The following is a 114051-nucleotide window of genomic DNA, read 5'->3' on the forward strand; positions in this document are numbered from 1 at the left end:
GGGCTCGACCCACCAGCATCGAGATCAGTTGCTCGTCCGTCATTGAGCGGTCCGGCTCGGCAGGCACTTCGTTCATAGACAGCGACTCCACGGCACTCTCGGACATCAAGTGTGTCTCCCTTGATCATCAGATCCGCCGTTAGTTTTACAGTCCCCACGGTTGACCGCTGACCGTATGCCTGCCTGCGGAAACGGGCGTCAAGATCGACTCATGGCCGGTTTTACCCGTATCTCGGCTGGACCCGAAAGTGGGCCGGTCCGCGCAGGTTCATTGGACTTCCGAGAAGATCGTGTTCTCGGAAGCGGAGACGGCCACAACTTCCGAGAACATGCACGGCTGAGAGGCGGCTTCCCCGACGGCGCGAGATCACCTCAATGCGGGAGTTGCTTTGGTTCGGCTCAGGTTGGGCTCACCCAGTGCGCCGTGACTGTGGTCCGTCCGTCGGAGTTGCTGTAGACGCCGGCGGTTCCGGTCTGCCCGATGCGGAAGGCGTGGAGCGTCACGGCGTCCTCGGCGGCGAAGGTGTCCGTGACCGTCTGCCCGATGGTGTTCTGGGTTCCCGGGACGTTCGAGGTGTCGATGCCGGACAGTGCCTCACTTGCGGGGATGAGCCCGCCGTTCTTGAACAGCGCTGTGGTGACCCACAGCCCCGTGTTCGCGGCTGGGTAGGTCGCCGTGCGGGCGTGATAGGAGACCTCCCACACACCGGGAAAGGGAATCGTGAGCGCCGGGACCTCGGAGACCTTCTCGTAGACATTGTTGGCACCGGCGAGGGCGTGTAGGAAGGTGAGCGGGCCGGTCTGGACCCATTCCGGGCCTCCCGATCGGGAGGCCACGGTGGCCGTGGATGCGCGGGCTTTGCCGGAGACGTTCGGCGTTCCGCCGGCGTAAGCCGGTGCGGCCATGAGGGCCGTCAACAGTGCGCTGCCGACGGCCGCGTTGACGACGGCGATTGACCGTCTGGATCGAGTGTGGGTTCGTGTGGTTGCTGCCCGCATGGAGATCTCCGTATCTGTTCGCGGCGACAAGGCTGGTGCATGCCCGCCGGGTACCACATGTAACTGAATCGTTACCATGTGTTACCGAACATGTCGATCACCAGGCCCATGCGGTGCGGCAATGCCTACCGCTTGGGCCCGTCGTAGGGGTTGATCTCGGAGTAGCGGTCATCGGCCTCGGTCAGGTCGAACCCTTCCGCCCATTCCTCGGGCTTGGGCCAGTTGCCGGGCGGACCGGCCCGCAGGTGGTCGTACTCCCCGCGCGGCCCGGCCTCGCTGAAGGCGTGCAGCCACGGCTGGTCGTCGTCGTGACGCCGGACGAACTTGGCGTCGTAGACCAGGAAGTGAAACCACCCCTGGCCGCTCTCATTGACGCGCTGAGGGAACTGGACCGGCTGGAGCCGGTCGACCGGGCCCGCCGGGTACCGCCCCTGATCGACGCGGCCAAGGGTGTGCTCACCGAGGTCCGGGCTTCGCCCAGTTTCCAGGAGGGCTTCGGGTGCAGGTGCCTGGCGCCCTCGGACCATGGCTCTGGCCTCACGGTCGAGGACGTCTAGGCTGCGGCCTGGCGGTTGTAGAAACCGGCGATCTGATCCCACTCCTCGCGCAGGTTCTTCTCAATGGTGCTCTCCAGCAGGCCGCCGACCCCGAACACCTTTGCTTCCAGCTCGTAGTCCACGATGATGCGGCAGCCGTCGCCGCGTTCCTCCGCTCGCAGGGTGCCTTCTTCGCGGAGCTTGTCGGCGATGGTGCTCGGCGTGACCTTCCACTGGTACACGCGGGTGGACTTGTTGAACTGTCCGTCCTCGGTCTGGCGGAAGCCCGAGCCGAGGAGCTTCGCCACTGGCCCGGGCAGCGACATCGGCTTGGCGAACGTGGTGGTGCGGGTCAACTGCCCGTCAGCATCCGCAAGGCTGATGGTGCTGTAGTCGACGTAGCCCAAATGCCCCTGGTACAGATCTTCTGCCCGGCTCCGGTCGAAGAACCAGCCGAAGAACGCAGCCGGCTCACCGTGGAGGTCGTGGCTCACTGTGAAATTCCCCATCCCGCTACTATATGCGTTCGACTGATTACACAAAGGCGGCTTGCTGGACATCGCCTCGCCGGCCGTCTTCAGGCGACACCCGACCTTGGGACCCCTCGACCTCGATCTCGCCGTCCGGGCGGCTGGAGGGCGATCCTGCAGGAGCGCCTCTTCGCCGAACCGGAGTGGAGATTGCCTACGACCACCTACCGTCACTTAAAGTCACTGCATGAGTACACTTGGCAATATCACTCGCGGGGGAGACCCGCAGCGCCGGATGCGAGCGCTCGCAACGGGCCTGGCGGCCCTGGTGGTCGTCGCCGTCGCGGGCGCCCCCACACCGGCCGCGGCATCCGCCCCCCCGGCAGCACAACAGCGCGTACTCACCCGCACCTGCGCCCCGAGCAGCGGCACGCAGACGATGACATCCGGGGACACCTACACCAAGGCCAACGTAAATCTGTGCGTCAGCGTGGAGCAGCGCGACGACGGCACCAAGGTCATCAAGGCCGACCTCTCCGGCGACTACTTCTACTACTGGGGAGCGGCCTGGTACTCCGACTGCCCAACCTACTGCTACATGAAAGGCGCCTTCAAACTGCGCAAAGACGGCCGCGAGGTCGCCGCCGAGCCCTTCCATCGACGCTGGAGCGGCAGCAGCCTCACCGTCACGCAGACCTTCGAGGCCGACAGCGGGCACCACGAGGTTCATTTCGAAGCACTCAAGTACGGCGGGTACTGGCGCGACGAACGCATCACGACCGCCTACGAGGGCGACCACATCTCCATGAACATCCACGTCGGGGTCGACGTCCCCTGAACGACGTCCGGCGCCGAGGCCCTCGGGCCTCAGCGCCGGGCCCGGGACCACGGGCCACCCGTGGTCCCGTGGCATGTTGCAGAGGCCCAACGCCCGCACCAACGGCACCCGGGTGCACCTGTGGCAGTGCACGCCACAAGCAGGTCACGGCAAAAGCAACGCCGTGTGGCAGTTCACGAGCCCTCCGCCGACGATCGCGGAGACCTGCTGGCCGAGGGTGCTCAGCGGCGACTGGAGCTGAAACTGGAAGTAGCCGCCATCACATGTCAGGTCGCCGGATGCCGCATGTGCCGGACCCGCCAGCACTGCGGTAGAGGCCACCAGCGCTGCACCAACCACCCATACGCCGATCCTCATCGCCCGCCTCCTTCCGCCGACCCCGAGCATCAATCTCTCACAGTGAACATTCGTGCACACAAAGTCAACATTGGTCTCGGTGGCATCGAGAGCACGCCATGCACGCTGAAGATCCCAGGACTCCGCAACCCCTCATGGCCCGGTGCTCGGGTCCGTGTCACCGGGGGCAAAGTAACTGTGAGTAACCGAAGACTCCCGGAGAGCTTGACATAAAGCGCTTAGCGAGCGACGCGACCTGGGAAAACGCGCCGCAGGGCGTTATCACGGCCTCGACCGCCCGACTCATCCCCGATCGTCCCGACCGAAAACCGCACCCGAGCTGCGCCCCGGTCAACTGCTGCGACCTGGGGAGACGTTCCCGGCCCAGCGGCCAGGGCGGTAAGGCAGGCGGTATGGACACCGCCTTGCCGGGCCTGGCCGACGACGACCACGCCGACCTGGTGCGAGAGCTGACTTCTGTCATGCGGGACCGGTGACACAGCGCACTGACCTCCGCCGAGCGGAAGGCTCATGCTGGGCGCCATGACCATTCGTCGATTCAGCACGTTCGCCTCGCGGCTGGGAGCCGCGACCCTGGCCGCCACGCTGCTCGCGGCGACACCCGTGGCCGCCGCTGAGGACGGCGGCCTCGACCGGCAGCGGCTGCGCCAGACGCTGGACGCCGTGCACGAGGCCGGCATGTACGGCACCTATTCGAACGTCGTGGACGGCCGGCGGAGCTGGAAGGGCGCCGCAGGCGTCGCCGACGTCGAGACCCGCCGTCCGATGCGGCCCGAGATGGTGCACAGGGCCGGGAGCATCACCAAGTCGTTCGTCGCCGTGGCCGTGTTACAGCAGGTCGGCAAGGGCACGATCGAGCTCGACGCCCCCATCGGCCGCTACCTGCCGGATCTGATCCCGGGTGAGCGCGGGCAGCAGATCACCGTACGCATGTTGCTCAACCACACCAGCCACATCGCCAACCACACCGAGGTGATCTTCCCGACGATCGAGAGCCTGGACGCCAACCGTTTCCGCGCCTTCCCGCCGGAGGAGCTGGCGGGGGCGGGGCTCGGCGCCCCCGCGACCGGGCAGCCGGGGGTGACACCCGGATCGTACTCGAACACGAACTACGTTATCGCCGGCCTGCTGCTGGAGAAGGTGACGGGCACGAGTGCCGAGCGGTACATCACCGATCACGTCTTCCGGAAGGCCGGGCTGCGGCAGACGTCGTTCCCGCGTACGCCGTACCTTCCTGGGCCGAGTTCCAAGGCGTACGAGGCGTTGTTCGGGCTCTTCGACCCGCCCAAGGACTACAGCGTCTACAACATGTCCTGGGCCTGGACGGCGGGTGCGGTCGCCTCGACGATGGAGGACCTCAACCGCTTCTTCCGGCTGCTGCTGCGCGGCGAGCTGCTCGACGCGACTCTGCTCGCTGAGATGCAGAAGACCGTGCCCATCCGGTCGTTCTCGGGCGCCGTGCTCGACTACGGTCTCGGGATCTACCCCCTCGACCTGCCGTGCGGCAGGTTCTGGGGGCACGACGGGAGCGTCCCCGGCATGCAGACCTTCGCGTTCTCCAACGCCGACGGCGGCCACCAGTTCGCCTTCGGCACCAACCTGAGGAACTACCAGCAGCTCGACGAGAACGGTAGTCCCGTCGCGCACGCCATCGACTTCGCGCTCGGGAACCACCTGCTGGAGGCGGCGTGCGGGCCTGAGGCGGGGGCGGCGACCAGGGCAGCGCGGCCACTCCCGGCGATCGGCGTGGACGGGGGCACGGCCACACCGTGACCGGCGGCGGTCATCTGGGGCCTGATCCTGCTGCGCTCGCTGGAGCGAGCCGGCACCTACGCCGAGGACGCCGACGACGACCGGGCGCACCTGCGAGGGCTCATCGGCGCCCTGGAGCGCACGCTGCTGCCCCGGCTCGCCGGCGTCCGAGACGCCGCCGTGCGCTGGCACTCCAAGCTCGACGGCAGCCACGGCGATCTGGCGGGCGCGATGGGCGTGGCCCGCTCCACAGCGCAGAGCCGCGTCCAGGCCCTGCTGGAGCGCGAGCCGTCCGAGGGCGAGCGGCCGGCCCCAGGCGAGCGGCCCGGGCACTTGGTGACCATCGACCTGGACGACGAGCACACCCACTTCGTGCCCACCGACGCCCTGCGCGAGTTCGCCGCGAGCCAGCGCAGCGAGGCCGACGATCTGGCGGCCCGAGCGAGCGAGTCCGGCTCGGCTGATGACCACGCCCACGCCGAGCACCGCCGCGCGTGGGTGGCCACCGCCGAAGCCCTGCTCGACCACATCGACGACGCGCGGTGAACGGAAGGACCACCGCCGAGTCCCTAGCGTCACAAGGTTCAGGCAAATTCGCCTCATCCTCGTGACGGTTAGTGGGTGGCGGTGGCAGCATGGACCGTAACGCGCGATCGGCGGAAACGCCTTCCGTCACGCCACGGTGTGACGGGCCGCATCTTCGCCGACCGTCACACCGTCCGCCGAAGGGGATCGTGATGCCCGATCTGCAGGCTGTACCAGAGCGCCGGTGCGCCTCCCCGCTGTGCCGCAAGGTGCTGCCCGCCGACGCCACCGGCCGCCGCCGCTACTGCTCGGGGGCCTGCCGCCAGGCCGCCTGGCGCATCGACCACCCGGCCGCCGTCCCCAAGCCCGACCCGGCGAGCCCGGACGAGCTGGCGGCGCTGCAGGCGGACGTGCGTCGGCGCGCCGCCCACCTGGCCGTCCACGCTCAGCACGTCGCCGACCCCCTCGCCGGTAGCGGCAAGCAGGCGGTCGCGCTGCGCAGCCTGCCCGGCCTGGTGGAAGGACTGCTGGCTGCCCACGTCGCCGCCCGCCGCGCTGCCGGGGACGCCTGGGAGCACATCGGCCAGGCCCTGGAGATGCACCCCGACACCGCCCGGCGCCGCTTCGGGCAGCAGCAGGCAGACGACCGTCCCGCTCCCCCGCCGGAAGCCGACCCACACGACCCCACACCCGAGACCGCCGCGGCGCCGAGCTCGCCGCGCGAGCAGGCGGTGGAGGAACCGGCCGACCGCACCGGCGGGAGCCAGGCGACGCCGGCGCCCGTCGACGAGCGCCAGGCCCTCACCGAGACGTCCGGCGAAGGCCTCGCCGAGCAGGGCGCGTCAGCCGTACCAGCAGCCGCCGAGCAGACCCGGACGGTCGACCAGAAGGCCCCGGCCGCGCCCGCGTCCGACCTGTACCTGGTGCAACTTGGGGGCGAGAACTGTCTCTTCCTGGTCGACGGGGAACGGGCGGGATGGCTGCACGCCGCGCCCGACGGCTGGCAGGTCCACGGCCACGACGGGCGGCTCGTCACCACGCTGCCCGTCGGCGGCGCGCACGGGCACGGCGTGGGGATCGGGCTGAACCTCGCCCGGCTCGCGGCGGCCGCGCTGGGCATCCCCGGCGCCGAGCGCGCCGCGGTGACGGTCGGCCCGCTACAAGACGACCGCGGCCGAAGCATCGATACCTCGCCGGCGGCGCTGGCGTCCTGGAGCCTGCTCAAGGGCCGCGTTCCCGGCCGCGGCTGGCCGATCTGCTGACTCGACAGGGCAGAGAGGCGGAGGCAGCGCGGGTCCGTCGGCACACGGGCACGGCGACTGAGGAGATCCCCCAATTACCGTGATTACCCGGGAATCTTCGCGGAGGCGGTAGGTTCCGGTGTGACCTGCAACGTAGCTTGGGTCTGGTGCATTTGCTGGGGAGCGGTCACGGTCGGTGATCTCGGCTCAGTTCAGCAGTGCCATCTTTCTGAGGAGGTCGTAGTTGGCGCGGCCGAACATGAGCCGTTTCAAGAATTTGATCTTGCATACTTTGCCCTCGACAACGCCTGAGCTGTAAGGGAGCGTGAGTCCGTTCAGGACGGCGGCGTGGTCGCGTTCGAGGCCGTTGGCGAAGGAATGCAGGTGGGGCAGGTCGTCAGCTCGGACGGCGTCGATCCAGGCGTCGAGGCGGTGGCCTTGGCGTTCGGTCATCATCTCCGCGAAGGTCTTGATGTGGCCGTGTAAGGCGTCGAGGTGCGGGCAGGCTGCCAGGACCTCCTTGAGTTTCAGCTGTTCATCCGGGCCGAGGTTGTCGGGACGGCGGCGGATCCAGCTGGTGATGTGGCGGGCCTTGGGCGGTGCGGGGACGGCGGGCGGCGCGGCTGAGCCCTTGAAGGGCGCGAGGTAGGCGTAGACGGTGCCGTAGCTGCCGCGGAAGCCGAGCGCGGTGATCTCCCGGTGCAACTGCTGGATGTTGGCGCACCCGGAATTCCAGCGTTCATGCAGGTGGGGCTTGTAATCGTCCAGCATGCTCGGCCATCCGGTCAGCGTGCCTGCCACCACCTCGTCGACGCTTTCTGCGCGGGAGTACTTGCGGACGGTCATGGGCGCCAGGCGCAGCTCCCGCTGGATCGCGGCGTGGCTCTTGCCTTCGGCCTTCAGCGCCTGGACTTGCCGGTAGCGCTCCCTCGCCTTCACCACGCGCGCTCTGTTCTCGGCATGGTCGATGGTCATCTGTTCGGCGACCTGGCCGGGGTCGGGGACCTGCTCCTCAGCGACCTGGGCAAGGGCAACATAGTGCTCTTTGATGCACCGGTGGTGGGCAGCGACGGTCTTGTCCGCGTATTCGCGCAGGTCATCCCACATGTGCCAGCGATCCGCCACCTGCTGGGCATCGGGCGCGCCCTCCCGGCCGCCCAGGGCGTAGGCGCCGGCCCGATCCCGGCAGATCACCTCGACACCGGGATGCGCGCGCAGCCACTCGGCCAGGGTGGCGGCCTCCCGGTCGGGCAGCACGTCGATGATGCGGTGGCCGGCCATGTCCACCAGGACACTGGCATACGAATGCCCGCGCCGTTTGGCCCAATCATCGACCCCGAGCACGGTGACCCGCCCGATCTCGGGATCGGGCAACGCCCTGACCAGCCGGATCAGCGTGAACCGGGAGACGATCGCGCCCAGCGCACCGGCCAGCCGGGACCCCGCGCGGCCGGCCAGGGCCAGGGCGACCCGCTCCAGCAGACCCCGCAGCCCTGCCGTGCGGCGCTGCTGTGTGGCGGTCAGCCCGGGGACCTGCTCGGCGAACGTCGCCACCAAGCACGCCGGGTCGCCGCAGATGAACCGGCGGACCTCCACCTCGACCTGGACCGGTCTCCCGCCGCAGGCCAAGTCCTGCAGACGACGCCGATACCGGTCGTGCACCCGAGCCGACGGTGTCCCACAGCCGCGGCAGGCCACCGGCTCCGAGTCCGTACGGGCCGCGATCCTCAGGCGGTCACCCAGATCCTCCACCTGGTCAAGGACCAGGCCCCTCAGGTGCGGGAACAGCATGTACAGCAGACCGACTTCCCTGCCGGTGAGCTCGTGCAGCACAATGGCACCCCTACGGTCGTTCTTCATGATCAGATCTTGGCGATCCAGATCGTGACAGAACGGCCGTTCTCACGCGCAACGCGTTACGCGATCGCTACCACTCTCCATGCGGCCCCGGCCTCACTCGCGCCTGGAAATCGCACTCCGTGACCGCTCCCCAGCAAATGCACCAGACCCCGCTCGCTGAGCAGGAACCTGCAACATTATTTGGCCGCGTATCGTCACGGACAGCGACGGGTATCAGAGGGTGTCTCCGTCAGTATCCGACGATCTTTCCCCGACCCCCCGATTGGGTCCACGCCCCGGGCCCCGGCGTGGCAGGTTGAAGGGGTGCAGTATGCAGACTGGGGCGAACGTTCCCCACGGTGGGCCGGAATCCACAGTCAGGAGATCGACGTCTCCGGCACCAAAGTCCATTACCTGAGCGCCGGCAAGGATCAGGGCGGCCCCACCCACCTGCTGGTCCATCCCATGGCAGGCAGCGCGTCGATGTGGATGGACGCCATCGCCGAGCTGAGCGCCCACGGTCAGGTGATCGCGCCCGACCTGCCGGGCTCGGTGTTCGGCCACACCGACTCGCCGCACCCGCGTGCGTCCAAGGCCGAACTGGGCGCGCGTTTCCTGCGAGCGTTCACGGGCCGAATGGGGCTCAAGGCCACCGTCACCCACGGCTGGTCCATGGGCGGCCTGGTCGCGGTCCACTTCGCGACGTCCTCACCGGACCGGGTCGGTCGCCTCGTCCTGGCCTGCCCGGCATTGCCCGGCCCGATCCCGCCGGACGAGGTCATCTTCTGGCGCGTTCTGGGCCGCCCGCTGCTCGTGATCGGGCCCGGTCTGCTGCGGGGCGTGCTGCGAGTGGCGGGCCAGCGCATGATCGATTTCAAGCTGCGCGCCTACGCCGATCCCGGCGCCTGGTCGGGCGGCGTGGTCGGTGATGACCTTGAACGGGTCTCGCCCGAGATGATGGCCTTGCTGAGCGACGAACTGCGGGCCACCGACCCGCGCCGCCTCGGTGACGCCATCGCGGCCTTTGCCTCGGTGGTGTCCAGCCTCTACGTCAACCGGGATGCGTCCTACCGGATGATCGACCAGCTCGGCATGCCCACGTTGCTGCTGGCCGGGGCGCAGGACAAGCTGGTCACCACGACCACCGTCGACGACGTTGCCACTCGTCGTCCCGACTGGGCGCACCGCACCTTCCCTTTGGCCGGGCACCTCCTGCCCCTGTCGGAGACGCGCGACTACGTCGCGACGGTCGCTGACTGGCTGGATTGATCTAGCAAGCGACGATGAGTCGGCAGCTTTCTTCACTTCCTTCGGGACGCCCGCATCGTCCTGAGCCGGGACCTCTCACCATCAGCTGATTCCGATGACAAGAGCATCGCGGGCGGCGTCGATGACCTCGGCGGTGATCCGGTCGACGCCGTCGTTGAGTTTCATCACCCGTTCGGCTTGTTCCAGAAGCCGGGTGACCAGCCGGAAGTTGCCCGCGGTGGTGCGGTTGATCGCGGCGATGGCCTCGGTTGTGGTGGCGTCGGGGATGTCCAGGCCCAGGTGGGCGAAGGCCGTGGTCAAGACGGTGGTGAGTTCATCGGCGGCCAGGGTGCGGTAGTGGTGGACGAAGCCGATGCGGCTGTAGAGCTGCGGGTAGCGGGCCAGGCGCTTTTCGATGCCGGGCATGCCGATGAGGATCAGCCCCAGGCTGCTGCGGTCGTAGAAGTCGCGGACCTGTTCAAGGGCGCGGGTGGTGAGCCGTTCGGACTCATCGATGATGACGAGTTCGGTGTAGAGGCTGGCGCCGTGGAGGTTGGTCTCGCGCTTGGGGTCGTCGATGTCACGGGCGCGGACCATGGCGTGGCGGTTGGTCAGGCCGGTCAGGTCCGTCAGGGCCCGGCCGGGCGGGGTGTTGATCAGCGGCGTGTAGAGCACGGTGTGCCAGTCGGGCCGGTTGGCGCCGGCGTGGAACCAGTCGGCCAGGGCGTGGGGCATCTCCAGCAGCGGGCGTTGTTCCGGCCAGCGCGCGTAGGAGTGGGCCGACAAGGTCTTGCCGACGCCGGCGGGGCCGTAGCACAGGCCGATGTAGCGGGAGGTGCGTACGGTGTCGGCGAACTCGCAGAACCTGCGGTGCTCCTTGGTGGAGATCAGGTTCGGCGTCGGCGGGGTGGGGCGTGTTCCGCGCTGCACGGCTTTCCGGTTGGGGTTGGAGCGCGTGATGGTCACGGGCCGTGCTCCTCTACTCCTCGGTGTAGATCTTCAACCGGCGCTGCGCGGGTGCCGGTGGGGCGAGCTCGCGGGCGGTCGAGGGAAGGCCGGCGCGGTGGGCGAGCAGCTGGTCTACCAGGGTGGTGCGTTCGGCCAGATCGCGGGTGAGCTGACGGCGACGGGCGCGGCGGGCCGCGATGATCTCCCGCATGCTGATGGTGGTGCCGGCCAGCTCGGCGCAGATCGCCCGGCAGATGAAGACACCGCAGTGGAAGATCCGTAGTTCGGCCAGGTCGCGGGGGTCGTACCGGATAACGACGCTTTCTCCGACGAACGCAGCCAGCGTGGGGTCCAGGTAGCGCAGCCCGAACGCGTGGATGCCGTCGGGGTGGACCTTACGGGGCTTGGCCACGGTGAGCAGCAGCAGGTCCAGCTGTTCCAGGGAGTCCGGCATCTGCGGCAGGAATCCGCCCTGTGCCCAGCGAGCGGCCGGTGGCTGGCGGGTTTCGGGGTGGATGCGCAGGTGGTAGTCGCCGATGATCCAGGCGTTCAGGGCCTCATCGAGCTGGGCCAGGCTCAGCCGGGCCTGACCGGCGCGATCGGGCGTGCCGGCGTGTAAGGTCCGGCGATAAATGGCCGAGAGACCGTGGAGCTATCTGGCCGGGATGGTGGCCGTCTTGATCAGCCTTGGCGTGGGTGTGGCGTCGGCTACAGACACGCCGACATTCCTTCCGCCCCGGCCGCCGGCCGGGCGTCCACCATCGCTTCACCCGTCGCCGCGGGGCTTGTCTTCTCCACCGTGATCATCGTGCCGGGGCCGGCCACCAGCGGAGGTACCAGGCGCAGCTGCCGTAATCGGAGGCCAGGTCGACGATTCTGAATGGTCCGGCGAGTGCGTACGGCGAGGAGCGGCCTTACACCCGCCCGATACTCTGCATCGCAGCGTGTCCAGACGGAAAGAGGTCAATGTGAACAGCCGAGGCGTACTCGTGACCGGATCGTCGCGCGGAATCGGCCGCGAGGTCGCCAAGATCTTCGCCGCCGGAGGCGACCGGGTCGCGGTCCACCACCGCAACTCCCCCGACGAGGCGGAGAAGACCAGAGCGGCGCTCGACGGCGAGGGCCACACCGTCGTCCAGGGCGACATAGCGGATCCGGACGCCGTCGCCGCGTTCGTCTCGGCGGCGATCGACGCCCTCGACGGCATCGACGTGCTCGTGAACAACGCCGCCGTCTACCTCTTCCACGACCCGCTGACCGTGGACTACGCGGACTGGCAGCGGATCTGGCGCGAGACCGTCGCGGTGGACCTGATCGGCGCCGCGAACGTCTCCTGGTGCGTGGCCCGGCACATGGTGGAGCGTGGCCGTGGCGGCCGCATCGTCAACGTCGCCTCCCGCGGCGCCTACCGGGGTGAGCCGCAGGCGCCGGGATACGCCGCCGCCAAGGCCGGCCTGACCGCGATGGGCCAGTCGCTGGCCATCGCGCTCGCCCCGCATCGCATCGCGGTCTCCTCGGTGGCGCCGGGGTTCGTCGAGACGGACATGGCGGCCACCCTCCTGACCGAGGAGAACCGGCCCGGAGTCGAGGCGCAGAGCCCGTTCGGCCGGATCGCCCAGCCGGAGGAGGTGGCGGCGGCGGTGCGCTATCTCGCCTCGGCCGAGGCGGAGTTCGTCAGCGGCACGGTGCTCGACCTCAACGGCGCCTCTTACCTGCGCTGAGAGCTCAGTCGTCCTCCTGCGGGGTCAGGAAGTCCTGGAGTTCGCGGTGCCGGAACTGGTAGGTGGCGCCGCTGACGCGTAGCAACCGTGCCTCGCAGGCCCAGTCGAGAAAGGTCCACAGCCGCAGCGGAAGCACCCCACGAGCGGCCGAGACGATCAGGCCGATCATGGTGCGGGACCAGGCGATCGCGCCGAAGGCGAGGCCGAAGGTCACACCGCCGATGAGCGCGCACGCCAGCGACTCGACGACTCCCCGGTTCATGACGAACACGAGGAAGGCGGCGACACCGCCGGTGAGGCCGAAGGCCACTCCGATCATCGGGTTGCGGCGCAGGGCCTCTCGCGGGTGGGCCAGCTCCGCGTCCTTGCTCCAGCCACCCGTGGCGATCTTGAAGATGACCCCGAGCGCGAAGGCCGACGCGAAGGCCCCCACGATCTCCGCGGCCAGGGGGAGCGGGCCGGCGTCGGCCAGGCGCAGCGGCGGCAGTCCGGTGAGGGCGCCGCACAGTCCGAAGCCCAGCAGGATGACCGGCTCGGCGCGGACCGCCTCGGATATGGACATGCGCTCGGCTCCCCGCCGCGCGGCGGCGGTCAATCCGAGGACCGCCCCGAACACCCCGCCCCCAGCCGCTCCCGCGGCGACGGCGAAACCGGGGTCGAAGACCTTGCCGCCGGTCAGCACGTACCCGGCCAGGCCGCAGAGCACGCCGACCGGGCTGCCCACCAGGGCGCCGAGCAGACCGCCGATCATGCGCCGCCGGTGCGGGACGTTGGCCCGCCCACCGGCGGCGGCCGGCCACGGCGACAGCGACAGGCCGGTGGCGATGCCCACCCAGCCCGCCATGAGCGCCAAGGTGAGCCCCTCCCCCGCGTCGAGCCAGTCGCGCGGGTCACCCGGGCGCTCGGCCCCCGACCCCGCCCAGAACGCCAGCATGGCGATGACGGCGAAGATCACGCAGAACAGACAGTGCAACGCCCGGACCCGCCGCCGGCCGCCGATCGGCCACAGCAGGTGCGGGACGATGTCGATCGGCGTCAGACCTGGCGGCGGCCGATCCGTCCCGGCGGTGTAGGCGGCCTGCCACCGCAGGTGCGAGGCCAGGTTCTCCAGCCAGGACCGCACCTGTTCGGGACGGTACGGGGTGCCGTGGGCGGTGCGTGGGGTCAGGCCGGTCGCCGCCGGGACGTACGCGTCGAGCAGCCTCCGGGCGATCCGCGCCGCCGCCACCCGCGGGTCGGGGTCCGGGCCGGCGCGGAGCAGCTCGGCCGGATCGGCGCCGGACTCCACGGCGGTCACGGTCAGCAACAGCCGCCACGGCGTGGCCAGGGCGGTGCGGATGGCCGTCCCCGATGGTCCGGACAGTGCCGCGTGGATGCCGTCGCGGTACGTGTCGCAGGGATGGCCGTCCGGCCAGCGGGTGCGCAGGTACGCGTTGATCTGTTCGATGGTCAGGTCACGCAGATGGATCCGGGTGGCGTTGTCGAGTCCGGCGCGGGCTTCGGACAGCTCGGTGTAGCGGTCAGCGCGGCAGGTCACGACGACCGCCCCCGGTCGCCGTCCGGAAAGGTCGCTGTACCGGTTGAGCGCGGCCAGCAGGCCGATCGCCCGGCGGGGCGGCCCCGTTGACGGCTCGGGGTCCAGTTCGTCCAGCCCGTCCAGCACCGGCAGCACCTGGCGGTCCCGCACCAGCCGCTCCGCGTCCTTGGCCGCGAGTCCGAAGTCCCGCACGAGTTGTTCGGCCAGCCAGGGTTCGAACGGGCTGCCCAAGGTCCATCGTGCGGCGTTCAGGCGTACCGGCACCAGCTGTCGGTGACCGGCTCGTCCGCCGGTGGTCAGGAGGGGCTCCAGCAGTTGCAGCACCAGTTCGATGGCGAGCACCGTCTTGCCCGCTCCCGACTCGCCCACGACCAGCAGGCGCTGCGGTTGCAGCCCGCTGAAGAACGTCCCGATCGAGTGCAGGTCGTCCTTCACCTCCCCAGGGTCGTCGTGGTGGCGGATCGGGTCCGCGTACAGTTCGAACGAGACCGGCGCGATGCTGTAGCCGCCGAGCAGCCCTTTACGCGCCCGGTCCTCCTCCCGGGCCACACGCCGCGCCAGGAGTTCGACGGCATGGTCCCGGCCGGCGGGAGCCGCCTCGATCCCCGCCGTGTCACCCTCCGCGACCGTCTCCGCCGGGGTCTCCGCAGGAGCGACCGGCTCGGTCAAGGCGGCCCTGGCCACCCGCCAGCGTTCGAGCTCAGCGGGGATGAGCTCGCTCGGATAGTCGCGGTAACGCAGGCAGGCGGTGACGAAGGCCTGCACGAAATCCCACCGCGGCAGCCTGTCGGTCTGCCGTAGCACCTGCGAGGTCGTGCTTTTGGGCAACGCGTCGATCGTGACGCCATCCGAGGTCACCGTCTGGCCGCCGAGAGACCGCAGCCTGCTCAAGGATGGCTCGCCGGCCCACTGTTTGAGCCGGACCAGCGACCGGACGAAGTCCGCGGCGCTGCCGGCCTCGGTGGGATCGGGTGGACGGGGATGATCCGCGGTCATCAGCGCGTCGTCCTCACCAGCGACCACTCGAACACCGCCCTCCCGTGCCGGGGCCACCGGCCATCCCTGCACGTGCCTACCAGTGTCTGGACATGACGTGATTCCATCAGGAAATTGCGCGCCTCATCGGACTCCACCAGCTCCCGGCCGACCGCGATGGGCACGAATCCGTGCCGGGGAATGTAGACCCATCGGCCGCGGTCCCAGTCATAGGGATCGAACCAGTGATGGCGCACCGTACCGGACGCCCGCACCTCCGGTCCGGTCCGGGTCAGGACGAACGAGCCCTGCGAGCGCAGCAGGCTCATCCTGCTGACGTAGAACAGCTCCGTGCCGATGAACGCGTTGACCCGCGCGTCCCAGTAATCGTGTAACCAGGTGGAGTCGCCGTCCCGCAGCAGCCCCGCCTCTCGCGTGAGCTGCCGTTCGAAACGGCGCTGGTTCTTGCGCTCGGCTTTCTTGATCACTTTGAACGAGCGGAGCCAGCGCAGTGACATCGTCCTGGAGGCACCGACGCCGTCCATGAAGTGTTCCAGGAAATCCGACGCCATCGGGTGGATCTGCCGGCCGTCCGCGACGATCGAGCGGAACAACGCGGCCAGTTCCGGGACGGGCTTGCCCGTCCGTCGCCGGAAACCTCGCAGGAACATGCTCGCTGCCTCCGTGGTGGGGTCCAGGGTCACGGACACGTCTGCTGGTAGTCCTCCTCCGGCACGTAGTTCTCCCATTCGTCGCGAGTGAGGGAGCGGCCCGCGTTGGCGCAGGCCGCGGCCTCCAGATTGGCGGGTGTGGCGACGTTCCACAGCCGCGCGGTCCCGTCGTTGGCCACCGTGGCGACCGCCTTCCCGTCCCGGCCGTAGGCGAGCGCGGTCACGCCGCGGGTGTGGCCCACCATCAGGGAACCAAGCGGTCGATAAGTCCGCAGGTCCCAGAGCTGTACATCGCCGCCGGTGGCGCCGGTGGCGAGGATCTGGCTGTCCGGGCTGAACTCGAGCGCGTTGACCGGGCCGTCCTCGACGATCAGGCCGATGCCGATCTGACGGCGGCGCGCGACGTCCCACAGCCGGACGGAGTAGTCGCCGGCTGTGAAGGCCAGCCGCCGGCCGTCGGGGCTGAAGGCCAGGTCGTTGATGAATCCGCCGTCGGCCGCTGCCGCCGGGCCCGGGAACTGGCGGCGGGTGGCCACGTCGAAGAGCCGCACCCGGTTGTCGTAGCCCGTGCTCGCCAGGGTCGCGCCGTCGGGGCTGATCGCCATCGCCGTGAGCAGGTCGGTGTGGTCGGTGACGCGAATGCGCGGCCCGCTCTCCCGGCGGCGCGCGACGTCCCAGAACGCGATGGCCTTGTCCTGCTGTACGGCGACGAATCTGCCGTCGGGGCTGAGCTTGGTCACGCCCGTGAGCGTTCCGTCATGGACGAGCTCGCGGCGGCTCGCGAGGTCCCAGAGCCGCAGGCCGTCTGAGTGGGACGTCAGGAGCGTCCGCCCGTCGGGGGTGAATCCGATCGTGGCCACGGAACGGCGAGCGCCCTTGGGACGCAGCGGGGGGCCGATGGGACGCTGGGTGGCCACGTCCCACAGCTGGATCGCGGGGTCCTTGTCGTCGCTCCCCGCTCCGGCGGCCAAGGTCCGTCCGTCAGGGCTCAGCGCGACGGCGCCCTGTGCGGGCATCGGAGTGCCGATCTGCAGGTGGACCTGCGGGTCGGCCAGCCGTACCACGCCGTCGTCACTGGCCGCGGCGAGCAGCTTTCCGTCCGGACTGAACGCCACGCGCGCGACACCGCTGAGATTGTCGGCGAGCGCGACCAGCTGTTGTCGGCTGGCCGTGTCCCACAGGACGGTTCGACCGCCGGATCCCGCGGTGGCGAGCCGAGTGCCGTCCGGGCTGAAGACGATCGCATTGAAAAGGGCAGAGCGTTCCTTGAGCACACCCGTCTGCTTTCGCGTGGCTATGTTCCACAGCCGGGCGGTTCTGTCGTAGCCCACGGTCGCGAGGGTGGCACCGTCCGGGCTGATGGCGACACCGGTCACACCTTTGGCGTGCCGGGCGAACGGGGTGCCGATCTGGCGGGATGTGGCGGTGTCCCAGAGCCGTGCGGTCACGTTGCCCGCGGTGGCCAGGGTCTTTCCGTCCCGGCTGAAGGCCACCTCTTGGATGATGCTGGAGAGTTGCGGCCCGTTGTCGGGGCGGCCCATGGGAGTCCCGTGCGGACGGTGCGTGGCCACGTCCCACTGCCGGACGACGCCTCTGAAGTCACCGGTCACGAAGGTCTTCCCGTCCGGGTTGTACGCGATCGCCGACACGACCTCCTCGTGCTCCAGCGGGGTGCCCACCTCGCGATGGGTGGCCACGTCATAGAACCGGACGGTGCTGAGACATGCCGTGGCCAGTGTCCGGCCATCGGGGCTGAAGGCCAGCTCGACGTCTGAGCAGTCGTATTTCGGCCGGGTGATCGGGGCGCCGAGCTGCCGCCGCGTCGCCGTGTCCCAGAGCCGCGCGGTGCCGTCGTCGCTTCCGGTCGCGATGATCGAACCGTCGGGGCTGAATTCCAGTGCCATGACGCCTCTCGTGTGCCCGGTGAGGGTTCCCCGGCCGGTGCGGGTCGCCGCGACCAGAACGCGGTTGCGGGCTTCGTCGGTGTGCGCGATCCGCCAGGCCGCCATGGCCAGCATCGAGGCCAGGGTGGTGTCACCGGTGACCTCGCTCGCCGCCGCCACCCGGCGCGAGACCGCCGTTGTGCGTTGCCGAACGGCGTCGTTCGCCGCGTTGACGGCGGCGCCGGCCGCGATGAGGGCGAGCACCGACAGCGCCGCGAGGCCGGCCATGACGAGGCGTCGGCGGCGGCCGGCCCGCCGGGCCGCCCCCGTCGATGCCGTGATGAAGCGCTCCACGGTAGGGCCGGGCGGCGGGAAGCTGTCGGGGTCGCGGTCCCAGCGGGGCCGGGTGTCCTGGACCGCCAGCAGCCGGGCGCCCCGGTAGAGGAAGGCGGGATCGCGGTGGTGCTCGGCCCACTGGGCGGCGTCGTCGATGAGCTGGTCGTACACCGCTTGTGCGGTGAAGTCGGGTTCGAGCCATTGGCGGAGCGTCGGCCAGGCGATCAGGAGCGCGTCGTGGGCGATCTCGACGGTGTCCTCGTACAGGGTGAGCAGGCGCTGGTCGGCGAACGCGGACAGCAGCGCATCCGCCCGCTCTCGCCGCTCCGCCGAGTCCGCCGACGCGGCGGCGTGGATCTCGGTCAGCGTCGCCCTGCGCCGCGCCACCCGCCCGCCCGCGGTGATCAAGGTCATGCGCCGGAAGATCCGGAGCGCGGCCTTGCGGTCCTCGGCCGGCAGTCGCTCCAGGACCTCGTCGGCCGTACGCCGCACGGAGTCGCGGACCCGGCCGGACTCCTCATAACCCCGGACGGTCAGCCGGCCCTTCTCCCGTCTCCCCCAGGTGTTGCGCAGAGCCTGCGAGAGCAGGGGCAGGGCTCCGGCCTCGTAGCTGTCGCCGTCGTCCTGGCCGGCGCGTAACTCCCCCAGGATGGTCTCCACCAGGCCGGGCTCGATCTCCAGGTCCACCGCGGCCGCGGGGCCGGTGATGGCCAGCCGCAGATCCGACTCCGCCATCGGCTCGACGATGACCTGACCGTCCTGGATGGCCTCGGCGAACTGCGGGTAGGCCGCGCAGCGGTCCCAGTAGTCCGCGCGCACCCCGATGATCACTCCGGCGCCCCGCGGGCCTTCGGCCAGGGCGTCCAGGACCCGTACGAACGCCTGGCGCTCCTGCTCGTCGGTCACCAGGACGAACAGTTCCTCGAACTGATCGACCACCAGGAGGAGACGACCGTCCGGTGGGAGAGCCCCCGACAGCGTCCGCCGCGGATCGTCCCGCAGGTGCTCGTACACCGTCTCGACACGCCCGCCGAACACCTCCGCCCACCCTTCGGCCAGTGCCCGCAACGGCCTTGAGGTCGGCGTGACGAGCAGCCGCGGCCAACGCCGCGATCCGGCGACCGGCAACATCCCCTTCGCCAGCGCGGGCATCAGCCCCGCCCGTAACAGCGACGACTTGCCCACGCCCGAGGCACCCGAGATCAGCAGGATGGACCCGTGCTCGTCCAGGCGCGGTCCCAGGCGGTCAAGAAGGCTGCGGGTCGCCCGCGCACGTCCGAAGAAGAACTCGGTCTTCTCGCTCTCGAACGGCACCAGACCTTGGTAAGGGCACACCTCGCCCCCATTGCCGGACGGCGACAGCAGGGCACCATGGCTGCTCAGCATCCGCGCGCCACCCTCGTCACCCTCACCCATGGCCTTCATTCTCGCTAATCGCGCCGAGGCCGATCAAACGCATTGAAACGCGATGATCCGGCCCCCTCAGGCCGTCCGATTCCGTTCGCTTTCGTCTGACCAGTGGCTTGAACAGCCCGGACGCGCTTTTGATGTATCTGCGGATCTCACCGGTCTGGTCCGGCGATAAGAGCGGGGGTGTCGACCGGCCATGAGTATCAGGCACAGACCTCCAAAGGCGTGCAGACGTAAGGACGACCTTATCCAACCTGATGAGCCCGGAGCCGCTTCCCGGCCGGCCGAAGTCATACGGTGTCCCGACGCCGATTTCTCTTTGGGAACGCTGCTGCGCACGTGGCGGAAGCGGGCGTTGCTGACCCAGGAGCAACTGGCCGAACGGGCCGGCCTGAACGTCCGGACCGTTCGCCGGTTGGAACACGACGGACTCCAGCAGCCGCGTACCAGGTCGATCCTGCTGCTGGCGGAGGCGTTGGGGCTGGACGGTGAAGAGCGCGCGACCCTGGTCGCCGTGGCTCGCGGTCCGTCGGCTTCCGCCGAACGCGACGATCCGGCAGTGACCGGCCCACCACCCATTCCGCGACAACTACCGGCCGGCGTGACGGAATTCGTGGGCCGACGGCGTGAACTGATGGCATTGGCAGATTACTACGAAAATGCGAACACGATGACGGCCGTCGCCATTGACGGCATGGCCGGAGTCGGTAAGACGGCACTGGCCGTTCATGCCGCCCATCGTCTTACGTCTCGTTTTCCCGACGGGCAGCTGTTCGTCGACCTCCATGGCCATACCGAGGGAATGTCACCCGTCTATCCAGGTGACGCGCTCGCCCGCGTCCTGCGCACACTCGGCGTCGTTGACGAGTACATCCCCGAGCACCTCGATGACCGCGCCGCGTTGTATCGCAGCGTGCTGGCCGATCGCAAAGTCCTGATCGTGCTGGACAATGCCGCCGACGAAGACCAGGTCCGCCCGCTGCTTCCGGCCGGCCCGGGCTGCGGGCTGATCGTCACCAGCCGGCACCGGCTGATCGGCCTGGACGACACCCGGACCCTGTCGCTGGATGTCCTGCCGCCGGAGGAGGCGGTCGCTCTGTTCACCCGCACGTCCGGGAAGGAGCGGGTCGCGGATGCGCCGGCGACCGTCCTGGTGGAGATCGTGGAGCGGTGCGGGCTGCTCCCGCTCGCCATCCGCATCGCCGCCGTCCAGCTTCAGGCGCGTTCCACCTGGAGCGCCGGGCATCTGCTGCACCGGTTGACGGATGATCGGCTGGCCGAGTTGACGGCCGGGCCGCACAGCGTCGGCGCCGCCCTGGACCTGTCCTATCAGCGGCTTTCCGAGGAGCAGCGACGTGTGTATCGGCTGCTGGGTTCGCACGTCGGCACCGAGTTCGGCGCCGCCGAGGCCGCCGCCGCGCTGGACACGACCGTGGTGCGGGCGAGACGGCTGCTGGACCAGCTGCTGGACGTCCATCTCCTGCGGGAGTCCGCCCCCTGCCGGTACCGATTCCATGATCTGGTCCGCGACCATGTTTCGGCGCTGCCGCACAGGACGGATGCCGTTGAAGATCTCCAGGGCGTGGAGGGCGGCGTCCGGTTCCGAGTCGTCAAAGGGCTGGTCGGATGGGTTGACCGGTCGTGCGTGTAGCGGTGTTCCGGTGCGGCCGGGCCGAAAACCCGGGTGCGTTCGGCCGGGCGGATCTCGTAGGCTGCGCCCGTGCTCCCCGACGTGCCGTGGCCTTCGATGACTCACCGCGAGGCCACCGCCGAGCTGGTGCTGGCGGGCTGGACGCCGTGCGGCGTCGGCGACTGGGCGATCGGTCTGCGCTCTCCCGACGGGCTCTGGGCGGCCAGGGTGTGTCCGTTCGATCCGGCCTACGCCGCCTTCCTCGAACTGTGTCGCCGCCGACGCGGTAACCCCTACCTGCCGCGCGTCGCCGTCGACAGCCCGCTGGACGGTGGCGGCACGCTGGCCGTGCTGGAATTCCTGGCACCGCTCGAGACGGTGCGGGCCGAGGAGGTCGCCCGCCAGTGGCGCGCGGGCGAAGGCGATGTGGCCCTGGCCGACGTGCGGCAGGCCGCCGCCGCGGTCGACGCCGAGTTTCGGGCCCGGACGCCCTGGTGGGACGGCATCGACCTGAACCCCGGCAACCTGCGGCAGGCCCTCGATGGGCGGGTGGCGGTCATCGACGTGTTCTGCATGGACGGAGCCTCCGTCTACGCGCAAGTCCTCCAGGACGCCGCTGTGGTCCGCGCCAAGCTGCCCGGCAGCCGCCACATCCTCGACATCCCGTACATCGCCCGGGAGAGCACCCCCGAAGAGATCGAGGCCCTCCGCGCCGCGTGGTATCGCTGAGGCGAGCACAGCCTGCCGTCACGGTAAGTGTCGTGATGATTACTTTCCGTACATGATGGGTGACGTCCTGCGGTGAGCCCAGCTCGCCGAGCAGAACTTGCACTCAAGGAGCATTGTGAAAAGAATTCTCCTCGTCCCCGCCCTGACCGCCGGAATCATCGCGCTCACCGCCAGTGCCGCCTACGCCTCGCAGTACGTCGCCTACGAAGGCCGGGGCTTCACCGGCAGGTCCGTCGTCCTCGACGCGTGCGGGGTGTCCAACATCCCCTTCCACGGGTCCTACAAGTGGTACGGCGACGGCCAGTCAGGGCGCATGTACAACCAGCCCAACGCGCAGGGTGTGATGCACTTCGAGCTGCCTTCCAACCGCAACGCGGAGCAGCGGACGCCTGTCGGCTGGCAGAGCATCTTCATCGTGTGCTGATCGTGACCGTATAGAAGAGCATCGGTGCCCGGTGAGATCTCACCGGGCACCGATTCATGTGCGGAGCTAGTCCACCTCCGCGACCGCCTGGGCGAACTGGGCCGAGTACAGCCGGGCGTAGGCGCCGTCCGCGGCCAGCAGCGACTCGTGCGTGCCCTGCTCGACGATCCGCCCGTTCTCCATGACCAGGATCAGGTTGGCGTCGCGGATCGTGGACAGCCGGTGGGCGATCACGAAGCTGGTACGCCCCTCGCGCAGCGAGCTCATCGCCCGCTGGATGAGCACCTCGGTCCGGGTGTCGACCGAGCTGGTCGCCTCGTCCAGGATCAGGATCGCCGGCTCGGACAGGAACGCCCGAGCGATCGTGATCAGCTGCTTCTCTCCCGCGCTGACCGTCGCGCCGCCCTCCTCGTCGATCACCGTGTCGTAGCCGTCGGGCAGCGTGTGCGCGATGCGGTCCACGTGGGCGGCCTCCGCGGCGGCCTCGATCCGTTCGGGCGTTGCGCCTTCCGCGCCGTAGCCGATGTTCTCCGCGATCGTGCCGGCGAACAGCCAGGTGTCCTGCAGCACCATGCCGATGTTGGCGCGCAGCTCCTCCCTGGACATCTCGGCGATGTCGACGCCGTCGAGCGTGATCCGGCCGCCGGTCACCTCGTAGAAGCGCATGATGAGGTTGACCAGCGTCGTCTTGCCCGCTCCCGTGGGGCCGACGATGGCCACGGTCTGGCCGGGCTCCACGGTCAGCGACAGGTTCTCGATCAGCGGCCGGTCCGGCGTGTAGCGGAAGGACACGTCCTCGAACGCCACGCGGCCCCTGACCTGCTCGGGCCGTGCGGGCTTGGCGGGCTCCTCGGACTGCTCGGGAGCCTCCAGCAGCTCGAAGACCCGTTCGGCCGAGGCGACACCCGACTGCACCAGGTTCGCCATGCCGGCCACCTGGGTCAGCGGCTGGCTGAACTGCCGCGAGTACTGGATGAAGGCCTGCACGTCGCCCAGCGAGATCGAGCCCGAGGCCACCTTGAGCCCGCCCACCACGGCGACCAGCACGTAGTTGAGGTTGCCGATGAACATCATCGCCGGCTGGATCATCCCGGAGATGAACTGGGCGCGGAAGCTGGAGGTGAACAGGGCCTGGTTGTGCTCGGCGAAGATCTCGGCGGCCTCCTTCTGCCTGCCGAACACCTTGACCAGCGTGTGCCCGCCGTACATCTCCTCGATGTGGCCGTTGAGCTTGCCCGTCGAGGACCACTGCTTGATGAACTGCGGCTGCGACCGCTTGCCGATGATCGTGGTGACGTAGACGGACAGCGGCACCGAGACCAGCGCGATGAGCGCCAGGATCGGCGAGATCCAGAACATCACCACCAGCACCCCCACGACCGTCAGCACCGACGTGATGAGCTGGCTCATCGTCTGCTGCAGCGTCTGCGCGATGTTGTCGGTGTCGTTGGTGGCGCGGCTGAGGGTCTCGCCGCGCGGCTGGCCGTCGAAGTAGCTCAGCGGCAGCCGCGCCAGCTTGGCCTCGATCCGCTCACGCAGCCGGGACGCCGCCCGCTGCACGATGGTCGTGGTCAGCCGGAACTGCGCGATCCCGAGCAGCGACGCCAGCAGGTAGATCGCCAGCACCCAGCCCAGCACCATGGCCAGCGCGGTGAAGTCGACGCCGTGACCGGGCACGACGTTCATCGACGACACCATGTCGGCGAACGTGCCCTGGCCCTTGGCGCGCAGCCCCGCCACGGCCTGCTCCTTGGTGATCCCCGCGGGCAGCCGGGCCCCGATGATGCCGGAGAAGATCAGGTCCGTGGCGTGGCCGAGGATCTTGGGCCCCGTCACGCTCAGCGCGACGCTGGTCGCGCCGAGGGCCAGGACGATCCCCAGCAGCGCGCGCTCGGGACGCAGTAACCGCAGCAGCCGGCGGAGCGAACCGCCGAAGTCGAGCGCCTTCTCGGCGGGCCCGGACATCATCCGTCCCGGACCGAAACTGGGCTGTGGGCGGCGCGGGGGTGCCTGGGTAGTCATGCTGCCTCCTGTTCGGTGAGCTGGGACAGCACGATCTCCCGATAGGTCGGGCAGCTGGTCATGAGCTCGGCGTGGTTACCACTGCCGACCACACGGCCCTCGTCGAGTACGAGGATGCGGTCGGCGTCGCGGATCGTGTTCACCCGCTGGGCCACGATGACGATCGTGGCGTCGGTGATCTTCTCGGCCAGCGTGGCGCGCAGCCGGGCGTCGGTGGCGTAGTCGAGAGCGGAGAAGGAGTCGTCGAACAGGTAGATCTCGGGCCGGTGCACCAGTGTCCTGGCGATGGCCAGGCGCTGGCGCTGGCCGCCGGAGACGTTCGTGCCGCCCTGGGAGATCGGCTCGTCCAGGCCGCCGGGCATCGCCTCGACGAACTCTCGGGCCTGGGCCACGTCAAGGGCCTGCCACAGCTCCTCGTCGGTCGCGTCCGGCTTGCCGTACCTCAGGTTGGAGGCGACGGTGCCGGAGAAGAGGTAGGGCGACTGCGGGACCAGACCGACCGCCCGGGAGAGCGCGGCCGAATCGAGGTCACGCACGTTGACGCCATCGACCAGCACCTCACCGGCGCTCGCGTCGAACAGGCGGGGGATGAGGTTGAGCAGCGTCGTCTTACCGCTGCCCGTACTGCCGATGATCGCGGTGGTACGGCCCGGCCGCGCCACGAAGCTCACGTCGCACAGCACCGGCTCCGCCGCGCCCGGGTAGCGGAAGTCCACCGAGCGCAACTCAAGCTCGCCGATGTGTCTTTCCGGGATGATGGGAGTGGCCGGCGGGTGGACGGTCGGCTCGGTGCCGAGCACGTCGTCGATGCGCTCGGCGCAGACCTCGGCGCGCGGGATCATCATGAACATGAACATCGCCATCATGACCGACATGAGGATCTGCATCAGGTAGGAGATCACCGCGGTCAGCGCGCCCACCTGCATGGTCCCGTCGGCGATGCGGTGGCCGCCGAACCACACCACGGCGACGCTGGACAGGTTCACCACCAGCATGACCGAGGGGAACATCAGCGCCATCAGCCGCCCGACCCGCAGCGACACATCGGTCAGCTGCTCGTTGGCCACGCCGAAGCGCTCGCGCTCGTGCCGGTCGCGGACGAAGGCCCTGATGACCCGGATGCCGGTGATCTGCTCGCGCAGCACCTGGTTGATCCGGTCGATGCGCTCCTGCATCGCGCGGAACAGCGGCCGCATCCGCATCACGATCAGGCCCACGATGACGATCATCACGGGCAGCACGACGAGCAGCAGCGACGACAGCGCCACGTCGATGCGCAGCGCCAGCACGATGCCGCCGACGCACATGATCGGCGCGGCCACCATCATCGTGAACGTCATCAGCACGAGCAACTGGATTTGCTGCACGTCGTTGGTGGTCCGGGTGATCAGAGACGGCGGCCCGAACCGGTTGACCTCCTGGGCGGAGAAGTCCTGCACCCGGTGGAAGATCGCGGCCCGCAGATCCCGGCCCAGGGCCATCGAGGTCCAGGCGCCGTAGTACACGGCCACGATCGAGCAGGTGATCTGGATCAGCGTCACACCGAGCATCACCAGCCCGATGCGGGCGATGTATCCGGTGTCGCCCTTGACGACGCCGTTGTCGATGATGTCGGCGTTGAGGGTGGGGAGATAGAGCGTGGCCAGCGTCTGCACGAACTGGAAGAGGACGACGAGCGTGATCTCTTTCCCGTACGGCCTGAGCTGGACCCGCAGAAGACGGAGCAGCATCACGTAGGGCTTTCTGTAGGAGGAGTGGAGGACGGCCGGACGAGCAGCCCGTCGAGCAGGACGGAGACGATCTCCTCGTCGTCCATGTCGCCGAACTCGCCGTCCAGGCCGAAACCGCGGTACACGCTCACCGCGATCAGCATGAGGAGCAGGTGCGCCGCGCCCTCGGGAGAGCGGCGCAGCCGGTCGCGGTCGGGCGCGACCAGGGCGGCGAGCGCCGACCCGATCCGGCGCCGGTTGTCCAGCATCCGCTGGCGGAACTCGGGGTCGTCGACCAGCGGGTCCCCGGGCGCGGCGGAGAGCTTGGCGTTGGCGATCATGCCCGCCCGCAGCATCGCGACGGCCTCGCGCAGCCGGGCGCGCAGCTCGGTCCGCGTGCCGATGGCCGCCAGCGCGTCCACCGCCGGCTGCGGGTCGAACGCCTTCATCAGCGCCGCCCGCAGCAGCGAGGCCTTGTCGGGGAAGACGCCGAAGATCGTGCCCTCGGCCACGCCCGCGGCCTCGGCGATCTGCCGGGTGCTCAAGCCGGTGCCGTATTCACGCAACAGGGGAACCGTGGCGGCGATGAGCGCGGCCCGGCGGTCTTCTGGCGCCATTGCCGGCACCCTGCGCCTCTTTGTCACAGGGCGAGCATAATGAGCGAGTACTCACTCGTTCAAATGGTTATCTGTGGCGATCCTGTTCTCCAGGGCGGACGAGGCCGCTCTCAAAGGCGAAGACGACCGCCTGAACGCGCGTGGTCAGGTCGAGCTTCATCAGGACTCGGGACAGGTGGGTCTTGACCGTCGCCTCTCCCAGGAAGAGCCGGGCGGCGATCTGGGTGTTCGTCAGGCCCTGGGCCAGCAGCTTCAGCACGTCCGTCTCCCGGCCGGTGAGCGAGTCCAGCTCGGCTGCCCGGCTGGTGGCGCTGGCGGGATCCGGCTGGCCGGCGAACGCGGCGATCACCCGCAGGGTCACCGCCGGGTCGAGCAGCCCGCCACCGGCCGCCACCGTCCTGACCGCCTCGACCAGGTGCTCGGGCGGGGCGACCTTCAGCAGGAATCCGCTGACGCCCGCGCGCATCGCGGCGGCGACGTGCGCGTCCTCGTCGAAGGTGGTCAGCACGACGACCTTGCTCTCGGGGTGGTCGCGGACGAGCCGCCGCGACGCCTCCAGCCCGTCCATCTTCGGCATCCGCACGTCGATCAGCACGACGTCGGGCCGCGTACGCGCGACCAGGTCGAGGGCCTCGACACCGTCGGACGCCTCGCCGACGACCTCGATGTCCGATTCGCTGCTGAGCACCAGCCGCAGGCCCACCCGGATCATCGCCTCGTCGTCGACGAGCGCCACCGAGATTGTCATGCCGCTTTTCCTACCATGTGCGAGGAATGGGGAACCGGGCGCGGACCGCGAACCCGCCGTCCGGCTCGGCGGCGGCGTGCAGGCTCCCCTGCACCATCGCCAGCCGTTCACGCATGCCGACCAGCCCGTGGCCGCCGCGCCCGGGGACTCGACGCACCGCTTGTCCGGGCTCGTTGCGTACCTCAAGGGTGAGGGCCTGGTCGGTGTATCCGATGGTGACCGCGGTCGGCACCTCTCCGGCGTGCCGCAGCACGTTCGTCAGAGCTTCCTGAAGCACCCGGTACGCGGTGAGGTCCAGGACCGGCGGCAGCCGGGGCGGCTCGGCGGGGGAATCCAGGGTCACCTTCAGGCCGGCGGCGCGGACATCCGAGATCAGCTCGCCGACGCGGGCCAGTGACGGCGCGGGGGCCGGCCGTTCGCCGTCGACGTGCTCGCGCAGGATGCCGACCAGACCGCGCATCTCCTCCACCGTCTGCCGTCCGAGCCGCTCCAGCCCGGCCACGATCTCCTGCTCGGCCGGGCGTCCGTCGAGCAGCCGGCGCAGGCCGCCCAGTTGCAGGGTCATCACGCTGACCGAGTGCGCGACCGCGTCGTGCACCTCCCGTGCGATGCGCGTACGCTCCTGCGCGACCGCGGCCTGGGCGTTCGCCTCGCGTTCCGCGTCGAGAGCGGCGGCCAGTTCGGCGAGCTTGGCCGCCCGCTCGCCGCTGCGGCGGGCGAGCAGCCCCATGCACAGGCCGGGCAGCAGGATCGCCGGGATGAAGAACAGCTCCCACAGCGACAGGCCGGCGACCATCTGGGCGCTCGCGAAGGACACGGCCGCGGCGCAGAACGCCAGGGCCGAACGCCGGGGCGGCTCGCGCCAGCCGGCCCATGCCACCACCCCGATCAGCCCGATCATCGCCGCGCCACCGACTCCTGGCGCGTCGAACGCGACCACGGGGATCGGCAGGCAGGCGGCCGCGATGACCGTACCGGCCAGCGGGTACCAGGCCGCGACCACCACCCCGGCCCCCAGCAGAACGCCCCAGATCCAGGTGGCGGTGGCGCTGGCACCGAAGAAGTCGTCGAGCCGCGTCTCCATCACGGCCAGGAAGCCGATCAGCGGGCCGGCGAGCAGGGGGATGAGGCGGACGTCCCTCAGCCGGGTCATCGTCATGGCCACCGATCGTAACCAGGCGCGCCGCCTGCCGACTCCCCCGGACGGCGGACCGCCGCAGGCCGCGGCATCCGCCGTTCGGTGGACCCGGCCCGGATGCCGTCCGCCGGATCGGGGATCGATCACGGTGCGCGATGGCTGACGCGCCACCGGGTGCCGCGGCGGAAGAGTTCTCACCGCAACGTTCCACCCCAGCGACACGGAGGTACGACATGACCCCCCTTACCCACACCGCCCCGGCCGCCTCGGAGGTGCTCCCCGAAGGCGCCGACCGGGCGAGCCGGTTCCTGCGGCGCGCCGGCGGCACCGCCCTGATCAGCAGCCCCCTGCTGATGTTCGCCGGCATGATGGCGTGCCCGCCCCAGGACTCGAACTCGACGATCGACTACGTCACCTCGCTGGCCCGCGACTCGTTCCTGACGGAGCTGTCGGCGATCCTGCTGCACTACGGCCTGATCGTCGGCGCGCTCGGCGCGCTGGCGGTGCCCGGGCTGGTCCGCGGCCGCAAGGGCCGGTGGCCGGTGGCGTTCGGGGTGCTGGCCACCGCGCTGGGACTGCTGAACGTGTCCGGGGCGGTGCGCGACGACTGGTGGCGGATGGTCACCGGGCAGCAGCTCCCGATGGACGTCGCGGTGCGGATCTCCGACACCGTGGACGGGTCGGCGTTCATGCCTCTGTGGAGCGGGACCGAGATGTTCGCCTTCCTGGGCCTGCTCGCGCTGTGCGCCGGGCTCGCCCGGGCGGGTGTCGTGGGCTGGTGGCTGACCGCGGTCTATCTCGGCGCCTTCGTCGCGATGATGTTCATCCCGGTCGACCTGACGTATGTGATCGGCACCGCGTTCGCCGCGCTGTACCTGCCCCTCGGGGTGGCCGGCGTGCGCGTCTTCCAGCGCGAGCGCGCCGCGGCCGCCGCGGCGTGACGTATCGAGCGGGTTTGCCAATACGGCAACGCGATTCGTGATGCTCTCACCGGCCGCCGGATGCTTGGCGTGGGTGCCGTCGGACGGCGGGCCGACCCGGTCACGACGCCCGCGGCTCCCCCGAAGCTTTGGAGGATTGATGTCGCAGCATGATCCGGTCGCGGAGATGACGCATCGTCTGGTCCTGTCTGGCACCGGCCGCATCCACCTGGTGGAGCAGGGCTCCGGGCCGCTGGTGCTCCTGGTACATGGGTTCCCTGAGTCCTGGTACTCCTGGCGCCACCAGTTGCCGGTGCTGGCCGCGGCCGGCTACCGGGCCGTCGCCGTGGATGTTCGTGGCTATGGCCGCTCGGCCAAGCCTGAGGGGGTGGCCGCGTACCGGATGCTCGACCTGGTCGAGGACAACGTCGCGGTGGTGCGCGCCCTGGGCGAGCGGACGGCGGTGATCGTGGGCCATGACTGGGGCGCGACCATCGCCGCCGGCTCCGCCCTGGTCAGGCCCGACGTCTTCCGCTCGGTCGGGCTGCTGAGCGTGCCGTACGCCCCGCGCGGCGGGCCGCGGCCCAGCGAGGTGTTCGCGCGCATGGGCGGGGAGGAGGAGTTCTACGTCAGCTACTTCCAGGCGCCAGGGCGGGCCGAGGCCGAGATCGAACCCGATGTCCGCGGCTGGCTCGCCGACTTCTACGCCGCCTTCTCGGCCGACACCATGCCGGCCGCCGACGCCCCCGATCCGCACTTCGTGTCCCGGGGCGGGACGCTGCGCGACCGTTTCCCCGTCGATCGGCTGCCCGTCTGGCTCAGTGAGGACGACCTCGATGTCTACGCCGCGGAGTTCGAGCGGACCGGCATGAGCGGGGCGCTCAACCGCTATCGGAACATGGACCGGGACTGGGAAGACCTCGCCGGTTTCGACGGCTCCCCCATCACCCAGCCGTCCCTGTTCATCGGCGGGGCGCTGGACGCCTCCACCACTTGGCTGGCCGACGCCATCAAGGCATATCCCGCCACCCTGCCGGGCCTGCTCTCCTCGCACATCCTCGACGGCTGCGGCCACTGGATCCAGCAGGAGCGCCGCGAGGAGGTCAACGAGATCCTCAGCGACTGGCTTGCCTCCCTGAGGTAGCGGCCTCCTGCGGCTCGCCCATAGCCGAAGGCCGGCGAGCCGGCAGGAGGTCGCGACGATCAGTGCGCCGGCGTCTTACCCACCAGCCAGGTCCCCGGCTCGTCCGGATCCGAGCTGGTCAGCAGCGCCTGTGTGCCCGCGATGAGCTCCTGGCGGGAGATCGTGCCATCGCCGTCGGTGTCCAGCTTGTCGAAGGCGATCGAGATGGCTTCGTCGGGGATCTCCACAGCGTGGTAGAAGCGGGCGAACTCCTCGCGTGAGATGGTGCCGTCCCCGTCGCTGTCGGCGGCGTCGAAGACGGCGGCGGTCGCCCGGTCGGTCACCGCGAGGAAGCGTGGGTCGCGGCCCGCGCCCGAGAGCATCGCCGCGACGAACTCCTCCCGGCTCACCCTGCCGTCGCCGTCGCTGTCGATGTCGTCGCGGATCTGCTCCCACCAGGCGGCGAAGGCGGACTGAAGGGCGTTGTGGTGGGGGGATCCGGCCTCTGGCGCCAGGGCGGCGCAGAGATGACCGGCCCGCGATGTGAAGTCCGACCCGCTGATGTGGCCATCGCCGTCGCTGTCGAAGACCGCGAAGACGCCGGCGATGTTCGCCTCGACCAGTTCCTGGGACACAGCTGCCTCCTGAACGCCTGCCAGCACTGTCGCTACCTACAGTACCTAGACGAATACTTTGCGCAACCATGGGAATGTGGTGCGGTGTCATCCGGCGGTGAGCGCGGCGATGAGTTCGTCGCGTCCGCCGGCGCTCATCTTGCGGTACACCGCTTTGAGGTGCGCATGGCAGGCAGATCAACGAGCGCTCGGTCTGCGGGTCGCGGTGGAGCCCCCTGGCGACGAGCGAGGGTTCTTGCGACAGCCCGTACGCGATCAGCTCTGGCGGCCGGACGTCCTCCGGGAAGAGCTGAGCCATCCATGCCCGCCCCCCGTGGCGGACCAGGATCTCCTGCGCCTGAGGGAAGCGCGCCGGCCCCCGGCCGCCGGCGTACACCATGCCAGCCGGCACCTGTCTGCGGGCCATCTCGGCGACTCCGCACGGGTCGTCGCCGAGATGGGTGTTGTGCACCTGCCGGTACAGCAGATCGCACGGGTATTGGTGGAAGAATACGAAGGAACAAAGGCCGGTGACAGGATGCGTTCCGGCCACACGGAAGCCGTCGTGTGCGACCCAAGGGGTGATCGCGCGCGAAATCGCCGCACCGAGCTCGGTCGGGCTGGGATGGTGCGCCAGCAATGCCGTCAGCTCGCGTTCCAGACGATCTCGGCAACGAATCATAACGGCGATTCTCTCGGAGAACATCAGAACGTTCAGCCGTTATCACAAATGACCCCGGCAGTCGGCGATGAAGTGAAATAACTAATATTGGGGATTATCGGGAACCGTTTGCCATATTTACGTGCGCCGTCTGACCCGATCGGGCCGTTGGGGTGCCGCCCCGCCGGCGGTCGCGTCAAGGGGCACAATCTCGCCGCGAACCCTTGCCCAGAATCGGGTTCTAGAAGCAGGGTTGGCCCCATGATTATCGAGTACGCCGACCGCGTGTGGCGCGGCGAATCGGACGACAGCGTCGTGGACGCGGGCATGCAGGGCAAGGGCGTGCAGTCGATCACCGAAGGTCTTGGCTGGTGGCCAGGGTTCGGCAACGTGACCGCGTTCGAGACCGAGGGCGAGTTGGTGCTGTTCGACACCGGCGGCTCGTTCTCGGCGGCGAAATTGCACGAGGACGTCCGGGCCTGGACGCGGGCCCCGCTGACCACCGCGTTCTACTCGCACGGGCACATCGATCACGTCTTCGGGACGGGGCCGTTCGAGGAATCGGGGCCGCCGGCCACGATTTACGCCCATCAGGCGGTTGTCGAGCGGTTCGAGCGTTACGTACTGACGAATGGCTACAACTCGGTGATCAACCAGCGGCAGTTCCAGGCCGCCGGGCTCCGCTGGCCCACCGACTACCGCCGTCCGGACGTGACCTACACGGACGCGCTGACCGTGCGGCGCGGTGGGCTCACCTTCGACCTCGTGCACGCCAAGGGCGAGACCGACGACGGGACCATCGGCTACGTACGCGAGCACCGACTGCTGTTGCCCGGAGACCTGTTCATCTGGGTGACGCCCAACTGCGGCAACCCGCAGAAGGCGCAGCGCTATCCCCGGGAATGGGTGCACGCGTTGCACCGGATGGCCGCCATGGACGCCGAAATCATGCTTCCCGGTCACGGCGCCCCGATCTTCGGCCGCGACCGCATCCGGCAGGCGTTGCTGGAAACGGCCGAATGGCTGGAGTCGCTCATCACGCAGACCCTGGAACTGCTCAACGCGGGTGCGCGACTCGACGAGATCGTCCACTCCGTGAAAGCGCCGGAGCGGCTCGCCGACCGGCCCTATCTGCGGGCACGGTACGACGAGCCGGAATTCGTCGTACGCAATCTGTGGCGCCTCTACGGTGGCTGGTACGACGGCAATCCGGCCCAGCTGAAGCCCGCCCCCGAGGCGGTGCTGGCGAAATCGGTCGCGGAACTGGCGGGTGGGGCCCGAGCCCTCGCGGACGCGGCACTCAAAGCCCTTTCCGAAGGAGACGAGCGACTGGCCGGGCATTTGGCGGAAATGGCCGCCCTGGCGGCTCCGGACGACGCGGGGGTGCATCGCGTACGCGCGGAAGTGTTCTCCGCCAGGGCGGCCGGCGAGCTGTCCCTCATGGCTAAGGGCATCTTCGCCTGGGCCGCCACGGAGTCCAGGCAGCGCTCGTGAGAGCGCCACCTTGTTCACCGGCGTTCACCGGCGCACACCGGCGCTCGTCCAGGCCGCCTCCGCGTGAGTCAGCGGCGCTTGGCGACGGTCAGCATGTGGCGGGCGCCGCGCTGGAACTCGTACGGGACCTCGCGGACCGCGCACGCGAGCCCGTCGGCCCGCAACTCCGCCCGAAGCGCGTCGAGAAACGCGACCGGCTCGCCGTCGCCCATGCGGACCAGCGGGAAGATCCTCACCTCACGCCGGCTGACCCGGCTCATCTCCATGATCGCCGCCCGGTGCCATTCCTGATCCAGCCGGTCGGCCCAGGTGAACAGCAAGTGTGAGCAGAGCACCAGGTCCACACTCCCCTCGGCCAGCGGGAGGTGTGGCAGGCGGGCGGCGAGGTACGCGCCGGGCCGCCGGTGGATGTCGGTGATGAAGGCGCTCCTGGCGCGCAGCCGCATCTCCCGGCGGCGTTCGGCCGAGCCGTACCAGTCCCATACGAACCGGTCGGCGTTCGCGCTGATCATGGAGTTGCCCTGCTCCAGGTCGGCCGACAGACGCTCGGCGAGCACGGTGGCGCCATGCGCGTAAAGCGGGTCGGCCGCCAGAGCCCGGACGCCCATCGCTCCGGCCTCGGCGACGAAGCCGGAGGCGCCGCCGGCGCAGTCGAGGCTGACGCCGTCCAGGTCGCGATCGTCGAGCGCGAACATGGCCCGGTATTCGAGGAAGGAACGAGACGACATGATCATGTCTGCGTGAACCACAACCCGATGGTGCCAGGACGCGGGTCACCATAGTTCGATCGAGCGGGCGAAGATGCCCGCCACGTCATCCTCGGTCACCGGCAGCGGAGCGGTCGCGAGCAGGCGTTGCTGTCTCATCGTCCCTTCGACGAGTGCGTCTATGTCGCCTGTGCCGTACCCGACGGCGCCGATCCCGTTGGGGAGGCCGATGTCGCGCATGAGGTCGATGAGGACGGACGGCAGGAACTCGGCCGGCTCGGCCGGTTCCCGCCGGTCCGGGGCGAGCAGCCGTGCGGCGCGCAGGTGCCGTTCCGGCGCCGCCCGGAAGGTGAACCTGAAGGCCTCCGGCGCCGTGAGCGCGACCGACATCCCGTGCGGGACCATCGGCTCGTGCCCGGGATATCCCTTCGGGTGGAAGTCGCGCACCTGTCCGGCGATGGGATAGGCGTTGGCGTGCGGGATGTGCACGCCGGCGTTGCCGAAGCCCATCCCGGCGAACGTCGCGGCCAGCGCCATCTCGCCGCGGGCCGCCGCGTCGTCGCCGTGGCGCACGGCGCGCCGGAACGACCTGGACAGCAGCCGCATGGCCTGCTCGGCCCACATGTCGGAGATCGGGTTCGCGCCGCAGTAGGGCACGCGCTGCTCAGGGCGTTTACGCTCGCCGTCGGTGTACCAACGGGCGGTGTAACTCTCGACCGCGTGACAGAGGATGTCCATGCCGGCTGAGGCGGTCACCTGCGCGGGCTGGGTCAGTGTCAGGTCGGGGTCGACGACGGCGAGCGCGGGGCGCAGCCTGGCGTGGCTGATGCCGGTCTTGACCTGGAGTGACAGCACGTCGAGCACGCAGATGGTGGTGCTCTCCGCGCCGGTTCCGGTGGTCGTGGGTACGGCGATGAGCGGCTTGAGCGGATTGACCGGGGCTCTTCCCAGCCCGACCGGGGCGTTGACGTAGTCCATCAGCTCGCCGGGGTTGGTGAGCATCAAGTTGATCGCCTTGGCGGTGTCGATGCTGGATCCGCCGCCGACGCCGACGATCGCGTCCCAGGGGCCGCCGGCGCGGGCGTGCGCGATGGCGGCGTCAAGGCTGGCGTCGGTCGGTTCGATGTGGACCTGGTCGTAGACCTGGGCGTCGAGGCCGTGGCCGCGGATCTGATCGGCGATCCGATGCGGGGTGCCGGTGGCGGCGACGCCGTGATCGGTGACGATCAGGACGCGCCGGACGCCGTCGTACCGGCTGAGGTCGAAGCCGATCTCGTCGGCGGCGCCGTTGCCGAACTTCAGCTGAGGCGCGCCGTAGGTGAAGACGGTCTCGGGGTTGACCGGAGGCGTGGTCGTCATGTCGGTCCCCTTACCCGCCCTGGCGACAGAGGATAAGTTTGCTCGCCATGCGACACTTCGAGCTGGACATCCTTGTCGTCGCCGACGAGCTCACCGAGGCATATGTCGAGATCTTCACCGCCCCGCCCTGGCAGCACCGAGAGACCGAGGCGACCCGGGCGGCGTTCCGGGAGCGGCTCGAGTCGGACGCGCACCGTCCCGGTTTCCGGGCCATGCTGGCGATGTCAGACGACGGTGAGATAGATGGCTTCGTCACGGGCTGGATCACCCAGGCCCCGTTCCGCACCGATCGCGCCTATGGGGAGGTGACCAGGCGGCTCGGCGCCGACCGGGTGAACGAGCTGCTGGTGGGCGCCTTCGAGGTCGACGAACTGGGAGTACGGTCACACGCCCGCGGCACCGGTCTAGGGCGGCGGCTGCTGTCCGCCCTCACCGCCACCGCGCCCGGCGGTCGGGCGTGGCTGCTGGCCTGGAGCCAGGCGCACGACACGCTCGCCTTCTACCGCCGCATCGGCTGGCAGGAGCCCGAACCCCTGCCGGGCAACGAGACGGACGTCGTCGTGTTCCTGTCTCCAAGCTGATCCCTCGATCGCGGTCGTGGCCGGCAGCCGTCAGGGGCTGCTCAATGACCCGGTCGTGGCATGTGGAGGGCGGCTGTGCCGCTGTCGCTCCGCCCAGCGGACGGCGAGTGGTGCCGCCAGGCCTGTCAGGGCGAACAGCCCGCCGACGACGTACCAGCCAGGGGCACCCCATGTGATGCAGAGCGCGATGAGCAGGGCGGGGCCGAGGCCCTCGGCCAGCCCGGCGCCCAGGCCGAACACGCCCAGGTACTGGCCGGTGGCGTGCGCCGGCGCGAGGGCGAAGGACACCTCGAAGCCCGCGGCGGAGTGCCACAGCTCGCCGACCGTATGGATCACCACGGCGGCGATGAGCAGCGCCGCCGCGGCCCATCCCGGCAGGCCGGCGGACAACGGGACCAGCGAGCAGGAGATGAGGAAGGCCACGCCTGCTCGGCGATAGGCGCCCCCGCCGGCCACCGGGGAATCGATGCCGCGGCTGGCTCGTACCTGGAGCGCGACCACCATGACGGTGCTGATCAGCATGGTCCCCGACACGAGCCAGCGCGGTGCGGCGGTGGCTCCCACCAGCCACAGTGGTATGGCCACGGTCAGCACCTTGAACTGGACGGCCATGATGCCGTCGAGCCCGGTGAGCAGCAGGTAGGGCCGATCCCGCAGGGCGATCCAGCGAGGCCCCCGGACGACGGGTCCGGGCGGGACCGGCGGCAGGCGGACCAGGATGATCGCGGAAGCGGCGAAGGCGACGGCATTGCCGACCACGAGCAACCGGTACGCCATGAGAGTGTCGACCTGGACGGCCCAGCCGGCCAGCAGGGCACCGAAGGAGACACCGACGTTGGTGACGGCGCGGAGATACGCGCGGAACTCCTGGGGCCGGTCGCCACCGTAGTGCCGGATGAGCGGACTGCGTGCCGCCAGCCCGGCCGCCTTCGCCCCCGTGGCCGTGCACACGGCAAGGAGGAACGGCCAGAAGCTGTCCGCCAGCACGAACCCGGCCGTCGCCAGAGCCTGGACGACGAGCGTGACCGCGTACACGCCGCGTGCTCCGTACTTGTCCGCGAGATGACCTATGGCGATGCCCAAGGCCAGCGAGACGAGACCGGCGATGCCGAGCCCCAGACCCACCTGGCCGGCCTGAAGGTGGACCCCCTCGGTGAAATACAGCACCCCGGCGGTCAGGTAGAGGCCGCTGCCAAGGGTGTAGACGAAGTTGGAGACCGCGAGGACACGCTGCGGTCCGGCATCCGGCATCAGGTGAGGCATCGAGGGGCTCCGCGTGCCGCGAACGTTAGGACCACGTCAACTTGCTGCATATTACTTGCAATAGCAATACTTTCGTGAGAAGCGTGGCCGCTAACGTGACCTGACGACCTGGGAGCGCCGTCCCAGAAGGACGTCGAGCCCAGCACGATCAGCGTGATGAGCCCGGCGGCCACCCCCATGAGCAGGATCTGATTCACCAGGTAGGGACTGTCGGCCTCCGTCGGCCAGACGATCTCCAGCGGGCCGGACAGACCCTTGCTCGCCGCCACCTGGGCGACCCGGTCGGCACTGATCGCGGCGGTGGCGCCGTGCTGGTGGCCGTCCGAGGTGTGGGCGGGTGAAGACCTGGCCGCCGACGTCGGCCACGGCCGCCAGGAACCGGTGCACCGCCCTGAAAGAGGCGGATCTCGGGCCAGGCGGCGCCCGCCCGGCCCGGCGGACCAAGCATGGGCTGGTGGACGGGCACCGCGGTCATGAGGGTCAGACGCCCTTGGCCGCTTCGAAGCGGGCGATGACGTCGTTCCAGTTGATCAGACCCCAGAGCTTCTCGACGTAGTCGGGCCTGACATTGCGGTACTGCAGATAGTAGGCGTGCTCCCAGGCGTCGAAGACGAGCAGCGGGGTGGTGTTCATGCCGACGTTGCCGTGGTGGTCGTAGATCTGCTCGATCACCAGGCGGCGGCCCAGCGGCTCCCATGCCAGCACGCCCCAGCCCGACCCCTGCACGGTCGCGGTGGCTGTGGTGAGCTGCTTGGCGAAGGCGTCGAAGGAGCCGAAGTGCTCGTTGATCGCCTCGCCGAGGGCGCCGTCGGGGCGGTCACCGCCGTCCGGGGACAGGTTCTGCCAGAAGATCGTGTGCAGTACGTGGCCGGACAGGTTGAAGGCGAAGGTCTTCTCCAGCCCGACGAGGCCGCCGAACTCACCCTTGTCGCGGGCATCGGACAGCTTCTCCAGGGTGTCGTTGGCGCCCTTGACGTAGGCGGCGTGGTGCTTGGCGTGGTGCAGTTCCAGGATCTCCCCGGTGATGGCCGGCTCCAGCGCCGCGTAGTCGTACGGCATGTCCGGAAGGGCGTACTGGCCCATCGCTGTCTCCCATGCGGTTGATTAGTTATTGCAAGATCTATGCAACAACTAATATCAGGCGATTAGTGGGATCGGCAGCACTGACGGCGGTCGGGGCAGTGGCCGGCGATCAGCGGGACATCGGCAGGAGGCGGGCGCCGGCGCGTTTGATGTGGCGGGCGATCAGCGCGGTCTCCACCTTCAGGACTCCGGGCAAGGCGCCGATACGGGTGGCGAGGTAGTCGTACAGGGCATCGGGGTCGGCGCACACCGTGAAGGCGATCATGTTGGGATCGCCGGTGGTGGCCGCCGCGAAGGCGATCTCGGGGTGGCCGGCCAGCGCCTGGGCCACCTCGGTCAGCTCGGAGGGCGCGACGGTCAGCCACAGCACGGCCTCGGTGGCGTACCCGAACAGCATGGGGTCGATCTCGACCTCGAAGTAGAGCACGTCGTTGCGGCGCAGTTCGTCCAGGCGGCGGCGGACGGTGGACTCGGACCATCCGGTGGCGGCGGCCAGCGCCGGGTAGCCGGCGCGCCCGTCCGCGGCCAGCACGGGCAGGAGCCGCTGGTCGGCCTCGGTCAGCTCCATGTGGCCGTTCAGAGTGGGTGGCTGAGGGCTGAGGGTCTCGATCTGCTGGGGGTTCAGGGCGCTGGTACGGCCGGGCCAGCCGCTCGTGCCGGCGACCGCGCGCAGCAGGCAGTGCGCGGTGACCGCGGTGATCCGTGCCGTACGTGGCAGCTTCGGCAACAGCACGTTGTCCTGATCGGACCTGATGTGGGCGCGGATGATGCAGGTGACCTCGGTGGCGCCGGAGGTGAGCGTGACCCAGGAGGTGTCCTCGCGGCGGGCCAGCGCCGCCGCGACCGTGGTGACGGCATCGGGCGTGCACCGGATGCGCACGAACCAGTCGACATGCCCCAACGGCCGAACCTGGGGCAGACCGACCACACGGAGCACTCCCGCCGAACGCAGCCGGCGATAACGGCGGGCGAGGGTCCGATCGGACGCGCCCAGCACGGCGGCGATCCGGCTGAACGGGGCACGGCCGTCGATCTGCAGGGCGTGCACCAGCTGCCGGTCGAGGTCGTCAAGAGTGAGTGGATCCACCACGAAATGGTAGCCGCCTGTCAGAAAACGCCGCATGGCGCGGATTCTGCGTCGGTGGCAGTCGGTATCGGGAAGTCTCGTCCGCGTAGCCCGCGAACGACGCAAACCGTTCCGGGGCCGTCTTCCATCATTCGGAGCCATCGATGCGGAAATGGTTTCCTCTCCTGACCGTCTGTCTGGCCACGCTCATGTTGCTGGTCGACATCACCATCGTCAGCGTGGCCGTACCGGCCATGACGACCAGCTTGCACTCATCGCTTTCGGCCCTGCAGTGGACGGTCGATCTGTACGTTCTGGTGCTGGCGGCCCTGCTCATGGCGGCCGGCTCCGCCTCCGACCTCGTCGGCAGGCGCCGGGTCTACCTCGTCGGCCTGGTCGTCTTCGCCGGGGCGTCACTCGCCTGCGGCCTGGCGCCCACCAGCGGTCTCCTTGTCGTCGCCCGCGGCGTTCAGGGGCTCGGCGCCGCCGCGATGCTCTCGACCAACATCGCGCTGCTCGCCGGAACCTACAGCGGCCGCGACAGAAGCGTGGCGTTCGGCATCTGGGGAGCGGTCAACGGCATCTCGGCCGCCGCCGGGCCGATCCTGGGCGGGCTGCTCACCCAGCACATCGGGTGGCGGTCCATCTTCCTCGTCAACCTGCCCATCGCGGCGCTCGCATGGGTGATCGCCCGGCGTCATGTGGCCGAGTCGAAGAACCCGGCCGGCGGACGCGTCGACGTGCCCGGCGCCATCACCTTCACCCTGGCCGCGACACTGTTGATCTTCGGGCTGATCCGGGTCGGCGACGACGGCTGGACGGCCCCGGTCCCCGTCGCGCTCTTCGCGGCGACCGCCGCCGCGCTGGTGGCGTTCGTGCTCGTCGAGCGCCGCCGGCGCAATCCCATGCTGGACCTGGCATTGGCCCGTACCCCGTCTTTCGCCGCTCTCATGCTGGGCGCGTTGATCCTCAGCGCGTCCGCGTTCGCCAACCTCGTCTTCGTGTCGATCTGGGCGCAGTCGGTGCTGCGCTTCGACCCGGTCGCGGCCGGACTGGTGCTGACGCCTCTGGGCGCCATGGCGTTCGTGGTGTCCGGTTTCGCCGGGCGATTCATGAACAACATCGCCCCTCAGTGGCCCATCGGGATCGGGTTGCTGCTCATCGGCGCAGGCGGGCTGTTGGACATGCTCGTGACCGGCGACTCGGAGTGGACGGCGCTGCTGCCCGGACTGCTCGTGACCGGGGCCGGGGTCGGGATCTCCTCACCGACACTCGCGGCGGCCGCTGCCGCCGCCGTCCCGCCCGGCAAGGCCGGCATGGCCGGTGCCGCGGTGAACACCCTGCGCCAGTTCGGCTTCGCGCTGGGTATCCCGATCATGACCACCGCGATGGCCGGCGCGGTCCGGCCCGTGCTGGCCGGCAGCGGCTACTTCCCCGACCTGGACCCGGCGACCGCCGCGGTCACCGGTGGTCAGGCGGACACCGTCCTGGACGGCCTGGCCACAACGGTCCACGACGCGGCCGGCCACACGGTGCGATCCGCCTTCGTCGCCGGCCTCGACCAGATCTTCCTGCTCAGCGGAACCAGCGCCCTGATCACCGCCGCCGTTGTCCTGCTGCTGGTCCGCAGGGCCACGCCGGATGGCCACCAAGCCCCTGAAGTCCATCGCGCTCTGAGAGCACCAACCAGAAACATGCCTTGACGCTGACCGTTATTTGAGCGATCGTTCGACTACTTAAGAACTGAGGGGCAGCGGTACACCCTTGGCACGATGGGCGGTTTCAGATGCAAGGCTGGCGGAAGCGGAGTATCGCCACCGGAGTGGTGGCGCTGGTGATGGTCACCTCGGGCTGCTACCGGGACGGCGGCGGCGTCGCGGGCACGGCGGCTCCGGGGAGCACGCCCCAACGGGAGCTCGTCACGACGACCCCCGCCGGGGTCGGGCAGGTCGACAAGGTCACCTGGGCGCTCTACCGGGGCACCACCTCGATCGACCCGATCACCGCGGGCGACTATCCCGAGATCACCGTGACGAGCCTCCTGTGCGAGTCGCTGTTCCGCCAGGCGCCGGACGGGTCGGTGGAGCCCGGCCTCGCGACGCGGCTGGACTTCCCCGACCCGAAGACCGCCGTCCTGACGCTCCGCAAGGGCGTGACGTTCTGGGACGGCTCCCCCATGACCGCCGAAGACGTCGCCTTCAGCATCGAGCGCAACCGCGACCCCAAGGGCGGCGGCTACTGGGTGCCCGTCCTGAACCGCGTGACCTCGGTCGAGGCCACCGGCCCGCTGGAGGTCACCATGAAGCTGAAGCGGGCGGACTACTGGCTGCGCAACGTCCTGTCGTACATGCCGGGCATGGTGGTCTCGAAGAGCTACGTCGAGGCCAAGGGCAAGGACTACGGCACGGTGAAGGGCGGTGCCATGTGCACCGGCTCCTTCGAACTCGGCCAGTGGCGCACCGGCGACGTGCTGTCCGTCGTACGCAACGACGGCTACTGGAACCGCGCGGAGTCCCCGCTGGTGCGGCAGATCGACTTCAAGGGCATCCCCGACGAAGCCACGCTGACCGCGGCACTGCTCACCGGAGAAGTGGACGGCGCCTACCTCGAACTGCCGCTGTCGACGATGGAGCAGATCCGCGCTAGCGGGACGGTGAAGGTCTACCACGGCCCGTCGTACCTCATCGACGCGCTGATCGTCGCCGACGTGGGCAGGGGGACGCTCTCCGACGTACGCGTCCGCCGCGCCCTGTCGCTGGCCATCGACCGCGAGGCGTACATCAAGACCCTGTACAAGGACAGCGCCCGGCCGGCTCGCGCCCTCGGCACCCCCGGCACCTGGGGGTACGAGCAGCAGACCTTCCAGTCCGCCTGGGACGCCCTGCCCGGCCCCAAGACCGACCTGGAGACCGCGCGCAGGCTCGTCCAGGAGGCGGGCGCGACCGGCAAGACCGTGACGTTCGGCATGAGCAACGAGCTCAACAAGCTCGCCACCGAGGCCAACCTCTTCAGGACGGCGGCCGAGAAGATCGGCCTCAAGGCCCGGCTGAAGGCGGTGTCCACCGACGCCTACAGCGGGTTCTTCCTGGATGCGAAGGCCCGCGCCGACGTGGACGGGTTCTTCACCACCAACTACCCCAACTGGGCCGATCCCGGAGCCCTCTACGCGACCCTGTCTCTGCCGGGCGGCCCGCAGGACTACGGCCACTACCGCAACCCGGCGGTGGCCGACCTGCTCGAACGAGCCCGCGGCACCGAGGACACCCGGCAGCGGGCCGAGAGCACCGTACAGGCGCAGAAGATCGTGACCGCGGACCTGCCGTGGATACCGATCGTCGCCCCCGACACGGTCCTTGTGCTCAATGCCAAGCTCACCGGCGCCACGGTGTCCTCTCAGCACCTGTTCGCGCCGTGGGCCGGCAAGCTCGGGGCGGTGGGCTAGGCGCATGGCCGCTTACCTCATGCGGCGGGTGATCATGCTGGCGGCGACACTGCTCGTGTCGAGCTTCGTGGTGTTCGCCGGGCTGTCGGTCGCACCGGGCAATCCGCTGGCCACCCTCTCGGGCGGCCGCTCGCTGCCGCCGGAGAGCGTCGCGCTCCTCGTGCAGCGCTATCACCTGGACGAGCCGTTCCTCGTGCAGTACGCCGCCTGGCTGGGCAACGCCGTCCGGGGCGACCTGGGCATGTCGATCGCTCTCCGGCAGGACGTGTCGGAGCTCATCGGCTCCCGCTCCGGGACGACCATCGCCCTGATCCTCTACGCGGCCCTGATCGTGCTGCTCGCAGGCGTGTCGCTCGGGCTGCTGGCGGCGCTGCGGCCAGGGATCGTGGATTCCCTCGTGGTGATGTCGACAGCGGTGGTGGTGGCCGTTCCGCCCTTCGTCGCCGCGATCGTGCTCATCGGGATCTTCGCCGTGAACCTGCGGTGGCTGCCGGCGCTCGGCAACGGCTCCGGGCTGTGGGACGGTATCCGCCACCTCACGCTTCCGGCCTTCGCCCTGGCAGCGGCCTCCACCGCGGCCGTCGCCCGGGTGACCCGGACCACCGTGCGCGCGGAGCTGGGCCGCGAGCATGTGCAGACGGCGGTCAGCCGCGGCATTCCCTACCGGGCCGTGGTACGCCGCCATGCCCTGCGCAACGCCGCCGTCCCGATCAGCACGCTGGCCGGCATGACGGTGGCCTCGATGATCGCGCTGGCGGCGGTGGTGGAACGCGCCTTCAGCCTCAACGGCCTGGGCTCGTACCTTGTCAGTGCCGCGCTGTCCAAGGACTTCGCCGTCGTGCAGGGCATCTCGCTCGTACTCGTCACGTCGTTCGTCCTCGTCAACACCCTGGTCGACGTCATGGCAGCGGTCCTCGACCCCCGGATCAAGCTGGGGAGGCGAGCATGACCGCGGTCATCGCGCTCCTGGGGAGAAGCCGCCCGAGCAGGTTCGGGCCGCTCGGCACGACGGCCGCCATCGTGATCGTCGCGGCGGTCGCCCTCTCGGCACTCGGACCGGCGCTGTCGTCCGCCGACCCGAACGCCAGCGACTTCGCCAGCGCCTACGCCGCCCCCGGGGCGGGACACCCGCTCGGGTACGACGGCCAGGGACGTGATCTTCTGGCCCGCCTGCTGACCGGCTCGCGAACCTCGCTGCTCGGCCCCCTCTGGGTCGTCGCACTGAGCATGACGGCAGGAACGATCATCGCGATCGCGGCCGCCTGGATCGGAGGATGGCTGGACTCCGTCGTGTCGGCGGCCCTCGACGTGGTGTTCGCCTTCCCGGGAGTCCTGCTCGCGATGCTCGTCGCCGCCGTCTTCGGTCCGGGCCTGAGCGCGGCGGTACTCGCGCTGTCCGTGGCCTACGTCCCGTACATCGCCCGGCTGCTGCGCAGCGCGGCCCTGGCCGAGCGCCGCAAAGCCTACGTCCAGGCGCTGGAGGTGCAGGGGTTGGGGGCGGTGGCGATCTGCCTGCGCCACCTCGTGCCCAACCTCATACCGCTCATCGCCGCCCAAGCCACGCTCTTCTTCGGCTACGCCATGGTGGATCTGGCCATCGTGTCGTACTTCGGCCTCGGCGTGCGGCCGCCCGACGCCGACTGGGGCGTCATGGTCGCCGGCGGGCAGTCCGGTGTCCTCCAGGGGTACCCGGCCGAGTCGTTACTGGCGGGCGGCTGCATCGTCGTCCTGGTCGTGGCGTTCAACGTGCTCGGCGAACGGCTGTCCGACGGCTCCGGGCAGGGCGGGACGTTCGGCCCGTCGCGCTGGTGGCGGCCCAGGCGAGGAGGTGCCGCGTGAGCGACCTGATCGACATCAGCGGCCTGACGGTGCGGCTGCCGCTCGACGGCGAACCGCGGACGGTTCTCAACGACGTGTCGCTGAGCATCGCCGCCGGGGAGGCGGTCGGCCTGGTCGGCGAATCGGGGTCGGGAAAATCCATGACCGCCCGCTCGATCGTGCGGCTGCTCCCTCCGGGCGCGCTCGTCGAGGGGACGATCCGCTACCGCGGGAACGACGTCCGATCGCTGCGCGGGCAGACGCTGCGCGACCTTCGCTCCAGCGTGTCCATGGTCTTCCAGGACCCGCGCGCCCACATCAACCCGGTACGTACGGTGGGCGACTTCCTGACCGAGGCGCTACGCGTCAACCAGCGGGTTTCCCGGCGGGAGGCCGAGGGCCGCGCGATCCGCGTCCTCGACGAGGTGGGCGTGGCGGACGGCCCGCGACGGTTGCGGCAATACCCGCACGAGCTCTCCGGAGGCTTGCTGCAGCGCGTCATGATCGCCGCCGCGCTCCTCACCGAGCCGCGCCTGCTGCTGGCCGACGAGCCCACCACCGCGCTCGACGTCACCACACAGGCCGAGGTGATGGCCATCCTCGACGAACTGCGCCGCGAACGCGGGCTGGCCATGCTGTTCATCACCCACGATCTCGAACTCGCGGCGGCCGTCTGCGACCGGACGGCGGTGATGTACGCGGGCCGTGTCATGGAGGTCCGCGCGTCGGCGCTGCTGCACGACCATGCGCTGCACCCCTACACGGCGGCGCTGGCCGCCGCTCGTCCCTCCCTGGAGCGGCGGGCCGAGCGCCTGGTGACCACACCGGGCCGGCCGCTGTCGGCGTTCGAGGCGCCGGACGGCTGCCCGTTCAGCACCCGGTGCCCGCACGTACGGCAACGCTGCCACGACGAACGACCGGCCCTTCGCCCCCTGGATGGCGGCCAGGTGGCCTGCGTACGAGCCGAGGAGCTGGCGGTGTCACATGACTGACGCGATCCTCGAGGTCGAGGGGCTCCGCAAGGACTTCGGGGACGCGATCGCCGTACGGGATGTGAGCTTCTCGCTCCCCCCGGCAGGCGCGCTGGCCATCGTCGGCGAGTCGGGATCCGGCAAGACCACCGTGGCCCGCATGATCGTGGGCCTCGAACGGCCGACGGCCGGGCGCGTCACCGCCTGCGGGCGCGACCGTTCCCAGCCGGCCCGCTCGGCGCGGGAACGCCGGGACCGCGGCGGCGAGGTCCAGATCGTCTTCCAGGATCCGTACTCCAGCCTCGACCCCCGCCAGAGTCCCGCCGCCGCGGTGGAGGAGGTCCTGCGGTTGCACACCCGGCTCGATCGAAGGCGGCGGCGCGCCAGGGTGGCGGAGCTCGCCGACCTCGTCGGGCTCGACGAACGCCAGCTGGCGGCGCTCCCGTCGCGGCTGTCCGGCGGGCAGCGCCAGCGGGTGGCCATCGCCCGGGCACTCGCCGCCGAGCCGCGGATCCTCATTCTCGACGAGTCCGTCGCCGCGCTCGACGTCTCCATCCAGGCGCAGGTGCTCAACGTGCTGGCGGACGTACGTGAACGTACCGGTGTGGCCTACCTGTTCATCAGCCACGACCTCGCCGTGGTCCGCCAGGTCACCGACGACGTCGTCGTGATGCGGCACGGCGTGATCGTCGAACGCGGGCCGACCGGCCACGTGCTCGACGCGCCCGAGCACCCGTACACGCGGCTGCTGCGCGCGAGCGTCCCCCGCCCCGGCTGGCGTCCCGCCCGCCGGTCTGCCTGACGATGGTGTGGTCTGAAACACGCCGGTGCCCGCTGCTCCGTCACTGCTTGGCTGGTTGCCCTACTCCACGCCTCCGGCTGAACGGGAACCATGTCCACGATCACGCCCATCCGGCCACGCTCACCACTCATCGACTGGCTGGCGGTCGCCTCGCTCACGCTGGGCATCTTCGCGATCGTCACCAGTGAAATCCTGCCCATCGGCCTGTTGACCACCATCGGTGCCGACTTCGGCCTGTCCGACGGCATCGCCGGGCTGACCATGACCCTGCCCGGCATCGTCGCCGCGATCGCCGCGCCCGCCGTCACGCTGGCCACCGCCCGTATGGACCGGCGGGCCATGCTCTGCGCCCTCATGGCGGTACTCGCCATCGCCGACGTACTGGCGGCCGTGGCCGGGTCCTACTGGATCATGCTGATCTCCAGAGCGCTCGTCGGCCTCACCATCGGCGGCTTCTGGTCGATCGGGGCCGGACTGGCCGCCCGCCTGGTGCCGCCGCCGTCAGTCGGCACCGCCACCGCCCTGATCTTCTCCGCCGTGCCGCTGGGCTCCGTACTCGGTGTGCCGGCCGGGACCTTCATCGGCCACCTCGCCGGCTGGCGAACCGCCTTCCTCACCCTGGCCGCGCTGGCGATCCTCGTCCTGATCGCCCTGCTGGCGCTGCTGCCACCGCTGCCCGCCCACCAGGTCACCAGCCCCCGCGTCCTGCTCGACCTGCTACACGAACGGGGCACGAAGATCGCCTTGCTGGCCACCTTCCTCATCGTCCTTGCGCACTTCGGCACCTACACCTACATCACGCCCTTCCTCCAGCACATCACGCACCTGTCCCCCACGGCCATCAGCGCGGCGCTCCTGGCGTACGGCGTCGCCGGAATCGCCGGCAACTTCCTGGCGGGCAAAGCCATCGCCATAAGCCTGCGCGGCGCCTTCGTGGTCACCGGCTGCTTGATCGCGCTCACCACCCTGATGCTGCCCGTGGCCGGCACCACAGCCGTCGGCGCTGTCGTGCTGCTGGTGCTGTGGGGTCTGGCCTACGGCGGCGTGCCCATCTGTTCCCAAGCGTGGTTCCTCGACTCCGCTCCCCGAACGCCGGAAGGCGCCACGATCCTCTTCACCTCCTCGTTCCAGGCGACCTTCGCCCTCGGCGCGTTCGTCGGTGGCGGCATCGTCGACGCCTTCACGGTCTCCACCGTGATGATCTGCGGCGGGCTGACCGCTCTCCTCATGGCGGCATCCTTGTGGTCACTCACCAGGCCACGCTGATCCGGAGGGCGCGGTCCAGCGTGAGAAGACTTCATCTTTACGTGTCGCCACAGTCACTCTATGTAGCGAAAAAACTACAGTGAGTGCTGGCTTTGGAACGGCCGGCAGCTCATCGCCCGGCCCGAGGAGAAGCCTGTCCCGTACAGTCCCTTGCTCGGAAGAGAGCCAGCATGCCTCGCGTCAAGAAGACCACCATGGCCATGGCCGTGACCCTGACCACCTGCGCCGGCGCGCTCGGCGCCTTCGCCCTCCCGGCACTGGCGGATCTCGGCGGCGCCTCCGGCCCGGGCGTCCGCGCCGCCGCCGTCGTCAACGCCAACGGCTCCGTCGTCCGCTCCAAGGGCGTCACCGCCGTCCGCAGGATCGCCGTCGGTCAGTACTGCATCCGGCTCGACGCCGACATCAACGCCATGAACACCGTCCCGGTCGCCACCAGCCAGTGGACGGGCGCGCCCTGGGACTCCAGTATCTTCGTCCGCCCCGACGGCAGCGTCCCCTGTGGGGACTCCCGCGACGTGTTCGTCGGCACCGGTACCGCCGCCGGCGCCCGCGACACCGGCTTCCACGTCATCATCCCCTGACCGAAGCCGTCCCCAGTTCGCCCAGGCGGCCCACCGCCTGGGCGACTCTTTCCGTCCGGTCAGCGCCAGATGCCGGGCACCACGTCCGGCAGCTTCTCCCCGAGCTCTTGCCTGTCGATCACATCGCCGTTCAGGGGCAGGAGTACGGTGACCTGGCGCCCCCACGCGGAGTAGCGGGTGTCCGACTCGATCCGGATGGAGCCGTCGTAGAAGGGCAGCACGGCGATGGCCGACAGCCGCTCCACCAGGCCGGTCGAGCCCAGCCGGATGGTGTAGGAGACCTTGCCGACGCGCCCGCTCTTCGAGCGACTTCCGAAGTGCGAGACGAAGGAGGGGGACACCTTGGCCAGCCTGTCGGTCTTGATCGTCCCTTTCAGCACTCCGTCCCGCCAGGACGCGCGGTGTGCCAGGAGGGCCTTGAGCGTGGCGGGCTCCAGGACCTCGAGCACCAGGTCGCTGGCCGGCAGATCCGTATCCCGGTAACGCACCCACCTCGTCCCCTGGGGCAGCGCGTCATCCACCAGGGGGCCTGATACGTAGTCGTCATACGCCGAAGAGATCATTCTGAGGGGCGTCTGCCACAGGGCGGCGTCGTCCTCTTTCACGATGCTCATCGGTTTCTTGCTGTACCGCATGGTCTGGGACAGATCGGAGGCGATCTCGCCCTGGGGGCCGAACCCGATCGTGCCGTCCATGTCGACACTGATGGACAGGCCGCGACCGTAGTTCACCTTCACGGTGGACACGACGTTGACGGCCTTGCCGCGCGTCAGCTCGGCCTTGAGCGCCTTGACCGGGTCGACCCTGGGTGCCGCCTGCGCCGGGGTGGCGGTGAGCTGCATCAGGCCCGCGACCACGGCGAAGCCGACGATGGTTCGCTTCATTGGATTCCTTGGATGGTCCGAAAAGACGCGAACAATCTCGTGCACCTGTGATCAACAGTCAAGCCGAACCATGAAAGCCGATATTTCCCCATACGGACGGCGGTGTCCTCCTCCCTCTCCTCCGGGTGGACCTACGAGCTTGCTTGATGGTTTTGGAGGGCGCTCACGAATGCCTCGACGATCTGCGGATCAAAGGAGTTGCCCGCCCCCTTCTGAAGTTCCGCCACTGCTTCCTGAAGGGAGCGTGCACCCCGATACCTGCGGTCGGTCGTTGGCCGGCGTCCACATCACGGGCAACGTAGGTGGGCAGGTCACCGGGCGCGCCATCTACCTTGATCGCGGCGTGCACGCCAAGTCGGCGCTGATCGGCATGGGCCACGCGCACGGTGTCCGGCAGTCCCTGAGGAGCGCTCGAGGCTATTCGCTGCCTGGCGGCGTACCAGGCCGAACGCTGCTCGCGCGGCACCCCGCACGCACGCAGGTACCGCTCCAACGTCTCCTGCGTCGGCAGCGTCGCGCCGGACAGCAGATTGTTGAGAGTGCTCGACGGCAGCTTGTCCGGTCTCACCGCCTTGTCCAGTTCGGTGTAAGAGCGGCTCGCTCGCAGTTCATCAAGGGCTTGGGCGAACTCGGTCAACGTCTCGACCGTGGTGGGGTCAGGTGTAGAGGCCATCGCGAGCTCCGCCGGGTCGGCTCTGTCCGCAACGCGGTCGGCGGCGGCGGACGCCTACACCTCGCAGTATGACGCGCCGGCGACCGTCACGCCGGTTGACCACGATGGCGGTGGCCAGGTTGAGGGTGGCCACGGCCAGAGGAAGGAGGGTGAGCAGGAGATCCATCGCATGCGCTCCAGGGTTTCGGCCGAGCCGGGTGCACGGCGCTTCGCCCCCAAGCACAGCCCGGCGAGGATGGGTCCGGCACCCCATCCGGACCAAGTCGGACGCACCCTCTCGAATGATCTCGAGTTCGGGCAGGCTGGAGCGGTTGCCGGCGCGCGGATCTACGTGGGGAACGGGCGAGTCCGGTGCTGTCCGTCGCGTGTCGCCGAAGACTTGGTCGCGCCGCCGGATCGATGACCGCTGACCCCCGCCTGCGGCGCTCGCCTTCCCGTCATTCCCTGACATGTCACACAACCGCCACGCGGCCGTTCATGTCCTCGGGCGATCATCCGGGTGTGTATCGCTTCCCCATGGCCGTCGTACTCGCGGTGGGCATCGGCCTGACATCCCCCGTCCAGGCCACGACCGTCCGCGACGCCGTCTGGCGGATCGGCTACCGCTCCGGCCCGGACACGGTCGTCAACGACCTCGCCGCCACCGGACCGAGCGACGCATGGGCCGCGGGCGCGCGCGGCACCAAGGAGCGGGATCCGCGTACCGGCTCGTTCTTCACCGCTCCCCTGATCATGAGGTGGAACGGCCAGGTCTGGACCGAGATGCGCTCGGCCCCCTCCGGCCCCCAAGGATTCCCGCTCCGCGAGCTCTCCCGCATCGAGGCCTCCTCACCGGCCAACGTGTGGATCGCCGGCACCGCCGAGGGCGACCGCTCCGTGCTGTCCCGCTGGGACGGCGGCCGCTGGCGGCTCATGGGCTGGGGCCGCACCACGATCACCGATCTGGACGTCGCCGGCGCCGACCACACCTGGGTGGTGGGCCACGACGAGCGCTCCAAAGGGACGTTCTTCAAACACTTCCACCACGGCCGCTGGACGAGCCTGTCCGCTCCGGCCGGCCTGAAGGAGATCAGCGTACGGTCGGCCTCCGACATCTGGGGGCCGGCCTCCGGCACGATCACGCACTGGAACGGCAAGACGTGGCAGCCGGTGAACCTGCCCGCCATCACGCCGCCGTCCGCGCCCGACCCCGCCTACGGCCCCGTGCGGCCCACCTTCAACGAAGTGCTCGTCACCCGGCGGAACGAGGTCTGGATCGCCGTGGGCTTCCAGCAGGGTGACTGGTCGCAGCCGGGAACCGTGCTCCTGCACCAGCAGGCCGGCACCTGGCGGCAGATCCGGCTGCCCGGCGACGTCGTCACGGCGCTGTCCTGCGATGGCGACGGGCCTGTGTACGCGGCCTCCACCCGCCAGTCGATCACCGCGACGCCGGAAGGGCAGGACCCCTACGCCTACACCACCGTGTCCATCGACACGCTACGGGTGACCGGCGCGAGCCTGACCCGGCAGAACGTCACACCGGTCACGACCGGATTCCAATGGTCGAACGTGACCACCATCCCGGCCGCCGGCACGGCACTGGCCGCCGGTTACGCCTGGAGGCCGCCCCAAGGCAGCGTCATCCTCCGCTACGACTCTCCATGACGCCGTCAAGCAGCGACGGGTTGCGGGGAACAGCCCTTCCGGCTCCGCGTGACGCCCCGGGCGCGCTGACCGACTTGACGCAACCAGATGGTTGCCATAAATTTATAGCAACCGAATGGTTGCCATAGATGGAGGTGCGTCATGGGTTTTCCCGATCGGATCGAGCGCAGCATCACCGTCGCCCAACCGCCGGCGACGGTGTGGGAAGCGATCACGACGGCTGAGGGACTGGGCACGTGGTTCGGCCACAAGGCGACCGTCGACCTGCGCGTCGGCGGCCTCGCGCAGCTGACCTTCGAGGGCGGCCACCGTGCCGACCTGCGTATCGAGCGCCTCGAGCCACCGCACGTGTTCGGCTACACCTGGGGCATCTACGGCCTGCCGGCCGACGATCCGCGCCGTACCTATGTCGAGTTCACCCTTGAGCCGGTAGGTGAAGGGACGCGGCTCACCGTGGTCGAAACCGGCTTCGCGCAACTGCCCGACGACCTCTACTCCGGCGCGTACGGCGGCAACGTCGAGGGCTGGCAGAAGGAGCTGGGCGAGCTGGTCGAATACCTCGATGCCCGCGCGTGACCCGGAGGCCGTCGCGGAAGAGGTCTTCGCCGCGCTGGCCGATCCCAGCAGGCGGAGCATCCTGGCCGCGCTCGCGTCCCGCGGGCCGGCCACGGCGACGGACCTGGCGGCCGACCTGCCGATCACCCGGCAGGCGATCGCCAAGCACCTCGCCCTGCTCACCGAGGCCGGGCTGGTCATCGCCGAGCCCGGCGAGCGGCGCCGCGTCCGCTACCGGCTCCAGTCGGCCCCCATCCAGGTCGCGCAGCAGTTTCTCGCCGCGCTGGCCCGTGACTGGGACTCGAACCTCGACGCCCTCAGACGCCGGCTGGATTCGTAAGGGGTACCGACCGGGGCGTACCGGAAAACGCCGAGGGCATGCCCCCGATGTAGCCCTGTGTGTTCCTGGGCTCACGAAAGGAGAGAACAATGACCGATCACAAGACCGGAACACGTGAAGAATGGCTCGCGGCCCGCCTGGAGCTGCTCGAAGCCGAGAAGGCCCTGACGCGGCGCGGCGACGAACTGGCGCGGTGGCGCCAGGAGCTGCCCTGGGTCCGTGTCGACAAGAAGTACCACTTCGAGACCGACGAGGGCGCGGCATCCCTCGCCGAGCTCTTCCGAGGACGCTCGCAACTGCTCGTCTACCACTTCATGTTCGGGCCCGACTACACCGCGGGGTGTCCGTCCTGCTCGGCGATCGCGGACGGCTTCGACGGCTCCGTCGTCCACCTCGCCAACCACGACGTCACACTCTGCGCGGTGTCGCGGGCGCCGCTCGCCAAGCTGCAGGCGTACAAGCGGCGGATGGGCTGGAGCTTCCCCTGGGCCTCGTCATACGACAGCGACTTCAACTACGACTTCCAGGCGGCGCACACCGAGGAGGAGTGGCGGTCGGGAGCCGTCGAGTACAACTTCCGCAAGAGCGACTTCCGGCCGCCGGCCGGTCAGGAGGGTGCCGGGCTCGACGAGTTCGCATCGAGCATCGTCGGAACGGACTGGGTGACGTACCGGCGAGAAGGGCCCGGTGTCAGCGCGTTCGCGCTCGAGGACGGCGTCGTCTATCACACCTACTCGGCGTACGAGCGCGGGCTGGACGGCCTCTGGGGCATGTACCAGTGGCTCGACCGCGCGCCGCTCGGCCGCAACGAGAACGGCTTCTGGTGGCGCCGCCATGACGAGTACGACAGTCAGTGACACGTGGAAAAGGCCGCCAGCCGGTTGCGCCGCTCCAGGCGGCTGACGGCCGCCGCCGAGGTCAGGCCGGCGGCGGCCAGGAGCAGCCAGGGCAGGTTCGCCCAGCCGGAGGAGCGGGCCACGTCGACCAGGGCGCCGGCCAGCAGGTTGCCTGTCAGGATGCCGGCGCCGGACAGCAGGTTGTACACCCCGTAGTAGGTGCCGATCAGCCGGTCTCCCGCCATGTCGGCGATGGTCGCCATCTCGAAGGGAAAGGCGATCATCGTGCCGAGGGTGAGCAGGATCGCACAGGCGACCGCGGGCAGCAGGGACCACGGCGCGGGGACCGCCACCGCCATCGGCGCGAAGGCCAGCCCCGTCAGCGCCAGCCCGCGGGCGATCGCCTGGCCCCGGGTCCAGCGCGCGGCGCACCAGGCGGTCAGGCGCACCTGTCCGGCGATGCCGAGCAGGGCCGACAGCGCGTACAACGCCGTCACTCCCCGGTCGCCGCCGCCGGTGCGCTGCACCTCCAGCGGCAGCCCGAGGTACATCTGGTAGGACAGCCCGTAGGAGGCGATCATCGCCGTGGCGAAGGACAGGAAGGCGCGATCACTGAACGCCTGTTTCCAGTCACGCAGTACGGGCTGGCGCTCATCTCTGTCCATGACGCGACGCTTGGGCAGGTACCTCCCCTGCAAGACCGTCAGCGCCGCGAAGATCGCCGCCGCTGACAGGCACACGGCGGTGAAGCCGACGCTCAACAGGACCACGCCGACGAGCGGGCCCAGCAGGATGCCGGCCTGGTAGAACACGTTGAACACGGCGAACGCCTCGACCTTGCGCTCCCCCGCCTCGCAGGCGAGGTAGGCGCGCGCCGCCGGGTTGAACAGCGCCCCGGCGAAACCGGTCAGCACTGCGGCCAGACCCAGCAGCGGAAGCGAGGTGGTCAGCCCGAACAGGGCGAACCCGACGGTCCGCAGCGCGCACCCCATCATGATCATCGGTTTGTAGCCGAGCCGGTCCGACAGGCTGCCGCCGACCAGGAACATGCCCTGCTGGCTCATGTTCCGCAGTCCCAGGATCAGCCCGATCGCCCAGGCCGCCAGCCCCGCGCCGGTGGCCAGGTGCTGGGCGAGGTAGGGCATGAGCATGTAGAAGCCGAGGTTGATGCCGACCTGGTTGATCTGCAGGAGCTGGATCGGGCGGTCGAAGGAGCGGAACTGCCGCAGCGCGCCGATCACCGCATGCTCCCCAGCGGGTCGCTGATGTTGGCGCAGCGTGTCCACCGGTGCACCTCGCGGTCGGTGGGGGTCTCCAGCAGGTCCGGTTCGTCGTTCGGGACGGTGCCGAGCAGGGCGTTGGCGTGGCAGTAGTCGTCGTCGTAAATGGTGTCCCAGTACCGCCACGGCCCGTCGGGGAAGACGGCGACGATGGTCTGGCCGGCGGTGACGCGGGCGATCCAGCCGGCCACCAGTGTGACCGCGCCGGTGCTCCATCCGCCGGAGATGTAGTGGCGGGCGGCGAGGGTACGGCAGGCCCACACCGCCTCGGCCGGGCTGACCCAGTGCACCTCGCTGAAGGAGTCGTAGGCGACGTTGCGGGGGTGGATGCTGCTGCCCAGCCCGCGCATCAGCCGTGGCCTGCCGGGCTGGCCGAAGATCTTGGACCCGACCGTGTCGACGCCGACCAGCCTGAGGCCGGGGAAGTGGCGGCGCAGCACATTGAAGATGCCGGCGCTGTGCCCTCCGGTGCCGACCGAGCACACCAGGACGTCGATGTGGGGCAGCCGGGCCAGCAACTCGTGTGCCAGCCCGGCGTAGGCGTCGACGTTGTCGGGGTTGTTGTACTGGTCGGGGCAGTAGGAACCGGGGATCTCCGCCAGCAGGCGCTGTACGTGCTCCCGGCGGGCCTGCTGCCATCCACCGACGGCATGCGGCCGGGCCACGATCTCCAGGCGGACGCCGTAGGAGGTGAGCAGCCGCCGCATGAGCGGCTCCATGCCCGGGTCGCCCACCAGCACGACCGGGTGGCCGAAGACGATGCCCGCCAGCGCCAGGCCCAGCCCGAGCGTGCCGCTGGTGGACTCGATGATGGTCGCGCCGGGTTCGAGGTCTCCTCTGGCGCGTGCCTGGCGGACCATGTGCAGGGCGGGCCGGTCCTTGATCCCGCCCGGGTTGAAGCCCTCCAGCTTGGCCCAGAACCCGCTGCCTCCTGACACGCGGGGATCGGCGATGAATGCCAGCGGGGTGTTCCCCACCGCGAGGGAGAGTGATGAATATCCGGCTGATGGCGCGCTCGGAAAGCGTACGGAAGTTGATGGCGATGGCATGTGGTTGGTCCCCGATGCGAATGATGCTGTCCGGGCCTGACGGAATAACCGCCGGGCCAACGGAAATGGACGACGACGAATGAAAACGCCGACGTCCTATATGCGCAGGGCGCAGAATTCCGCGAAAGCGGTCAAAGCCGGTGGCGACCTGTCCCCCCAGGTCGCCGGAGATCTCCCGGCGAGCCGCGCCGAGGAAGCGCAGGAGCCCGCCGGCAGGTCGAAGGACACCGACACGCCGGCCGGGCAGTCCTCTTCGGTCCCGTGATGATGGCCGACCGGCAGTTCGCGATGCAGACACCGCGCATCCGGCGAGCTCACCGACATGATCGGGGTGAACCGGACGCCGTGCTCAGCGTGCGCGCCCGCTTCCGACAGCATCACGGCCGCGCACCCGCCGCCATGAGCGAACACCACACCAATGATCATGACGAGGACGACCAAGGCGTTCGCGAACAGCCGGCCGGCGCTCCATGGGGCCGGACGGCGAGAACGAACTGATCGTGTCGCGAGCATCACTGGCAATGATGCCCGGCGCGCGGCAGGACGCGCCCAGCGAAGACAAAGGTTTCCGTAAAGCGGGATTCCCTGTTCGCGACATGCCACATTCAGCGAAATACATTTGGTCATCCTGCCGACTTACGTGGAGTTTTTCTATGAGCCTGTCCCGACGCAGGATGGTGGCCGGGCTGGGCGCGCTGGCCGCCGGCCCCGCCCTCACCGATCCGCTGATCGTTCCGTCGGGCATCGCGCCCGAGCTGCTGGCCCGCGATGAGCCCTTCTGGGCCGCGGTCGCACGGCGGTTCCGGGTGAGCACGGAGTTCGTCAACCTGGAGAACGGCTACTACGGCATCATGCCCGAGCCCGTACGACGGGCCTATCACCGCAACGTCGACCACCTCAACGAGGTCAGCTCCTACCTGCTGCGCACCACGTACAAGAGCCAGGCCGACCAGGTCCGCCGGCGTATCGCCGCCCTGCTGGGCGTCGCGATGGAGGAGATCGCGCTGACCCGCGGCGGCACGGAGGCCCTGCAGAATCTGATCGCCGGCTACCGCGGGCTCCGCCCCGGCGACGCGGTCATGTACGCCGACCTGGACTACCACAGCGCCCAGTACGCGATGAACTGGCTGCGCGAGCGCCGCGCCGTGCGGGTCGAGCGGCTCGTCATCCCGGAACCGGCGACCCGGCAGGCGGTGCTGGACGCCTATGCCCAAGCACTGCGCGAGCGGCCGGGAGTCAAGCTGCTCCTGCTGTCGCACATGAACAACCGCACCGGCCTGGTGCTGCCGGTCAAGCAGATCACCGCGCTGGCCCGCGCCCACGGTGTCGACGTCATCGTCGATGCCGCCCACTCCTGGGGACAACTGGACTTCACCATCGCCGACCTCGGCGCCGAGTTCGCCGCCTTCTCGCTGCACAAGTGGATGGGCGCGCCCTTGGGATCCGGATTCCTCTACATCCGTCAGGATCGCCTGGCCGACATCGACCGCGTCTTCGCCGATGAGACCTATCCCGCGCAGGACATCCGCTCCCGGGTCCACTCCGGCACCATGGACGTCGCCCCGATCCTCACCGTGGGCGCGGCCCTGGACTTCCACGACGCTCTCGGCTCGGCGCGCAAGCAGGAACGCCTGCGCTACCTGCGCGACCGGTGGGTCCAGCAGGTGCGTGACGTCCCCGGCATGGAGATCCTCACGCCCGAGGACCCTGCGATGTACGGCGCCCTCACCGCGTTCCGGGTGAGCGGGCGTACCAGCGAGGCCGACAACGTCGCCATCACCGACCATCTGATGAGCCGCCACCGCATCTTCACCGTCCGCCGCGGCGGCGTCAGCGCGGGCGACTGCGTCCGGGTGACTCCCGCCCTGTTCACCTCTGCGGACGACGTCGACCGGCTCGCCCTGGCACTGCGCGACCTCGCCGGATCGCACCTATGGTTGACGCATGAACGCATCTTCAGCTAATCAAGTGACGGACGTCGACAGCTGCAGCACCAGGGTGGTCGACGCGGAGCGGGTCGCGGCCGTGAACGCGCGCATGCCGGCCGACACCGACCTGACCGACACCGCCGACGTCTTCGGACTGCTCTCCGATCCCGGCCGGTTGCGGCTGCTCATGGCGCTGCTCGAGGGAGAACTGTGCGTGTGCGATCTGGCGGTGGTGAGCGGGCTGAGCGAGTCCGCCACCTCCCACGCCCTGCGCCTGCTCCGAGCGCATCGCGTGGTCTCGGTACGGCGGGCCGGCCGGATGGCCTACTACCGGCTCGACGACGCGCACGTCCGCATGCTGCTGGACCTGGCCGCGGCTCACACGGCCCACACGCAGGCGATCCACCCCGAACGAGAGGCGTAGGAGAACGATTGACAGATCGACAGCGGTCCTGCGACCCTCACATCTGAGCATCTGTTCATGTATTAGATTGAGAGGACATCATGGCGGAAGACCATCACCACGGCGGACAAGGGCATGGGCACGGGCACGGGCACGCCGTCAGCGTGGACGCCGACCGCCGTTACCTGGGCGGCGCGCTGGCGCTGATCGTCGGCTTCATGGCGGTCGAGGTCGTCATCGGCCTGGTGGCACAGTCACTGGCGCTGATCTCCGACGCCGGGCACATGCTGACCGACGCGGTGGCCATCGTCTTCGCCCTGATCGCGATGCGCATCGCCGCCCGGCCCCCGCAGGGTGGCTTCACCTACGGGCTGAAGCGGGCCGAGATCATCTCGGCCCAGGTCAATGGCATCACGCTGCTGCTGTTGAGTGCGTACTTCATCTACGAAGGCGTCCGCCGGATCCTTGAACCCTCCCAGGTGGAGGGCCTGTACGTGGTGGTGACCGGACTGGCCGGGATCGCCGTCAACCTGGCGGCCACCTGGCTGCTGTCGCGCGCCAACCGCTCCAGCCTGAACGTCGAGGGCGCCTACCAGCACATCCTCAACGACCTGTTCGCCTTCATCGCCACCACGATCGCGGGCGCGGTGGTGTGGCTGACCGGCTGGGCGCAGGCCGACGCGATCGCCGCCCTGGTGGTGGCGGGGCTGATGCTCAAGGCGGGCTGGGGGCTGGTGCGCGACGCCGGCCGGGTGTTCATGGAAGCCGCGCCCGTGGGCATGAACCCCGCCGAGATCGGCCAGCGGGCGGCCGCCCTGGACCACGTCGTCGAGGTCCATGACCTGCACGTCTGGGAGGTCACCTCCGGCTACGCCGCCCTGTCGGCGCACATCCTGGTCATGCCGGGCGCCGACTGCCACGCCGTACGAGTGGCCGCCGAGCGGCTGCTGCACGACTCCTACGCCATCGAACACACCACCCTGCAGGTCGACCACGCCCCGCCCGAGCTGCTGACCATCGGCGAGGCGGACGCGCACTGCGCCGACTCACACGGCCCCTCGCACAAGGGAACCTCGGTGCCACAGCCGAAGGATCTGCCTGTCGACCCGTGATCAAAACGTTGAGGTTAGTCAGAGATTGCCGCCCATATCCCGACTTACGCTACGACGGACGGCGTACGGGGTGAGGGGATCGCATGGGGACGTTGATGACGCGGATGGCCGCCGCCCTCAAGGGAGAGGTCCGGGCCGACGAGCTCGAAGCGTACCGGCGGGCGGGCGGGATCGTGTACACCGAGCTGGAGCAGGCTGAAAGCCTCCGGCGCCGGCTGGCCCAGGACGGGGTGAACCTGTGGCACGGCCCGCAGGGGGCGGCCGGGCAACTGCTGTGCGTGTGGAACGCGTTCGTCCTCCAGGCCATCGGCGAGCACCTGCTGGACGCCGACTACGCGGCCGACCCCCGCACCTCCGGATTCGTGCCGCCGGTGACCGCCCAGCAGGTGGGGGCGTGCTTCGCGCAGGTGGAAGGCTGGGTGTCGCGGGCGCGGCAGGCGGCGGGCAACCCCGGCTACCTGGTGGAGCAGGAACTGCTCCTCCCGGCCGACCTGCCGGAGTGGGCCGAGGCCAGCCCATGTCCGCTGCCGCACCTGCATGGCATGCTCGCCGCGTCCCGCTCGATCCGCCAGCACGCCGAGGTCGCCCTCGGCGTCTTCGAGCAGACGGTCGCCGACGCCGATCGGCACCTGAACGCGTTGCGGCGGCTCAGGCAACTCGTCGCCGAGGCCGCGACCGCCGCCGACTACGCCGAGGGGCTGCTGGACACCAACCCGAACTCGCGCATGCACGAGGCGATCGAGCAGCGGCTGCAGCGGGCGCTGGAGATCTACTACCACCTCGGCCAGCTGACCGCGATGCCGCAACTCATCGCCGGCTACAAAGGGGTGGACGCGAGACGGGCCGCGCCGCCCGTCGCGGTGCCGCCGGTGAACACCCGCGATTTCGACCCCTGGTGCCTGACCGACCCGCAGAAGCGCGGTGTATGGCAGGCCGATCCCCGCGCCCGGCAGGCGATCAAGGAGATGTGGGAGTACGACCCCGACCCGGCACGCACCCTGCGCATCCAGGCCGAGATCGACGCCGCGTTCACCGGTGGCGCCATCACCTACGCCACCGACGCAGGGGGCAATCCGTACGGCAGCTACTACTGCTGCCCGTGGGCCGCCATCTACCTGGTCCGGCGCCCGGTCATCATCGGTGGCACCCGGCTTCGGACGATGCAGCAGTTCACGTACGAGGTGTCGGCCGAGGACGTGCCACGGGGCGGCCCGTTCAAACGCGAGATCATCGTGTCCAACTTCAAGCCGACGAACCGGGTCGACTACTGCGACCCCGACGGCCTGCACGGTTGATTACGCGAGCGTCCCAGGGCCTGTCGGCCTCGGGGCGCAGCTCGTCCTCGCCATAGACACCTTAAATTGAACACACATGTTCAAGTTGCTCGTAGAGTCGTCTACGATAACTCGTACATTGCTGTTCAATTTAAGGAGATCTTGTGGCTCACGGCCATCATCTCGCTCTGTCGCCGGACCAGGCGGAGGCGACGGACCCGCAGCGCTGGAAGGCTCTGATCCTGCTGTGCGTGGCGCAGTTCATGCTGATCCTGGACGTCACCGTGATCAATGTGGCGCTGCCCAGCATCGGCGCCGACCTGCATCTCGACCGTGTCCCGCTCACCTGGGCGGTCACCTCGTACACGCTGTGCTTCGGTGGGCTCATGCTGCTGGGCGGGCGGCTCGGCGACACCTTCGGGGCCCGCCGCATCCTGCTGACCGGGCTGATCGTCTTCGTCCTCGCCTCACTGGTGACCGGCTTGGCCACCGGTGGCCCCATGCTGATCGGCGGCAGGCTCGCCCAGGGCGTCGGCGCCGCTCTGCTGTCCCCCTCGGCGCTGGCCACGCTCACGCGGACCTTCCACGGAGCCGAGCGGAACAAGGCGCTGGGAATCTGGGCTGCTCTGGGCGGTGTGGGGTTCGCCGTCGGCGCGATTCTCGGCGGCGTGCTGGCGGCGGGGCCGGGCTGGCGATGGGTGTTCTTCATCAACGTGCCTGTCGGGCTGGCCGTACTGGCCTTGCTGCCCCGCCTGGTCGCCGCCGACCGGCCCCAGGTGCGGCGGCGGGTGGACCTGCCTGGCGCCGTGCTGGTCACGGGGGCGACAGCGGCGCTCATCTACGGTCTGGTCAACGCCGGAGAAGCGGGCTGGGGAAGCATGGCCACGCTGGTCGCGCTGGTCGGGGCCGTGGTCGGTTACGCCGCGTTCGCACTGGTCGAGCGGGCTGTCCAGGAGCCGCTGATGGACGTGCGCGTTCTGGCCCGCCGCCCCGTCGCCACCGGCGCGTTCCTCATGCTGGTCGGCACCGCCCTGCTGCTGGGCTTCGTCTTCCTCGGTTCGCTGTACCTGCAGCGCGTACAAGGGCAGTCCGCGCTCACCGCCGGGTTCCTGTTCCTGCCGGTCGCGGTGGCGACCGCCGTCGCCGGGCATCTGGCGGGTCGCCTCATCGGGCAGCTCGGCGCACGCGTGACCGCGGTGGGCGGGCTCGTCCTCGCCGGGGCCGGTGCCGTGGTGCTGGCGCTGTCGGAGGGTACGGCGGGCATCGTGATCGGGCTGACCATCGGCGCCGCCGGAGTGGTGCCGGTGTTCGTGGCCGCCACCACCACGGCGCTCGGGTTCGTCGCGCACGACGAGGCCGGGCTGGCATCCGGTGTGGTCAACACCTTCCACGAGGTCGGCGGGTCCATCGGCACGGCGGTCTTGTCCACGATCGCCGCCGTCGGCATCGAGCAGGCTTCGACGGCCGGATTCGCCGCCGCCTACACGGCCTGCGCCGTCGGCGCGGGGGCGGCCGCGATCATCGCGCTAGCGCTCGTGCCCAGGGGCAAGGCCCAGCTCCCCGCCGGCGTACACGCCCACTGATCCGCAAGATAAGGACGGTCATGGACGTTTCTGTCCAGTTGAGAGTCAATGGCATGTCGTACGAGCTGGATCTGGATCCCCGGGTGAGCCTGCTCGACTGCCTGCGCGAGCACCTCGGCCTGACGGGCACGAAGAAGGGTTGCGACCAGGGCGCCTGCGGTGCCTGCACGGTGCTGGCCGACGGTCACCGGATCAACTCCTGCCTGGCGCCGGCCGTGCAGTGCGAGGACATGGAGATCACCACGATCGAGGCCATGGCCGCTCACGAGGTGGGCAGCCGGGTGCAGGACGCCTTCCTGGCCCATGACGGATTTCAGTGCGGATACTGCACGTCGGGGCAGATCTGCTCGACCGTCGCCATGCTCGCGGAGCACCGTGCCGGAATGCCGAGCGCCGTGTCAGCCGAACCCGGCGGCCCCGCGGCGCTCACCGACGCCGAGATCAGGGAGCGGATGGCGGGGAACCTGTGCCGCTGCGGCGCCTACAACGGCATCGTGGCCGCCATCCGCGAGGTGGCGCGGTCATGAAGGAGTTCTCCTATGTCCGGGCCGCGACCATCTCCGACGCGATCGACCAGGCAGCGGGGTCTGCCAGGTATCTCGCAGGTGGGACGAACCTGATGGACCTCATGCGGGAGGAGGTGGAGCGCCCGGAGCGGCTCGTGGACATCACCCGGCTGCCGCTCGCCGGCATCGAGGACCTGCCCGGCGGCGGCCTGCGGCTGGGGGCGCTGGCGCGCAACTCGCAGGTGGCCCATGACGACCGGGTCCGTCGCGGCTACCCGCTGCTCGCGAAGGCGATCCTGAACGGCGCCTCGCCCCAGCTCCGCAACAAGGCGACCGTTGGCGGGAACCTGCTCCAGCGGACCCGGTGCGGATACTTCTACGACGCCGCCGCGGCCTGCAACAAACGCGCGCCGGGCACCGGCTGCGACGCTCTCGACGGCTTCAACCGCACGCATGCCGTTCTGGGGTCGAGCGAGAGTTGCATCGCGGTGCACCCGTCCGACATGTGCGTCGCCCTGGCCGCCCTCGACGCCGTCGTCAACGTGCAGGGACCTGGCGGGGTGCGACGAGCCGTACCGCTCACGGATTTCCACCGGCTGCCTGGCCGCACGCCCGACGTCGAGACGGAGTTGCGGGACGGCGAGCTGATCACGAGCGTGGACCTGCCGCCCGGCCGGCCGGGGCAGGCGGCCTATGTGAAGGTCCGCGACCGTGCCAGCTACGCGTTCGCGCTGGTGAGCGTCGCCGTGCTCCTGCGGGTCGAGGAGGGCAGGACGGCGGCGGTACGCATCGCGCTGGGCGGGGTGGCGCACAAGCCGTGGCGGGCGTACTCGGCCGAGAAGCTGCTGACGGGTGCGGTGGCGGAGGCGCCGGCGTTCCGTCTGGCCGCCGAGGAGGCGGTCGCCGAGGCGCGCCCCCGGCGGCACAACGGCTTCAAGGTGGAGCTGGCCGAACGCCTGATCCGTCGTACGCTCACCGAACTGGCAGGTCTGTCATGAGCCTCACCTCACGTGGATTCGGCCTCGGCCTGAGAGCCGTGGGCAAGGTCGCCAGACTGCTTCCTGACGGCCGGCACGATCCGCTGTCGACGGAGAAAGGCGAGATCGGCCGTATGGTCGACAGGGTCGACGGACGCGCCAAGGTCACCGGCGCCATCCGCTACACCGCCGAGCACGACCTCCCCGGGCTCGCCCACGCGGTCGCGGTCGGCAGCACGATCCCCAAGGGCCGCATCATCGCCATCGACTCCTCCAGAGCGGCCACGGCCCCGGGTGTCGTCCTGGTGATGACCCACCAGAACGCCCCGAGGATGAAGCCGACCGCGGCGTACGCCACGGTCAAGGGAATGGTCGCCGCGGCCGCCATGAGCCTGCCGATCCTCAACACCGATGAGATCTTCTGGAACGGCCAGCCGGTCGCGGTCGTCGTGGCCGAGGCGCGCGAGCAGGCCGAGCACGCGGCCAGGCTCGTCGACGTACGGTACGCGCCGGAACCGGCCGTGTTGTCGATGACGCCCGAGGCGGCCTTCACCCCGGCCCACGCGGTGCTGGAGGAGGCCAGGACCCTCGTCGGCGATCCCCGCGCGGGCCTGGCGAACGCGCGGGTCAAGGTGGAACACGTCTACACCACACCGCTCGAACACCACAACGCCATGGAACCCCACGCGACCCTGGCGCACTGGGACGGCGACGACCTCACCGTCTACGACGCCACGCAGTACCCCTATGGCGTCAAGGAGATGCTCGCCAAGAAGTTCGGGCTGCCGAAAGGGCGGGTCCGCGTGCTCGCGCCGTACATCGGCGGGGGCTTCGGCGGCAAGACCACGGCCTGGCCGCACGTGTCGCTGGCGGTGGCGGCCGCGAAACTCGCCGGTCGTCCCGTCAAGCTCGTCCTGTCCCGGGCACAGACCTTCCACATGACCGGTGGGCGCGCGCCCACCCGGAGCCGGATCGCTCTGGGCGCCGACGCCCAAGGGCGTCTCACCGCGATCACGCATGACGCGCTGTCCACCTGTACGACGGACGAGTTCGCCGAAGCCGCCATCGCCGCCTCCCGCCACCTGTACGCCTGCCCCAACATCCGCGCCCACCAGCGGGTGGTGCGGGTGGACCGCATCCAGAACGCGTTCTTCCGCGGGCCCGGCGTGGCGCCCGGCTCGTTCGCGATGGAGTCGGCGATGGACGAGCTCGCCTGGCGGCTCGCCATGGACCCGCTCGACCTGCGCCTGCGCAACGAGCCCGACCGCGACCCGGTCTCCGGCAACCGCTTCACCAGCCGCCACCTGCGCGAGGCGTACGCGATCGGCGCGGAGGCTTTCGGCTGGCGCGCCCGCCCGCCCGCGACGCGCGCCATGCGCGACGGGCACCACCTCATCGGGTACGGCATGGCGGCGGCGATCAACCCCGACGCCATACTCGTCGCGGCCGTCAGACTCCGGCTCGCCGCCGACGGAACCATCACCATCCACAGCAGCACGAACGAACTGGGCGCCGGCACGTCGACCGCGCAGACCCAGCACGCCGCCCAGCGCCTGGGCCTGCCGATGGACAAGATCCATTTCCTGCACGGCGACTCGAACGTGGCCAAGACCCGCATCCCGGGCGCCTCGGCCGCCACCACCACCATCGCCTCGGCCATCTGGTCGGCCCGCGACAACCTGGTTCGGGAGTTGCTGGCGCTGACCAAGGGCACCGGCTCACCGCTGGCCGGGCGCGGGCCCGAGGAGGTGGAGACGCGCGACGAGGGAGTGTTCCTGCCGGACGGCCGTGGCATGACGTACCAGCGGATCCTCGCCGATGCCGGCCGGGAGTCGCTCGAGGTGACCGGCTCGTCCGCGCTGCCGTACCAGACGATCAAACGCGCCACCAACACCTACGGGGCGCACTTCTGCGAGGTGCGGGTGGACGAGGACACCGGCGAGGTGCGCGTCGTCCGCTGGGTAGGCGCGTTCGACGGCGGCCGCGTCGTCAGCCCGAAACAGGCCACGAGCCAGATGGCGGGCGGGATCATCATGGGCATCGGCATGGCGCTGACCGAGGAGACCCTGTTCGACGAGGGCACCGGCCGGATCGCCAACCCGAGCCTGGCGGAATACCACGTGCCGACCCACGCCGACGTCCCCGACATCGACGTGCGCTTCGTCGACCGGCCAGACCCGCAGACCCCGCTCGGCGCCAAAGGGATCGGCGAACTCGGCATCGTCGGGGCGGCCGCGGCGATCGCCAACGCCGTCTACCACGCCACCGGCAAGCGGCTGCGCGATCTTCCCATCACTCCGGACAAGTTGATGTGATCTATGAGCGACCTCTACGTGGACACCTCCATCGCCCGCTTCCGCTACCGCAGCACCGGATCCGGCCCTCCCGTGCTGCTGCTACCCGGCAGCGGCGGCTGGCGGCTCTCGTTCCACGCGATGATCGAGGTGCTCGCCGGGCACCACACCGTGTACGCCCTCGATCCTCCCGGCCAGGGAGGCACGGTGGTTCTCGACGCGACGTTCCGCCATGACGTGGACGCGATCGCTCACTCCATCGCGGCGTTCCTGAACGCCCTGGACCTGCCAGAGGTCGCCATCGTCGGCCACTCCTGGGGCGGCGGGTTCGCCCTGCGTTTCGCGGAGCTGTTTCCGGCCAGAGTCAGCCGCCTGGCGCTGCTGGCTCCCGGAGGGCTCGACGTCGGCGATGCGTGGGAGTTCCGGCTCATGCGGCTGCCGCTCATCGGCGAACTCGCCGTACGACTCATGCCTCTGTGGTCGGTACGGCACCTGCTGCGTAAATCCTTCGTCCACCGTGATCGCGTTCCCGATGCCCTGGCGCGCGAGGCGGCCGCGGCGATGAGATCGCCGCGCAACCGGGCGACCATGCTGAAAGTCGAGCGATCCGTACGATGGACGGCCACCGAGCGGGACCTGCACCTGGTGAGGGCACCGGTGCTCCTCCTGTGGGGCGATCAGGACCGCTTTCTGCCCGTCGATCTCCTCCATCGGTTCACCGACCGGCTGCCCGCGGCCGAGGCCCACGTCCTGACCGGCTGCGGGCACTCACTGCATGACGACTGCCCTGATCAGACGTATCGACGATTGACCCCGTTCCTGCTGCCCAGGCGCTTGTGACGCCTGGGCAGTTCCCTGGATCAGAGTCGGTCGAGGATCTTCTGCAGCTGCGCCACCTCAGCCTGCTGGGTGGTTTCGATCCTCTTGGCGAGCTCCTTCGCCTTCGGGTTGGAGCCGTCGGCCTGCTCGGTGCGTCCCATTTCGATCGCGCCCTTGTGATGGGCGATCATCAGCTGGGCGAACAGCTTGTCGAAGGCCTTGCCCTTGGCCGCTTCGAGCTTCTTCATGTCCTCCTCGGACATGATGCCGGGCATGTCATGCCCCACACCGCCAGAGGGTACCGGCTTGCCCCACTCGGTCAGCCAGCCCTTCATGGTCTGGATCTCCGGATCCTGGGCGGACTTGATCTTCGCCGCGAGCTCCTCGATCTCCGCGTCGCTCGCGCGCATCAGCGCCAGGTCGGCCATCTCGACCGCCTGTTCGTGATGCGGGATCATCATCTGCGCGAACATCACATCCGCATCATTGAAGGTGGGCGACGGTTGCGCGCTGGGCGTGGTGGCGGCGGGCTCGGTGCTGCCCATACCGTCGTGTCCGGCCATGGACTCGCCGTTGCCCCCGCACGCGGTCAGCAGGGCGAGCGCGCCCGTGGCGATGATGAGCGGGATCTTGCGGTTGATACGCATGGTTGCTTGTTCTCTCTGTTGTCAGAACGGCCGGCCTTCGCGGACGACCTCGGGGCCCATCCGCGCGTCAACGGCCTATATGCGCAGCAGAGAGACATGCCAGGCGCAGGGAGGTGGGCTCCGGCGGCGGCCTGGCGACCTGCCGGACAGGTGAGAGAGGTCCGTCGATGCCGGTGCTTCCCCGCCTCGATCGAACCCAGGCGACCATCAGCACCAGGAGCAGAAAAGAGGTCAGCACCGCCAAGCACACGCCCAAGGAGAGAACGACGAGCAGGGAGCCACGCGCGACCCGCAACGCGAGGCCCTGCCGCAGAACTCCCACTGGCTCCCCTGGGGTGAACCGGAAACTGTCCGAGTCCCGCCAGCTTACTATGATGGGTCGTAGGTGCGGCGGCAAGCGCGCCGGTAGCATCAGGCGGACGACAGCCGGAGGAGATGGTCAGATGGTGCGCCGCCTGGGCGAACTCGAGTCCACGATCATGGATCGTATGTGGGCCACCAACGCGCCCGCCTCGGTCAGGGACGTCCTGGAACATCTCCAGCAGGAACGCACCATCGCCTATACGACCGTGATGACCGTGATGGACAAGCTCCACACCAAGGGCCTGCTCAAGCGCGAACCTGTCGGCCGGGCCTACGTCTACGAGACGGTGTCCTCCAAGGAGGCCTACACCGCCGAGGTGATGCGCGACTCGCTGTCCAGGAGCGGAAACCGGGCGGCCACGCTGGTGCACTTCATCGAACGACTCACACCCGAAGAGGCGAACGCCCTGGATGCGGCACTCCAGGTCTACCCGCCGAAGGGACGCCGGTCATGATCGTGGCAGCGATCCTCGCGCTGTACTGCGTTTTCGCCGCTCTGGTTCTGCCGCGCTTCCTGAGGCGGGCCACCTGGGCGGACCGTGCGCCGCGACTGGCGATCGCGATGTGGCAGGCGGCGAGCATCTCGGTGGTCATCTCGGCGCTGCTGTCGGCGTTCGCCGTGGCCGTGCCCGCCTCGGTGGTGGGGCACGAGCTCGCCGAACTGTTCGAGGCCTGCGCCGCCCTGCTCGGCGACGGAGCGACGCTGAGCAGCACGAGCACGCGCGTGGGCCTCGCCGCCGCCGGGCTGCTCGTGGCGCGGGTGCTCTATACCGGCGGGGCGGTCCTGCTCGGCGCACGCCGGGAAAGGCTGCGGCACGCCGAGGCGCTCGCCCTGCTCGGACGGCACGACGGCGAACTGGGCGCGGTCGTGGTCGACTACGAGGAATGCCTGGCGTACTGCCTGCCCGGCAGGAACGGCAAGGCCGTCATCACCACCGGCGCGCTGCGGTCCCTGGCTCCCGAGCACGTCGCCGCCGTGCTCGCGCACGAGCAGGCCCACCTGCGCGGGCGGCATCATCTGGTCCTGGCCGGCACCGAGGCCCTGCTGCGGGCCTTTCCCGGTGTCCCGCTGTTCGTCCGCGCGCAAACCGAGATCGCCCGGCTGGTCGAACTGCTGGCCGACGACGTCGCGGCCAGTCGCCATCCACGCGTGCACATCGCCGCGGCCCTGGTCCGGCTCGCGACCGGCCGGGTTCCGGCCTTCGCCTTGGGCGCGGGCGGCCAGACGGCCCTGACCCGCGTCCGCCGGATGTTGAACCCGGAGGCGCCACTCGCCCGGCGGGAACGCCTGGCCGGGCGGGCCGCGGTCACGCTGCTGCTGGCGGGCCCTGCCATCTTGGCCGCCATCCCGGGCGTGAGCGCGTTCCTCGCCCACCACTGCCACTCCTTCTTCAACCTCTGAGCCCAATCTACGATAGGCAATAGTAGTAATCGGGCATCACCCGCTCCCTCTTGCTCATATACCCATGGGGGGTATAACTTCGGAGCAAGCCAGTTAAATCACGACCTTGGGAGTACCTCATGAGCGAGCAGCACCATCAGCACGAGGCGCATGAGCACGCCGCGCAACCCGGCAAGGTGTCGTGGTCGACGGCGGCGTCGGCGACCCTGCACTGCCTGACCGGGTGCGCCATCGGCGAGATCCTCGGCCTGGTGATCGCCACCGCACTTGGCTGGAGCACGGCCCCGTCGATCGCCGTGGCCGTGGTGCTCGCCTTCTTCTTCGGCTACCTGCTGACCCTGCTACCGCTCCGCCGAGCAGGGGTGAACTGGGGCACCGCGATCAAGCTGGCACTGGCCGCCGACACCGTGTCGATCATCGTGATGGAGATCGTGGACAACGGCGTGATGCTCGTCATCCCCGGCGCCATGAACGCCACCCTGGCCTCCGGGCTGTTCTGGGGCGCCCTGGCACTGTCCCTGCTGGTCGCCTTCGTGGTCACCACTCCGGTCAACAAGTGGATCATCGGCCGGGGCAAGGGCCATGCGGCGGTTCACGCCTACCACCACTGAGCCACCACGTCGACGCCGACGAGCCCCCGACCTGCATCGGAGGCTCGTACTGAACACCTCTCGATTACGCTAAGCGACGATGGTTATCGACACCACCGGTGTGGTGAAGGTCCGAGTCGTCCCCGTGCGCGGGTCGTACATCGTGACCCGGCCGCGCAGCGTGTCGATGCCGGAGTCACCGTTCAGCAGGCCTCCGGGACCCTCGGCGCGGGCGCCGACACTGTATCCAGCGTCTGGTGAAGCGCCCTGGACGAAGATGGGCGTGACGAACAGCGTTCTCAAGACCCCGCCGTCGTCGTCGAGCACTGTGGCGCTGACGGGGTCACCGATGGCGTCGATGATCGTCTGGGCGTCGTCTTGGCCGATGCGGTAGTCCAGGCCGATTTCGGCGGCATATCTACCGTTGCCGAGTGCGGTGATGGTGAGGCACACATTGGATTCGACCTGGCCGGAGCATGATTGCACCGCGGCGGAGGCGGGCAGAGCCGTGACCCCCATGGCGAGCAGGAGCGCCGCGATGGTGCCGAACACCTGCAGGAGGCGGAGTCTGGTCCGGCCTCGCTTTTCCGTGGAACCGACAGACATGTGTTCTCCATGCTTGGGCCGTCATAGAAGGACAGCCGGTCACCACTAAGGCGTGCCATCCCGTTCCATGCGGAACGGTGAAATGGAACGGCGCCCCCAGTAATCGTGCCGTCACGGGTGGCTCGGGCGGGTGGTCGGGCGGCACCACCACCACTCTCCGCGGTATTGGTGAACGCCCCGACGTCACGGCATGCCGGCGCGGTGGCCGCGGAAGGTGGCCTCCAGGGCGATGCGCCAGTGGCGGTCGGCCTGATCGCGGTCCGCCAGGGCGCCCTTTAGCTCCAGGCTCGCCAGTCCGTGCACCAGGGCGTTGAGGTGGACCGCGACATCGTAGGGGTTCGATGGGGCGAACCGCCCCGTATCGATGCACCGCGCGACGGCGCCTATCAGGGTGTCGAACGTCCCCTGGATCTGCGCCAGGGCCGCCTCGTCGGGCCGGAAGTCCGCGATGGGCCGTCCGAACATCAGCTCGTACAGGTGAGGGTTGGCCAGGGCGGCGGCCCGATAGGCGTATCCGAGGGCCATCAGATCGGCCTCTGGGTCGCCATCGCGCGGCACCGTGGCGAACTGCTGGGCGAGCCGGGCGAACCCTTCCAGGAACATCGCGCGCAGCAGGCCGGCCTTGTCGCCGAAGAGGTTGTACACGGCCGTGGTGGACGTACCGACCTCCTGGGCCACTCGTCTGGTGCTCAGCGCCTGCGGGCCTTCCTGAGCGAGCAGCCGCCCGGCTGCGTCCAGGAGGTCTCGGCGCAACTCGTCGTAGTCGCGGGTGCGTGGTCGGGCCATTTGACAATCATAGCGTAACGCTGTTTCATAACACCATTACGAAATCGCTTCGCTCCCTGCGGCCGATCACCCGGCTCTGGGGAGAACCACTTGAGGAGGCCGCTGTGCCCGCTGTATCCGACCTGCATGTCGTCCTCGGCGCCGGCGGCGCCGCGGGCAGCTCCGTGGTCCGCGAGCTCGTCTCCCAGGGACATCGCGTCCGCGCGGTCAACCGCAGCGGCCGGGTCCCGGCCCTGCCCGGTGTCGAGGTCCACCAAGGCGACATCACCACACCCGCCGGCGCCAAGGCCGCCTGTGACGGCGCCCACGTCGTCTACCACTGCGCCGCCCCCGCCTACGACCGGTGGGTGCAGGAGTTCCCCCACCTGACCGACACGGTGTGCCAGGGCGCGGCCGCCGCGGGGGCCAAACTGGTATTAGCTGACAACCTGTACATGTACGGCCCCGTCGACAGCCCCATGACCGAGGACATGCCGTATGCCGCCCGCAATCCCAAGGGCCGCGTCCGCGCCGAGATGGCCCAGGCGCTCCTGGAGGCACACCGCTCCGGTTCCCTGCGCGTCGCCATCGGCAGAGCCTCCGACTACTACGGCCCAGGCGGCGTCAACACCGTCGTCGGTGCGACAGTGTTCGCCGCCGCGCTCGACGGGAAGGTCGCCCGCTGGATGGGTCCGCTCGACCAGCCCCACTCGCTCAGCTACCTGCCCGACATCGCCAAAGGGCTGGTGATCCTCGGCAACGACGGGCGGGCCGACGGCCAGGCCTGGCACCTGCCGGCGGCACCGCCCGTGACCGGCAAGCAGTTCCTCGACCTGGTCTCCGCCGAGCTGGGCCGACCCGGCAAATCGGCAGCTCTCGGCCGCCCCATGCAACGCATCCTCGGGCTGGTGAATCCCACGGTCCGCGCCCTGGGCGAGACCTGGTACCAGCGCGACCGGCCCTTCGTGGCCGACACCTCGAAGTTCACCCGCGCCTTCGGCCCGTTCGTCGCGACACCGCATGCCGACGCCATCGCCGCCACCCTCGACTGGTACCGCGCGAACCTCACGCCATGAACGGCGGCAGCACGGCCGCATCGTGACCGCGCGAACTTCACGCGGCTGCGCGGCGGCGGCGTCGACCAGAACCTCGACAGTGCTGACGTCGCGGGAGAAGCATCAGCCGACGCCGAGGGCCTCGCGCAGCCCCGGGCTCGGCGGCGAGGCCTCGTCGGGGGAGCCGGGCGTGCGCCGCAGGAAACCGTCCACCACCTCGTAGTGCCCGATGCCGCGCAGCGGCGGCGAGTAGACGTGGATCGTGATCGCGCCCGCCTCGTGATCCATCCGGTGGATGCCGGTCCCGGGAAAGGAGAACGACTCCCCCGCTCCGTAGAACCCGACCCGCCGCGTGCCTTCGATCGGAAGGCCCTCGTTGGACACCCTGCCCGCCAGGACGTACACGCCGACCGCCGATCCGTCGTGGTCGTGGAAGCCGGTGTCGCGAGCCTCCCACCAGGTGTTGAGCCAGGCGATGGAGTGCTCGCCCGACCACAGCAACACATAACCTCCGGGCCCGCTCCGCGGCAGCGCGCCGATGTCGACGGACTCCGCGGCCTGACGGGCGAGCTCGGCGCACTCCTCCGGCGTGTACGCCCGGTGGGTGGCGGCGAGGGCGGCGAGATCGGCGCTCATAATTCCCACTTTCCCTACTAGGAAGATGCAGAAAAGCTAGCACGGGATCCCGCGAGGTGGAGTGAGATGCGACTGCCGATCACGCGTACGACCGGACCGACGTGCACGAGAGGGCCCGTGGCATAACCGCTGGTCGGCATAATTGTCGGCATGTGCGAAGCCGGGGGCTGTTGATGTGGTTCGGGGTGTTGGGACCAGTTGAGGCACGTCTGCCCGATGGGGGCCCGGTGGCGGTGGGCGGGCCGCAGGTGCGGTCACTGCTGGCGATGCTGTTGCTGGAGGCCGGCCGGGCAGTGAGCGTCGGCCGGCTGGCCGCGGGACTGTACGGCGAGGACGCGCACGCCGACGTAGCGCACGCGCTGCAGTCGCAGGTCTCCCGGCTGCGGCGAGGGCTGCGGGACGGAGCCGCGGTGGAGTTCGGATCGGCGGGCTACCGGCTCGCGGTCGGCCTCGACACGGTGGACGCGCACCGGTTCGCCCGGCTCGCCGGCCAGGGCAGGCAGGCGCTGGCCGGCGGGGACCCGGCGGCTGCCGCGGTGTTGCTGGGTGAGGCGTTGGACCTTTGGCGCGGACCGGCGCTCGCGGACGTCTTGGACGCGCCGTTCGCGGAGGCGGCGGCCGCCCGGCTGCTGGAGGAACGGCTGGCGGCGGTGGAGGACCGGGCCGAGGCCGCACTGGCCCTGGGCGAGCACCACGCGGTGGCCGCCGAACTGGCGGAACTGGTCGAGGCGCACCCGTTACGAGAACGGGCACGGGCGCTGCTGATGCGAGCCCTCTACGCCGGTGGCCGGCAGGCGGAAGCGCTCACCGTGTTCGAGGAGGCCCGCCGATTCCTGGGCGACGAGCTGGGCGTCGACCCGTCCGCCGAGCTGGCCGAGGCGCACCTGTCCATCCTGCGCGCGGAGCCGGCGGCCACCCCGGCGCTCCGGCGGGTGCCGGCCCAGCTCACCAGCTTCGTCGGACGGGCGGAGGAGCTCCGCCGGCTCGCGACGCTGCCGGCCGGGTCACGGCTGGTCACGCTGACCGGTCCGGGTGGCACCGGCAAGACCCGGCTGGCGGTGGAGGCGAGCGGCCGAATGTCCGGGGAGGTGTGCTTCGTCGACCTGGCCCCGTTGAGCGACGGGGCGCAGGTGGCGCCGGCCGTGGCCGCCGCGCTGGGTCTCCGCGAGTCGGGGCCGCCGGAGGATCGGCTCGTCGCGGCACTGGCCGACCGGCCGGTGCTGGTGATTCTGGACAACTGCGAGCACGTCGTCGCGGGCGCGGCCGGGCTCGCGCACCGGCTTCTGGCCGCCTGCCCCGCGCTGCGGATCCTGGCCACCAGCCGGGAGGCGCTCGGCATCACCGGCGAGGTCCTGTTCCCGGTCGGGCAGCTGGCCGTGCCCGGACCCGACGCCACGCTCGCCGAAGCGCTGGCCGGTCCGGCGGTGCGCCTGTTCGCCGACCGGGCCGCCGCGGTACGGCACGGGTTCGTCGTGGACGCGGCCACGACCGGCGCGGTTCGGCGGATCTGCGCCGCCCTGGACGGGCTGCCTCTGGCCATCGAGCTGGCGGCGGCCCGGCTGCGCTCGTTCACCCTGGAGGAGGTGGACGCGCGGCTGGCCGACCGGTTCCGGCTGCTGTCCCGCGGCGAGCGCACCGCGGCGCCCCGGCATCAGACGCTGCGCGCGGTGGTCGACTGGAGCTGGGGGCTGCTCGACGCACGTGAACAGGCGCTCGCACGCCGGCTCACCGTGTTCGCCGGCGGCGCCACCCTGACGGACGCGGAGCAGGTCTGCGGCCTGGCCGGGCCGGTCGGGTACGACGATGTGGCCGGTGTGCTGGCCGGCCTGGTGGACAAGTCGCTGGTCGAGGCGCACGACGGCCGGTACCGGATGCTGGAGACGGTGCGCGAGTACTGCGCGGAGCGGCTCGCCGAGACCGGGGAGCGGGCGGAATGCCTGCGGGCGCACGCGGAGTGCTTCACCGCGCTGGCCGAAGCCGCCGACCACCACCTGCGAGGGCCCGACCAGCTGAACTGGCTCGCCCGGCTGGGCGCGGAGCACGGCAACCTGCTGGCCGCACTGGGCTGGGCCGTCACCGCCGACCCGCCGCTTGCGTCGCGGCTGCTCGCGGCCTTGTCCTGGTTCTGGTGGCTGCGCGGCCTGCGTGGCGAGGCCGCCCCGCTCGCCGCCCAGCTGCTCGGCGAGCTGGGTGATGGTTCCCCGGCCGAGGTGGCCGAGGTAGCCCAGGTAGCCCAGGCAACCGAGGTAACCAAATGGGCCGAGAGGACCGAGAGGACCGAGAGGACCGAGGTAGCCGAGGAGTACGCGTGCTGCGTGGTGACCGCCGCCGCGACCGGCAACGGCAGCGACGCCGGCTTGCGCGACCACCTGGACCGCGCCGCCGCCGGCCTCGCCGCGTACGATCGGCCGCTGCGGCGGCCCCACGTCGTGTTCCTGCTCGCGATGGCCGGACGCCTGGTCGACGTCGCCCCCGCGCGGCAGCACCGGCTGTTCGACACCGACCCGTGGTCACAGGCGTTCCTGCGCATGGGCGACGGCCTGCGGTTGCTGCTCGGCGGGCAGACCTCAGCGGCCGAGGCTGAGCTCACGACCGCGCTGGCCGGTTTCCGGTCGACGGGTGATCGCTGGGCGATCGCGAACGCGCTGGACAAACTCGCCGGGATCGCGGCCTCGCGGGGTGAGCGGGCACGCTCGGTGGCGTGGATGGATGAGGCCATCATGCTCATCGAGGAGCTGGGTCGTACGGAGGACACCGCTGACCTGCTCACACGCCGCGCCGACCTCCTGGCCGAGGGCGCCGACCTCTCGGCCGAGAGCGGCGGGCTCGCGGCTGCGCGAGCCGGCTACGAGCGGGCCGCCGAAGTCGCCCGCGCGGTCGGCGCGCCGGATCTGCTCGCCGATGCCCGCCGGGGGCTCGCCGACCTCGCGCGGCGATCCGGCGAATCGGGCACGGCCCGGCAGTTGTACGAGGCGGCGCTGGCCGACTGCGGGGATGCCTCGATCACCGGGCAGCGGATCCGGGCCCGTATCCTCACCGGGCTCGGCTGGACGGCCACCATGGACCGGGACGCCGCGCAGGCCCGCGCCCACCACCGGGCCGCGCTCGAGACGGCTGTACGCGGCGGGAACCTGCCGGCCGCCGCGGACGCGGTGGACGGTCTGGCCGGGGCCGCACTGCTGACCGGCGACGCGGAGCGGGCGGCGACACTCATGGGCGCCGCGGCGTCACTGCGCGGGGTGGAGCTGACCACCGACCACGAAGCGGCCTCCTCGTCGGAGGTGGCCGAAGTGGCCGGAGCTGCTGAGGTGGCCGAGGTAGCCAGAGCGGCTGCGGTGGCCGAGGTGGCCAGGGCGAACGCGGCCAGGGCGGAGGCGGCCAGGGCGGAGGCGGCCGGAGCGGAGGCGGCCGGAATGGCTGCGGTGGCCGGGGTGGCTGTGGTGGCCGGGGTGGCTGTGGTGGCCGCCGCGGCTGAACGCGCGCTCGGGTCCGATCGGTACGTCGAGGCGCGGCGGCGAGGTCGCGGGATGACCGCCGAGGAGGTGCTCGGGCTGGCCGGTTAGTGACGGTGAGCGCGTGGTGAGCCCTCGGTAAGCGGGCCCGGCGACGCTACTGCCATGACACAGCATCTCGCGAACAAGACGGTCCTCATCGTTGGCGCCAGCGTGGCCGGTCCCGCCCTCGCGTACTGGTTGCACCGGTACGGCTTCACCCCCACCATCGTGGAACTGGCCCCGGCGCTGCGGGAAGGCGGCTACAAGGTCGACCTGCGCGGCGTCGCGATGGACGTCGTCGACCGGATGGGCCTCACCCCGGACATCACCCGATACAGCACCCGGATGCGTGGCGGGGCGTGGGTGAACGAGGCCGGCAAGCCGCTCGCGACCCTGGGCCCCGACCTCATCGGCCTGCGCTCCCCCGGCGACGACGAGGTGCTGCGCGGTGACCTGGCCCGCATCGTGTACGACGCGACCAAGCACGGCGTCGAGTACCTGTTCGGCGACTCCATCACCGGCCTCACCCAGAGCGACGACGGCGTGATGGTCACCTTCGAGCGCTCCGCGCCGCGGATGTTCGACCTCGTGATCGGCGCCGACGGGCTGCACTCGAACCTGCGGGCCCGGGTCTTCGGCGACGAGGCGAAGTTCGTGCGGCCGCTCGGCATGCACGCGTGCGTGTTCACCGTGCCCAACCACCTCGGCCTCGACCGCTGGGAGCTGATCTACGCGACGCCGGGCAAGGTCGTGAACCTCTACAGCACCCGCCAGTCCGCCGCCAAGGCCCAGTTCATCTTCCCCAGCCCCGCCGTACTGCCCGACCGTCGCGACGTCGCGGCACAGCGGCGCCTGGTCGCCGAGACCTTCGCCGGCGCCGGTTGGGAGAGCGCCACCCTGCTGGCCGCCATGCCGCACTCCCCCGACTTCTACTTCGACTCCGCGAGCCAGGTCCATCTGGACCGCTGGTCGGCCGGGCGGGTGGCGCTGGTCGGGGACGCCGCGCACAGCCCGTCCCCGCTGTCCGGGCAGGGCACCAGTCTCGCCCTCGTCGGCGCGTACGTGCTGGCCGGCGAGTTGAAGGCCGCAGGTGGCGACCACCGGGTGGCGTTCGCCCGCTATCAGGAGGAGATGCGGGGATATGTCGACGTGAACCTCAGCCTTGGCGAGAGCAACGCCAAGCAGATGGTGGCCGGCAGCACCCGCCAGATCCGGATGCAGACCACCATGATGCGGCTGGTCAGCCGCCTGCCCTGGAAGGACCTGGCCCTGCGGCCGATCCTGAAGCCGCTCAACGCCGCCGCGAACGCCATCGCCCTCAAGAACTACTGAGTCGCCCCGAGCGCAGCAGGCGCGACAAGCCCAGGGCCGCGGTGCGTACGGCCGGAGCGAGCTGAGCCGGACGGAACCGCGCGCGCGGCACGGCCACCGACAGGGCCGCCACCGCCACCTGTCCGTCGAAAACCGGCGCCGCGATGCAACTGACACCCATCGCCGCTTCCTGCTCCTCGTAGGCCAGGCCCGACACCTGGGCCTGTTCGATGGCGGTGCGCAGGCGCACCGGGTCGGTGATCGAGTGCGGGGTGAGCCGGGCCAGCGGCCCAGCGAGCACCTGCTCGGTCAACTCGGCATCCGAGAAGGCCAGCAGCGCCTTTCCGACCCCGGTACAGGTAAGAGGGAGTCGGCCGCCGATGCGGGAGGGCAGCGGCAGGACGTCGTGGCCATGGATCCGCTCGACGTACACCACCTCATATCCCTCCCGGACCCCCAGGTGCACGGTCTCGCGGGTGGCCTCGAACAGATCCTGCAGGAACGGCAGCGCCGCCTCGCGCAGATCATGGCGGCGCGGCACCAGTGAGCCCAGTTCGAACAGTTTGCCGCCGAGCCGGTAGGTGTCCGCCTCCCGTTCCAGCAGGCCCAGGCGGACCAGATCCGCGCAGAGCCGGAACACCGTCGTCTTGGGCAGTGACGTACGAGCGGAAAGTTCTGTCATGCGGAACGACCCGCCGTCCGGCCGGTAGCAGTCCAAGATCGATACCGCCTTGTCGAGCATATTTCCCGCAGCGCTGTTCCGTGTCACGGAACATATTTTGCCGCCCCACTGACCGGTCGCCTATATCTGGGGGCACCCGGGCGCCCCAAGTGCCCGGCTCCCCCACCTTTTCTGGAGGTACCCGCAGTCATGAGCCTGCCCGATGCCGTGGCCAAGGTGGCGACCCTCCTGGCGGAGGCCGCCCTCACCGGTGTGGCCCACCCCCCGGTCCGCGACCTGTTGCCGGAGGCGGACATCGAGGCCGCCTACGCCGTGCAGCGGCTGAACGTCGAGCGCGGCCTGGCCGCGGGCCGACGGCCGGTCGGCCGCAAGATCGGCCTCACCTCCCCCGCCGTGCAGCGCCAGCTCGGGGTGGGGCAGCCGGACTTCGGTGTGCTGTTCGCCGACATGGCCGTGGCTGAGAGCGGCCAGATCGCCGCCGGCCGGCTCCTGCAACCGAAGGTCGAAGCGGAGGTGGCCCTGGTCCTGAACGAGGACCTGCCGCACCGTGACCCCACCGTCGCCGACCTGCTGCGGGCCACGGCGTTCGCGCTGCCCGCGCTGGAGATCGTCGACAGCCGCATCGCGAACTGGGACATCACCATCGTCGACACCGTCGCCGACAACGCCTCCAGCGGCCTGTTCGTCCTGGGCGGCACCCCCGTGCCGCTGGACCGGGTCGACCTGCGCGGCGTACGGATGAGCATGACCAAGAACGGCCAGACCGTCTCGGAAGGGACCGGCGCCGACTGCCTGGGCGGCCCCCTCAACGCCGCCCTGTGGCTGGCCGCCACGCTGGCCGGCCTGGGCGACCCGCTGCGGGCCGGCGACATCGTCCTCACCGGTGCTCTCGGGCCGATGGCGGTCGCCGCGCCGGGAGACGAATTCGTGGCACGGATCGAGGGCCTCGGCACGGTCGGGGTCGGCTTCGCGGCCTCGGAAGGAGTGAAGGCATGACCACCGCCACTGAGCGGACCAAGGTCGCGGTCATCGGCTCGGGCAACATCGGCACCGACCTGATGATCAAGATTCTGCGGCTGTCCGGGTCCCTGGAGATGGGGGCGATGGTCGGCATCGACCCGGACTCCGACGGTCTGGCTCGCGCGCGCCGCATGAAGGTCGCCACCACCCACGAGGGTGTGGACGGTCTGCTGGCCCTGGACGAGTTCGCCGACGTCCGCATCGTCTTCGACGCCACCTCGGCGGGCGCCCATCGCCGCAACGACCAGGTGTTGCGCGCCGCCGGTCGTACGGTGATCGACCTGACGCCGGCCGCCATCGGCCCGTACGTCGTCCCCCCGGTCAACCTGGACGCGCACCTGGACGCCGACAACGTCAACATGGTCACCTGCGGCGGCCAGGCCACCATTCCCGTCGTCGCCGCCGTCGCCGCCGTGACCCCGGTGCACTACGGGGAGATCGTGGCCTCGATCTCGTCGCGCTCGGCCGGCCCCGGAACCCGCGCCAACATCGACGAGTTCACCGAGACCACCGCCGCGGCCATCGAGAAGGTCGGCGGCGCGGCCCGGGGCAAGGCGATCATCGTCCTCAACCCCGCCGAGCCGCCGCTGATCATGCGGGACACCGTGCACTGCCTGGTCGGCGAGTGCGACGACGCCGCGGTGACCGCCTCGGTGGAGGAGATGGTCGCCCGGGTGCAGGCCTATGTACCGGGCTACCGCCTCAAGCAGAAGGTGCAGTTCGACCGCGTCGCCGCCGACGACCCGCTGCGCGCGCTGCTGCCGGCCGGCAGCCGGTCCGGCGAGGCGGCGAAGGTGTCGGTGTTCCTCGAGGTCGAGGGCGCCGCCCACTACCTGCCCGCTTACGCCGGCAACCTCGACATCATGACCTCGGCGGCGCTGCGTACCGCGGAACGTATCGCCGCGCACCGCTTCACGGAGGTGATCTCCCGATGACCGCTGACCTGTACGTCCAGGACGTGACCCTCAGGGACGGCATGCACGCCGTCCGCCACCGCTACACCGTGGAGCAGGCCCGCACCATCGCCGCCGCCCTGGACGCCGCCGGAGTCGCCGCGATCGAGATCGCCCACGGAGACGGCCTGTCCGGCTCCAGCATCACCTACGGCGTCGGCGCGCACACCGACTGGGAGTGGATCGAGGCCGTCTGCGACGTCGTCCGCGATGCCGTGCCGACCACTCTGCTGCTGCCGGGCATCGGCACCCTGCACGATCTGAAGCAGGCTCACGCGCTCGGCATCCGCTCGGTACGCGTCGCCACCCACTGCACCGAGGCCGACATCTCCGCCCAGCACATCGCGGCCGCCCGCGACCTGGGCATGGACGTCGCCGGTTTCCTCATGATGTCCCACATGGCCGAACCGGCCGAGCTCGCCCGGCAGGCGAAGCTGATGGAGTCGTACGGCGCCGCCTGCGTGTACGTGACCGACTCCGGCGGCCGGCTGACGATGGACGGCGTGCGCGACCGGTTCCGCGCCTACCGTGACGTGCTCGACGACCGCACCGAGGTGGGCATCCACGCCCACCACAACCTCGCGCTGGGCGTCGCCAACACCGTGGTCGCCGTCGAGAACGGCGCCAGGCGCGTCGACGCCTCGCTGGCCGGGCAGGGCGCCGGTGCCGGCAACTGCCCGCTGGAGGCGTTCGTCGCGGTCGCCGACCTCATGGGCTGGAAACACGGGTGCGATCTGTTCGAGCTGATGGACGCGGCCGACGACGTGGTCCGCCCGCTGCAGGATCGGGACGTGCGGGTGGACAGGGAGACCCTCACGCTCGGCTACGCCGGGGTGTACTCCAGCTTCCTGCGCCACGCCGAGGCCGCCGCGGCCCGTTACGGCCTCGACACGCGGGCCGTTCTGGTGGAGGTCGGACGGCGCAAGATGGTCGGCGGCCAGGAAGACATGATCACCGACATCGCTCTCGACCTGGCCGCGGCCCGCGACGCCGCGACCGCCTGACTCTCGCCGCGCCCAGCGCCGACGTGGTCCCTGCCCATGTCGGCGCTGAGCAGTCAAGGGCTCGTGCGTCTCGGGACGTCCCGGTCGTGGCAGCGCGCCGAAAATCGGACCTGAATATCGGTCACAAATCGGTACTGTCTAGACATCCAATCCATCGGCAGCATGGGACTCGATAAAACTGCTGCGAAAGAGTGACGGACCATGGGACAGACCAGCGTGACCACCAGCCCATCCCCGCAGGCCCGCAGGCCGGCGCCGGTGAGCGGGGCGACCTGCCCCAACGCCTCCCGCCGCGCCCACCGCGTGGGCCGGTGACCGGCCATGCCAATGGCAATCCTGCTCGCGCTGGCCGCCGCGGCCCTGTACGGCGCTTCTGACTTCCTCGGCGGGCTCCTGTCGCGCCGAGCCCACTACGGCCTGGTCGGGCTCATCGGACAATGCGCCGCCGCGGTCGGCGGTCTGACCGCCGCACTCGCCGTCGGCACTCACCCCACCCCGAGCGCGATCGCATGGGGGATGGCCGCCGGAATCGGCGGCGCGATCGGCACGCTGGCCCTGTATCGCGGCCTGTCACGGGGACAGATGAACGTGGCCGGGCCGCTGTCGGCCGTCGGCGCGGCGGGCCTGCCCATTCCCGTCGACCTGCTGTCCGGCCACGAGTTCACGACCCTCGCCCTCCTCGGCCTCGGCCTGGCCATCCCCGGGATCTGGCTGGTCTCCACGCAGTCGGGCGGACGCGGCTCCGGCGGCGTCGGCCCGGGGCTGCTCGCCGGGCTGGGCTTCGCCGCGCTGTTCATCTGCCTCGACCGGGCCGGCGACGGAGCGGGCCTGTGGCCGGTGGCGGCGAGTCAGCTCAGCGCCGTCGTCGTCCTGGCCGCGGCTCTGGCGGTGTTCGCGCTGGCCGGCAGGCGGTCCGGAGCCGACAACGCGACCCACCGGAAACCGCCGTGGGCCGCGCTCTGGACAGGAGTTCTGGGGGTCGGCGCCACGCTGATGTACTTCCTGGCCACCGGCCAGGGGACACTCGCCGTCTCGGCCGTCATCACCTCGCTCTACCCGGCCTTCACCGTCGCGCTGGCCACCGTCGTCCTGCGCGAGCGCACCAGCCCGGTGCACGCCGTGGGACTGCTCCTGTGCGCGGTCTCGGTCGGCGCCTTCGCCGCCGGATGACCGTAGTGGACAAGCGGGCGGCCGTTACCCTGCGACGGTGAGTACGGTGAATTCGAGCCTGGTACACGACCTGCTGGTGGACCTCGACCGGACCGGCACCACCCCGTTGCACCGCCAGATCGAGGCGGCTCTGCGCGACGCCATCCGCGCGGGCCGGCTGCGCCACGGGGCCTCTCTGCCGGCCTCCCGCCGCCTGGCCACCGAGCTCGGGGTCTCGCGGGGTGTCGTGGTCGGGGCCTACGACCAGCTCACCGCCGAGGGCTATCTCACCAGTACGCCCGGCTCCTACACCCGCGTGGCCGCCGTACCCGGGCAAACCACCCCCACTCCCGACCCGCCACCGTCCCCCGGCCCGCTCATCGACTTCGGGTACGGCCGCGCGGACCCGGCGAGCTTCCCCCGCGCCACCTGGCTCCGCTCACTGCGGCGGGTCCTCACCGACGCCCCACACGACCGGCTCAACTACGCCGACGGATACGGCCTGCCCGAACTGCGCACCGCCCTGGCCGACTACCTCAACCGCTCCCGCGGCACCTGCGCCGACCCCGCGCACGTGCTCATCACCAGCGGCTTCGCGCAGGCCGCCATGCTGATCACCAGCGTGCTGGCCCATCGCGGGGCGCGCCGCGTCGCCGTGGAGGACCCCTCCGCCCACGACGACATACGGCAGCACGCGCGCACGCACAACCTCGACCTTCTCGGCCTGCCGGTCGCCGAGCACGGCATCGACCTGGACGCCCTCGAACGCGGCGACGCCGACCTGGCCGTCCTCACCCCGTCGCACCAGTGGCCGCTCGGCGGCGTCCTGCCCGCCCGTAGCCGTATGCGGGCGGTTCAGTGGGCCCGCGCCCGTGGCGCCCTCATCCTGGAGGACGACTACGACGCCGAGTTCCGCTATGACCGCGCCCCCATCGGCGCCATGCAGGGCCTCGCTCCCGACGTGGTCATGTACGCCGGCTCGGCCAGCAAGACCCTCGCCCCGGGCCTCCGCCTCGGCTGGCTCGTGTTACCCCCGCACCTGGCCGACGCCGTCGCCGAGGCCAAGCTCCTGGCCGACCGCGGCTCACCGGCCATCGAGCAGCTCGCCTTCGCCGACTTCCTGCTGCGGGGCGAGTTCGACCGTCATCTGCGCCGCATGCGCCCCCTCTACCGGCGCCGCCGCGACCTCCTCCTCACCCGGCTGGCCCAGCAACTGCCCGACTTCGAACCCACCGGGATCGCGGCGGGCCTGCACGTCGTCGTCTGGCTCCCGGACGACCTCCAGGAGGAGGACGTAGTGGCGGCGGCCGCCGCCCAAGGCGTCCGCGTCGCCGGTGTCGCCCCCTACCGGCTGACCACACCGGGCCGCCAAGGCCTCATCCTTGGCTACACCAGCCTGAACGACAACCAGATCACCGACGGGGTCGCGGCCCTGGCGGCAGCAGTACGCCATATGCGCGCGGGCCTGAAACAAGCCGGTCCGACAGGAGGTCGGATCTTTGCATAAACAAGATCCGCATACCCGGCAGGCGCCTTTACAAAGTAAATCAAGACCTTTCGCCCATCTTTCCCATGCGTATTTCTCCACATTCCTTCGTTGAACCCAGCCGCTGCCGCACCCCGTACAACCGTGCGTCAACAGCTAAAAGAGCCTCACCCTCGAGGCATCTGAAAGGGTCATCATGACGAAGCGCACCCTCACCGTCCCCGGCCTGGTTCTCGGTACCATCCTGGTCGCCGGCGCCCTGGCACCCACCGCCGCGCAGGCGAGCACGAGCTCCGACGTCTACCTGGCCGCCTCGCTGCTGGGCAAGAACGAGGTGCCCGCGGCGGGTCAGAAAGTCGGCGACAAGAACGGCAGCGCGATCGCCGTATTCCATATCCACGGCAACCAGGTCGATTACGCCATCCGCTGGCAGAACGTCACCGCCCCGACCGCGTTCCACATCCACCAGGGCAAAGCCGGCAAGAACGGCGACGTCAAAATCCCGTTCTTCGGCGAGGCGCTGCCCGGCAGCCTCAGCGCCGTGAAGGGCACCGTCAAGGTCAGCGACTCCGGCCTGCTCAACCGGATCACCAGCAACCCCAAGAAGTGGTACGCCAACCTGCACACCAGCGAGTTCACCGGCGGCGCCGTTCGCGCCCAGCTTTACCGGATCCGCCCGGTGGCGCTCGAGTCGGTGCTGGCGAACGGCTCGCACTCCACGCTCACCGCGTCGGCCGACGGTCGCCAGGAGGTTCCGGCGCCCGGCACGAAGGTCGGCGACAAGGACGGGCGGGCCGCGTGGCTCGTCTGGGTGAAGGGCACCCAGGTGCACTTCGCCACCGCGTGGAAGAAGATCGCCGCGCCGACGAACGGGCACATCCACCGCGGCAAGAAGGGCAAGAACGGCCCGGTGGTCGTGGACTTCTTCAGTGCCGCCAACGGCCTGCCCGCCGGGATCAACGGCATCGCGGGCTCGGCGAGCACCTCCGCCAAGGTCGCCGGCGGGATCAAGCACAACCCGAAGAACTGGTACGTCAACCTGCACACCGGCGAGTTCCCCGGCGGCGCGGTGCGCGGCCAGCTCCACGGTGGCGGCTGGTAGGCCGATCCACACATCGCGCGGGCCGGCCGATCATGGCCGGCCCGCGCGATGTGCGTTTCGGCCAACCCTGCGGACCGCCACCACGGACCGTCAGCGCGGACCGTCAGCGCGGACCGTCAGCGCGGACCGTCAGCGCGGACCGTCAGCGCGGACCGTCAGCGCGGCCGGGCGGAGCGGCCGGGCGGAGCGGAGGCCGTCGAACACGATGCCCAGGGCTCGCTCCCGCAGGTCTCGATCCCAGCCGGCGCGCTCCGCGGCCAGCGTCATACCCGCCAGAATCGCCATCACCTCGGTGATGCCGGCATCGTCACGTACCGCACCCGCGCCCTGCGCTCGGGTCAGAAGCCCGCCGAAGGCCTGTACGAGCTTCCGCCCGCTCGCCGAAGTGGCCGCTTTCACATCGACACCGGCACGGACCAGCGTGTCGGCGAACGCCTTCTTCGTGGCCGCCTCCTCCACCATCCGCGTGAACAACCCGAAGAAGGCCGCACCGGCGTCCGCCGCGGACGCCAGCGCGTCCGCTTCCTCGGCCAGCCGCTCGTAACGACTGACGACGATCGCCTCGAACAGCGCTTCCTTGGTCGGGAAATGCCGGTAAATGGTGCCGACGCCGACTCCGGCGTGCCGGGCGACCTCCTCCATGGACGCGGACAGTCCCGCCGCGGCGAACACGGCCTCCGCCGAATCCAGGACGCGCGCCCGGTTGCGCCGGGCGTCGGCGCGCAGCGGTTTGGGGTCGGCCATCACGACGTCCGGACGTTGACAAGCGGAATCGATATTCCGTATCGTCTAAGCGGAATCACAATTCCGGATTCTACCAGGGGAGACACTGTGGACTACGTGACCATGGGCCGGTCCGGGCTGAAGGTCTCGCGAGCCTGCCTGGGGACGGTGAACTTCGGCACCGCCTGGGGACTCGGTGTCGGGGAGAGCGAGGCGCGGCCGATCATCGACGCCTTCCTGGACACCGGGCACAACGTCATCGACACCGCCGCCAACTACGCCGACGGCCAGGCCGAGGAGATCGTCGGCCGGGCGGTGCGCGGGAGGCGCGATTCGGTGGTGATCGCCACCAAGGCGTTCATGCCGCAGGGGCCGGGCCCCAACGACCGTGGGTTGTCCCGGGTTCATCTGACCCGCGCTCTCGAAGCGAGCCTGCGCCGGCTCGGCACCGACTACATCGACCTGTACCAATGCCACATGTGGGACGCCGACACGCCCATCGAGGAGACAATGGCCACGCTGGACGGCTTCGTACGTTCGGGCAAGGTCCGTTACCTCGGCTGCTCCAACTTCACGGCCGGTCAGATCGTCGAGGCGCAGTGGGCGGCCGAGCACTGCGGCGGCACGCCGTTCATCAGTCTGCAACCGCAGTACTCACTGCTCGCCCGGGACATCGAGGCCGAGATCCTGCCCGTCTGCGCCCGCCATGGCCTCGGCACCCTGGTGTGGGGCCCGCTGGGCGGCGGCGTCCTCGCCGGCCGCTACCGGCGGGACGCCGCTCCGGAGCCGGGAACCCGGATGGGCCGCCTGCTGGCCAGCGGCCGGCCGGCGGCGCGCGAGTGGGCCGCCGGCCAGCTCACCGAACGGAACTTCGGCATCGCCGAGGAGGTCACCAAGATCGCCGCCGAGCTCGGCACGACCCCCGCCGCGGTCGCGCTGGCCTGGGTTCGCGGCCGTCCCCATGTGACGACCGTGATCGTCGGCCCCCGCACCATGGAGCAGTACGAGCAGAACCTGGCCGGCCTTCATCTGACCCTGCCCGGGGAGCTGGTGGCCCGCCTCGACGAGGTCTCCGGTCCGGTGCCGGCCGCCGTCACCGGACACACAGCTCGCCGCTGAGGGGGCGACCCGCCCTCGGCGCACGTTCTGGGCGATGGATACGGTGTGTCGGATGCTTACGGTAGTGACGGCGTTCACCCCCATCTGGATCATCGGCGCCCTCGGCTGGCTGACCGGGCGTTTCCGGGTGGCGAGCGGGCAGTTCCAGCAGGCGCTCACGGGATTCACCTTCACCATCGCCATGCCCGCCGTGCTGTTCACCACGCTCAGCCGGACGCCGCTGAGCCAGATCCAGCCGCGACCGCTGCTCGCCTTCGCGATCAGCACCGTCCTGGTCGGCCTGCTCGCGCTGGTGACGCTCCGGGGCAAGCTGCCCGACCGGGTGATCGGCGCGATGTCGTCGGCCTACGTCAACGCGGGCAACCTCGGCATCCCCATCGGCCTGTACGTCCTGCACGACGCGACCTTCGTGGTGTCGGTCCTGATCTTCCAGGTGCTGGTGATGTCTCCGCTGATCTTCCTGGGCCTGGGCGTCGAACGCTCGTCGCTGCTGGCCCCACTGCGGATGCCGATCGTGGTGGCCTCGGTACTCGGCCTGGCCATGTCCGCCCTCGGCTGGCGGCTGCCCGAACCCGTGATGCGACCGCTGGACCTGCTCGGCGGCGCGGCGGTGCCCTTGGCGCTGTTCGCGCTGGGCATGTCGCTGAACGGCTCGGCCGTCGCCTGGCGCCGGGTCGCCCCGGTGGTGACGCTCAAGCTGCTGGTCCAGCCGCTGATCGCCTTCCTGGCCGGGCGCTACCTGCTGCACCTCGAGGGCCACGCGCTGTTCGCGGCCGTCCTGTTCGCCGGGCTGCCCACCGCGCAGAACACCTACGTCTACGCCGCCGAGTACGGCCGGCCCACCGAACTGCCCCGCGACACCATCCTGGTCTCCAGCGTCCTGTCGCTGGTCACCCTCTCGGTGATCGCCCTGCTGGGCGGGATCTCGGGCCCCCTCGCGCCGGGCGGTCGCTGACCGGCGATCTTTGCGATAGAAGGTACTCGTGAGGAGACTTCTGCGCCTGTTGACCGCCCCGCTGCTCATCGCGACCCTCGTCCTGACCGGCACTCCCGCCCGCGCCGACACCGACCCGGTGCTGGCCGCCCAGTGGCAGCTCGCATGGGACACCTACCGGTTCTACGAGCACCTGACCGGGCCCCTTCCTGTGGACGGCCGGACCGCGGCCACCCGTGACCTCTCGATCGACATCGACGCCCCCATCGACCACGTCTTCGCGGCGTACTCCGACATCAACCACCACATCGGCCTGCATCCCTTCCTGAAGCGCGTCGCCACCCACGCCGACTACGTCCAGGACGGCCTGCGCTACGTCAACTTCACGGCCGTCGAGGACGTCCCGGTCACCGACGGGGTGCCCATCACCGTCAACACGCACGCCCAGCAGCGCATCCACGGCGCGGACTATTTCTACGAGACCGACACCTGGACCATGCCCAACGTCGTCACCCACCAGGTGATCGTCTTCACCGATCTGGGCGGCGGCCACACCCGGGTGACCGAGCACCTCACGTTCGAGGCGAACGTCCTGCTCATCGACTTCACCGTGACGAACGGCGTCTCCTCCCACCAGCAGACCCAGGTGGCGTTGAAGGAGGCGATCGAGAGCGGCCGGCTTTGACTGAGATCCAAGAATCCCCTAATTTCCTATTGCTTTTGTGGGGAATTTAGCGCAGGATCTGGACTGTGAAGAGCAGCGAGCTTCTGGTGGCTCGCCTCCACGTCGATCTCAGACGGCAGGCGAGCGCGCTCTGTGCCATGCGGTGACCTCCGGGTCCCGCTCCCCGTCTCCCCTTTTCACACTCCACCATCTCAGGAGCGCTTCAGCATGCCCACGACCAGCATTCTGACCGTCAATCGCGTGGCCGGGCACATCGGTGCCGAGATCACCGGCATCGACCTCGCCCATCCCCTGGACCCCTCCACCGTCGAGGAGATCCGCCAGGCCCTGTTCACCCACAAGGTGGTCTTCTTCCGTGGCCAGACCCTCGACCACGCCGGCCAGATCGCCTTCGCCCGCCAGTTCGGCGAGCTGACCCATGCCCACCCGCACGAGGACACCCCGCCGGAGGATCACCCGCAGATCCTCACCATCGACCCGCGCCGCTACGAGGAGCGATACGGCCCCGACTACCGCGAGCTGAACCGCAAGCGGCGCTACTCCTACAACTCCGGCTGGCACACCGACGTCACCGCCGCCGTCAACCCGCCGGCCGCCTCAATCCTGCGGGCCGAGACCGTGCCGGCGTTCGGCGGCGACACCCAATGGACCAACCTGGTCGCCGCGTACGAGGGCCTGTCCGCGCCGCTGCGGGCGTTCGTGGACGGCCTGCGCGCCGAGCACCGCTTCCTGGCCGGATATCGACCGGCCGAGAACGACGGCAAGCTCGTCAAACGGATCAACGACAACCTGCTGGTCTCCGTCCACCCCGTGGTGCGGGTGCATCCCGAGACCGGCGAACGGGCGCTGTTCGTCAACCCCGGCTTCACCGATCACATCGTCGGCCTGTCCGCCGTGGAGAGCCGCCGCGTGCTGGACCTGCTGTACGAGCAGATCACCCGTCCCGAGTACACCGTCCGGTTCCGCTGGCAGCCGGGCAGTCTGGCCTTCTGGGACAACCGGGCCACCGCCCACCTCGCTCCGTCCGACCTCGACCACCTGGACGTCCAGCGCACCCTCCACCGGGTCACCCTGATCGGTGACCGGCCCGTGGGTCCCGACGGCTTCGTGTCCGAGATCGTCGCCGGTCGGGAGTTCAGGGCCGAGTCCCTCGTCGTCGCCTGACGGCCCGAGAGCGTGCGGGCGTGATCGGGGCCGCGCCCGCACGCGCTCTGTTATCCGTCTCGTCGACCGGCCCACGGGAGCCGGCCCTGAGTGACGGCGAGGACGGCGCCGACGAGGAGCACCGCCGCTCCCACCGCCTGCACCGTGCCGAACGACTCCCCCAGGAACAGGGCCGAGCAGGTGGTCCCGACCACGGGCACGAGGAACATCATGATCGACGCGGAGGCGGGGCCGACGGCGTGGATGCCCCGGTAGTAGAGCAGATTGGCCACCGCGGTCGGACCGAGCGCGACAAAAACGACGTTCAGCCAGACGTGGGCGGGCACGTTCTGCCAGGCGACGTCGACGGCCGATGGCACGCTGTACACCGCCAGCAGCACCGCCCCGCTCAGCGTCGCGTACGTCGTCGCCTCCAGCGGTTCGATCCCCGCGAGCACGCGGCGCCCCGCCAGCGTGAACGCCGCCCAGCAGCAGGCGCTGAGCAGGAAGAGCAGGTCCCCGGCGAGCCGGCCCTGCCCACCGCCCGCCGCCCCGCCCGAACCCGCGAAGAAGATCAGCGCACCGGCCGCGCCGACGGCCAGACCCGCCACGCGCGCCGGGGACGCCTTCTCCTTCCCCGTCAGCAACAGGAAGGTCGTCGTCAGCACGGGGCTCATGACCGGCACGATGGTGCTCCCGTCGATCGCCGGCGCGAGCGACAACCCCCAGAAGAACAGCACGTTGTACACGAAGACACCGAGCACACCCGCGCCGGCCGCCCGCGCCCGGTCCCGCCAGGACGCCCGCCGGGCCTCGCCGCCCCGGCGGAAGAGTCGCAGGGCGATCAGCAGAGCCACGGCCCCACCGCCGAACCGCAACGCCGCCACCACAGGGTGCGGCAGGTAATCGACGATCACCTTGGAGCTGCCGAAGCCACTCCCCCACAGCAACATGGTCGTTCCCAGCAGCAAGTACGGCCTCGTCCGTACAGGGTCACTCGTTGCCGTGCTCACCATGAGGTCACCTCCGTCACATGCCGCCGCCCTCGGCGGCAGTGACCAGCCTGCGCCGAAGCCGGTATGCCGGTCTTGTACGCTCGTGCACTCAGTGAGGAGCCGAACGGAGGTGACGAGGAGTTGAGCGGCGCGGCCGGCGAATGGACCCGTTACTGGCGTTCGCCCGACAAGCCGCTGGAGGCCATGTACGCGCATTTCCTGCGCCATCGCTACCACCGGCACAGCCACGAGACCTACTCCTTCGGCGTCACCGAGCACGGCGCGCAGACCTTCACCTGCCGCGGCGCCGGGCACACGAGCTCGGCCGGCATGGTGATGGTCTTCAACCCCGACGAGGTCCACGACGGGCACGCGGCCCACGAGCTGGGCTTCATGTACCGGATCGTGCACATCGGCCATGAACTGATCGCCGACGTGCTCGCGGACGTGACCGGGCGTCCGGCGGGGCTGCCGCTGTTCGCGGCCCCGGTCCTGGACACGCCTGTCCTGGCGGCGCGCCTACGCGACCTTCACACCGCCCTGCTGCGGGGCGCAACCCCGCTTGAGCGCGACGAACTCCTCTCCTCCGCGATCACCGCCTTCGTACACGTGGCGGCGCGAACACCGCCCCCGCCGCCCGCCGCGCTCCACTCGCCCGCCATCACGCGGCTGGCGGCGAAGGCGCGCGAGCTCATCCACGACCGCTACGCCGAGCCGATCAGCGCCGACGACCTCGCTGCCTGGACCGATGCCAGCCGGTACGCGGTCTACCGGGCCTTCCGCGCCGCCTACGGGGTGACGCCGAGCGAGTACCAGCGCCAACTGCGACTGCGCGCCGCCCGCCGCCTTCTCGGCCAGGGGCATCCCGCGGCCCGCGTCGCCGGCGAGACCGGATTCACCGACCAGGCCCATCTCACCCGCTGGTTCACCCGCTCGTACGGGGTCACGCCCACGCGGTACCGCCTGTCGACCGGCCGAGATCAGCCGACCGCGTGACCACTGCACGGTTCTGAGCAGCGGCCAGGCGACCGGGCCACCGGCGGCGTTCACCCCAGGGGAAGGAAGCCATGAGGACATGTCGCTATGGCCGCCTGCGGTGCTGGCCGAAACGATGAGGGAACCCCTGATACGGATCGACCGCCTCGACCACCTGCCGAAGGCCGCGCATGCCGTGCCCGGCAGCGCTGACCTCTGCCTGATCAGCGCTGCCCCGCTGGAGCAGGTCATGGCCGAGTCTTACCGAAGGCTTGTCGAGGTTTCTGGTTGCCCGTTAATCGCCGTCCTCCTCGATTCAGAACAGCCCTGTGCCCGGCTTCATGTCGCCTCCCCCGTGACAGGGCGTTTGGCTATGGTGAGCGCGCTGTCCGTACAGGAGACGATAGTGAGCTCGAGCGGCGTAACGTGCCCTTGGGGAAAAGTGATCTGGATGCGGTCATCCCCCTCAGATCGCCAGCGGCCGACCATCGGCCGTGGACGATCGTCCGGGCCGGGACGAAGCTCGACGAATGTCCCGTCCGCCCGGAACTCCAGCCCTCGCCGCCCTCGCCGCGAGGGAGGGAACGAGTAGTCATAGGGCCGGTACACCGCCGTGGTCTCGGTGTCCTCCTCGTGGGAGTGGAGCCAGGCACCGATGATGTCCAGCGGTGTACAGCTCACTCGTCGGCCTCCCTCGGGTGCTTGTCGTAACCGGTCATCCGCTTGAACGGCCGGTGACCATGCCGAGCGCCGAGCGGACGTCGTTCAGGATCTCCCTGGTCAACCGCTCGGTGTCGTGAAGTAGCCGCTCCACTTCTCCGTTGTGCGCGGGGTGGGCCCCGTTGTGACCCACCGAGGCAGGCACCCGCACCTCCTGCGCGACCAGGAACGAGGCTCTCGTCCCCTCCAGGCAGGCGTTCATCCGCGTGCCCTGACCTTTGGTGAACATGAACATGGACACGTCGTCGGTGTAGTCCATGTAGTTCATGAACATGTCACCATCGGGCGCGTTGCCGCAGGTGACGCGCGGGAAGGTGGGGACTCCCGTGTTTGAGCCCGCCTGGTTGGGCGTATCGGCCACCTTGTCGTCGGTGGTGCACCCGCCATCATCGTCGCCCCAGATGTGGTAGAGGTTCAGCCAGTGGCCAATCTCGTGCGTCGCGGTACGGCCGCCATCGAAGGGAGGCGTCGCTGTGCCCGTGGTCCCGAAGGCGGAGTGGAGGATGACCACGCCGTCGGTCTGCGGCGGACCGCCGGGGAACTGCGCATAGCCGAGGAGGCCGCCCCCCCAGCTGGCAGACCCATAGGTTGAGGTATTGATCGCTCGGCCATGGATCGGCGCCTCCGGTGGCGCTGGCCTTCACGGCGTCGTCCCAGGTGAAGCTGGGCTGATCGGTCTCGACCCGGATGATCCCGTCAGTCGGCTCACCATTCGGATCCCGCGTCGCAAGCTGGAACTCGATCTGAGCGTCTGTCACCAGCGGCTTCCACACCTGCGGTACTTTCCCCACATCGGGGTTTTTCGCGCGGAAGTCCTGGTTGAGAACGGTGATCTGGCTGTGGACCTGCTCGTCGCTGATGTTCTGCTCTGGCACCTTCGGGTTGTGGACCACGTGGACCACGACCGGCAAGGTGACCGCGTCGGTGCGTACGGGAGCGCGCCGTTCACGCTCGTACCGAAGCGCCCGATTCTCGATCACATTGCGCCGGGCACGGTAGGTCATGCTCTCGTTGAGCAGTTTGCGATGCACGAGCATGGTGCCGCACAGATCACGGGTCGGCGGCTGTGGAGCGCTGTATTCGGACATGGAAATCCTCCCATAGTCGAATAGGAGCACTTCACCTCATTTGAGCGAGCGAGAGCACTCCTAGGCGCGTTGGAACGCTTTGCACCTTTCGTACCCACGCCCAGATTCTCTTCAAGCTCATAAAGTCACAAATAACCACATAACGAGACCATTGCCACCCGGTCATTCACGGAACGGAGTCTCCGGAACAATGCCCGAAAATCGGGCTTAATATGGCACGGCGCCAACATGACCCGCAACACGTGCGCGACTCCCGACCTGCCTACCGTGACCTCGCAGCACAGTCACAGTAGCGGTGACGGCTGCCGCGGCTCCTCCTCAGGCCTCACATGCTGTCCGCGCGCGAGATGCTGCTGCAGCTCGATGTGCCGGAACTGGTAGTAAGGCCCCTCTGCGCGCAGCAGGCCCAGACGGTGAGCGTCGTCCAGGAAGTTCATGGCCCGCAGGGGCAGCATCCCCTTGGTGGCCAGGCGAGGTACCGTCAGGTTGTAGGCCAGCCAGGCGTGGTGGCTGCCCAACATGAGCCCGACCAGCAGTCCGAGCGACAGGCCGCCCACGATCGCCATAGGCAGGTGTACCTTCAGCGAGATGGCCCCAGCCACCATGAGCCCGAGCACGAGCCCGCCGATGATCCGGACGACAGTCAGTTTCCTGTCGGCCTGCCAGGTCGAGCGGGGGGATCTTCCGGTTGCCGTGGTGGCGGGGCGCTCGACCCAGCGGATCAGGCCGAGCACAACGAGGAACCCGACGCCGGACAACAGGCCAATTTCAATCGCGCCCTCCCAGATGACCTCCGGCCCTCCCATCCGGTTGCTCCTGAGCCAGGCGACGAGAGCCCCCAAGGCTCCGAACAGAGCCCCCAAAGCTCCGACGAGAAGCCCTTGCCCAAGGACGCGGAGAACCTCGGAGAGCCTGCCGCGGAGCTGGAAGTCGGCGTGGCCCGGCGACTCGGTGAACCAGGATCCAGTCATGATCATGACTGCGAGCGCGGACAGCAGGCCGATCCCCGCGCTGGCGTCGGGGCGTGCCAGCAGCGTGAAGGCCAGCCCGACCACTACTCCGATCACGACGCCGGCCCACACCCGGACCAGACGGCTGGGCGTGTGGCGAGCCAGGTGCCACCACGCCATGTCGAGCGAGTCCTCCCCTCTGAGCGTGAGCTGCCGGGACAGGTACGTGAGCCAGCGGCTGACCTGATCCGAGGTCCACGCGTACTGCGGCCGGAAGACCCCTGCCCGGCCGCGGACCGGCGGCCGCGCGCTCACCAGGGCGGGGATGAGCTGATCGCACAGATGATCGTGCAGCTCTGCCGCGCTGCCGCGCCCGAGCTCCAGCAGCGGCGTCGGATTCACCCGCGGTGCGATGTAGGTGGCACGGACCAACCAGAGCCCCAGAGAGGTCGAGGCGACCTTGGACAGGGCTGGGGCCGCGCCCGTACCCAGCGCCTCCAGGACCTTGGGCCAGACGGGGTGGGGCACGGGGGGAAGGCACGCCCGCAGGTAGTCGGTCGCCGCGACGGGGGATATGGGCTGCGGCTCGATGACCGCCGTCGCTGTGATGACATCGCCGATCTCCTCAACGGCCTCGGCGAACTGCGTCGTGCGGCAGGTGAGGATGAGCTGGTCGGTCTCGAACATCCCGCGGTTGAGCGCGGTGAGCATGGCCGCGCGGGCGGCCTCCGGCAACTCGTCCAGCCCGTCGATGACGGGCAGCACTTCACCGCGGGCCACGAGCGTCTCCGGGATGTCGGGACCGAGGCGCTCGGCGCGCAGCGCGGGATAGTCCGTCGCCAGACTCGCGGCCAGCCAGTCCTGCAGCCGCGGATGTACACGGTCGTCCCAACGCGCGGCCGACAGCAGCACCGGGACGGGCTCCTTCCGCTGCCGCGTGCGCAGTAGTTCGAGCACCAGTTGCACGGCCAGGGTCGTCTTCCCAGTGCCAGGACCGCCCAGAATGATCAACCGGCGGCGTCGCAGCGCACGGAAGTTGCGCGCGATGCCCGCCATGTGCACGTCCAGGCCGGGGAAGGCCACGGCGCCCTTGGCGTTGATCTCGGGATGGTCGGCCAGCTCGCGGCGTTCGGTCGAGCGCCAGGCCAGCGGCATGGGCGCGGGATCGCCCAGTCCGCACAGGACCGTCTCGTCGCGCCACTGCTGAGCCACCAAGCCGGCAAGGATGTCCTTCGCGGTGCGGATCTCGTCGGGCGTCGGCGCAGGCGCAGGCGCACCACGCTTGCGCCACCAGGACAGGTACCGCATCAGGTCGTTGCCCAGCGTGAGCGCGCTGCCCGCCGCCGCCATGGCAGAGGCGGTTCCGATCATTATCCCCGCTCCCGGCTTCCTGGACACGAACAAAAAAATGGCGGACAGCGCTAGGAGCAAAACACCCAGCCCCACCGACGCGATGGCTTTGCGATTCTGTCGCCAGTATTGCATGGACATAAATCTATTGTGTGCATATTTAACATGAAAATAGGCCAGAAAACTCCATACGCAAGGTCGATAAAACGAAAAAACCGGCCACCTCATTGATGGGACCGTAAATCGATCGGCATCGATTCGGAAACTTCCTCAGGCGCGAGAAAGACGCCTGCTCGGCCGGTCGCGGCGGCCTGCCCTCTGCGGCCGGGGATGACGAGGTTGCCGTTGGTGACCAGCATGAACCGCTCCAGAGCCGGCACGATCACGTGCACGGCGGTGACCCCGCCGGGGAGAACGCACACCGTACGGTGGTAGGCCGGGTAACCCCGCGCGGCCAGCATCGCGGCCACCTTCTGCACCTGGCCGCCGGGAGTCGCGACCACCTCGGCGACCTGCGGGAAGGGGACCACACGCGCCTCACGCAGGAGACCGGTGAGATCGAACCGCCCGCACGCGTGCAGATCCGGGTGCCCAGCCAACCCGGCCAAATCGCTCTGTGTGGGGGCGCTCGACAGCCTCTCGCCGAGGGTGGTCTGGATCAGCTCCGTGAGAGCGCGCCAGGCGGCGTAGGCCGGGCTCAGCGAGGTCCCGGCACCGCGCCGGTGCGGATGGAGGGCGGTGGGGGACGTGTACGCCAGCATGGTCGGCACTCCGACATCGCTGGTGATGTCTAGCAGATGCACCGGTGATCCGATCAGCTCTCCCGCCGTCGCGTACGCCCGCGCGAGCCCGTTCAGCAGCGTGTCCGGATCGATCAGCCGGAGCCGCAGACCACCCGCGCCCAGGAAGGCCCGCGCCAGGAGCAGGGACAGGGCGTCCCGCTCGATCGCCTCGTTGAGGGCGTGCAGCAGTGCCTCGGCGGCGGTGACGCCGACGGCCGAGCCGCTGTTGCAGCTGTAGCGCGTCAGGTGGGCGTAGTCGCAGTCGTCCCCGGCCAGTCGGCGCAGGCGCGCGGCACCGGTCTCGACGTACCAGGGCGCGAATAGGAACAGCGGTACCAGCGCCTCCGCTCCCCCGCCGAGGGCTCGATAGCGCAGGCAGGCCATTCGCCGGCCGGGCATCCGGGCCAGCAGCAGTGCGCAGACGTCCTCGCGCAGCGGTCCAGCGGCGATCTCGGCCGGCGCGGCAGGTTCCATGCCGATGGGGTCGAACCCCGCCGGGCCAGTAAGGAAATGCTCGACGGCCTCGAACAGCGCGCCCACGCGGGCCTCTTCTGGGTGCCCCTTCCCCATCCCGCACGCGACCGGGGAAACCTCCCCTGCGCCGCCGAGCAGCTCGCACCACCAGGCGGTCGGATCGCGGCCTCCTCCCGCGTCCGCGAGCTCCGCCCGCAGGCCCAGCGCGGCCAGCGCCGCCTCCACGCGCCTTCCGGCCTCGCCCAACGGCACCGACCGCTCCACCTCGCAGAACGCCCGCTCCACCGTCTCCGCGCCGTGCGGCAGGGCGCAACCCCATGCCCACCGCTGAGATTCCGGATCCCGATATGGCCTACTGCTCGCCATCGCCGGACATCGCGGACGACAGTTCCTCCAGTCGGTCGAGTTCGGCCTGAGTCAGATGCTGATTCGGCCTGTCCAGCGACTCGACCGGCACATAATCGACGACATTTCCCATGAGACTCCCCCTCCACCATCATCTTGATTGCCGCTCCACCTCGACAAATACCATAAAAATAAACATAAGTCGTTTAATGACATATTTACGCATGCAGGGGCTTAACTTAACCTCGGATTCCGCGATGAGGGGACATGGTCGGGCTCTTTCGCATCGGGTCACGCGGGAGCAAAGGCGTACTTGTGGTGACGCCTCTTCCCCGGCCGAGCCACGGCAACATGTGGCCTTCCGTCTCCATGTCAGGTTCAAGCGACCTATACAGGCGGTCAATTTGCCCATCGCTCCCTGGACGCTAGCTCGGCGCAACGCGCATATTTATTGTGATATGCCCGTTTTAGTGGGATCGTTGAAACTTGGAGTGGCGGGTCGCTATGGATATATCAACAAAAGTCCGGGAAAATAAGCTGGAGCGGACGAAGGCGGCCGCCGAGCGCTACCGCTGGAGCGGGTCCGACCGTTATGACGCCTGGCGGAGGCAGAAGCGGGGGGAGGCGTTCCCCGACTCGCCAGAGATGCTCGCGGCCCGCGCCGCTCGCCTCATCCAGCGCAATGGGGTGCCGGTCGAGGCGGCGATGGAGGCCATCCGTGCCGACGGCCTGGATCGGCCAAGGATGTACGAGCGCGTCCTCGGAGTGGCCAAAGACCTGCAGGCGTGGAGCTTCCTGCCCCGTGGCGTGCGGGCCGCACGGACCGTCGCACGGATCTCGGTCAGCGAGAACGGCCGCGAGATCCCGCTCGGCACCGGCTTCCTGGTCTCACCGAGGCTGCTGCTGACCAATCACCACGTGTTCCCCGACATCACGGCGGCACGGTCGGCCTTCGTGGAATTCGACGCTCAGGTCACCATCGACAACGCCCCTGACGTGTCCAAGCGGTTCGCCCTCGCCCCGGACACTCTCTTCATCGCCGACTACGATCTCGACTTCGCCCTGGTCCTGGTGAGCCCCGATTCCGATGGCCGACCCTCAGGGGAGACGTTCGGCTGGAACAGGCTCAGTGTTCAGACGGGCAAGCTGGTCATCGGAGAGCCGGTGAACATCATCGGGCATCCCGGCGGCCGGCTCAAAGAAATCTCCATCCGCGAAAACCGGCTGGAGGCGCGGTTGGACGACTTCATTCAGTACCAGACCGACACCGAGCCCGGCAGTTCCGGCTCCCCGGTATTCAACGACCAGTGGGAGGTGACGGCACTCCACCACAGTGGCGTGCCCAGGACCGACGACCAGGGACGGATCCTGCGGCGCGACGGGCAGATCTGGCAAGAGGGAGACGGGGACGACGCCATTGACTGGATCTCCAACGAGGGCGTGCGCATCAGCGTCATACTCAAGCATCTGGCCAGGCTGCCGCTCGACGACGCTCGCCTGACGTTGCTGGCCGAGATGGGGTCAGAGTCAGGGCTCCAGGACGGCACCGCCGCTCGGGCCGTCGTCATCGGCTTGGTCCCGCCTCCCGCCTCTTCGGTTGACGGGCTGTCCGTCGAGACAGACGTACGAGTGGCTGCCACGCACGTCCGGACCGCCGCGGCCGGCGTCGGTCTGGCCGCCGACCCGACCGCGTTCGGCGGATCCAGGCACCTGGTCTTCCTGCACGGCCGCGGCCAGCAGGGACACGACCCCGAGCGTCTGCGCCGGTACTGGACCGCCGCGTTGAACGGCGGACTCACCCGCGCACATCTGCCCACAATCGCGCCAGCCGACGTCTGGTTCCCCTTCTACGGGCCCCAGCTCGTCCAGGCCATGCAAACCCGGGAAGGCATCCCCTACTCGCCGCGGGAGATCGCCGGCGATCTCGTCGAGGCGGCCGCACCGGGATCCGGTACCACGCGTCGACTGTACGAGCAGATGATCATCGAGGCGGCGGCCCGGACAGGCCGGCCCGCCGAACAGCCGGCCAGGGAGGAAGGGCTGAGCGATGCCGTACACCAGGGGTTGAGCTGGCTGGCCGACACCACCAACCTGGATCGGCTGTTCATAGCCGCGATCTTCGCCGATGTGGCCGCCTACCTCGACAACCAGCGGATCCGGGATACCGTTCTGAACTGCGTGCTCCAGACGATGCCGCAAACCGGCCAGTTGGTCCTGGTCAGCCACAGCCTAGGCACGGTGGTCGCCATGGACCTGCTCACCCGGCTCGACCCGAGTGTCGAAGTCGAACTTCTCGTCACCGCCGGCAGCCCGCTCGGGCTGGACAGCGTCTATCAGCGCCTGCTCACCGGCGGGCCCCAGCGTCCAGACCAGGTGGCCCACTGGTTCAACGCTTGGTGCCCCAGCGATCCGGTCTCCATCGGCTGCCCGCTGAGTGACCACTGGCAGGGGGAACTGGTCGAAACCCCGGTCGCCAACCCCGCAGGCCATACCCACGACATCGAGGAGTACCTCGCTCACCCGGAGGTCGCCCAAGCGATCGGAGCCTCGCTCACCTCGCCGACCCCGGTATGACGCCCGGCGGCGCCGCAACGGGACGGACGTCCCTGCAAAGGCCACCATGCGTTCGATGAAAGGAGAGACGGAGCCATGACGACACTCAAGGTCACGACGGTCAACGGCGAGTGGATGAACGACTGGTTCACCCTCGACGCTCAGCCAGCGGCCTTCAAGCCGACATTCTCCCGCGATGGAGAGCAAGGAGTAACGGCGGAGGCCGCCGGCCGCCTGGCCGGACTGATCTCCGCCATCAACGCGGACATCGTCGCATTGGTGGAGGCGCCGAGCCGCACGGCAGAGCTGGCATTGTTCATCGAGGAGTATCTGACCGTCGACGGCACCGCCACGTATGACTTCGTGCAGGGCGATTCTGGTGGGAGCCAGAAGCTGGCCCTGTTGTTCAAACCCGACCGTGTCGCGGGCGCCCTCAGCCCCTCGGACGAGGTGGCGCCGTTCATCGAGCCGTGGCTGGCCGACGTCGACGGTGACGCGGTTCTCGACGAGTACGCGTTCACCAGGAACCCGCTGTGCTGCACAATCGATGTCGCCGGTATCAAGTTGCAGGTGGTGGTCGCACATCTGAAGTCGAACTTCATCAATCAGGGCAGCGAGATGTGGCATGACCCCGCGCGGCGGCCGGAGTTCATCCGGGCCGCGTTGCGGAACCGGCGGCGGATCGCCAACGAGGCGATGCGCATCCGCCGGGCCACGGAGCAGCGCATGGACGCCGATCCGGCCTCGGCGATCATCGTGCTCGGAGACCTGAACGACGGCCCCGGCCAGGACTACTTCGAGGAGTTGTACCTCGCGCACAACGTCACCGACATCCTCGTCGGCTCGCCGTACCGACCCGAGCGACTCTTCGGCCACGCCCAGGCCGATGTCCCTGAGGACCAGCGCTACAGCGCCGAGTTCGACGATTTCGTCACCGACGAGGCGCACCGGCGCGTGCTGCTGGACCACGTCCTCCTCTCGCCGGCCCTGACGAATGGCGTCTCACCACTGACCAAGGTGCCAGGATCCGGTCTCGTCGAACATCACGCCTGGGCCGCTCAGATCGCCGGCGACGGATCCGCACGGGACCATCGGGCAACCGATCACCGCCCGGCCAGCGTCACCCTCACCCACTCCTGAATCGATACCGGCCACCAACACCACCGACCGCGTGACCGCTGCACGGTAGCCTTGCTCCGCCTGCCGCCCGGCCGATCTCCGGCGCGACGGCGACACGAGCGAGCGGTTGCCGCGAGCGGGCACCGGCCGGCCCGTTGACGAGACACCTCAGGTGGAGCCGGTCGAGATTTTGCGAGAAGCGTTCGTCTTACCCGGGCCTTGTCGAGGTTCCATACTGACTCCTTGACATGAGCGTCGGGAGGCCGGATGTTGTACGGACGCGGGGCCGAGCAGGCCGAGGTCGACGCGCTGCTCGAAGCCGCCCGGGCCGGTCGCAGTGGCGCGGTCATCGTCAAGGGCGAGACCGGCATCGGCAAGTCGGCGCTCCTCGACTACGCCGCTGAGCAGGCCGCCGGTTGGCCGATGCTGCGCACGCTGGGTGTGGAGTCGGAGAGCGAGCTGCCGTTCGCCGCCCTCCATCTGCTCCTGCGGCCGGTGCTCGGGCACGTCGAGCGGTTGCCGCCCGGCCAGGCGGCGGCGTTACGCGGTGCGATCGGGGCGGCGCCGGCCGGGGTGGCCGACCGGTTCCTCGTCGGGCTGGCCGCGCTCACGCTGCTGTCGGACCTGGCCGGAGACGGGCCCATCCTGTGCCTGATCGACGACGCGCAGTGGCTCGACGACGCCTCCGCCGACGCGCTGCTGTTCGCGGCCAGGCGGCTGAACGCCGAGGGGGTGGTCATGCTGTTCGCATCCAGGGACGGCGCGGCCGCCCCAAGGCCCGGTCCGATGGCCGCGCCGGGTCCCGGAGCGATGGCCATGCCGCCACCCGGAGCGGTGACCGCGCAGCGCCCCGGAGCAGTGACCGCGCCACCACCCGGGGCAGTGACCACACCGCGTCCCGGTGCAATGACCACGCTGGGAAAGACTTCCATGGGAGCGTTCGCCGCGCCCGGAGTGGCATCGTCGCGCATGGAACCGGTGGCCGCGCCCGGAGTAACCCGGCCGCGGCTGGAGGCGCTTGCCTCGACCGGGGTGGCCGAGCTGCGGCTGGGGCGGTTGGAAGAGGTGGCGGCCGAGGCGTTTCTGGCCGAGCGGGCCGCTGATCTGGCGCCGCAGGTGCGGCGTCGGATCCTCGACGAGGCGGCGGGCAATCCGCTGGCGCTGATCGAGTTCGCCGCCGTGCTGACCCCCGAGCAGCGCGCGGGGCGGTTGAGCCCGCTGCCGTTCGCGGGTGAGTCGGGGCCGCTGTCGCAGCGGGTGCGGAACACGTTCGAAGCCCATATCGACCGGTTTCCCGAGCCGGCCAGGGCGGCCCTGCTCGTCGCGGCGGCCGATGACACCGGGGATCTCGATCTGGTGCTGCGGGCCGCCGCTCGTCTCGGCGCGACGGTCGCGGACCTGGCGCTCGCCGAACGCGAGGAGCTGATCCAGCTCTCGGCGGCCGGGCTGTCGTTCCGGCATCCGCTGATCAGGAGCGCGGCCTACCGCGGCGCCCCGTACTTCCGCCGAGTCGCCGCCCACCTGGCACTGGCGGAGTCACTGAGCGACCAGACGGCGGGGTGCCTGGGCGACCCGACGGCCAGGTCCCTGACCGGCCAGGTGGCCAGGTCCCTGAAAGCCCGGCCGGCCACACCTCTGCCCGGCCGGGCCGCCGCACCCCCACCTGACCGGACGGCCCCGCCTCTGGGCGGTCAGGCGGCCCCACCCCTGAAAACCCGAACGCCCGCACCCCTGCACGACCGGACGGCCCCGCCCCTGGGGGGTCAGGCGGTCGAGTCTCTGGGTGGTCAGGCGCGGGCCGATCGGCGGGCCTGGCATCGGGCCGCCGCCGCTACCGGTCCGGATGAGGAGGTTGCCGGGGATCTGGAGCGCGCGGCCGTACGGGCACGCGATCGGCAAGGATCGGCCGCCGCGTCCGTGGCGTACGAGCGGGCCGCCGACCTCACCGCCGACACCGGCCACACGGCGCGCCGGCTGATCGCGGCGGCGGAGCTGGCGGTTCAGGCGGGGCAGCTGAAGCGGGCCATCGGGCTGGCCGACCGGGCGGCGCCGTTCGCCACGACTCCGACCGAGCACGCCGGACTTGCCCGGGTACGTGCTTGCGTGGAGGTGGAGCAAGGCTCGCCGAGCGCGGCGGGCCGGCTCCTCACCGAGGGCGCCGACCACGTACTGACGGCCGACCCCGCCCTGGCGGCCCGCATGCTGGCCGAGGCGATCCACTACGCCTCCTTCGCGGCCGACCCGAAGCTCGCCCACGACGCCGACCTCCGGCTCGCCGCGCTCCCGCTACCCAAAGAACCGCTCCTCGCGGGAATGGCGGTAGGGGAGGACCTACCCGTGGGAGATGACTCCCCCGCCCGCACGACGTCCGAGCTGCAGCCGCTGGCCACGGAGACGACGGTCGTGGCACGGCCGGTGGAGGGCGTCTCCCGCACAACGGCCGAGCTCGCCGCGGGGATGGCGGTCGTGGCGCGGCTCGTGGCGGGGCAGGCTGTGGCGGATGTCTCGCCCATCCGGGCGGTCGGCGCGCTGGCGGACGAGTTCGGCGAGTTGCTGCCGCTCATCACCTCCCTGAGCGTCGTCTCGGGCGATGAGGTGACGGCACACCGGCTGGCCGGGGCGCTGGTCGCGCGGTGTCGGGAGCACGGTCTGATCGGTGTGCTCCCCCAGGCGCTGGCGCTGCTCGCGCAGGCTCAGCTGCTGCGCGGCAGGCATCGCGAGGCGTCGGCCGCCGCGTCGGAGGCGCTGAGCGTGGCCGCCGACATCCATCAGGCCCATCGAGCCGGCCATGTGCACGGCCTGCTCGCCTGGCTGGCCGCGGTCGGCGGTGAGGAGGGGCGCTGCCAGGAGCTGGCGGCGAAGGCGGACGGCGACGTCGAGGCCACGCGGGCGCTCGCCGCCTGGGCGCTGGGGCTGTCCCAGTTGGGCTGGGGGCGGGCCGGGGCCGCTCTCGACCAGCTCCAGACGGCCGGTCAGCGCCATCCCGTGGTCGCGCTCTACGCGGCGCCCGATCTGGTCGAGGCGGCGGTCCGCGCCGGGCGGGAGGATCTGGCGGTGCGGGCGGCGGCCGGGTTCGAGGGGTGGGCGACGGTCGTGGACCGCCCGTGGGCGACCGCCGTCGCCGCCCGGCTCAGGGGGCTGCTGGCCCAGGGCGACGAGGCGGGCGAGCACTTCGCGCGGGCTGTGGCCGTACCCGCTGATCAGCCCTTCCAGCAGGCGCGCAACGAGCTGCTGTACGGCGAGTGGCTCAGGCGCGCGCATCGGCGTTCGGACGCGCGGCTACGGCTGCGCGCGGCCCTTGAGGGGTTCGACGCGCTCGGCGCGGTGCCGTGGGCCCGGCGCGCCCATGGCGAGCTGGAGGCGGCCGGTGCGGCCGCCGTGTCCAGGAGCGGCGGCCTGCTCGACCGGCTGACGCCGCAAGAGCGCCAGGTGGTACGGCTGGCGGCGGCGGGATTGTCCAATCGGCAGATCGGCGCGCGGCTGTTCCTCAGCCCGCGTACGGTGGGACATCATCTGTACAAAGCGTTTCCCAAGCTCGGCGTGGCCTCCCGCGCCCAGCTCACCGGCCTCGACCTAAGCAGGTGATCGCGGCTACTTAGTCGCGAGCCGGCATGACCGGGGCGGTGCCGTCCACCGACCGATTCGCAGGTGATCGTCCGCGTTTTACCGTGCTTCCGACCTCACGGAAACGGAGAGCGTGGATGCACAGATCACTCAGATCCGGTTTAGCCCTGCCGCTGGTCGGGGCCATGATCGCAGCCGCCCTGATCGCCACCGCACCGGCCGCCTCCGCCGCCGCGCCCGCGCGGAGCGACGGGCACCGGATCACCCTCATGGTCCACGGGTTCGACCGCGAGGCCGACACCAACTGCGCCAGCTCCTGGAAGGACGCCGAGAACCTCCTGAACGCCAACGGCTGGGGCGACGTCGTCACCTTCGGCTACTACAACAAGGCCACCAACTGCGACCTCAGGCTCCAGGGGACCACCGACACGCGCATCCAGGAGATCGGCCGCCAGTTCGCGTGGACCGTCTACTACCTGTACTCCAGCCATGACGTGGCCATCGACGTCGTGACGCACTCCATGGGCGGCCTGGTCGCGAAGGCGGCCATCGAGGGCGTCAACAGGTACGGCGTGGGCAAGACGCCGCCCGACCTGAGCGGACTGACGGTCGACAAGAACAACATCGGGGCGACCGTGTGGCCCATCGCCTGGCCTCCTTACCTGTACATCGAGGACATGGTCACACTCGCGACGCCGCACCAGGGCATCGGCAGCGCCCTGGTGACCGCGTGCGCCATCACCCACGAGCAGTGCAGCGACATGCGCCCGGGCAGTGGCTTCCTGAGCTGGCTGGGGAAACAACCACTCTCCCAAATGGGTACGGACTACACCTTCCTCGCCTCTAGCCACGACGACACGGTCAGCGCGGACTCGGCGACCAACAAGCGCACTGCCCATCATTGGGCGCTTTATGACAAGAACGCGGACGGCGGGACGCTGAGCCACACCGCCATGCGGACCACCTCGACCGGCGCATGGCAGGCCTCGTGGGGCGGGCAGCTGAGCGACGCGGGTACGGGCTCATACCCCGCGCCGCTCCTGCGGATGATGGACGGCCTGTACGACCAGCAGGCCCAGTAGTCCGGAAACGACGATCGGCACGCCGTCACGAGGACAGCGTGCCGATCTGCTTGCGGGGCTACTTGAGGCCGTAGGCCCGGGTGATCGTCTGGTCGATGGTGTTGCCCTCGGCGTCCACGCCCTGGGCGCGGATGCCCACGGTGCCGTTGGTGGCGGACAGGGCGGGGTGGGCGATGGTCGCGGTGTAGGAGGTGGCGTTCTTCTTGGAGGTGGTGACGGCCTTCCAGTGGGCGCCGTCGTCGTAGGTGACCGAGAGCTTCAGGCTGCCGAGGCGCGCGTCGGGCACGTCGTAGGAGCCCTGGTAGCCGGTGACCGTGATCTTGTGCGGTCTGGCCGCCGCGGTCTTGTTGTCGAGGTCGAGGTCCAGGTCGTAGCGGAGGTTGAGCCTGCGGACCGGCTCGCACGGGGTGAGGGTGCTGGCGAAGAACCAGCCGAGGCACAGGCCGTCGTTGAGCGTCTGCATCCCACCGGTCGGACGCTTCGACTTGAACGTCCACTCCGTCGCCACGTCGGTCGCGTACTGCTGCGCCGGCTGCGGAGTGTGGAACTTGTCGGTGAGGCGATAGCGGGACTCGCCCTCCGGCAGGTTGAACCTCGGCATCTGGATCAGGATCGGGCCGCTGGTCCCCGATTCGACCATGGGGATCTCCTGGCCGTCACGGTAGAGGTGCAGCTCGTCCTTGCCGCCGCGCGTCTCGTCGAACCGCGCGTTCCAGGTGAACGCCTCCTGGTGGTTCGGCCCCGGGCCCAGGATCGGCAGGGCGGCCACGAACATGTCGCCGGTGCGGCAGGGGAAGCACGTCGTGGTCCCGGTGGCGCGGGTCAGGTCGGAGAACACCGGGGTGCCGGGCACGCGCGGCTGGGCGCCCCACTCCTCGGTCTTCTCGCCGGCCGACGGGTAGACGTCCACGGCGGTCGCCCACATTCCGAAGGTCCGGCCGTTCTCGCTGCCTCCGTCGGAGTAGGCCAGCTGCGTCTCGCGGGTCCACGACACGTCCGGCGAGACCGGCCCGACGTACTCGGTCACGGCGGTCCGCGCGGGCCAGGAGTAGCCGAACCGAGAACCGAGCAGCCAGCCGGGGTGGGTCACCACGGTCGCCCCCCAGAACATGGAGGCGGTGGCGGGCCGGTCGGAGTGCAGGCGGTTCTCGATCTCGTAGAGGTTCCGCTTGCCGAGCTCGTAGTCGACCTTGGCCGGGACCCGGCCGCGCTCGTGGAGCATCAGCGAGTAGATGTACGGGGTGGCGGTGATGCCCTCGGCCTGGACGCTCACCGGCCGCTTGGCGAGCTGGGCGGCCAGGGCGCGGCCCTCGTCGGCGGTCAGGCTCATGGTCGGGATCGGGTAGACCGGCCAGGACTTCGTCAGTTCGAGGAAGGCCCGGTTGACCGCCCCGTAACCGAGCACCCCGGCGGCGCCGGCGTCGGCCGCGGCCTTGACCCGGTCGAGCGCGTTGCCCGTGCAGGCGTTGTCCGGGCACAGGTCGGACAGGTCGAGCAGGACGAGCTTGCCGCGTACGCCGGCGCCGGCGAGTTCGGCGGCCTGGCCGCGACCCCCGGACACCAGGGTGAGCGTGCTACGTCCGTTGAGCTTGGGAACCACAGGGTCCAGGTTCTGGTAACGGGGATGCAGGGTGAGCCGGTCGGTCTTCATGCTGATCACCGGGGCGCCGCGCAGGATCTGTCCCGCGACGTCGAAGGTGCCCTGGGTGACCGAGCGGGTGGGCAGCAACCAGTAGTTGTGCAGCCCGTAGGCGGGGGTGGACTCGAACCGGACTGCCCCGATGCCGTTGGCCGCCTCGCGCTCGTAGAAGTACTGGGAGTCGTAGACCTCGGTTGGTTTCGGGGTGCTCTGGGTGACCTGGCGGGCCTTGCGCAGGTCGAGGGTGATCGTGGTGTCCTTGGTGGCCGTGAACTCCGGCTGCGACGGCAGGGCGAGGTTCCACTGGCCGTCGGTTCCGCGCCAGCTCACGCCGGAGTTCACGCTGAAGGTGCCGGCGTAGACCTGCGTCTCGGACTCGGTGCCGCTGTCGGGGTAGTAGACGAAGTCGAGGTCGTCGCGGTCGTCGGTCCGCAGGATCGCCCACGGGATCGGCTGCACGTCGGTCGCGCCGTCGGGGAGCACCATCTTGGTCCGCACGGTGACCTTCGCCGGCTCCACGAACGCGCCCACCGCGGTGCTCACCGTCACGGCGCCGCTCGCGTCGGCGGCGTGCACGAACCCCTCGTACCAGGTGGCCGGGCCCGACGGGTCGAAGGTGACGGCGACGGGCGCGGTGCCGTGCGCCGGGACGGTGACCGTGTCGTGGTCCAGGGTGAGCGTGCGCGCGGGCGCGTCGCCGCCCTTGTGGGCCGTGACGCCGGACTTCAGGGTCAGCGTCACCGGCTGGTCGCCGCCGTTGGTGTAGGTGATCGTCTTGGTGACGGGGTCCTTGTGGGGGTAGGCCAGGACGCCGAAGTCGAGGTTGCCGGACGCGCTGACCGCCTGCCGTACGGCTCGCGCCACGTCCACGCGCCCGGAGCCCTGCTCGTACGCGCCGAAGCCGTCGTCGTGGGCGGTGCTGACGAGCGCCGCCTTCAGTTGGGCGCCGGTCCAGTCCGGGTGCTTCTGGGCCAGGAGCACCGCGGCGCCGGACACGTGCGGCGTGGCCATGGACGTGCCGGACGCGCCGGTGTACTTGTCGTTCACCACCGAGCCCATCGACGTCCCTGCGGCCCTGGCGGCCACGATGTCCACGCCGGGGGCGACGAGGTCGGGCTTGAGGCTGTAGTCGCGCAGCACCGGGCCCTTGCTGGAGAACGGGGCGAGCTTCTCCGACCCGTCGACCGCGCCGACGGTGAGCGCCGACGCGGCCGAGCCCGGTGTCGCGATCTTCCGGTTGTCGTAGTCGTTGCCCGCCGCGATGACGAACAGCGACGTCGACTGCGCGCTGAGGTTGTCGACCGCCTCGCTCAGCGGGTCGGGCCCGGCGTAGCAGCAGGCGCCGGCGCTGATGCTGATCACCCGGGCCTGCTGGGCGACCGCCCACTCCATGCCGGCGATGATGCCGGACGAGTCACCGCTGCCGGCCTTGTTGAGCACCTTGCCGACGAGCAGGGACGCCTTCGGCGCGACGCCGGTGTACTTGCCGTCGGAGGCGGCCCCGTTGCCGGCGATCGTGGAGGCGACGTGGGTGCCGTGCCCGTGGCCGTCCTGTACGTCCGCCTCTTCGGTGAAGTTCGCGGTCGCCGTGATGCGGCCGGCGACGTCGGGGTGGGTGGTGTCGATGCCGGTGTCGAGGACCGCGACCTTGACGCCCTCGCCCTTCAGGCCGGCGGCCCACACCTCCGGGGCGCCGATCTGCGGCACGCTCTTGTCGAGTACGGCCTTCACCTTGCGGTCGAGCCAGATGGCCGACAGACCTCGGTCGAGCGAGGCCGTAACGCCCTTGTCCGTCGCCGGGCGGTCGACGGCGGTCCAGAACTGCCCGACCGCCTTCTTGTCCACCCGCACGGCGGCGCCGCCGACGCTGGGCAGGCCGAGCGGCTCGGCGGTGGCGGGCAGCGCGTCGGCCTGCTGCGACAGTGTCTTCGCCGCCTGCTTGGCCTGACCGTACTGGACGATCAGCGGCAGGCTGGCGCTCTCCTTGTCGGTGTAGCCGTTCGCCGACAGGTAGGCGACGTCGAACAGGGCCTTGTCCAGGCGGCCCGAGGACACCAGGCCCATCACGTCGGAGGGGTAGACGTAGTAGGAGTTACGATCGCGCACGGCGATGAAGGTCACCGGGGCGCCGTCGGGACGCCGGGCGGGGGTGACCCGGTGGCGCGGGCTGCCGTCGGGGGCGGTGTCGTAGGCGACCACGTCGCCGGTGATCAGGGTGATCTTCGCCGCGTCCGCGGCCGGTGTTCCGGACGACTCGACGGCGGCGGCGGTCTGGCCGGAAAGGGCGGGTGCGGGGGTGGCCGAGGGCGATGGCTGTACGGCCATGCCGGTCGACAGCACCAGCCCCATCGCTAAAAGCCCGATGGACGGGCTTCGCCATCGTTGACGAGTCATGGTTCTCCTCGCGGGATAGCAGGCATGATCGACTCTCCCGAACCATGACATGTCAAGAAATATCCTGAAAAGATGACTCGTCGTCCTATTCCCGCCAATGACGGGAAAAGGACGACGAGGGCGCCGGGTTGTGGGTGATCATGGTGAGATGCTGAGCATCCTCGGCCTGTCAGCGGCGGAGCAGGCCCTCTACGAGGCTCTGGTCGAACACTCCCCCGTCACCCTCGAAGAGCTGGAGCGGCTCGGCGGCACCTCGGGACTGGCCGTCGGCCTGGAGGAACTGGGGCTGATCGCCCGCCTGCCCGAGGATCCGCCCCGCTTCATCGTCGTACCGCCGGAGATGGGGCTGGACGCGCTGATCCGCGAGCGGACCCGCGCGCTGGCCGAGGCCAGGCTGCGGGTGGCCCAGCTGTCCACGCGCTATCACCTCACCACACCCGACCAGGAGTCGGCCGGGCTGGTGGAGGTGGTGATCGGGCGGGAGGCGGTGCTGCGCCGGTTCGAACAGCTCCAGCGCGGCACCCGGCGCGAGATCCGGATGTTCGACGCGCCGCCGTACGCGGGCGTCGTGGGCGGCAACACGCAGGAGTTCGACCTGCTGAACCGCGGCGTCGACTACCGGGTGGTCTACGACAGGCGGGCCATCGAGATGCGCGGCACGCTGAAGACCATCGTGGACTACATCGCCGCGGGCGAGCAGGTGCGCGTCGGCGACGTCCCGATGAAGCTGGTGCTCAGCGACTACCCCATGGCCCTCGTGCCGCTCCGTCACGACCTGCAGATGGTCGAGTCGGCGCTGGTCGTACACGACTCGACGCTGCTCGACGCGCTGGCGGCGCTGTTCGAGATGTACTGGGAACGCGCCGTGCCGCTGCACGTCAGCCACGGGCGCGCCCGCCTGCCGGAGACCAGGAGCCCGACCGACGCGCAGCGTGACCTGCTGGCCCGGCTGGTGGCCGGCCAGACGGACAAGGCCATCGCGGCCCACCTCGGCTGGAGCGACCGCACGGTACGGCGTCACGTGCACGCGATGATGATCCAGCTGGACGCCCAGACCCGCTTCCAGGCCGGTTACCAGGCCGTCCTGCGCGGCTGGCTGGCCGACGAGAAGGGCGTACACGATGACCCGGAGTGACGGGAACCACGCGGGAGCGCTCGGCGCGGCCGGTCTCACCCCGGACGAGGAGGCGGTGTACGAGCTGCTCATCGACGGCTCGCCGGCCACCGCCGCCCGGATCGCGTCGCTGGGCACGGCGATCGGCCTGCGCGCCGATCAACTGCCCGCCCTGCTCGCCTCGCTGGAGGCCAAGGGGCTGGTCACCCGCTCCGACGGGCCGGCCCGCTACGCCGCCGTCGCCCCGGAGGCCGCCCTCGACGTGCTCCTGGTCACCGCCGAACGGCAACTGCTGCGGGCCCGCGAACGCGCGGGCGAGCTCGACCAGGCCTTCCAGCGCCGCCGGGCGACCGGGGAGACGCCGCCGGCGGTCGTCGAGGTGGTGACCGGCCAGCGGGCGGTGCAGCAGCGGCACGCCCAGATCCAGCGGGCCGCCTGGCACCAGATGCGCTGCTTCTCCAAGCCGCCGTACTTCGACCCGCCGGGCAGCGTGACGGCGCAGCGCGAGCTGCTCGACCGGGGCGTCACGAGCCGCATGATCTACGAGCGGGAGTTCGTCGACCGGGTCGGGGCACTTCGGCAGATCGAGACCATGGTCGGGGCGGGCCAGCAGGCGCGGGTGCTGCCCAGCCTGCCCATGAAGCTCTACCTCATGGACGACCGGTTCGCCCTGTTGCTGCTGCGCCACCACCCGGACGACCCCGACGCCGACGCCGCGCTGGTGGTCCACCCGTCCGGGCTGCTGGAGGCGCTGAGCAGGCTGTTCGAAGGGCTGTGGCAGCGGGCGCTGCCGCTGCGCCTGCGGCCTCCCGCGCCCGGCACCGCACCGCCCGCGCGAGCGCGTCCCTCGGCGCACGACGACGAGCGGTTGATCGCGCTGCTGGTGGCCGGGCTGACCGACGAGGCCATCGCCCGCCAGCTCGGCGTCGGCTACCGTACGGCCGAGCGGCGCATCGCCGATCTCATGAGCCGGCTGGGCGCCCACACCCGCTTCCAGGCCGGCGTCCAGGCCGCCTTCCGCCATCCCCCACCGCCGGAGGGCTGAGGCTCAGCGGTCCAGGCATTCGGGCGAGGGGGCGAGGCGGGCGGACATGTTGCGCTCCATCATGCGCAGGGCCGCCTGGCCGAGGTCGTGGTGGATGGCGGCCACGCAGTCGGGCGGCACTCTCAGCGCGAAATGCCGTACGTAGGCGTCCAACGCGCTGTAGAGCACGCACTGCTCGGTCACCTGGCCGGCCAGCACGACGGTGTCGACCTCGGTCCGAGCCAGGAGGTACTCCAGCGCGGTGCCGTAGAAGGCGCTGTGGCGGACCTTGGGGAGGAACGCGCACTCCGGCGGCGGCAGGAGCGGCTCCACCAGGTCCGGGCGGCGGCCCTCGCGGGCCCGGGACTCGATCTCCCGCCGATCTCTGGTGAAATCGCCGTAGTTGTCGTTGACGTAGACCAGCTCGACGTCGTCACGGGCACGCGCCTGCGCCACCAGTTTCGCCATCGGTTCGACGGTCTTCTCCACGTGGCGGCACAGCTGTTCGGCGTCCTGGTGTTCGTACGGATTCAGCATGTCGATGATGACCAGCGCGGTTCTTGCCATACGTCCTTACTGTCCACGACATGCAGTTTTACCCGACGCCGGGCAGACGGCACTCCCGGACGAGGGAACGGAGAAGCTCCATGGACGCCATCGTGTTGCTCAAGGACGACCACAAGACCGTCGAAGGGCTGTTCAAGAAGTTCGAGCAGGCCGGGGAGAAGGCCTACGCCGAGAAGCGCCGCATCGTGGACAAGTTCACCAAGGAGCTGGTCACGCACGCCCACATCGAGGAGGAGAAGGACTGGTTCCCGCAGGTCCGCGCTGCGATGGGCCGCAAGGAGCTGCAGGAGCTCGGCGAACGCATGGAGGCCGCCAAGGCCGAGGCGCCCGCCGAGCCGCTCGCCGTCAAGAGCGCCGCGCAGTAGGCCGCCCGCTTCCCCCCGTGACGAGGTGCTCGACGAACAGGGCCGCGGCCGCCGTGGGAGTGGGCAGCGGGTCCCAGGCCAGGCCGATCGGGCGGTGCTGGGCCGGGACGAGCGGGAGGTAGGCGGGGTCGTCGTGCTCCAGCGAGGCGGGGAGCGGCAGGACGCCCACGCCGAGCCCGGCGCCGATGAGGCCGCGTACGGTGGCGATCTCCTCGCTCTCGAAGGCGATGACCGGCTCGAACCCCGCCTCCTCGCACAGCCGGTCGATGACCCGGCGCAGGTCCGTGGTCGGGGCGAAGGCGACGAACGGCTCGTCGCGTACGTCGGCGAGCGTCAGCCCCGGCGCGGCGGCGAGCGGGTGCTCGACCGGCAGGGCGAGGCAGAGCCGCTGCTCGCGTAGCGGGTGCCAGCGCGCGGTGTTGCCCTCCGGTGGCGGGGTGACCAGGGCGGCGTCGATGTCGCCCTGGGACAGCCGGGTGAACAGCTCCCTGGCGAAGCCCTGGTGCAGCTCGAAGCGGATGCCTGGCGCGACGGCCCGCAGGTCGCGCAGAACCTCCGGCACCAGCCAGCGGCCCACCGAGTGCAGGAAGCCCAGCCGGATCAGACCGGTGTCCGGGTTGGCCAGGGCGTCGATGCGACGGCGCGCGCCGCCCAGCTCGTCCACGGCGCGGGCGGCGTGCTCGCGGAACAGCAGGCCGAACCGGTTGAGCGCGAGCCGGCGCCCGTGCCGGTGGAACAGCTCGACGCCCAGGTCGGCCTCCAGCCGGGCGAGCGCCCGCGACAGCGTGGACTGGTTGATGCCCTCCATCGCGGCGGTGTCGCGCATGTTCTCCGTGTCGCACAGCGTCAGGAACCAGCGCAGGGTCTGCAGCTCCATCTCATGATGATGCTCTCCACGCATCAGCTCCGTCAAATTCTGCATTTTGCGCATCAGGAATGATCGGGCACGATCGACGGGTGATCTCGCCTCTCGAGTCAGGGGATCGCGCCTCCCTCCGGATCAGGTACGGGCTGATGTTCGGCGGGCTGGCCAACTTCCTGGCGCTCTACTATGTCCAGCCGCTGCTGCCCGGCGTCGCCGAGCGCTACGGGGTCTCGGCGTCGGCGGCGACGGCGGTGCTGTCGCTGGCGACGATCACGATGGCGGTGGCGCTGCTGTTCGTCGGGCCGATCTCGGACCTGGTGGGCCGCGTGGTGATCATGCGGTGGTCCTTGACCGCGTCCGCGGTCCTGGGCATCGCCACCGCGTTCGCGCCGAGCTGGCACTCCCTGCTGGTGCTGCGGGGGCTGCAGGGCGTCGCGCTCGCCGGGCTGCCCGCGGTGGCCCTGGCCTACCTGCGCGAGGAGGCGCCGCCCGGCACCCATCTGCGGGCCAACGCCACCTACATCACGGGCACGGCCCTGGGCGGGGCGGCCGGCCGGCTGCTTCCCGGCCCGGTCCAGGCGGTGTGGGGATGGAGCGGCGCCAGCGCCGTCGTGGGCGTCGTCACCCTGCTCTGCGCGATCGGCCTGTGGGTCCTGCTGCCGCCGTCGCGGCGGTTCGACCGGTCCAGTCCGCGGCTGCGCAGCGTGCTGCGCAACACCGTGCTCACCCTGCGCGACCCGGCCCTGGTGGCGCTGTGCCTGGTGGGGGCGGCGACGATGGGGGCGTTCGTCGGGCTGTGCAACGCGCTGACCTTCCGTCTGGAGGCCGCGCCGTATCTGCTGGGCGGCGCGGGCGCGCTGGTGTTCCTGGCCTACCCGGTGGGCGTGCCAGGACCGCTGGCCGCCGGGCGGCTGGCACTGCGGCGCGGGCTCGGCCTGGCCGCCCTGCTCGGCGTCGCCCTCCTGCTGACCGGTACGCTGCTGACCGCCGCGCCCCAACTGCCCGC

At 69.9% G+C, this 114051-nt stretch carries 102 protein-coding genes (1 of these 102 only partly in view); 61 read left to right on the plus strand and 41 right to left on the minus strand.

Features of this window, described 5'->3' with window-relative positions; genetic code table 11:
* Nucleotides 1-399 precede the first annotated feature (399 nt).
* The 3 genes from AB0B91_RS24360 to AB0B91_RS24370 form a co-directional block, all read right to left on the minus strand.
* The gene (locus tag AB0B91_RS24360; RefSeq protein WP_358323621.1) at nt 400-999 is read right to left on the minus strand and encodes a hypothetical protein; all 600 of its coding nucleotides are present in this window, start codon (nt 997-999) and stop codon (nt 400-402) included.
* 125 nt (nt 1000-1124) lie between these two features.
* A complete protein-coding gene (locus AB0B91_RS24365; RefSeq protein ID WP_358323624.1) occupies nt 1125-1526 on the minus strand; it encodes a hypothetical protein in 402 nt (133 codons plus the stop codon).
* 26 nt (nt 1527-1552) lie between these two features.
* Nucleotides 1553-2029, minus strand: a complete 477-nt coding sequence (locus AB0B91_RS24370) for a DUF2505 domain-containing protein (RefSeq protein ID WP_358323627.1) — start codon at nt 2027-2029, stop codon at nt 1553-1555.
* Nucleotides 2030-2252: 223 nt separating this feature from the next.
* Here AB0B91_RS24370 and AB0B91_RS24375 point away from each other — a divergent pair, with 223 nt between their 5' ends.
* The gene (locus AB0B91_RS24375) at nt 2253-2843 is read left to right on the plus strand and encodes a hypothetical protein (protein WP_358323630.1); all 591 of its coding nucleotides are present in this window, start codon (nt 2253-2255) and stop codon (nt 2841-2843) included.
* 144 nt (nt 2844-2987) lie between these two features.
* On the opposite strand, the gene AB0B91_RS24380 is transcribed toward AB0B91_RS24375, so the two are convergent.
* Nucleotides 2988-3200: a hypothetical protein gene (locus tag AB0B91_RS24380; RefSeq protein WP_358323633.1), complete on the minus strand. Its 213-nt coding sequence runs from the start codon at nt 3198-3200 to the stop codon at nt 2988-2990.
* 522 nt (nt 3201-3722) lie between these two features.
* Here AB0B91_RS24380 and AB0B91_RS24385 point away from each other — a divergent pair.
* The 3 genes from AB0B91_RS24385 to AB0B91_RS24395 all read left to right on the plus strand — a co-directional run bounded on the left by AB0B91_RS24385 (nt 3723) and on the right by AB0B91_RS24395 (nt 6739).
* Nucleotides 3723-4973: a serine hydrolase domain-containing protein gene (locus tag AB0B91_RS24385; RefSeq protein WP_358323636.1), complete on the plus strand. Its 1251-nt coding sequence runs from the start codon at nt 3723-3725 to the stop codon at nt 4971-4973.
* Nucleotides 4974-5132: 159 nt separating this feature from the next.
* A complete protein-coding gene (locus AB0B91_RS24390) occupies nt 5133-5498 on the plus strand; it encodes a hypothetical protein (RefSeq protein WP_358323639.1) in 366 nt (121 codons plus the stop codon).
* Nucleotides 5499-5689: 191 nt separating this feature from the next.
* Entirely contained in the window at nt 5690-6739 is a 1050-nt protein-coding gene (locus AB0B91_RS24395; protein WP_358323641.1) for a hypothetical protein, read from the plus strand.
* 186 nt (nt 6740-6925) lie between these two features.
* On the opposite strand, the gene AB0B91_RS24400 is transcribed toward AB0B91_RS24395, so the two are convergent.
* Nucleotides 6926-8578 (minus strand): ISL3 family transposase, encoded by a 1653-nt coding sequence (locus AB0B91_RS24400; RefSeq protein ID WP_358323643.1) that lies wholly within the window; start codon nt 8576-8578, stop codon nt 6926-6928.
* A 303-nt stretch (nt 8579-8881) separates the two neighbouring features.
* Between AB0B91_RS24400 and AB0B91_RS24405 the strand changes: the two genes are divergently transcribed.
* Entirely contained in the window at nt 8882-9826 is a 945-nt protein-coding gene (locus AB0B91_RS24405; RefSeq protein WP_358323646.1) for an alpha/beta fold hydrolase, read from the plus strand.
* Between the two features lie 81 nt (nt 9827-9907).
* Here AB0B91_RS24405 and AB0B91_RS24410 read toward each other — a convergent pair whose 3' ends face one another.
* Nucleotides 9908-10771, minus strand: coding sequence for an AAA family ATPase (locus tag AB0B91_RS24410; RefSeq protein ID WP_358323648.1), 864 nt, complete (start codon nt 10769-10771; stop codon nt 9908-9910).
* Between the two features lie 13 nt (nt 10772-10784).
* On the minus strand, nt 10785-11207 hold the full coding sequence (locus AB0B91_RS24415; protein WP_358323651.1) for a Mu transposase C-terminal domain-containing protein: 423 nt from the start codon (nt 11205-11207) through the stop codon (nt 10785-10787).
* Nucleotides 11208-11721: 514 nt separating this feature from the next.
* Between AB0B91_RS24415 and AB0B91_RS24420 the strand changes: the two genes are divergently transcribed.
* A complete protein-coding gene (locus AB0B91_RS24420; RefSeq protein WP_358323652.1) occupies nt 11722-12474 on the plus strand; it encodes an SDR family oxidoreductase in 753 nt (250 codons plus the stop codon).
* 4 nt (nt 12475-12478) lie between these two features.
* Here the strand turns inward: AB0B91_RS24420 and AB0B91_RS24425 are convergent, their stop codons facing one another.
* The 3 genes from AB0B91_RS24425 to AB0B91_RS24435 are packed head-to-tail and all read right to left on the minus strand — an operon-like array spanning nt 12479 to nt 19292.
* A complete protein-coding gene (locus tag AB0B91_RS24425; protein ID WP_358323654.1) occupies nt 12479-15034 on the minus strand; it encodes an NACHT domain-containing protein in 2556 nt (851 codons plus the stop codon).
* On the minus strand, nt 15007-15696 hold the full coding sequence (locus tag AB0B91_RS24430; RefSeq protein ID WP_358323657.1) for a hypothetical protein: 690 nt from the start codon (nt 15694-15696) through the stop codon (nt 15007-15009). Before AB0B91_RS24430 ends, AB0B91_RS24425 begins: the two co-directional genes overlap by 28 nt.
* Complete coding sequence (locus AB0B91_RS24435) at nt 15687-19292, minus strand: WD40 repeat domain-containing protein (RefSeq protein ID WP_358323659.1); 3606 nt, start codon at nt 19290-19292, stop codon at nt 15687-15689. The genes AB0B91_RS24430 and AB0B91_RS24435 overlap by 10 nt, the downstream gene beginning before the upstream one ends.
* Before the next feature lie 313 nt (nt 19293-19605).
* Between AB0B91_RS24435 and AB0B91_RS24440 the strand changes: the two genes are divergently transcribed.
* From AB0B91_RS24440 to AB0B91_RS24450, 3 genes are all read left to right on the plus strand, one after another.
* Nucleotides 19606-20937, plus strand: a complete 1332-nt coding sequence (locus AB0B91_RS24440) for an NB-ARC domain-containing protein (protein ID WP_358323661.1) — start codon at nt 19606-19608, stop codon at nt 20935-20937.
* A 96-nt stretch (nt 20938-21033) separates the two neighbouring features.
* Nucleotides 21034-21645, plus strand: coding sequence for a hypothetical protein (locus tag AB0B91_RS24445; RefSeq protein ID WP_358323664.1), 612 nt, complete (start codon nt 21034-21036; stop codon nt 21643-21645).
* 115 nt (nt 21646-21760) lie between these two features.
* The gene (locus tag AB0B91_RS24450; protein WP_358323667.1) at nt 21761-22069 is read left to right on the plus strand and encodes a MiAMP1 family antimicrobial peptide; all 309 of its coding nucleotides are present in this window, start codon (nt 21761-21763) and stop codon (nt 22067-22069) included.
* Nucleotides 22070-22135: 66 nt separating this feature from the next.
* Here the strand turns inward: AB0B91_RS24450 and AB0B91_RS24455 are convergent, their stop codons facing one another.
* The 5 genes from AB0B91_RS24455 to AB0B91_RS24475 all read right to left on the minus strand — a co-directional run bounded on the left by AB0B91_RS24455 (nt 22136) and on the right by AB0B91_RS24475 (nt 28324).
* Nucleotides 22136-24091 carry an ABC transporter ATP-binding protein gene (locus AB0B91_RS24455; RefSeq protein ID WP_358323670.1) on the minus strand — a complete coding sequence of 652 codons (1956 nt, stop codon included), beginning with the start codon at nt 24089-24091 and terminating at the stop codon, nt 22136-22138.
* The gene (locus tag AB0B91_RS24460; protein ID WP_358323673.1) at nt 24088-25821 is read right to left on the minus strand and encodes an ABC transporter ATP-binding protein; all 1734 of its coding nucleotides are present in this window, start codon (nt 25819-25821) and stop codon (nt 24088-24090) included. Before AB0B91_RS24460 ends, AB0B91_RS24455 begins: the two co-directional genes overlap by 4 nt.
* Nucleotides 25821-26417, minus strand: coding sequence for a helix-turn-helix domain-containing protein (locus tag AB0B91_RS24465; protein ID WP_358323675.1), 597 nt, complete (start codon nt 26415-26417; stop codon nt 25821-25823). Before AB0B91_RS24465 ends, AB0B91_RS24460 begins: the two co-directional genes overlap by 1 nt.
* A 67-nt stretch (nt 26418-26484) precedes the next feature.
* Nucleotides 26485-27165 carry a response regulator transcription factor gene (locus AB0B91_RS24470; RefSeq protein WP_358323678.1) on the minus strand — a complete coding sequence of 227 codons (681 nt, stop codon included), beginning with the start codon at nt 27163-27165 and terminating at the stop codon, nt 26485-26487.
* 10 nt (nt 27166-27175) lie between these two features.
* Nucleotides 27176-28324, minus strand: a complete 1149-nt coding sequence (locus AB0B91_RS24475) for a histidine kinase (protein WP_358323681.1) — start codon at nt 28322-28324, stop codon at nt 27176-27178.
* Between the two features lie 212 nt (nt 28325-28536).
* On the opposite strand from AB0B91_RS24475, the gene AB0B91_RS24480 reads away from it, so the two are divergent.
* Together AB0B91_RS24480 and AB0B91_RS24485 are read left to right on the plus strand one after the other, a co-directional pair.
* Complete coding sequence (locus tag AB0B91_RS24480) at nt 28537-29244, plus strand: hypothetical protein (RefSeq protein ID WP_358323684.1); 708 nt, start codon at nt 28537-28539, stop codon at nt 29242-29244.
* A gap of 139 nt (nt 29245-29383) precedes the next feature.
* The gene (locus AB0B91_RS24485; protein WP_358323686.1) at nt 29384-30367 is read left to right on the plus strand and encodes an alpha/beta hydrolase; all 984 of its coding nucleotides are present in this window, start codon (nt 29384-29386) and stop codon (nt 30365-30367) included.
* 59 nt (nt 30368-30426) lie between these two features.
* Here AB0B91_RS24485 and AB0B91_RS24490 read toward each other — a convergent pair whose 3' ends face one another.
* Nucleotides 30427-30981: an EF-hand domain-containing protein gene (locus tag AB0B91_RS24490; protein WP_358323689.1), complete on the minus strand. Its 555-nt coding sequence runs from the start codon at nt 30979-30981 to the stop codon at nt 30427-30429.
* A gap of 313 nt (nt 30982-31294) precedes the next feature.
* On the opposite strand from AB0B91_RS24490, the gene AB0B91_RS24495 reads away from it, so the two are divergent.
* Both AB0B91_RS24495 and AB0B91_RS24500 read left to right on the plus strand, forming a co-directional pair.
* Nucleotides 31295-31723, plus strand: a complete 429-nt coding sequence (locus AB0B91_RS24495) for a hypothetical protein (RefSeq protein WP_358323692.1) — start codon at nt 31295-31297, stop codon at nt 31721-31723.
* A 159-nt stretch (nt 31724-31882) separates the two neighbouring features.
* The gene (locus AB0B91_RS24500; protein ID WP_358323694.1) at nt 31883-33115 is read left to right on the plus strand and encodes an alkyl sulfatase dimerization domain-containing protein; all 1233 of its coding nucleotides are present in this window, start codon (nt 31883-31885) and stop codon (nt 33113-33115) included.
* A gap of 68 nt (nt 33116-33183) precedes the next feature.
* Here the strand turns inward: AB0B91_RS24500 and AB0B91_RS24505 are convergent, their stop codons facing one another.
* Nucleotides 33184-33864 carry a methyltransferase domain-containing protein gene (locus tag AB0B91_RS24505; protein ID WP_358323695.1) on the minus strand — a complete coding sequence of 227 codons (681 nt, stop codon included), beginning with the start codon at nt 33862-33864 and terminating at the stop codon, nt 33184-33186.
* A gap of 24 nt (nt 33865-33888) precedes the next feature.
* The gene (locus tag AB0B91_RS24510) at nt 33889-35181 is read right to left on the minus strand and encodes a hydroxyacid-oxoacid transhydrogenase (protein WP_358323698.1); all 1293 of its coding nucleotides are present in this window, start codon (nt 35179-35181) and stop codon (nt 33889-33891) included.
* 47 nt (nt 35182-35228) lie between these two features.
* Between AB0B91_RS24510 and AB0B91_RS24515 the strand changes: the two genes are divergently transcribed.
* Entirely contained in the window at nt 35229-35762 is a 534-nt protein-coding gene (locus AB0B91_RS24515; RefSeq protein WP_358323701.1) for a GNAT family N-acetyltransferase, read from the plus strand.
* A gap of 30 nt (nt 35763-35792) precedes the next feature.
* Here AB0B91_RS24515 and AB0B91_RS24520 read toward each other — a convergent pair whose 3' ends face one another.
* From AB0B91_RS24520 to AB0B91_RS24530, 3 genes are all read right to left on the minus strand, one after another.
* Nucleotides 35793-37025, minus strand: a complete 1233-nt coding sequence (locus AB0B91_RS24520; protein ID WP_358323704.1) for an MFS transporter — start codon at nt 37023-37025, stop codon at nt 35793-35795.
* A gap of 480 nt (nt 37026-37505) precedes the next feature.
* Nucleotides 37506-38108: a superoxide dismutase gene (locus AB0B91_RS24525; protein WP_358323708.1), complete on the minus strand. Its 603-nt coding sequence runs from the start codon at nt 38106-38108 to the stop codon at nt 37506-37508.
* Nucleotides 38109-38217: 109 nt separating this feature from the next.
* On the minus strand, nt 38218-39231 hold the full coding sequence (locus AB0B91_RS24530; RefSeq protein ID WP_358323711.1) for an AsnC family transcriptional regulator: 1014 nt from the start codon (nt 39229-39231) through the stop codon (nt 38218-38220).
* 107 nt (nt 39232-39338) lie between these two features.
* Between AB0B91_RS24530 and AB0B91_RS24535 the strand changes: the two genes are divergently transcribed.
* The 8 genes from AB0B91_RS24535 (at nt 39339) to AB0B91_RS24570 (ending at nt 48054) form a co-directional block, all read left to right on the plus strand.
* Entirely contained in the window at nt 39339-40877 is a 1539-nt protein-coding gene (locus tag AB0B91_RS24535) for an MFS transporter (protein ID WP_358323714.1), read from the plus strand.
* Between the two features lie 83 nt (nt 40878-40960).
* Entirely contained in the window at nt 40961-42616 is a 1656-nt protein-coding gene (locus AB0B91_RS24540) for an ABC transporter substrate-binding protein (protein WP_358323717.1), read from the plus strand.
* A gap of 4 nt (nt 42617-42620) precedes the next feature.
* Entirely contained in the window at nt 42621-43565 is a 945-nt protein-coding gene (locus tag AB0B91_RS24545; protein ID WP_358323720.1) for an ABC transporter permease, read from the plus strand.
* Entirely contained in the window at nt 43562-44455 is an 894-nt protein-coding gene (locus tag AB0B91_RS24550) for an ABC transporter permease (protein ID WP_358323723.1), read from the plus strand. Before AB0B91_RS24545 ends, AB0B91_RS24550 begins: the two co-directional genes overlap by 4 nt.
* Complete coding sequence (locus AB0B91_RS24555; protein ID WP_358323726.1) at nt 44452-45426, plus strand: ABC transporter ATP-binding protein; 975 nt, start codon at nt 44452-44454, stop codon at nt 45424-45426. The genes AB0B91_RS24550 and AB0B91_RS24555 overlap by 4 nt, the downstream gene beginning before the upstream one ends.
* On the plus strand, nt 45419-46207 hold the full coding sequence (locus AB0B91_RS24560; protein ID WP_358323728.1) for an ATP-binding cassette domain-containing protein: 789 nt from the start codon (nt 45419-45421) through the stop codon (nt 46205-46207). Before AB0B91_RS24555 ends, AB0B91_RS24560 begins: the two co-directional genes overlap by 8 nt.
* Nucleotides 46208-46297: 90 nt before the next feature.
* Nucleotides 46298-47473, plus strand: coding sequence for an MFS transporter (locus AB0B91_RS24565; RefSeq protein WP_358323731.1), 1176 nt, complete (start codon nt 46298-46300; stop codon nt 47471-47473).
* A 170-nt stretch (nt 47474-47643) separates the two neighbouring features.
* Complete coding sequence (locus AB0B91_RS24570) at nt 47644-48054, plus strand: hypothetical protein (protein WP_219528248.1); 411 nt, start codon at nt 47644-47646, stop codon at nt 48052-48054.
* 59 nt (nt 48055-48113) lie between these two features.
* On the opposite strand, the gene AB0B91_RS24575 is transcribed toward AB0B91_RS24570, so the two are convergent.
* Together AB0B91_RS24575 and AB0B91_RS24580 are read right to left on the minus strand one after the other, a co-directional pair.
* Complete coding sequence (locus AB0B91_RS24575; protein WP_358323734.1) at nt 48114-48938, minus strand: hypothetical protein; 825 nt, start codon at nt 48936-48938, stop codon at nt 48114-48116.
* A gap of 163 nt (nt 48939-49101) precedes the next feature.
* Nucleotides 49102-49575 carry a helix-turn-helix transcriptional regulator gene (locus AB0B91_RS24580; protein ID WP_358323737.1) on the minus strand — a complete coding sequence of 158 codons (474 nt, stop codon included), beginning with the start codon at nt 49573-49575 and terminating at the stop codon, nt 49102-49104.
* Nucleotides 49576-50127: 552 nt separating this feature from the next.
* On the opposite strand from AB0B91_RS24580, the gene AB0B91_RS24585 reads away from it, so the two are divergent.
* The 4 genes from AB0B91_RS24585 to AB0B91_RS24600 all read left to right on the plus strand — a co-directional run bounded on the left by AB0B91_RS24585 (nt 50128) and on the right by AB0B91_RS24600 (nt 53007).
* On the plus strand, nt 50128-51255 hold the full coding sequence (locus AB0B91_RS24585) for a hypothetical protein (RefSeq protein ID WP_358323740.1): 1128 nt from the start codon (nt 50128-50130) through the stop codon (nt 51253-51255).
* Nucleotides 51256-51396: 141 nt separating this feature from the next.
* Nucleotides 51397-51831, plus strand: a complete 435-nt coding sequence (locus AB0B91_RS24590) for an SRPBCC domain-containing protein (RefSeq protein WP_358323743.1) — start codon at nt 51397-51399, stop codon at nt 51829-51831.
* A complete protein-coding gene (locus AB0B91_RS24595) occupies nt 51818-52150 on the plus strand; it encodes a metalloregulator ArsR/SmtB family transcription factor (RefSeq protein WP_358323746.1) in 333 nt (110 codons plus the stop codon). Before AB0B91_RS24590 ends, AB0B91_RS24595 begins: the two co-directional genes overlap by 14 nt.
* 89 nt (nt 52151-52239) lie before the next feature.
* Nucleotides 52240-53007: a thioredoxin family protein gene (locus AB0B91_RS24600; RefSeq protein ID WP_358323749.1), complete on the plus strand. Its 768-nt coding sequence runs from the start codon at nt 52240-52242 to the stop codon at nt 53005-53007.
* Here the strand turns inward: AB0B91_RS24600 and AB0B91_RS24605 are convergent.
* The 3 genes from AB0B91_RS24605 to AB0B91_RS24615 form a co-directional block, all read right to left on the minus strand.
* Nucleotides 53001-54272: an MFS transporter gene (locus tag AB0B91_RS24605; protein WP_358323752.1), complete on the minus strand. Its 1272-nt coding sequence runs from the start codon at nt 54270-54272 to the stop codon at nt 53001-53003. The two genes, AB0B91_RS24600 and AB0B91_RS24605, sit on opposite strands and share 7 nt — an antisense overlap.
* Nucleotides 54224-55243, minus strand: a complete 1020-nt coding sequence (locus AB0B91_RS24610; RefSeq protein ID WP_358323755.1) for a PLP-dependent cysteine synthase family protein — start codon at nt 55241-55243, stop codon at nt 54224-54226. The genes AB0B91_RS24605 and AB0B91_RS24610 overlap by 49 nt, the downstream gene beginning before the upstream one ends.
* A 168-nt stretch (nt 55244-55411) precedes the next feature.
* Entirely contained in the window at nt 55412-55828 is a 417-nt protein-coding gene (locus AB0B91_RS24615) for a hypothetical protein (RefSeq protein ID WP_358323758.1), read from the minus strand.
* 140 nt (nt 55829-55968) lie between these two features.
* Here AB0B91_RS24615 and AB0B91_RS24620 point away from each other — a divergent pair, with 140 nt between their 5' ends.
* From AB0B91_RS24620 to AB0B91_RS24660, 9 genes are all read left to right on the plus strand, one after another.
* Entirely contained in the window at nt 55969-57279 is a 1311-nt protein-coding gene (locus tag AB0B91_RS24620) for an aminotransferase class V-fold PLP-dependent enzyme (protein WP_358323761.1), read from the plus strand.
* A gap of 4 nt (nt 57280-57283) precedes the next feature.
* Nucleotides 57284-57667 carry a metalloregulator ArsR/SmtB family transcription factor gene (locus AB0B91_RS24625; RefSeq protein WP_358323763.1) on the plus strand — a complete coding sequence of 128 codons (384 nt, stop codon included), beginning with the start codon at nt 57284-57286 and terminating at the stop codon, nt 57665-57667.
* 80 nt (nt 57668-57747) lie between these two features.
* Nucleotides 57748-58758 carry a cation diffusion facilitator family transporter gene (locus AB0B91_RS24630; protein WP_358323766.1) on the plus strand — a complete coding sequence of 337 codons (1011 nt, stop codon included), beginning with the start codon at nt 57748-57750 and terminating at the stop codon, nt 58756-58758.
* Nucleotides 58759-58841: 83 nt separating this feature from the next.
* Nucleotides 58842-60053, plus strand: a complete 1212-nt coding sequence (locus tag AB0B91_RS24635; RefSeq protein ID WP_358323769.1) for a hypothetical protein — start codon at nt 58842-58844, stop codon at nt 60051-60053.
* A gap of 143 nt (nt 60054-60196) precedes the next feature.
* The gene (locus AB0B91_RS24640) at nt 60197-61615 is read left to right on the plus strand and encodes a DHA2 family efflux MFS transporter permease subunit (RefSeq protein WP_358323772.1); all 1419 of its coding nucleotides are present in this window, start codon (nt 60197-60199) and stop codon (nt 61613-61615) included.
* A gap of 53 nt (nt 61616-61668) precedes the next feature.
* A complete protein-coding gene (locus AB0B91_RS24645) occupies nt 61669-62142 on the plus strand; it encodes a 2Fe-2S iron-sulfur cluster-binding protein (protein ID WP_358323775.1) in 474 nt (157 codons plus the stop codon).
* Complete coding sequence (locus tag AB0B91_RS24650; RefSeq protein WP_358323778.1) at nt 62139-63119, plus strand: xanthine dehydrogenase family protein subunit M; 981 nt, start codon at nt 62139-62141, stop codon at nt 63117-63119. The genes AB0B91_RS24645 and AB0B91_RS24650 overlap by 4 nt, the downstream gene beginning before the upstream one ends.
* Complete coding sequence (locus tag AB0B91_RS24655; protein WP_358323781.1) at nt 63116-65413, plus strand: xanthine dehydrogenase family protein molybdopterin-binding subunit; 2298 nt, start codon at nt 63116-63118, stop codon at nt 65411-65413. The genes AB0B91_RS24650 and AB0B91_RS24655 overlap by 4 nt, the downstream gene beginning before the upstream one ends.
* A gap of 3 nt (nt 65414-65416) precedes the next feature.
* Nucleotides 65417-66232, plus strand: coding sequence for an alpha/beta hydrolase (locus tag AB0B91_RS24660; RefSeq protein WP_358323784.1), 816 nt, complete (start codon nt 65417-65419; stop codon nt 66230-66232).
* Nucleotides 66233-66252: 20 nt separating this feature from the next.
* Here AB0B91_RS24660 and AB0B91_RS24665 read toward each other — a convergent pair whose 3' ends face one another.
* Nucleotides 66253-66858, minus strand: a complete 606-nt coding sequence (locus tag AB0B91_RS24665; RefSeq protein WP_358323787.1) for a DUF305 domain-containing protein — start codon at nt 66856-66858, stop codon at nt 66253-66255.
* Nucleotides 66859-67301: 443 nt separating this feature from the next.
* Here AB0B91_RS24665 and AB0B91_RS24670 point away from each other — a divergent pair, with 443 nt between their 5' ends.
* The 3 genes from AB0B91_RS24670 to AB0B91_RS24680 all read left to right on the plus strand — a co-directional run bounded on the left by AB0B91_RS24670 (nt 67302) and on the right by AB0B91_RS24680 (nt 69234).
* Nucleotides 67302-67676 (plus strand): BlaI/MecI/CopY family transcriptional regulator, encoded by a 375-nt coding sequence (locus AB0B91_RS24670; RefSeq protein ID WP_358323790.1) that lies wholly within the window; start codon nt 67302-67304, stop codon nt 67674-67676.
* The gene (locus tag AB0B91_RS24675) at nt 67673-68623 is read left to right on the plus strand and encodes a M56 family metallopeptidase (RefSeq protein ID WP_358323793.1); all 951 of its coding nucleotides are present in this window, start codon (nt 67673-67675) and stop codon (nt 68621-68623) included. Before AB0B91_RS24670 ends, AB0B91_RS24675 begins: the two co-directional genes overlap by 4 nt.
* A gap of 119 nt (nt 68624-68742) precedes the next feature.
* Nucleotides 68743-69234, plus strand: coding sequence for a DUF4396 domain-containing protein (locus AB0B91_RS24680; RefSeq protein ID WP_358323796.1), 492 nt, complete (start codon nt 68743-68745; stop codon nt 69232-69234).
* Nucleotides 69235-69303: 69 nt separating this feature from the next.
* Here AB0B91_RS24680 and AB0B91_RS24685 read toward each other — a convergent pair whose 3' ends face one another.
* Both AB0B91_RS24685 and AB0B91_RS24690 read right to left on the minus strand, forming a co-directional pair.
* On the minus strand, nt 69304-69819 hold the full coding sequence (locus tag AB0B91_RS24685) for a hypothetical protein (protein WP_358323798.1): 516 nt from the start codon (nt 69817-69819) through the stop codon (nt 69304-69306).
* 183 nt (nt 69820-70002) lie between these two features.
* Complete coding sequence (locus tag AB0B91_RS24690; RefSeq protein WP_358323801.1) at nt 70003-70605, minus strand: TetR/AcrR family transcriptional regulator; 603 nt, start codon at nt 70603-70605, stop codon at nt 70003-70005.
* Nucleotides 70606-70709: 104 nt separating this feature from the next.
* Between AB0B91_RS24690 and AB0B91_RS24695 the strand changes: the two genes are divergently transcribed.
* Nucleotides 70710-71660: an NAD-dependent epimerase/dehydratase family protein gene (locus tag AB0B91_RS24695; RefSeq protein ID WP_358323805.1), complete on the plus strand. Its 951-nt coding sequence runs from the start codon at nt 70710-70712 to the stop codon at nt 71658-71660.
* 102 nt (nt 71661-71762) lie between these two features.
* Here AB0B91_RS24695 and AB0B91_RS24700 read toward each other — a convergent pair whose 3' ends face one another.
* Nucleotides 71763-72275, minus strand: a complete 513-nt coding sequence (locus tag AB0B91_RS24700; RefSeq protein ID WP_358323808.1) for a hypothetical protein — start codon at nt 72273-72275, stop codon at nt 71763-71765.
* A gap of 185 nt (nt 72276-72460) precedes the next feature.
* Here AB0B91_RS24700 and AB0B91_RS24705 point away from each other — a divergent pair, with 185 nt between their 5' ends.
* Entirely contained in the window at nt 72461-75838 is a 3378-nt protein-coding gene (locus AB0B91_RS24705) for a BTAD domain-containing putative transcriptional regulator (protein WP_358323811.1), read from the plus strand.
* Between the two features lie 54 nt (nt 75839-75892).
* Nucleotides 75893-77101, plus strand: a complete 1209-nt coding sequence (locus AB0B91_RS24710) for an FAD-dependent monooxygenase (protein WP_358323813.1) — start codon at nt 75893-75895, stop codon at nt 77099-77101.
* Here AB0B91_RS24710 and AB0B91_RS24715 read toward each other — a convergent pair.
* Nucleotides 77088-77849 carry an IclR family transcriptional regulator gene (locus AB0B91_RS24715; RefSeq protein WP_358323816.1) on the minus strand — a complete coding sequence of 254 codons (762 nt, stop codon included), beginning with the start codon at nt 77847-77849 and terminating at the stop codon, nt 77088-77090. The two genes, AB0B91_RS24710 and AB0B91_RS24715, sit on opposite strands and share 14 nt — an antisense overlap.
* A 102-nt stretch (nt 77850-77951) precedes the next feature.
* Here AB0B91_RS24715 and mhpD point away from each other — a divergent pair, with 102 nt between their 5' ends.
* The 6 genes from mhpD (at nt 77952) to AB0B91_RS24745 (ending at nt 84476) form a co-directional block, all read left to right on the plus strand.
* A complete protein-coding gene (gene mhpD / locus AB0B91_RS24720) occupies nt 77952-78758 on the plus strand; it encodes a 2-keto-4-pentenoate hydratase (protein WP_358323819.1) in 807 nt (268 codons plus the stop codon).
* The gene (locus AB0B91_RS24725) at nt 78755-79717 is read left to right on the plus strand and encodes an acetaldehyde dehydrogenase (acetylating) (RefSeq protein ID WP_358323822.1); all 963 of its coding nucleotides are present in this window, start codon (nt 78755-78757) and stop codon (nt 79715-79717) included. Before mhpD ends, AB0B91_RS24725 begins: the two co-directional genes overlap by 4 nt.
* On the plus strand, nt 79714-80739 hold the full coding sequence (gene dmpG / locus AB0B91_RS24730) for a 4-hydroxy-2-oxovalerate aldolase (protein WP_358323825.1): 1026 nt from the start codon (nt 79714-79716) through the stop codon (nt 80737-80739). Before AB0B91_RS24725 ends, dmpG begins: the two co-directional genes overlap by 4 nt.
* 321 nt (nt 80740-81060) lie before the next feature.
* Complete coding sequence (locus AB0B91_RS24735; protein ID WP_358323828.1) at nt 81061-81909, plus strand: EamA family transporter; 849 nt, start codon at nt 81061-81063, stop codon at nt 81907-81909.
* A gap of 37 nt (nt 81910-81946) precedes the next feature.
* Nucleotides 81947-83395: a PLP-dependent aminotransferase family protein gene (locus AB0B91_RS24740; RefSeq protein WP_358323831.1), complete on the plus strand. Its 1449-nt coding sequence runs from the start codon at nt 81947-81949 to the stop codon at nt 83393-83395.
* Nucleotides 83396-83570: 175 nt separating this feature from the next.
* Nucleotides 83571-84476, plus strand: coding sequence for a CHRD domain-containing protein (locus AB0B91_RS24745; protein WP_358323834.1), 906 nt, complete (start codon nt 83571-83573; stop codon nt 84474-84476).
* Between the two features lie 129 nt (nt 84477-84605).
* Here the strand turns inward: AB0B91_RS24745 and AB0B91_RS24750 are convergent, their stop codons facing one another.
* Entirely contained in the window at nt 84606-85220 is a 615-nt protein-coding gene (locus AB0B91_RS24750) for a helix-turn-helix domain-containing protein (protein WP_358323837.1), read from the minus strand.
* A gap of 87 nt (nt 85221-85307) precedes the next feature.
* Between AB0B91_RS24750 and AB0B91_RS24755 the strand changes: the two genes are divergently transcribed.
* The 5 genes from AB0B91_RS24755 (at nt 85308) to AB0B91_RS24775 (ending at nt 89101) form a co-directional block, all read left to right on the plus strand.
* A complete protein-coding gene (locus AB0B91_RS24755; RefSeq protein ID WP_358323840.1) occupies nt 85308-86318 on the plus strand; it encodes an aldo/keto reductase in 1011 nt (336 codons plus the stop codon).
* A gap of 52 nt (nt 86319-86370) precedes the next feature.
* On the plus strand, nt 86371-87273 hold the full coding sequence (locus AB0B91_RS24760; protein ID WP_358323843.1) for an AEC family transporter: 903 nt from the start codon (nt 86371-86373) through the stop codon (nt 87271-87273).
* A 28-nt stretch (nt 87274-87301) separates the two neighbouring features.
* Nucleotides 87302-87937: a hypothetical protein gene (locus tag AB0B91_RS24765; RefSeq protein WP_358323846.1), complete on the plus strand. Its 636-nt coding sequence runs from the start codon at nt 87302-87304 to the stop codon at nt 87935-87937.
* 65 nt (nt 87938-88002) lie between these two features.
* The gene (locus AB0B91_RS24770; protein WP_355451062.1) at nt 88003-88083 is read left to right on the plus strand and encodes a putative leader peptide; all 81 of its coding nucleotides are present in this window, start codon (nt 88003-88005) and stop codon (nt 88081-88083) included.
* Nucleotides 88084-88144: 61 nt separating this feature from the next.
* Nucleotides 88145-89101 (plus strand): TauD/TfdA family dioxygenase, encoded by a 957-nt coding sequence (locus AB0B91_RS24775; protein WP_358323849.1) that lies wholly within the window; start codon nt 88145-88147, stop codon nt 89099-89101.
* 50 nt (nt 89102-89151) lie between these two features.
* Here AB0B91_RS24775 and AB0B91_RS24780 read toward each other — a convergent pair whose 3' ends face one another.
* On the minus strand, nt 89152-90096 hold the full coding sequence (locus AB0B91_RS24780; protein ID WP_358323851.1) for a DMT family transporter: 945 nt from the start codon (nt 90094-90096) through the stop codon (nt 89152-89154).
* 72 nt (nt 90097-90168) lie between these two features.
* On the opposite strand from AB0B91_RS24780, the gene AB0B91_RS24785 reads away from it, so the two are divergent.
* Complete coding sequence (locus AB0B91_RS24785; RefSeq protein ID WP_358323854.1) at nt 90169-91071, plus strand: AraC family transcriptional regulator; 903 nt, start codon at nt 90169-90171, stop codon at nt 91069-91071.
* Nucleotides 91072-91765: 694 nt separating this feature from the next.
* Here AB0B91_RS24785 and AB0B91_RS24790 read toward each other — a convergent pair.
* From AB0B91_RS24790 to AB0B91_RS24810, 5 genes are all read right to left on the minus strand, one after another.
* The gene (locus AB0B91_RS24790; RefSeq protein ID WP_358324860.1) at nt 91766-92275 is read right to left on the minus strand and encodes a M43 family zinc metalloprotease; all 510 of its coding nucleotides are present in this window, start codon (nt 92273-92275) and stop codon (nt 91766-91768) included.
* Nucleotides 92157-92858, minus strand: coding sequence for a hypothetical protein (locus AB0B91_RS24795; RefSeq protein ID WP_358324904.1), 702 nt, complete (start codon nt 92856-92858; stop codon nt 92157-92159). Before AB0B91_RS24795 ends, AB0B91_RS24790 begins: the two co-directional genes overlap by 119 nt.
* 284 nt (nt 92859-93142) lie before the next feature.
* On the minus strand, nt 93143-95179 hold the full coding sequence (locus AB0B91_RS24800; protein ID WP_358323856.1) for an NACHT domain-containing protein: 2037 nt from the start codon (nt 95177-95179) through the stop codon (nt 93143-93145).
* 203 nt (nt 95180-95382) lie between these two features.
* On the minus strand, nt 95383-96780 hold the full coding sequence (locus AB0B91_RS24805; protein WP_358323859.1) for a YcaO-like family protein: 1398 nt from the start codon (nt 96778-96780) through the stop codon (nt 95383-95385).
* Complete coding sequence (locus tag AB0B91_RS24810; RefSeq protein WP_358323862.1) at nt 96767-96892, minus strand: hypothetical protein; 126 nt, start codon at nt 96890-96892, stop codon at nt 96767-96769. The genes AB0B91_RS24805 and AB0B91_RS24810 overlap by 14 nt, the downstream gene beginning before the upstream one ends.
* Nucleotides 96893-97263: 371 nt before the next feature.
* Between AB0B91_RS24810 and AB0B91_RS24815 the strand changes: the two genes are divergently transcribed.
* The 4 genes from AB0B91_RS24815 (at nt 97264) to AB0B91_RS24830 (ending at nt 105077) form a co-directional block, all read left to right on the plus strand.
* Nucleotides 97264-99333, plus strand: coding sequence for a serine protease (locus AB0B91_RS24815; protein ID WP_358323865.1), 2070 nt, complete (start codon nt 97264-97266; stop codon nt 99331-99333).
* A gap of 75 nt (nt 99334-99408) precedes the next feature.
* Nucleotides 99409-100452: an endonuclease/exonuclease/phosphatase family protein gene (locus tag AB0B91_RS24820; RefSeq protein WP_358323868.1), complete on the plus strand. Its 1044-nt coding sequence runs from the start codon at nt 99409-99411 to the stop codon at nt 100450-100452.
* A 246-nt stretch (nt 100453-100698) separates the two neighbouring features.
* Nucleotides 100699-104016 (plus strand): AAA family ATPase, encoded by a 3318-nt coding sequence (locus AB0B91_RS24825; RefSeq protein WP_358323871.1) that lies wholly within the window; start codon nt 100699-100701, stop codon nt 104014-104016.
* Nucleotides 104017-104132: 116 nt separating this feature from the next.
* A complete protein-coding gene (locus tag AB0B91_RS24830) occupies nt 104133-105077 on the plus strand; it encodes a hypothetical protein (protein ID WP_358323874.1) in 945 nt (314 codons plus the stop codon).
* A 58-nt stretch (nt 105078-105135) separates the two neighbouring features.
* Here AB0B91_RS24830 and AB0B91_RS24835 read toward each other — a convergent pair whose 3' ends face one another.
* Nucleotides 105136-109110: a S8 family serine peptidase gene (locus tag AB0B91_RS24835; protein ID WP_358323876.1), complete on the minus strand. Its 3975-nt coding sequence runs from the start codon at nt 109108-109110 to the stop codon at nt 105136-105138.
* A gap of 148 nt (nt 109111-109258) precedes the next feature.
* On the opposite strand from AB0B91_RS24835, the gene AB0B91_RS24840 reads away from it, so the two are divergent.
* Together AB0B91_RS24840 and AB0B91_RS24845 are read left to right on the plus strand one after the other, a co-directional pair.
* Nucleotides 109259-110245 carry a LuxR C-terminal-related transcriptional regulator gene (locus tag AB0B91_RS24840; protein ID WP_358323878.1) on the plus strand — a complete coding sequence of 329 codons (987 nt, stop codon included), beginning with the start codon at nt 109259-109261 and terminating at the stop codon, nt 110243-110245.
* Nucleotides 110232-111269 carry a hypothetical protein gene (locus tag AB0B91_RS24845; protein ID WP_358323881.1) on the plus strand — a complete coding sequence of 346 codons (1038 nt, stop codon included), beginning with the start codon at nt 110232-110234 and terminating at the stop codon, nt 111267-111269. Before AB0B91_RS24840 ends, AB0B91_RS24845 begins: the two co-directional genes overlap by 14 nt.
* 3 nt (nt 111270-111272) lie before the next feature.
* On the opposite strand, the gene AB0B91_RS24850 is transcribed toward AB0B91_RS24845, so the two are convergent.
* Nucleotides 111273-111815: an isochorismatase family cysteine hydrolase gene (locus AB0B91_RS24850; RefSeq protein WP_358323883.1), complete on the minus strand. Its 543-nt coding sequence runs from the start codon at nt 111813-111815 to the stop codon at nt 111273-111275.
* An 80-nt stretch (nt 111816-111895) separates the two neighbouring features.
* Here AB0B91_RS24850 and AB0B91_RS24855 point away from each other — a divergent pair, with 80 nt between their 5' ends.
* Nucleotides 111896-112180 carry a hemerythrin domain-containing protein gene (locus AB0B91_RS24855; RefSeq protein ID WP_358323886.1) on the plus strand — a complete coding sequence of 95 codons (285 nt, stop codon included), beginning with the start codon at nt 111896-111898 and terminating at the stop codon, nt 112178-112180.
* On the opposite strand, the gene AB0B91_RS24860 is transcribed toward AB0B91_RS24855, so the two are convergent.
* On the minus strand, nt 112161-113057 hold the full coding sequence (locus tag AB0B91_RS24860) for a LysR family transcriptional regulator (protein WP_358323889.1): 897 nt from the start codon (nt 113055-113057) through the stop codon (nt 112161-112163). The genes AB0B91_RS24855 and AB0B91_RS24860 overlap by 20 nt on opposite strands.
* An 80-nt stretch (nt 113058-113137) precedes the next feature.
* On the opposite strand from AB0B91_RS24860, the gene AB0B91_RS24865 reads away from it, so the two are divergent.
* Nucleotides 113138-114051: the 5' portion of an MFS transporter gene (locus AB0B91_RS24865; RefSeq protein ID WP_358323892.1), read on the plus strand. The gene runs 289 nt beyond the window's last position; only the first 914 of its 1203 coding nucleotides appear in the window; its start codon is at nt 113138-113140; its stop codon lies beyond the right edge, outside the window.

This window comes from Nonomuraea sp. NPDC049141, assembly GCF_040648415.1.
Lineage (GTDB): Bacteria > Actinomycetota > Actinomycetes > Streptosporangiales > Streptosporangiaceae > Nonomuraea.

Excerpts from the sequence above, each read along its gene's own strand:
- AB0B91_RS24360 (WP_358323621.1), bottom strand. The coding sequence starts at position 999 with ATGCGGGCAGCAACCACACGAACCCACACTCGATCCAGACGGTCAATC.
- AB0B91_RS24365 (WP_358323624.1), bottom strand. The coding sequence starts at position 1,526 with ATGGTCCGAGGGCGCCAGGCACCTGCACCCGAAGCCCTCCTGGAAACT.
- AB0B91_RS24375 (WP_358323630.1), top strand. The coding sequence starts at position 2,253 with ATGAGTACACTTGGCAATATCACTCGCGGGGGAGACCCGCAGCGCCGG.
- AB0B91_RS24380 (WP_358323633.1), bottom strand. The coding sequence starts at position 3,200 with ATGAGGATCGGCGTATGGGTGGTTGGTGCAGCGCTGGTGGCCTCTACC.
- AB0B91_RS24385 (WP_358323636.1), top strand. The coding sequence starts at position 3,723 with ATGACCATTCGTCGATTCAGCACGTTCGCCTCGCGGCTGGGAGCCGCG.
- AB0B91_RS24395 (WP_358323641.1), top strand. The coding sequence starts at position 5,690 with ATGCCCGATCTGCAGGCTGTACCAGAGCGCCGGTGCGCCTCCCCGCTG.
- AB0B91_RS24400 (WP_358323643.1), bottom strand. The coding sequence starts at position 8,578 with ATGAAGAACGACCGTAGGGGTGCCATTGTGCTGCACGAGCTCACCGGC.
- AB0B91_RS24415 (WP_358323651.1), bottom strand. The coding sequence starts at position 11,207 with ATGCCGGACTCCCTGGAACAGCTGGACCTGCTGCTGCTCACCGTGGCC.
- AB0B91_RS24435 (WP_358323659.1), bottom strand. The coding sequence starts at position 19,292 with ATGGGTGAGGGTGACGAGGGTGGCGCGCGGATGCTGAGCAGCCATGGT.
- AB0B91_RS24445 (WP_358323664.1), top strand. The coding sequence starts at position 21,034 with ATGACTCACCGCGAGGCCACCGCCGAGCTGGTGCTGGCGGGCTGGACG.
- AB0B91_RS24455 (WP_358323670.1), bottom strand. The coding sequence starts at position 24,091 with ATGACTACCCAGGCACCCCCGCGCCGCCCACAGCCCAGTTTCGGTCCG.
- AB0B91_RS24460 (WP_358323673.1), bottom strand. The coding sequence starts at position 25,821 with ATGCTGCTCCGTCTTCTGCGGGTCCAGCTCAGGCCGTACGGGAAAGAG.
- AB0B91_RS24465 (WP_358323675.1), bottom strand. The coding sequence starts at position 26,417 with ATGGCGCCAGAAGACCGCCGGGCCGCGCTCATCGCCGCCACGGTTCCC.
- AB0B91_RS24470 (WP_358323678.1), bottom strand. The coding sequence starts at position 27,165 with ATGACAATCTCGGTGGCGCTCGTCGACGACGAGGCGATGATCCGGGTG.
- AB0B91_RS24475 (WP_358323681.1), bottom strand. The coding sequence starts at position 28,324 with ATGACGATGACCCGGCTGAGGGACGTCCGCCTCATCCCCCTGCTCGCC.
- AB0B91_RS24480 (WP_358323684.1), top strand. The coding sequence starts at position 28,537 with ATGACCCCCCTTACCCACACCGCCCCGGCCGCCTCGGAGGTGCTCCCC.
- AB0B91_RS24485 (WP_358323686.1), top strand. The coding sequence starts at position 29,384 with ATGTCGCAGCATGATCCGGTCGCGGAGATGACGCATCGTCTGGTCCTG.
- AB0B91_RS24500 (WP_358323694.1), top strand. The coding sequence starts at position 31,883 with ATGATTATCGAGTACGCCGACCGCGTGTGGCGCGGCGAATCGGACGAC.
- AB0B91_RS24510 (WP_358323698.1), bottom strand. The coding sequence starts at position 35,181 with ATGACGACCACGCCTCCGGTCAACCCCGAGACCGTCTTCACCTACGGC.
- AB0B91_RS24515 (WP_358323701.1), top strand. The coding sequence starts at position 35,229 with ATGCGACACTTCGAGCTGGACATCCTTGTCGTCGCCGACGAGCTCACC.
- AB0B91_RS24520 (WP_358323704.1), bottom strand. The coding sequence starts at position 37,025 with ATGCCTCACCTGATGCCGGATGCCGGACCGCAGCGTGTCCTCGCGGTC.
- AB0B91_RS24525 (WP_358323708.1), bottom strand. The coding sequence starts at position 38,108 with ATGGGCCAGTACGCCCTTCCGGACATGCCGTACGACTACGCGGCGCTG.
- AB0B91_RS24530 (WP_358323711.1), bottom strand. The coding sequence starts at position 39,231 with ATGCGGCGTTTTCTGACAGGCGGCTACCATTTCGTGGTGGATCCACTC.
- AB0B91_RS24535 (WP_358323714.1), top strand. The coding sequence starts at position 39,339 with ATGCGGAAATGGTTTCCTCTCCTGACCGTCTGTCTGGCCACGCTCATG.
- AB0B91_RS24540 (WP_358323717.1), top strand. The coding sequence starts at position 40,961 with ATGCAAGGCTGGCGGAAGCGGAGTATCGCCACCGGAGTGGTGGCGCTG.
- AB0B91_RS24545 (WP_358323720.1), top strand. The coding sequence starts at position 42,621 with ATGGCCGCTTACCTCATGCGGCGGGTGATCATGCTGGCGGCGACACTG.
- AB0B91_RS24550 (WP_358323723.1), top strand. The coding sequence starts at position 43,562 with ATGACCGCGGTCATCGCGCTCCTGGGGAGAAGCCGCCCGAGCAGGTTC.
- AB0B91_RS24560 (WP_358323728.1), top strand. The coding sequence starts at position 45,419 with ATGACTGACGCGATCCTCGAGGTCGAGGGGCTCCGCAAGGACTTCGGG.
- AB0B91_RS24565 (WP_358323731.1), top strand. The coding sequence starts at position 46,298 with ATGTCCACGATCACGCCCATCCGGCCACGCTCACCACTCATCGACTGG.
- AB0B91_RS24570 (WP_219528248.1), top strand. The coding sequence starts at position 47,644 with ATGCCTCGCGTCAAGAAGACCACCATGGCCATGGCCGTGACCCTGACC.
- AB0B91_RS24575 (WP_358323734.1), bottom strand. The coding sequence starts at position 48,938 with ATGAAGCGAACCATCGTCGGCTTCGCCGTGGTCGCGGGCCTGATGCAG.
- AB0B91_RS24585 (WP_358323740.1), top strand. The coding sequence starts at position 50,128 with ATGGCCGTCGTACTCGCGGTGGGCATCGGCCTGACATCCCCCGTCCAG.
- AB0B91_RS24590 (WP_358323743.1), top strand. The coding sequence starts at position 51,397 with ATGGGTTTTCCCGATCGGATCGAGCGCAGCATCACCGTCGCCCAACCG.
- AB0B91_RS24595 (WP_358323746.1), top strand. The coding sequence starts at position 51,818 with ATGCCCGCGCGTGACCCGGAGGCCGTCGCGGAAGAGGTCTTCGCCGCG.
- AB0B91_RS24600 (WP_358323749.1), top strand. The coding sequence starts at position 52,240 with ATGACCGATCACAAGACCGGAACACGTGAAGAATGGCTCGCGGCCCGC.
- AB0B91_RS24615 (WP_358323758.1), bottom strand. The coding sequence starts at position 55,828 with ATGCTCGCGACACGATCAGTTCGTTCTCGCCGTCCGGCCCCATGGAGC.
- AB0B91_RS24620 (WP_358323761.1), top strand. The coding sequence starts at position 55,969 with ATGAGCCTGTCCCGACGCAGGATGGTGGCCGGGCTGGGCGCGCTGGCC.
- AB0B91_RS24630 (WP_358323766.1), top strand. The coding sequence starts at position 57,748 with ATGGCGGAAGACCATCACCACGGCGGACAAGGGCATGGGCACGGGCAC.
- AB0B91_RS24635 (WP_358323769.1), top strand. The coding sequence starts at position 58,842 with ATGGGGACGTTGATGACGCGGATGGCCGCCGCCCTCAAGGGAGAGGTC.
- AB0B91_RS24645 (WP_358323775.1), top strand. The coding sequence starts at position 61,669 with ATGTCGTACGAGCTGGATCTGGATCCCCGGGTGAGCCTGCTCGACTGC.
- AB0B91_RS24650 (WP_358323778.1), top strand. The coding sequence starts at position 62,139 with ATGAAGGAGTTCTCCTATGTCCGGGCCGCGACCATCTCCGACGCGATC.
- AB0B91_RS24655 (WP_358323781.1), top strand. The coding sequence starts at position 63,116 with ATGAGCCTCACCTCACGTGGATTCGGCCTCGGCCTGAGAGCCGTGGGC.
- AB0B91_RS24660 (WP_358323784.1), top strand. The coding sequence starts at position 65,417 with ATGAGCGACCTCTACGTGGACACCTCCATCGCCCGCTTCCGCTACCGC.
- AB0B91_RS24665 (WP_358323787.1), bottom strand. The coding sequence starts at position 66,858 with ATGCGTATCAACCGCAAGATCCCGCTCATCATCGCCACGGGCGCGCTC.
- AB0B91_RS24670 (WP_358323790.1), top strand. The coding sequence starts at position 67,302 with ATGGTGCGCCGCCTGGGCGAACTCGAGTCCACGATCATGGATCGTATG.
- AB0B91_RS24675 (WP_358323793.1), top strand. The coding sequence starts at position 67,673 with ATGATCGTGGCAGCGATCCTCGCGCTGTACTGCGTTTTCGCCGCTCTG.
- AB0B91_RS24680 (WP_358323796.1), top strand. The coding sequence starts at position 68,743 with ATGAGCGAGCAGCACCATCAGCACGAGGCGCATGAGCACGCCGCGCAA.
- AB0B91_RS24685 (WP_358323798.1), bottom strand. The coding sequence starts at position 69,819 with ATGTCTGTCGGTTCCACGGAAAAGCGAGGCCGGACCAGACTCCGCCTC.
- AB0B91_RS24690 (WP_358323801.1), bottom strand. The coding sequence starts at position 70,605 with ATGGCCCGACCACGCACCCGCGACTACGACGAGTTGCGCCGAGACCTC.
- AB0B91_RS24700 (WP_358323808.1), bottom strand. The coding sequence starts at position 72,275 with ATGAGCGCCGATCTCGCCGCCCTCGCCGCCACCCACCGGGCGTACACG.
- AB0B91_RS24710 (WP_358323813.1), top strand. The coding sequence starts at position 75,893 with ATGACACAGCATCTCGCGAACAAGACGGTCCTCATCGTTGGCGCCAGC.
- mhpD (WP_358323819.1), top strand. The coding sequence starts at position 77,952 with ATGAGCCTGCCCGATGCCGTGGCCAAGGTGGCGACCCTCCTGGCGGAG.
- AB0B91_RS24725 (WP_358323822.1), top strand. The coding sequence starts at position 78,755 with ATGACCACCGCCACTGAGCGGACCAAGGTCGCGGTCATCGGCTCGGGC.
- dmpG (WP_358323825.1), top strand. The coding sequence starts at position 79,714 with ATGACCGCTGACCTGTACGTCCAGGACGTGACCCTCAGGGACGGCATG.
- AB0B91_RS24735 (WP_358323828.1), top strand. The coding sequence starts at position 81,061 with ATGCCAATGGCAATCCTGCTCGCGCTGGCCGCCGCGGCCCTGTACGGC.
- AB0B91_RS24745 (WP_358323834.1), top strand. The coding sequence starts at position 83,571 with ATGACGAAGCGCACCCTCACCGTCCCCGGCCTGGTTCTCGGTACCATC.
- AB0B91_RS24750 (WP_358323837.1), bottom strand. The coding sequence starts at position 85,220 with ATGGCCGACCCCAAACCGCTGCGCGCCGACGCCCGGCGCAACCGGGCG.
- AB0B91_RS24760 (WP_358323843.1), top strand. The coding sequence starts at position 86,371 with ATGCTTACGGTAGTGACGGCGTTCACCCCCATCTGGATCATCGGCGCC.
- AB0B91_RS24775 (WP_358323849.1), top strand. The coding sequence starts at position 88,145 with ATGCCCACGACCAGCATTCTGACCGTCAATCGCGTGGCCGGGCACATC.
- AB0B91_RS24780 (WP_358323851.1), bottom strand. The coding sequence starts at position 90,096 with ATGGTGAGCACGGCAACGAGTGACCCTGTACGGACGAGGCCGTACTTG.
- AB0B91_RS24795 (WP_358324904.1), bottom strand. The coding sequence starts at position 92,858 with ATGTCCGAATACAGCGCTCCACAGCCGCCGACCCGTGATCTGTGCGGC.
- AB0B91_RS24800 (WP_358323856.1), bottom strand. The coding sequence starts at position 95,179 with ATGATCGGAACCGCCTCTGCCATGGCGGCGGCGGGCAGCGCGCTCACG.
- AB0B91_RS24805 (WP_358323859.1), bottom strand. The coding sequence starts at position 96,780 with ATGGCGAGCAGTAGGCCATATCGGGATCCGGAATCTCAGCGGTGGGCA.
- AB0B91_RS24810 (WP_358323862.1), bottom strand. The coding sequence starts at position 96,892 with ATGGGAAATGTCGTCGATTATGTGCCGGTCGAGTCGCTGGACAGGCCG.
- AB0B91_RS24815 (WP_358323865.1), top strand. The coding sequence starts at position 97,264 with ATGGATATATCAACAAAAGTCCGGGAAAATAAGCTGGAGCGGACGAAG.
- AB0B91_RS24820 (WP_358323868.1), top strand. The coding sequence starts at position 99,409 with ATGACGACACTCAAGGTCACGACGGTCAACGGCGAGTGGATGAACGAC.
- AB0B91_RS24825 (WP_358323871.1), top strand. The coding sequence starts at position 100,699 with ATGTTGTACGGACGCGGGGCCGAGCAGGCCGAGGTCGACGCGCTGCTC.
- AB0B91_RS24830 (WP_358323874.1), top strand. The coding sequence starts at position 104,133 with ATGCACAGATCACTCAGATCCGGTTTAGCCCTGCCGCTGGTCGGGGCC.
- AB0B91_RS24835 (WP_358323876.1), bottom strand. The coding sequence starts at position 109,110 with ATGACTCGTCAACGATGGCGAAGCCCGTCCATCGGGCTTTTAGCGATG.
- AB0B91_RS24840 (WP_358323878.1), top strand. The coding sequence starts at position 109,259 with ATGCTGAGCATCCTCGGCCTGTCAGCGGCGGAGCAGGCCCTCTACGAG.
- AB0B91_RS24845 (WP_358323881.1), top strand. The coding sequence starts at position 110,232 with ATGACCCGGAGTGACGGGAACCACGCGGGAGCGCTCGGCGCGGCCGGT.
- AB0B91_RS24850 (WP_358323883.1), bottom strand. The coding sequence starts at position 111,815 with ATGGCAAGAACCGCGCTGGTCATCATCGACATGCTGAATCCGTACGAA.
- AB0B91_RS24855 (WP_358323886.1), top strand. The coding sequence starts at position 111,896 with ATGGACGCCATCGTGTTGCTCAAGGACGACCACAAGACCGTCGAAGGG.
- AB0B91_RS24860 (WP_358323889.1), bottom strand. The coding sequence starts at position 113,057 with ATGGAGCTGCAGACCCTGCGCTGGTTCCTGACGCTGTGCGACACGGAG.